This window comes from Hornefia porci (assembly GCF_001940235.1).
GTDB lineage: Bacteria > Bacillota > Clostridia > Peptostreptococcales > Anaerovoracaceae > Aminicella > Aminicella porci.
Map to the genome: position 1 here is coordinate 1,267,040 of NZ_MJIE01000001.1, position 113,137 is coordinate 1,380,176.

Sequence of the window (113,137 nt, forward strand, 5' to 3'; positions counted from 1 at the left end):
ATACAGTGCGCTTTGAAACGAATAGATACATCTGCTGTTTGTAGTTTGAAAGAAATAGTACTCATCATAATCACCGGAAGCATCACAATAAATACCTCTTGCAACTCTCTCAATGCGTCCTTTTTTGACCATTTCCGAGAGATACCAGGAAGGGATTCCCTGATCCCTTACCATAGAGGATGTGACAATTCCGTTATTTGCCTTTGCTATTGAATTAATCTTATCGTAAGCCGTCATAGTTTCTTCCTTTCATGCTTACATTATTGCATATTGTTAGCGCAAAAGCAAGAACCATATCCATTTGACAACGATTCATCTGGGTCCCGTCACTATATGGAATTGAATACCACTGTTAATAACCTGTGCCTTCACAATACAGGAAGAACTGTCATCGCTCGTTCTCGATCCCCTTTTCGCTCTTTTCGCGCTGTTTTTCCATTGCATGATCGATGGACGTGATCATCTCATCGGCGGTCTTTCTGATTCGTTCCAGCGAGTTCTTCAGTTCCTTTGTTTCTTTCCCGGAGGACCATCCGGCCACATATCCGAAGGTATAATCCGCAGTATCCAGGCCGAAGTGACTGCAGACAGTGTAGGCGATACTCTCCGCCTCGACTTCTTTTGTACTGCGGTCCGGTGGCTTTTCCTCATCCATATTCTCTTTGGAATGAAGTCTCTGGTGACTGATTTCATGGATCATGGTTTTGATGGTCTGGACCTGACTCATGCCGGAGCGTATAGCAATTCGCTTTGCCCCATCATCGTAATAACCGTTGGCGCCGCCCTGGATGTTCTCGGAACAGATGGGAACCGGACAGATATCCTTCAGCGCATTGAACAGTTTGTGATAGTTTTTCACTTCTCCGGTCAGTTCATTGACGCCGATCATTGGAATCTCTCTGCCTTCTGTCTGTTCATAGGCGAACACGCTGACCACCCGAAAGCCGGTGATCTCGATGATCTCACTATCCGCATCGTCTGTTACATCTTTCTCCACCTTATACTTGCAGGGAGCCAGAATACGGATCCCTTTTTCTCCTTTGCGGACCTGCCGGTCGAATTCCTTCTGCCATGTCCGGTAGCCTGCAACCAGAGATGCGGAAGGGTACTGCATGGCGATCAGAAGGCAGTTGTTCAGAGAGTAGTGGTGGAATTTGCTCATGCATTTCAGCATTTCCCGGTACTTGTCGCTTTCAAATACTTCCTTCACGCCTTCCTCCAGCCGGTCGGTGATCTCCCGGATCTGCTCCTGCCGGCTCTTCCGTTCAGGACCTCGCTTCTTCTTTTCATCCAAATCTCGTTTCTCCTTTCTGCCGCAGGGCTCTCAGAAACATCAGCTCATCGTTGTAATCCTTTCCGTGAACAGGCGACTCATCCCGGATGTGGTACCGTTCATTCAACCAGCCGCTGATTGATGCAGCCGCACCTCTTCCGGCGGAGTCATCATCCAGATGGAGAATGATTTCTTCCGTTCCCGGATGATGATCCAGATAATTTTCAAGTGCTGCCGGAAGCTTCACGGCATTCGCTCCTCCATATACGCCGCCCAGAGAGAGCAGTGAGTCACTGTTCCATCTTTCTCCGTTTATCTTCCGGATTGTGGCATAGGACAGAAGGTCGATAGCACCTTCAAAGATATGAACGCATTTTCCCGTGCCTTCGATCCGGAAGGAAAAGTGCTTGTCGGAGCCTGCAGCCTCGCCCATGATCCGGTCTTTTCCGGTCCCCCGGAAGAAAGCGTATCTCGCTTTTTTGTTCTCATCCAAACCAAGAAAGACTGCACTGTGTGAAGGTAACGACTCATAAAGCAGTCCTCCGGCAATGCACTCTTCGAGAATTTCCCGGTCGATGCCCCGGCCGGTAAGATAGCGAAGAACCACATGATTGTCCTGTGCCTTCTCCGGCAGGAGCAGCCGCTTTGCTTTGCCGTCTTTCGGGACAAAAGAAAAAGGAGGCTGTTTCGCCTCAGTGCCCAGTATCATTCCTACCGCTTCTGTGAAGGGTACATCCTTTACTTTGATCAGATAATCCAGCGCCGATACACCACCGAACCCTCTGGACCACCACATCCATTTACCGTTGGAGATCTTCAAACTGTCATGCTCTCTGGTGCAGTATTCACCGCCCGAAATATGGATCAGATTCCCCGGATCATTCTGTCTGAGATAGGTCAGAAGATCCATCTCCCGGGCATGCTCAATCTCTTTTGCCGTGAAGCCGGCCATGTTCATCACCTCCCGAAACTGAAAAATGCAGGTTTTTTCTATCGTTCCCACTCGCTTGTATAGTCGTCTCTTGACCGCATTCCATCGAGAAGTCCTTTTCTGAGAAAACTGGCCTGTTCTCCGGTTTCTGCGGCGATGATGATATGATCCAGCATCTTGATGCCCATGAGTTCCCCGCATCTGACCATCCGCTCGGTAACGGCAATATCCGCCGGACTCGGTTCACAGTTTCCGGATGGGTGATTGTGAATACAGATGAAGGATGCTGCATTGGACAAAATGATGGCCTTGAACGCCTCTCTCGGATTGATCATGGCTGCATCCAGGGTGCCTACGCTGCAGATATGAAGGTTGATGGGCTTGCCGTTCGTCTTCAGATTCAGGATCGCAAATACCTCCCGGTCATAGTTTTTCAGCTCGCCTGCCACCACTTCCATTACAGCTTCCGGGGACGTGACTTCTTTGGTGGAATAGAGAGAAGGCTCTTTCACCAGCCGGACATTCACGACTTTGATCTCATTTTCATTCTTCTTCGGCAAGGATCATCACCTCCTCTATCCGGATGCTGATTACGGTTCCGTCTTCCAGATCATTCACCAGCTTTCTGAGTTCTTCCATCTTATTGATTACTGCGGTATCCGCCGTATTCGTATCTTTCATTGTTTTCAATGCGGTCATCCTCCTTTTCTTCAGGGTTACTGCTATTGGTCTTTGGGAGTTTCGGTTTCGCATCGTCCATTGCGTTGCAAAGGTAGGCGATGACCTTCCGGTCCCGGATCGCCTCCTGCAGCTCCAGGATCACACCGATTTCTCCGCTCAGTCCGTGATCATAGGCGATTTTCATATCGATGGATGTGATCTTCTTTTCCGTGTCAAAACCCTCATCCGTCAGTTTGTTCAGTGTCTTCAGCTTGCTTTTGTCTGCTGTCATTCTCGTCCTCCTTCCGTTTCCCATAGATGATCTCCATCATGCAGTATCCGCAGAAGGGTGCTTCCTTCCTGCGGTAGCGGCAGTTCTCCGGGCACTGCCTGCGCCCCTTCAGCCCGTTCATGCGTAACTCCCCGGGCTCATCAGCTCCATGCCGTATTCGGTGAACTGATACCATCTGGTCCGGTCGAACCGGCTCTCGTTTCTTTCCGAAGCACGGAGAATCCGGCATTCGGTCAGTTCTTTCATGGCGTCCCGGATCATGTGCCGGCTCAGAAACGGGTAGACCGTCTGGATCATCTTCTGGGGCATTTTCCTCCAGTAATCATCGGCCGTGCCGTTCTCGTACTCCATGATCTCCCAGAGATACTGGGCGATCAGCGCTGGCCGGATCCCGCATATCATGGCGATGTTTCGGTTAAACCGGCATTCGTTTTCCTTTCGGATCTCACCATTGATCCCGTTTGTAATCATTTCCTTTTCCTCCTGACGGAACCAGAAAAAGAGCGGCATCGCTGCCGCCCTTTTGGCTCATTGGCTATTTCATACTCTATTCCTTCAGATCGTCCTGGTCCTCCGAAAGCTTATGCATTTGTCTTTTCTTGTATGCGATTCCTGCTGCGGTGGTACCCGCTACCAGCATCAGCGCGATATATCCCAGAAGTTTTGTCCTGTCTCCGGTCTTCGGCGGAGCAGAGTTCTCCGGCGGAGTATCTGGCTTCTTCGGGAAATGAACGGTCTGGTCCTTGTCGGAAAGGTCTGCGTGGCTGGTAACGGTGATCCCGTTATGGATCAGATCCTCGAACACGACCACATCGTCTCCCTGAAGCTTTTCGGCGTCAAAGGTGAACTGCATCTCGACCGTTCCGTCTTTCTTCTCTGCGGTAAACTTCTTCTCGGAAGTCACGGCAGAAAGTCCGTCACGGACCGGCTTTCCTGTTCCTTTGTCCATCAGGACACCCTTTACCGTGTATTCCTTTCCCACAACAAGGTTGTGATAGCTGACGGTATCCACGATGGAGACCTTCTTGCCCCGGGAAGCTTCATGATTTCCGGACTTGCTGTCCTTTGCCGTTGTTTTGATCTCCGGATGCCAGATCGTCTGATCCTGATCGGTGAGATCCCCGTGAGAGGCGACCCTGATTCCTTCATAGAAGAGATCCTCAAACACAACAGTGGTCCTGCCCTTCAGGGAAGATGCATCGAAAGTGAAATTCATTTCCACCGTTCCGTCGGCCTTGTGTGCCGTAAACTTTTTCTCGGAAGTGACCTTCTTTCCATTCACCATCACCGGTTTTCCGGTCTCCTTGTCCATCAAAACGCCCTTTACTGTGTATTCTTTTCCCGGAATCAGATTGCGGTAGTTTACCTTGTCCACAATAGTGGTTTCCTTGTGGGTTTCCCCGACTTCGTCCTTTGTCTTCCGGTCCTCCGCATGGGTCTTTACCTCCGGGAAGTGGATGGTCTGGCCTTCATCATGAATGTCTGCGTGAGATGCGATGTTCACATCGTTCTCATAGAGATCCTCGAACACCACCGTTGAGGTTCCGGCAAGGCCCGCACCGCTGAAGACAAACTCCACATCCACGGTTCCGTCCTTCTTCTCCGGCACGAATTTCTTCTGGGAAACCACCGGCTTTCCGTTCACCAGAAGCTCCTTTCCGGTCTTCTGGTCCATGAGCTTTCCTTTCAGAACATATTCCTTTCCGGGAACCAGATTGGTGTAGGAGACGGTGTCCATAAGTTTCACATCCTTCTCTGCGGCAGAAAGATTCATGCCGGTCTTTTCTGCTTTCGCCTTGGTTCCGATGGTGATCAGATCATCTGTGATGGTCTCCAGGTCCACGGTTCCTGTGCGGGTTTTCTCATCCACGGTGAAGCTGAACTTCTGCAGAACATATCCTTTGTTGTTCTCGCAGCGCATCTCTTCGATGGTGTAGGTGTCATAAGGCAGAGCCCCTGCGTCGGTGATCATGGCAGCTTTGCTCCCGAACTGTCCTGTGCCGAAGAACACGCCGCATCGGATCTGCTCCGCTCTCTTTTTCAGAGACTCGGTAGAGATCTGTTTCTCGTTCAGAAGATCATCGAACGGATTCTGGCAGCGGGCATTGTCTTTCCCTTCTTCCTCGTCCAGATCACCAGCGGCTCTTCGGTCCTTCGTGGAGAAGAATCCGTTTTTGTCCGTGACCACCACATGGGTCTCGCCGTTTGATGCGGCAATGATTTTGAATGGGACAAAGGCAAATCTTCTGGAATCGCCGTCACCAATCTTGGTTCCCTGAACGTCGCTGCGGTAGACATAGTTGTCAAAGGTCAGCGCCATTTCGTTCTGTCCGTCGTCGTAGGAAACGGTTTTTCCGTCTTCCCGGATCTTGAACAGATGCTCGCTCTTGTCCGTCCTCTGATAGGTCTTGTTGGTCTTCGTCTCGCGGATGGTGTAGGTTCCGTATGGAAGATCATCCGGAAGGGTCTCTGCCGTGTAGGCCTTTTTTGCTTCATTCCAGTGGACGGTGATCTTTCCCATATCCTCACCGGACTTTACACGCTTGACTTTTCCGGAATCAATCAGATCCTTCTTTGAGGAAAGGGCCTTCCAGTCCACTTTGTTTTCCGGACTTCCGATATCACTGCGGACCAGCACATCGTGACCGGATACGTTTTTGATGGTCATCTCGATCCCGTTGAGATCAGCGCCGCCGAGTGCCTCTGATTTCTTCAGCTCCTTATCCCGCTTTACGATCTGAACGCCGCCACGCTGGACGTTTTCTCTCACGGGATCTGAAGTAATGTCGATGATCTCTCCGTCTTTCCGGATGCTGATGGCTCTGGACCACTTGTCATTGAGCTGATATCCGGAAGGCGCTTTGGTCTCTTTCACCAGATAATCGCCATAGGGCAGGGCGTCGGCAGCAGACTTTGCAAGTCCGTTCTTGTCCGTCCTGATCGTAACTGCCGCTTCTCCCTGGTTGATTTTCTTTTCTCCGAGGAAAACGGCATGACCGCTTTTGTTAAATGCGGTGAATTCCGCGCCTTCCAGCGATGCATCTCCCTGTGCGTACGGTTCATCCAGATCGTTATCGATCTTCTGCAGGCGGAATCCGCCCCGGATATCCTCCAGGTATCCCACCACCATGTCCTGCACGCCGCTCATGGTGCTGATGAACACCTTGAAATTTCCCGGGATGGCCTCATCTTTTTCCGAATCCGCATTCCAGAGTCCGTCTCCCAGTTTCTTTGCCTTTGTCCAGATATCCCCCAGACCGGAAGCTTTCGTTCCGCCCCAGGTCGCCATATCAGAGGGCCTTCCTTCGTAAATATATGCCATGGCAAGATGAGCGATGGCCCAGTCTTTGGTGAAGTTTCCGGTGTAGTATGCGCCTTTGATGTTGCTGATATTCTTCTCGTATCCCGGGTAGGACGGGGAGTAGAACACGATGTTTCTGAGGGCATTCCATTTTCCTTTGTCGTCGGAATCGGTGATTACTTTATCTACCGTGACCTTTCCGGTGGGCGGCGATGCCTTGGCCGGCTGGACGCAGTAGGTATATCTGCTTCCCAGCCCGTCTCCCAGGTCGCATTTCCTGGAATTGCTGTAGCCTCCGTCACCGGAGCCGTAGGTGATCCTGCCTCCGTCAGTGACCGTGTAGCTGCTTCCCACCTTGCCGGTGAATGCGCTGGCCGTTTCCGTCACCGCAGGAAGGGCGGACCCCAGCACCATCATGGAAGCAAAGGCGATGGTGAGCAGCTGCTTGAATTTCTGTTTGAATTCTGTTTTCCTGTTCAAAACATTTCTCCTTTCCGTGACAGGGCAATCGCAGTAAAATTCACCAAATCACAGATTTGGGAATTTCTTGCGGCTGACCTTCATCGGCGCTGAAGCGCCGTGATAGGGCAAGCAAAAACGCCTGTGCTTTCACACAGACGTCCTGACTTGTCTCTCTTCTTTTAGATATATTTCTTCTTCGGGCAGTAACTGGTAGTAAATAAAGGGAGGGTTACAGGGAGGGAAAATTGGGAGTGCGTACTCCCGCATTTATCGCTCCTGATCCCTGGCTTTTCGCTGCAGGAATCGGTTGTAGTGTTCCATGGCTGCCGCAACAAAATCCTCCCTTTTGGACAGCGGCAGGTCCCTTGGAAAAAGCTTCGCGATCCGGTCTCCCCGGAAGACGATGCGCTCCTTCTGGTTGGGCTTTTCCTCCAGCATGACTGCCTCAATGGATTCTGGAGTCAGTTTGCTTTCCCCGGCCATTTTTCTCATCCTGATCGCCTGAGAATGGGTAGGAGTGCACTGCTCCATGTCGATGCAGTTGAAGATGTCTTCCTGAATCTGTTTCGGGATATATGAAAGTTCAACTGCCGGGCGGAGGGCGATGTTTCCTTCATCCACCATTTCCAGAAGCTCCGGGATTAGTTCAGTGAGGCGGATATACCGGTGAATTTGTCTTGCACTATCAGTGCCTTCTTCACCTAGTTTTTCTATGCTCAACTTCTCGCCCACTGGGCGAGAAGTTAAATCGTTCCTTTTGCCCTGTCGCTTCATCGCCTCCAGCCTCATCTTGTAGGCGAATGCTTTCTCACTTGGAAGAATCGTTGTTCTCTGAAAGTTGGATTCCACCATGAATACTGTGGCTTCATCCCGGTCCATTTCTACGACGTCGCATCGGAGAGTAGGGAGTCCGGCCAGCTCGCAGGCTCTTTTTCTCCTGTGTCCGGATAGAAGCTCATACCGCCCGTCTTCTTTTTTCCGTACCGTAGCGGGAGTAATGATCCCGTTGATTCGAACGCTTTCCACCAGATTCATCATGTCTTCATCATCCCTGACTTTGTATGGATGATCCGGAAAGGGATCGATCTCTGTCAGCGGAATTTCGTAGATCCGCTTGAGTTTAGCGTCCTCCCGTTCTTCTTGAGAGGAAAACAGTTCATCGAGTGAGGGAAACTGTATCTCTTCTCTTTTCTCTTTCGCCACAGCGGATCACCTCCTTCGTCAATGCTTCATAGGCCTTTGCCACCTTTCCGTTTCCATCATAGTCAAAGATACTCTGCCCGGATTTTGCTGCTTCTGCCGCCTTCACCGCCACCGGGATCTGGGTATCGAAGATCCGGATTGCCATTCCGTAATGGGTCCGGATGCTACTGATCACATCTCTTGCCAGGTTGGTCCGGTTATCCACCAGCGTCATGACGATGCCGCCGATCTTCAGGTCCGGATTGGTGTGGGCCTTGACCCGGTCGATGCTCTTCATCAGCTGCGTCATTCCTTTGGCAGGAAGATACTGGGCCTGCACAGGGATGATCACTTTGTCCGCTGCGGTCAGCGCATTGATGGTGATCATGCCTAATGACGGCATGCAATCGATCAGAATATATTCGTAGTTTTTCTTTACCGATTGGAGAAGGTTATCCAGCACCTTTTCCCTGCTCATGGCGTTCACCAAACTGATTTCCATAGAAGAAAGATCCAGATTGGACGGGATCAGGTCCACGCCTTCCTCGTGATGAAGGATCGTATCTTCCACGATGGGTTTGCAGTCTTTGGTGACCAGATACATGAGCCTGCCCAGGGATTTCTCCAGATCATCCCCGTTCCATCCCAGAGACTGGGTGAGGTCACCCTGTGGATCCGAGTCGATGAGCAGCACCTTCTTTCCGGCCCTGGCAAGACCCACCCCCAGATTCAGCGCCGTGGTGGTTTTCCCCACGCCTCCTTTCTGATTGCAGATCGCAATGATTTCGCATTTTGCCATTCCTTACCTCCTAACTCAGCAGCTTCTGGTCCTTGCTGGGAAACATATCCCGGAGCCAGCCTTCCACGCAGTACCAGTCAACATATCCGTCATCAAAGAAGGAATCTGCAAATGCTTCGCAGGCATCAGGAACTTCACTGATGCAGTAATCCAGTGCCTCCATTTCCGCCGCAGCGGATTCCATCCCATTCTGGCGGAAGATCCTGCCGAGAAGTGCGATCATAGCGTCCGGTTCATCCGAACAGGCCTCTGTTTCCAGCTTGCGTACGATCTCCAGGATCACTTCCTCATCCATTTCTTCGGTCATCTCAGCAAAATGCTCTGCAGCTCTCCTGGCCAGTGCATCCACTAACGGACAGCCTGCACAGTCTTCCGGTTCACGGTCTCCGGTTTCTCCCAGTCCCATTGCAATAATTTTCATTGTTTCCTTTGTTGTAGCCATCTCTTATCCTTTCTCCGAAAGCCGGATAGAAAAATAACCCCGCACCGGATTGTGCAGGGTCATGTATTCAGCTTTCGGCTGAAAGGATAAACTTAATCGTCAAGAAATTTTACAAGAAGATCATCGATGGCGTCGGTATAACGGTTCTCCTGGATCAGTTTGTTTTTCATTTCGATCAGGCAAAGGACAATGATCCTGCGCTCATCGTAGCTCAGCTTAAATTTGTTTCCGAACATCTTTCTGCCCTCCTTTCTCATTATCATAGGGGAGAATCGTTCATTCGGCAATTATGCGAATGAGGCAGTAATGTGAAATGATACCGCCGGTCAGACTGTCGTGAGGCCCTGTGAGTAGCAGGATTTTTTCTGCATGTACGTTTGCCGCAGCAGGCGCTCCGTGATATAAAAAAAAGTGATGAACACATTGATTTTTCAATGTATCCACCACTTTGGCCAATCTATGAAATAATAGTATCAAATCAGTATCACGCGTTTTTCGCCCTTCACTGCCCCAGTTGGAATTTCAATGGGAGCAGGAATGTGGCAAACCACTTGCGCCTATTCCATCTCGATCGTCCCCGGGGGTTTGCTCGTCAGGTCGTAGAATACGCGGTTGACGTGGTCGACTTCATTGACGATGCGGTTCATGCATTTCTGGAGGACTTCCCAGGGAATCTGCGCAGCCTCGGCGGTCATGAAATCGGAGGTGGTTACGCCACGGAGAGCGATAGCGTAATCATAGGTCCGGAAATCGCCCATGACTCCGACGGACCGCATGTTGGTCAGAGCGGCGAAGTACTGGCTTACCTGCCGGTCCAGTCCGGCCGCCGCGATTTCTTCCCGGTAGATCGCATCCGCGTCCTGCACGATTTTAACCTTTTCGGCTGTGACCTCGCCGATGATGCGGATTCCCAGCCCGGGTCCCGGGAAAGGCTGACGGAACACCAGCTCCTCCGGAATCCCCAGCTCCAGCCCGGCCTGCCGCACCTCGTCCTTGAAGAGCATGCGCAGGGGCTCAATGATTTCTTTGAAATCCACGTGGTCCGGAAGTCCGCCGACGTTGTGGTGAGACTTGATGACTGCGGATTTTCCGAGTCCGCTCTCGATCACATCCGGATAGATCGTGCCCTGTACCAGGTAATCCACAGCGCCGATTTTGCGCGCTTCTTCTTCAAAGACCCGGATGAACTCTTCGCCGATGATCTTCCGTTTCTGCTCCGGCTCCGTCACGCCGGCCAGGGCTTTGTAGAAGCGTTCACGGGCATCGACATGCACAAAATTAAGGTCGTAGGGTCCCTCCGGGCCGAACACACGGTCGACGGAAGCGCCCTCGTCCTTGCGGAGCAGTCCGTGATCCACAAAGACACAGGTCAGCTGTTTTCCGATAGCCTTCGACATCATGACCGCCGCCACAGAGGAATCCACGCCGCCTGACAGTGCGCACAGAGCCCGTCCGCTGCCGACCTTTTCGCGAATCTCATTGATCGTCCGTTCCACGAAATCGTCCATGCGCCAGTCGCCGCTGCAGCCGCAGGCGTCCAGAACAAATGCGGAAAGGACCTTCATGCCCTCTGCGGAATGCGTGACCTCAGGATGGAACTGCGTCGCATACAGCTTGCGTGAATCATCCTCCATCGCCGCCACAGGACAGACCGGCGTAGACGCCGTTATACGGAAGCCTTCCGGCGGTTCCGCGATATAATCCGTGTGGCTCATCCAGGCTACTGTCCGCGGTGATACATCGCCGAACAGACGGCCGCTCCGGTCGATGTCCACATCAGTTTTTCCGTATTCACTTACCGGCGCTGTGGCGACCTTTCCGCCCAGGCTCCAGGCCATGAGCTGTGCGCCGTAACAGATCCCCAGAATCGGCACACCCGCCTCGAACAGGGCTTTGTCGTAGTGCGGCGAACTCATGTCGTAAACACTGTTCGGACCGCCCGTCAGAATGATTCCTCGGGGATTCTTCGCCAGCAGCTCCGAAAGCGGCGTCGTGTAGGAATGCACCTCGCAGTATACATTACATTCACGCACGCGTCTTGCGATCAGCTGATTGTACTGTCCGCCGAAATCCAGTACGATAACCAGTTCCTTTTCCATAAATCAGATACTCCTTCTATACTTGTGCTATTTGCCTGCTGTTTGCCGCGCGGGCTTATGAACAAGTGAACTCCGCGGCCGTATCGGCTGCGAAGTTCAGTTATGCGGGCGATGCCCGTCCGTTTACTTTATCGGTTTCCGCCCTGCGAGGTGTCTCTCAGAATCACATCGTGCGCGCCGCCTTCGACAATCGAGGTCGCGGACACCAGTGTGATCTTGGCGTTCTCCTGCAGGTCGCGGATGCTGGTGGCCCCCACGTTGCACATGGTGGACTTCACCTTTGTCATAGAGAGATTGACATTGTCGTGCAGGGAGCCGGCGTAGGGAACATAGGAATCCACGCCCTCCTCGAACTTCATGCGGGGATCGCCTCCCAGATCGTAGCGCTGCCAGTTGCGGGCACGGTTGGAGCCTTCGCCCCAGTACTCTTTGACGTAGCTTCCGTTGACGTTCAGCTTGCTGGTGGGTGACTCGTCGAAACGGGCGAAATACCGGCCCATCATCAGGAAGTCTGCACCCATGGCCAGAGCCAGCGTCATATGGTAGTCATAGACGATGCCCCCGTCCGAGCAGAGGGGGATATAGACGCCGGTCCTCTGAAAATATTCGTCCCGGGCCGCGGCAACCTCAATGACCGCAGTTGCCTGTCCGCGGCCGATGCCCTTCTGCTCCCGTGTGATGCAGATGCTGCCGCCGCCGATGCCGATTTTAACAAAGTCAGCGCCCGCCTCGGCAAGATAGTAGAAGCCTTCTTTGTCCACCACGTTGCCTGCGCCGATCTTGACCTCGTCGCCGTATTTCTTGCGTACCCAGGCAAGGCATTCGCTCTGCCACTCGCTGTATCCCTCTGAGGAATCGATGCAGAGAACATCCGCGCCCGCGTCCACAACCGCGGGAATCCGTTCTTCGTAGTCCCGGGTATTGACGCCCGCGCCGACGATGTAACTCTTATGAGCGTCCAGAAGCTCATTCTTGTTTGCTTTGTGAGCGTCGTAGTCCTTGCGGAACACAAAATACGTCAGTCTCTGGTTATCGTCCACCACCGGCACCGCGTTCAGCTTGTTGTCCCAGAGGATGTCGTTCGCCTCGCTGAGGGTGCATCCGTCCGGCGCCGTAATGAGCTTGTCAAAGGGTGTCATGAACTCGCTGATCGGCGTAGAGGGATCCATTCTGCTGACTCTGTAGTCGCGGCTGGTGACCATGCCGACCATTTTCCCCTCTGCAGTTCCGTCCTCGGTGATGGCGATGGTGGAATGACCGCTTCTCTTCTTGAGATCGACCACGTCCTGCATCGTCTGATCCGGTCTGAGATTGCTGTCACTTCTGACGAATCCGGATTTATATGTCTTGGCCCTCTTCACCATCGCGGCTTCCTCTTCCACCGGCTGAGAGTTGTAGATAAACGAGATTCCTCCCTCCTTCGCCAGCGCGACTGCCATATTGTCGTCGGATACTGCCTGCATAACGGCTGAAACCAGCGGAATGTTCGCTGAGAGCGGTGGTTCCTCGCCTTTCCTGAATTTCACGATGGGCGTTTTCAGTGAAACATTCTCGACGGTCATTTCCTTCGTTGTCAAACCGGGGACCAGCAAATACTCGTTGAACGTTCTGGATGGTTCCTTATAGAACTGGGCCATATTTTTCCTCCTTTTTTTGTTGTCACGACCGACAAATCGTCGTGTTCAGATACTCCTGCTGTTTTTTATTTTAGCAAACATTCTATACCATTTCTATACTATTTTCAACTATTTCGCCAGGAAAAATTCCAGCATGTTTCCACGCTTTGCCTGAATGTAATAGCGGTAAATATGGTTCTTCTTCACTCCGGCGTCGGTATAGGCTTCCTCATCGTCTGCTCCGGCGGACGCGATCTTCTTAAAGGTCCCGCCGTCTGAGCGATAGATGTCATAGCCCTTCGCTCCGCTGACCCCGTCCCATTCCAGACGGACGCCGTCTTCCGATGTATAGCCGGCAGTGCTGATCCGGGCGGTATTTGCCGCGGAAATCCGATTAATTCTGCTGAGTGCCTGCCGGAACATCGCCGTTTTTCCGAGTGCGGAATAAATCGCCCCCTTCGCACCCGTGACCTTAGCGGAAGTGGTCTGCTGCTTCTCCGCCTGCTCGAGTGCCTCCTGCTCATCGATGACATTTCTGGCGTATTCAATCAGTTTGACGGTATCCGGATAACGCTTGTTCAGTTTATCGTTCATGACGACCGTGTAGATGTACCGGCCCTTATGTTCAGCCATCTCGATCAGCGAGGCGTTGTCCGCGTCCCAGGTGCCGGTCTTGCCGGCGATGATATTGTATTTCTCATAAGGGCGGCGGACCTTCTTGTGTTTTTCGTAGAAGGGATTCGTCGTCGTCACGGTAATCTTGTCGTCATACAGATTGGTGGGCGGGATCTTGTAGATTTTCGTCTGGCACACCTTCTGAACAAAGGAATAGCTGAAGCAGGCTCTCGCGATCAGAAGCATATCGCGGGGCGTAGAGTGACACCCCTTCTCGATAAGTCCGTTGGCGTTGACAAATTTCGTGCCGGTGCAGCCAAGAGCCTTTGCCGTCTTATTCATGAGCGCCGCGAACTTCGTTTTGTTTCCTGCGAGATTGCTCCCCAGGGTTGCCGCCGCGTCGTTGGCGGAATAGAGCAGCGTGGCGTAGATCAGGTACCGGACCTTCATCTTCTCCCCCTTTTTCAGGTAGAGCTTGCTCTCCATCACCTTTGTGTCGGCCTTTGAGGCGGTGAATACAGTGTCAAGTGTGATTTTTCCGTCGTCGACGGCCTTCATCGTGAGATAGACGGTCATCAGCTTGGTGGTGCTCAGGGGATCGAGGCTTTCATTGATATTTTTGGCGTACAAAATCTGATTCGTCCCGCTGCAGAGAACCATCGCGCCTTCCGCGGACACCTCCGGCTTTTCGGCTGCGGATTCATAAGTGGAGACCGCGGAAGCGGTTCCGTCTGCGCTCTTCGCCCGATCTGCAGCGTCTGCACCGCTCTGCGCGGCAAAAATATCGCTCGGCGTCAGCATGACCGCCAGCGCCAGTGCGGCCGCAAGAAGCTTCTGTTTTCTCTTTTTCGTGATATTCATATTACCATTATATCGCAGCCGGCGTTTCGTGTCCATATTCAGCTTGATGCGAGGCCGGCGGGCGCATCCACTCGGTGAAAAGTCGGAGGCGAGGCCGGCGAAGCGCCGCCGAAAGCACAAAAGAGACTGTGCCCCGGGAGTCCGGAGCGACTCCCGTTACGGGAGCCTTCCGGATTCCTGAAGCCGCAGCCTCTTTATCTGTCCGTATCTCGTTTTCAGTGAGGAGCGGAGTGACTTACATCATGCCGCCCATTCCGCCCATTCCGCCGCCGGCCGGCATTGCCGGAGCCGCAGGAGCGTCTTCCTTGATGTCCACAATTCCTGCCTCTGTCGTCAGCAGCATCGCAGATGCGGACGCAGCGTTCTGAATTGCAGATCTCGTAACCTTGGCAGGATCGACGATGCCTGCCGCGATCATGTCCACATATTCCTCTGTCGCAGCGTTGAAGCCATATCCTGCCTTCTGCTTCTTGACCTCGGCCACAACGACACTTCCCTCGAAGCCGGCGTTCTCGGCAATCTGTCTGACCGGCTCCTCCAGAGCTCTGACAATAATCTGTCCGCCGGTCTTCTCGTCGCCTTCCAGTCCTTCAACATAGTCCGCGACTGCCGGAATAGTGCTGCACAGAGCGACGCCGCCGCCGGAGACGATGCCCTCCTCAACTGCGGCCTTTGTCGCATTCAGAGCATCCTCAATTCTCAGTTTTCTCTCCTTCAGTTCGGTTTCTGTAGCTGCGCCGACCTTGATGACAGCTACGCCGCCGCTGAGCTTCGCCAGTCTCTCCTGCAGCTTCTCTCTGTCAAAGTCAGAATCAGATTCCTCAACCTGTGCCTTGATGGAGTTCACTCTCGCGTCGATCGCGGATTTCTCGCCCGCGCCGTTCACGATTGTGGTGTTGTCTTTGTCAACCTTGACGGTTCCTGCCTGCCCCAGCATATCCACTGTGGCTTCCTTCAGATCGTAGCCGACCTCCTCGCTGATTACCGTACCGCCGGTGAGAACAGCGATGTCTTCCAGCATGGCCTTTCTCCTGTCACCGAAGCCCGGAGCCTTGACTGCCACAACATCGATCGTTCCGCGCAGCTTGTTGACCACCAGAGTCGCCAGAGCTTCGCCCTCAACATCCTCCGCGATGACCAGCAGCTTTCTGCCCATCTTGACGATCTGCTCCAGCAGCGGCAGCAGATCCTGAATGTTGGAAATCTTCTTGTCCGTAATCAGGATATACGGGTTCTCAAGAACAGCTTCCATCTTTTCAGTGTCGCTTACCATATACGGAGACAGATATCCTCTGTCAAACTGCATACCTTCCACAACGTCCAGTGTTGTTCCCAGTGATTTGGATTCTTCAACTGTGATGACGCCGTCCTTGCCGACCTTTTCCATTGCCTCCGCAATCAGCCCGCCAATCTCGGTATCGCCTGCGGAAACGGATGCGACCTGCGCGATGCTTTCCTTGGTCTCTACCGGCTTGGACACCTTCTTGATTTCCTCGACCGCTTTGTCTACCGCGCCCTGGATTCCTCTCTTCAGAACCATCGGGTTCGCACCGGCAGCCAGATTCTTGAAGCCCTCTCTGATAATCGCCTGCGCCAGCAGAGTTGCTGTGGTCGTTCCGTCGCCTGCGACATCATTCGTCTTGGTGGCGACTTCCTTCACCAGCTGTGCTCCCATGTTCTCCACGGAATCCTCCAGCTCGATTTCTCTTGCGATGGTAACGCCGTCGTTGGTGATCAGCGGCGATCCGTAGGATTTGTTAATCAGAACGTTTCTGCCCTTGGGGCCCAGTGTGATTTTAACTGTATCCGCAAGCTTGTCTACGCCGGCCTGCAGTTTTCTTCTCGCGTCTTCTCCGTAAAATACTTCTTTAGCCATTTTTTCGTACCCCCTGTAATTACTCTACGACCGCCAGAATGTCTCCCTGGCTCATAATCGTGTACTCTTCGCCTTCATACTTAACGTCAGTTCCCGCATATTTGGAAAAGACGACCTTGTCTCCGGCCTTCAGTTCCATTTCCTCGTCCTTGGTTCCGGGGCCCACCGCGACGACTTCAGCCATCTGCGGCTTTTCCTGCGCGGAACTCGTCAGGATGATGCCGCCCTCGGTCTTTTCCTCAGCCTCGAGCTTCTTGATTACGACTCTGCTTCCCAGCGGTTTGATGCCAAAACTCATTTTCCTTACCTCCATTTATATTATTTCTATTGTTTACGATTCTGTTAGCACTCACTTTATACGAGTGCTAACCAACAGTTATATTGTATGACCTGGCGCACTTAATGTCAATCTTTTTTTGAAAAAAAATAAAAAAATCACAGGCTCCTCATATAGTAGAACAGATACTGCTGAGCAAACCCTCCGAATTCCCCGAATTCTGCGGTCGCAAACGCTTTCATGCCCTTCACATCCTCTTCACGGAAGCCGTAGAGCTCGTGCATGACCCGGCGCACCCAGACGTCTATGGGGAAGCTGTCATACCTTTTCATTCCGAACAGCAAAATACAATTCGCCACCTTCGGGCCTACGCCGCTGAGGGACAAAACCTGCTCCGCCGTCTGCGGCAGGCCCTGCTCCGCCACCTGCCTTGCCGTTTCGATGACATACCGTGCGCGGTAGCCCAGCCGCGCCGGCGCGAGGTCCTCCGGCTCCAGCGCCGCCAGCGCCCGGGCACTCGGAAAGTCCGCATATTGGTCCCCGGCCGGCCCGGCATTCTGCCCGGATGCTCGCAGACATTCCTGTCCGGGCGCCCGCTGTCCCGCCTGTCCGGGCGCCCGCCGGTTCTCCCCGCCCTCCGGCGCTGCCTCGGCCAGCCGGCATAGACGCTCAATACAGCCCTTGATTCTCGGAATATTGTTGTTCTGCGAAATAATAAAGGAAACGATAACCTCCCAGAGATCCTGCCGGAGGATCCGGATGCCGGAGCCCCATTCACAGGCCCTGGCCATCACCGGGTCTTTTTCGGACAGAATTTCTTTAATCCGGCCGTAGTCCCGGTCCAGATCCAGATACGGCCGCCAGATTGTGTCAAACTCTTCCTTTGTACAGGGAGTGACGGTGAGGGAATCTCCCCGCTGCTCCATCGTCACGCGACGGCCCATAGCCATGCCCGAATAAATGCCGGGCCCCGTTTTGTTCCAGCGAAAACACTGGCCACAGTCGAAGATGTGGTCAAGCTGAAAGTCTTTCAGATTTCTGATTGTATAACTGTTCATCGTTTCCTCTCACTCTGGATGAGATCCGGCAGGCACCGGCTGCTCGCGGGTCTTAGATATCGGCCGCTCGTAGGTCTCGAATGCCGGCCGCGGTCTCGGCTGCTCGCGAGTTCTGTGTACGGGCCGCTCGCGGACTGCGGCTTCCCGGCGTCTCAGCGGTTTATGACCTTGTAAAGCTCATCGGCGCGGGGAGGGGCAATCTCCGATTCCTGTCCCTGCGGATCGATCTGGGTGATGCCGTGCTCCGCGCCGCAGATTTTTCCGATGATGGCAGACTTGATGTTCACATCGATTTTATGGTATTCCGTCACAATCTTATACGCCTTCGACGGGGGTGCGACGATCAGCATGCATCCGCTGGAAATCAGCCGCAGCGGGTCGATTCCGTAATGGGCGGCGATTTTCTCTGTCACCGGATCCACATGGATGGCCTCCAGCTCTACCTCGGCGCCCAGCCCGGAAATATGGCACATCTCCCAGACAGCTCCCAGGATCCCGCCTTCCGTCACATCATGCATACCCGACGTGCCGATGCGGCCGGCCGTAACGCCGTCTTTCACCACGCTGACGTCCCGGATCATGCCCTGTGCCCTCCGCAGCTCCTGCGGCGTCAGAACGCCGGTCAGTTCCTCCGCTCTTTCCGTGGCGATGATTCCGGTTCCTTCCAGTCCCGCGCTTTTTGTCATCAGAATCATATCTCCCGGCCGCATATTCCGGGCGCTGGCCGATTCTCCCGCGATTCCCCGGCCGAAAGCGGTAGAGACGATTACAGGCTGATTCACTGCGGGGGTAACCTCTGTGTGACCGCCGATGATTTCAACGCCGGCTTCTTCTGCCGCGGTTCCGGCCTGCGTCATGATGGTCTGCACATCGCTTTCCGTCGTTCCCACCGGCAGCATCACCGCCAGAGTGATTCCGAGGGGTTCAATCCCGTTGCTGGCCACGTCGTTGCAGGAGATGTGAATCGCCAGGCGCCCGATGTTCTTTACGTCCGCGGTAATCGGATCGGTGGACACCACGCATTCATATTCCCCGTAATCGATTACGGCGCAGTCCTCTCCGATTCCGGCCCGGGTTTTCACCTCCGGCCGACGGTATCTGATTTTATCGATTACAATACGCTGCAGAACGTCGCTGTCCAGCTTGCCGATTTTCAGTTCAGCCATTGGTGATCTCTCCTTCCGCGATCCATTTCCGGACCGTATCTTCATTGATAATCGGAACGCCCAGTTCATGAGCCTTCCTGTTTTTCCCTGACGTGGAATTCACATTGTTATTAATCAGCCAGGACGTTTTGCCGCTGACGGAGCCGGCTACCTTCCCGCCGGCCTTCTCGATTTCCGCCTTCAGCGCATCCCGGTTCTCATAATACTCCAGCGAGCCGGTGATCACAAAAGTCATGCCCTGAAAGACCTCGCCCCGGGTTTCCTCTGTTTCATCCAGAACGAGAACCTCCAGCAGATCTTCAAGAATCTTCTTTTTCTCCGGATTCTGAAAAAAGGAGACATAGGCCTGTGCCATGATTTCGCCGACGCCGTCGATGGCCGTCAGTTCCTCTATTGTCATGGACTGGATCTTTTTCCAGTTACTGTGGGCCGCCCGGGCGATCAGTCCGGCGTTCGCTGCACCGATTCCCGGAATTCCGAGGGCGTAGAGAAGCCTCTCCGGCGTGGTTCTTCGAGCCCGCTCCGCGGAGGCCGTCAGATTCTCGAAAGATTTTTCTCCGAAGCCCTCCATCTCCGTTATCTCCGTGCGGTACCGGTCCAGCCGGAAGAGATCCGAGAATTCCCGGACAAGTCCTCTGGAAATCAGCTTCTCCAGCGTGGCTTCGCTGAGCCCCTCAATGTTCATCGCGTTCCGGGACACAAAGTGACTGAAGCTTTTAAGCTGCTTGGCGGGACACTGCGGGTTCGTACAGTACAGAGTGCTGACCCCGCTGTCGCTGCGGATCTCAGTCCGCCCGCCGCATACGGGACAGACCTCCGGAACCGCGATGCTGTCGCTTCCCGTCAGATTTTCAGAGATCTGCGGGATAATCATATTTGCCTTATACACCCTGATCCTGTCCCCGACGCCCAGCTTCAGTTCCCGCATGATGCTGATGTTGTGAACAGAAGCCCGGGAAACCGTGGTCCCCTCCAGCTCGACCGGGTCGAAGACCGCCACCGGATTGATGAGACCTGTGCGCGAGGCGCTCCACTCAATTTCCCGAAGAACCGTTTCCTCCTGCTGATCCTCCCATTTGAAGGCGATGGAATCCCGCGGAAATTTCGCGGTGGTTCCCAGCGACCGCCCGTATTCGATGTCATCATAAATCAGCACCAGACCGTCGGATGGAAAATCGTTGGTCTTAACCTGTTCCTCGAACCGGTCGATGGTTTCCGGAAGGTTCGTCTTATCCACATGACGGTACTCCACCACGTCGAAGCCCTGTGAGGCGAGCCACTCCAGCTGTCCGGACCGGGTCCCGCCAAAATTCACATTTTCCGCCTCCACCAGTGAGAACGCGATGAACCGCACGTTCCGGCTCCGGGTGACAGAGGGATCAAGCTGCCGCACAGAACCGCTGCAGAGATTGCGCGGGTTCTTGTATTTCGCATCCGCATCGCCTATCTGCGAATTGATTCTCCGGAACTCTGAATAGGTGATGATTGCCTCTCCCCGCAGCACCAGTCTTCCGCGGTACGGCACATTCACCGGAACGTTGGCGAAGACGCGGGCGTTTCCTGTGACCACCTCGCCGATTTCCCCGTTTCCGCGGGTCAGCGCCTTGACCAGTTCTCCGTTTTCGTAGGTCAGCACGATGGTCAGTCCGTCCAGCTTCCAGGACAGGAGTCCATGCTGATCTCCCAGCCATTCCGCCAGCTCCTGCCGGCTCTTTGTTTTGTCCAGAGAAAGCATCCTGGACGGATGACGTTCCCGGGGAAGCTCCGACAAAACCTCGTACCCGACGTTCCGGGTCGGACTGTTGGCGAATACAATTCCGGTCTCCCGTTCCAGCTCCCTCAGCTCATCGTAAAGCCGGTCGTATTCGATGTTCGGCATGATTTCAATCCCGTCCTGATAATACGCCTTTGCCGCCCGGTTCAAAATATCGATTTTTTCTCTGATTTCCTGTTTTCTGTCTTTCATTGCTCTGTATGTTCTTCAGATCTTCTTCAGCGGGGCCACGCCCAGCGCAAGCTTCTTGACGCCGGCTCCGTCAAACGCCACCGTAACGATTGTATCTGTAGCCTCCAGCACCATGCCTTCTCCGAATTTTCCGTGGCTCACCCGGTCGCCCGGCGCGAAGCTCTCCGTGTTCTCCATTGCATTCTGCCGCGTGCTGTACCGGGCGTATTTCAGTGCGTCAAAGGGTTTATAAGGCTTCGCGGCGTATCCGTCCCGGCTTCCCGTGGAAACTCCCAGACTGGAATCTCCGGTCTTTCTCTGATAAACCGCGTCTCCTTCAATGAGACGCCGGTCCAGCTCCCGAAGGAACTGTGACTCCCTCGTATATTCCGTTCTCCCGTAGCGGGTGCGTTCCTCAGCGCTGGACAGGAACAGAAGCTCCTTTGCTCTCGTCATGCCAACATAGCAGAGACGCCGCTCCTCCTCCATTCCCGAAGGGTCGTCAAAGGCTTTGTTCCCCGGAAAGAGACCGTCCTCAAGTCCCGGCAGAAAGACCACCGGAAACTCAAGCCCCTTGGCACTGTGCATCGTCATCAGCGTCACCGTGTCCTGATGCTCGTCATAGTTATCCACCTCAGCCGCAAGTGTAAGCTGCTCCATGAACTCCTCGATGGAGGGATTTTCGGTTCCCTTTTCATAATCGTAAATTACCGATTTGAACTCCATCAGGTTCTCAATCCGTCCTTCCGACTCGACGGTGCCGGTCTCCTCCAGTGCGGGAAGATATCCGGTTTTCGTAAGCAGCAGGTCATAGATGTCGGAAACCTTCAGGTTCGTCCGTTCCTGCCGGCAGAGGTTCAGGCAGTCCGTCAGCTCCCGTACCCGGTCATACGCCTTGCCCGGCAGCGTGTCCTGCACCTCAGGATCGCTGAGCGCCTCCAGCAGACTTTTGTTCTTCACAGCGGCGAAGCCCATGACCTTCTCCACGGTTTTGTCGCCCATGCCGCGCTTCGGCTCATTCACGATGCGCCGCATTGACAGGTCATCCTTCGGATTGACCACAAGCCGCATATAGCACATGATGTCCTTGATTTCCTTCCGGTCATAGTAACGCATGCCGGACAAAATGCGGTACGGGATTCCATCCCGGGAAAGAGCGCTCTCAAAAAGCCGTGACTGGGCGTTGGTCCGGTACAGAATCGCGAAATCCGTCAGCGGCCGGCCGGCGCGGTTCATATATCCGATCTGCCGGGCCACATACGCCGCCTCCTCATGGTCATTATTCGCCCTGTAATAGCGAAGCTTCTCGCCGCTGTCACGGTCCGTCCACAGCTTCTTGCTCTTTCGGCCGCGGTTGTTGCGGATTACCGAATACGCCGCGTCCAGAATGTTCCCCTTGCTCCGGTAGTTCTGCTCCAGCTTGATGACCTTCGCCTCCGGAAAATCCGATTCAAAGTCCAGGATGTTCCGGATATCCGCCCCGCGCCACTGGTAAATGCACTGGTCGTCGTCCCCGACCACGCACAGATTGTGGTGCCGGTCCGCCAGCTGGCGGATCAGCCGGTACTGAATATGGTTCGTATCCTGATACTCGTCCACCATGATATACTGAAAACGCTCCTGGTAACGCAGCAGAATCTCCTCATTCCGCTCAAAGAGCTTCACGGTGTTCAGCAGAATATCGTCAAAGTCCATCGCGTTGTTCTGCCTCAGCCGCTTCTGATACTCTCTGTACACCAGGTAAATCGCCTTTGTTTTATAATTATTCTCCATTGTCTCCCGGTACTGCTCCGGATCCACGCCCTTCTCCTTCTGGTCGCTGATCACCGCCAGCAGATACTGCGGCGCGAATTCCCGGTCGCTGATCCCGTTTTCCTTCAGGATGTTTTTCACCAGGGTCTTCTGATCAGTGCCGTCGTAGATGACAAAGTTCGGCTCATACCCCGCTTCCTCCGGATAGACCCGCAGAATGCGAAGGCACATGGCGTGAAAGGTCATGATCCACATGGATCCCGCCCGGTCTCCCGCCAGATCCTCCACTCGCTCCCGCATTTCCCTGGCGGCCTTGTTGGTAAAGGTCACCGCCAGTATGCTGTACGGAGAAATCCCCTCTTCAAGCATATGAGCGATACGGTGGGTCATGGTGCTTGTCTTGCCGGAACCCGCGCCCGCCAGAATCAGCAGCGGTCCCTCCAGCTGACGCACCGCCTCCTGCTGCCTGGAATTCAGATTTTCAAAACTCATTCGTTACTCTCCATTCATTTGTCTGCCTGATGCGTGAACAGACACTTACTATTCTATCACATTTACTCTGTCTTTGCTCTGCCTTTAGCACAAAAAAAGAGCCGGAGCGCCTCCGCGATGCTCCGGCGGCGCTCCTCGCCTCTCTCTTATTCTGTCGATGCATTCTGCCGCCGCTGCGCCTGCGGCGTATTTATCTACTCCTTTGTGTAATTGACGGTGTAGTGCCACTTGATTACATCGCCATTCTTCAGCTTGTATTTGGAGCAGGTGTAATTCGGCGTGACTCCGTTCACGTAGTACAGCCAGCCGCTGTTCTTGCCGCCGTCGAATTCCGCGAGATGACCGATGGAACTGATATACACGCCGTCATAAGCGCCCGCGTCCTTCTTGATGTACGCGATGCCGCGGGATCTGCAGACGGACTTCAGCGCGTCGTAAACGGTTTCACCACTCTTGAACTGATACTTTGTGGCTGACAGAATGACGCCGCTTGAAGGAATATTTTTTTTCTTGGCGGGGTCCTTCAGCCGGGACATATCATTTGCAAGATCCCTGCATTCGATGCTGATGGTCACGGATTTTGCAGCCGAGGCAGCTGCAGACGATGAGCTGCCGTTTTTCTTGGCCGCTTCTGCCTTCTTCTCCTTAACCAGTTTCCGGTAGTTCTCCAGAGCCGCGGTCAGAACCTCTTTGTTCTCCACGATCTCCTTCTGGTCTTTGCTGAGCTTGTCATACGCCTTTTTCGCCTTCTGAATGGCGTCCTTGCTGTCCAGCGTCACCTTGTCCGGATCGCCGATCGCAGCGATCAGCTCGTCCACCTTTTTCACGGCGGCCTTGTCTTTCTTTTCCTTCGAGGACGCTGATTTCTTCTCCGTCGTACCGGAATCGGACGCGGTCTGAGTCTCCGCGGATTCCTGCGCCGCTGTCGCCTTCGCCTTCTCCGCCCGGGCGCTTTTAATGCTCAGACCGAAAACCGCCGAGGTTGCCGCAAGTGCGACAATCACGAGAACAGCGATCGTCCTGATTTTCCTTCTCTTTGCCTTTCTCAACAGTTCATCTTCCATAACTCTTCCCCTTTCTAACATTCCTGCGCTTTCCGATTCTTTCCTGCTACAGCAAACGAGGCAGGGTGACGGGGCCTGCCTCAAAATGAAAAAAGAATGAAAAGCAATTGGGGCTCCCCGTAATCCGCACTATCCTCAGATAGTATAAAGGACTGTGGTTCTGCCCACAGCCCGTATTCGCTGATGCATATGTTTCTACCATCGGTTCACCGCCGATTAGAAACGCTTTCGCGCAGGTCTCCTGGCTTATGGATCATCGCCGGCCGCGCCTTCCCGGTTTCCCAGTGGCATCCTGCGACACAGCTCTCCAACTACAGTGGCGGGACCGCTCAGGCGTTCAACCTGATTCCCTCTTAGCTTCCGTGTGGAAGAACGCGAAACGCATTTTCAATTGCACCTTAATTGTATCGGATATTTCCCCTTTCGTCAAGAGGAAATTCCATCACTGCTTCAGCAGCCAGGCGACGCTCTCGTCGCACTCCCTGCTCTCTATGGTCAGTGTCGCAGAGGGATCGCAGTAATCGTCGATTGCCGCCAGGATTTCCTTCATGTTCAGGCTTCCCGAGGTAAGAGGTCTGTGCTGGTCGCTGCTTCCGTCGTTATTATGAAGATGGAAGTGCCCAAGCCGGGGGCCCATAATCCGGATCCAGTCCGTGACGCTGTACTCAGGCTCTGTCACCACATTGGCGTGACCCACATCAAGACAGAGCTTCACACGCGGATCGTCTATCTGCGATACAATTTCCGTCAGCGACTCCGGCTCTGAATCCAGCACATTCTCAATGTAAAGGGTGAAGTCCTCCGGCTTGTCCTCCATAAATCTGCTCCAGAATTTCACTGACTGCTTCACGTGCCAGACCGGGAAATAAATCAGCGGAATAAATCCGGAATGCACTACCAGACGTTTCAGCCCCAGCCGCCGGCAGCCTTCGTAGGCCTGCTCGAAGCGTTTCATGGCGAGATCCACAAAGAGCGGGTCGATAGACTGCGGACAGAGTTCGGTGAAGGGACCGTGAACAATCGCGCCGCGCTCGTCCGAAACGCCGCATTCCTTCATTTCCTTCTGCATCGCGGCTATCGTCCGGTCGATTTTGTCCTCATCCAGAGTCTGAGAAATGCAGAACTGGTTGAATTCAATGCCGATACCGTATTTTTTTATCACCTTCAGCGCGTCGTCGGAAAACGTCGCCAGAAAAATCTGCCTCTCCATATCGTCACCTGTAAATCCCGTATTTGATCTTGATTCTTTCCAGCTTCCTGATAAACATATCTCCGAAAAAGAAGATGAACACCGCGGCGCCGCCGGCGTGAACCGCATCGTAGGGTGCTCCGGAGATATAGAGAATCCGCAGCGTGTTCAGGCTCACCGGCCGCCCGCCCGGCATGGCGGCTGAGGTCACCATCGCGCAGATATTCATGATTCCGCCGTACACGATGAATGTCACAAAGAAGGTGAACAGAGCCATGGTCAGTCCGTCCACGGAGAGTCGTTTCCGCTGCACCAGCAGACCTCCCAGCAGACCGGCCACCCCGAACGCGTAAAGCCGCCAGCCGAAAAATGTCTGGTCTTTTCCCGGCCAGATCAGATAGCAGATATAGGCCGCCGCCAGCGCAAAGGCGATGCAGAGTACCGGCCCCATCACCATCCGCAGGCTTCGCGAGGCAAGCTCGTCACGGAATCCCCGATCCCGGATCTCCTCGTAGTTTACTTTGTTGAAGGCGAGCCCCGCCAGGAATCCCAACAGCCCCCAGCAGAACATCTGCCACGGCGTCCATGGTCCCTGCCCCATATAAAAGTTGCAGACGAACCGCGCCAGTGCGCCGATCAGGAAACCCGCCTCCGGTCCCAGCGAAATTCCGGAGATGATTATCATGGCCGTCCCCGCCTGAATCGGAACAGTCAGATGAAAGAAGAGGTGAATCACAACAGTCAGAGCTGCCATCATCGCGATCAGGACGATCTCCCGGGCCTTGGGCTTTCGCCGTTCGAACACCATGAAAAACGGAATCATCGTATAGATCACAATCAGGATGCTGCCAACCATATACAGATCCGAGCCCAGCAGGAAGCTTCCTCCCAGCACGGTAACAGGAATTACGCCGAGAATCAGAAATGCGGAAACGGCGGTGCGTTTTCTGGCCGCGGCCTCATACTGAGTCAGATCGAATCCCCGACGCATTTCGCCACCTCCTCCCATGTGACAGCTTCAGGGAAGTAATCCCGCGCCATGCGGTTCGCCGTCGTCGTATAGAAATTGTTTCCCGGAAAGAACTCCTTCGGCGGTCCGGCCGACACGATTCCTCCGTCGAAAAACATAGCGCAGCAGTCGCCGTATTCCGCGCAGAACTCGATGTCATGAGACACCATGAACAAAGTCCTGCCCGCATCGGTCAGCTTCTTCAGAACCTTCGCAAGGGCGATTTTAAAGAAAGGGTCCAGACCCTTGGTGGCCTCGTCCAGAAGAATCACATCCGGATCCACCAGCAGAACCTTCCCAAGCGCCAGTCGCTGCTGCTCACCTCCTGACAGGTCGTAGGGATGTGCCTTCCGGAGATGTTCGATCTCCATGAGCCGGAGCATATCCACAACCTTCTTCACTTTTTCCCCGTCTGTACCTTTTTCGTCATGCAGGGCCTCCAGCAGCTCGTCCTCCACGCAGATCTCTGTGAACAGCGCCTGCGGGTTCTGGGGCAGCATAGCCAGACGGCCGTTCACCTCAATTTTTCCGCGCTGAGGCTTTACAATCCCGGCGATTGCCTTCAGCGTTGTGCTCTTTCCTACGCCGTTTCCGCCGAGGATACAAAAGAGCTGCCCCTTCTCCACATCCATCGTCAGTCCCCGAAGGACATCCTGGGAGTTCCGGTCGTAACGATACCAGACATTTTCCATATGGATTGCCGGATCCTTGATTTTCCGCGGTTTCTCTTCCTTCCCGGTTCCCTTCTGCCAGAGAGGGATCCCTTTTTCCGGTTCCTTCCCGGCCCGGCGCATCTCCTCATCGATCCAGAGTCTTCCTTCACGGATGGTCAGCGGACTCTCGCCCTCTCCGCCTGCGGAATAGAAAATCCGGGTCACTGAAGGAAGCCCGTAGAACATGGGATGGCGGCTGCCGCCTCCGTTACCGGACATCAGCCGTCCGATGCGCCGGGGATCGTCATATGCGATGATTCTTCCCCGATCCATGACCAGGACTTTGTCGGCCATGGTAAACGCCTCCTCCAGACGATGCTCCGAAAGGATAACGGTAGTTCCGAGATCCCGGTTGATTTTGTAAATCGTTCGCAGGAACTCTGACGCGGCGATAGGATCCAGCTGCGAGGTCGGTTCGTCCAGGACCAGAAGTTTCGGCTGCATGGCCATGATCGACGCGAGGTTCAGCAGCTGTTTCTGCCCGCCGGACAGCTGGCTCACGTCTCTGCGGAACCAGGCCTGGATCCCGAAATAACTGGCCATCTCAGCCACGCGGCGTTTGATGGTCCGATTGTCCAGCCCCAGGCTTTCCAGTCCGAACGCCAGCTCGTGCCAGACCTTGTCCGTGACGATCTGATTGTCCGGGTTCTGCTGCACAAAGCCGATTTCGGACGCGTTTCTGCGATCGTCCAGCGCGGAAATCTCGGTACCTCCGTAGGTGACCGAGCCCTCTCTTCTTCCATAGGGAATAAGGTTTTTCTTCATGTGCCGCAGCAGCGTCGTCTTGCCGCAGCCGGATTTTCCGCATATTACAATAAACTCCGACGGATGCACCTCAAAGGTCACGCGGTCCAGCGCAGGACTGTCAGAGAGCGGATATGAAAATGTTACATTGCCAAACCGGATCGTTTCCATCGGACCTCCCCACTGATATCGATAAGAATCGGCAGCGCCAGAAGCAGCACATAGGCGCCCAGCGTCAGCCCCGTCATCAGGTCGAACCGGCGAAGCACATACTCCGGGTAGAACCAGACGGTCGTTTTTCCCATAACCGCGCCCGCTATGACGACGACGCCAAGACCGCACATCACAAGCAGAAGCAGCAGATCTCTCTTTGTGAACCGATAAAGATGGAAGCTGGTGCGCCCCCGCAGGCCGTAGCCTCTGGCCTCCATGGAATCCGCACTCTCAATGGAGGACTCCAGCGACCACGAGACGAGGATGGAAAGTTCCTTCCCGAACTGCCGGATCCGTGCGGCTCTGCTCTTCTTCTGATTTCCGGTCAAGCAGGCCTGCCCCATGCGGATCTCCGCGAAACGGTCCTTCAGGAGCGGCACATAGCGGAATATCATGGACAAAGTCAGACCCAGCACGGGCGCGGCCCGCCCGAAGATGAAAATGAGCTTGTCCGCGCTCATGACCACATTGAAGCTGACAAACCAGATGATCACTGACACCAGCATTACCGCGGCACTGAGTCCGAAGATGAACGCCTCCATCGTGATTGCGTTGTCGTTGAGATAAAAGAGCACGGTGACGCCTTCATGAGTAAAAAGAACATTGATCACCGCCATCAGCACCAGCGTCCAGAAGCTGAAAATCAGGTTCAGCTTCACGGTTCCGCGTCCCTTCAGCAGGACAGAGTACGTCCATGACAGCACAAAGGTCGCCGCCAGGAACCACGGCGACAGCGAAAACATCGTTATTCCAATGGCCAGTATGTAATAGATAAGATTAACCCAGGGATGAAGCCCTGAAAACTCGGAACTTTCACCGATTCCGTCTTTAAACATGCATTTCCTTTCTTCCGTCACCCGCCGGCGCCGCTGAATATCTGCAATATCCGGCGCTCATCAAGTCCGACGGGACTCAATGAACCGGCACTGTTTATCTTACTACACATCTCCGTGTTCTGTCAATTTCCTCCGCTTGACGATTCTATCCGGAATTGATATAGTAGAAATCACATGGAGGTTTATTATGACAGACAAAGAAATCAAAGAGCTGCTGGAGAAAAAGTTTACCTTTTTCCAGCATAAAGAATGTGAATTTTTCCCCTGCCACAATACAAGCAGGCCGGAGAAGTTCAACTGCCTCTTCTGCTACTGTCCGCTTTACGCCCTGGGCTCGGAATGCGGAGGAAATTTCAGGTACACGGAAAACGGGTTCAAGGACTGCAGCGGATGCATGTTCCCGCACGTTCACGAGAACTATCCGAAGATACTGGACAAATATGATCAGATTGTCCGGATCGCATCCGAGCACCGGGAGCAGCAGGCTGAACCGGAGAAAAGCGAATCGCAGGAATGACACCCGGGTGAATATGCAGGGTGCACCCGATGCACCCTGCGCGTTCGATGCTCCGACGTCTCCGGTGCGCCCGCATACCCGGCGCCCCCCGCACATTCGGCTCACATTCAGCGTGCCTGCCAATCCTGAAAAAAGGACCGCCGCAACCGCAGCAGTCCTTTTCTTTGTCTTCTTATTCAGCTCTCTCCGCCGCCATACCGCGCTATAGCGCGTTATACCAGCTCGAGGAATACCATCTCGGCCGCATCGCCTCTGCGGGGACCCAGCTTCAGGATTCTGGTGTATCCGCCGTTTCTGTCTGCATACCTGGGTCCGATTTCCTCGAACAGCTTGGTCACAACAGACTCATCGTAAATGTAGCTCAGCACCTGTCTCCTTGCGTGGAGATCGCCGCGCTTCGCCAGAGTGATGAGTTTTTCGGCTTCTCTTCTGGCTTCCTTGGCTCTGGTGTCAGTCGTGGAGATCCTCTCTTCTCTGAACAGGTCAGTCACGAGATTTCTCAGCATCGCCTTCCTGTGAGCCGAATTTCTGCCCAGTTTTCTATATCCCGGCATCTCTATGCTCCTTTCTTCTAACTACTCGTCGCTGGGTTTCAGACTGAGACCCAGTTCTTCCAGCTTATTCTTAACCTCATCCAGAGATTTCTTGCCGAGGTTTCTGACCTTCATCATATCCTCCTCGGTACGCTCCGTCAATTCCTCCACGGTATTGATGGAAGCTCTCTTCAGACAGTTGAAGGAACGAACGGAAAGTTCCAGTTCCTCGATTGTCATCTCCAGAGCCTTCTCCTTCTGATCCTCCTCCTTCTCGATCATGATCTCCAGGCTGTCTGCCGTATCATCCAGCTGGATGAAGAGATTCAGATGCTCCTGCATGATCTTGGCGCCGATGGACACGCCTTCCTCCGGCGTGATGGAACCGTCCGTCCAGATTTCCAGAACCAGCCGGTCATAGTCTGTAACCTGTCCGACTCTGGTGTTCTCCACGGTGAAGTTCACCCTACGCACCGGAGTATAGATGGAGTCTACCGGGATGACTGAAATCGGAGTGTTCTCCGTTTTGTTCATCTCCGCCGGAACGTATCCGCGCCCCCGGGCCATGTTGATCTCCATGACCAGAGCCGCGTCCTCCTCCAGTGTCGCGATGTGAAGATCCGGATTGAAGATCTCCATCTCGGTATCGCCGATGATATCGGCCGCCGTCACTTCCTTCGGACCCACCGCATTGATGATCACTCTCTTCGTCTCATCACCGGTGAGCTTGACCGCCAGCTTCTTCAGATTCAGAATAATCTCCGTAACGTCTTCCTTGACGCCGGGAATCGTTGAGAATTCATGAAGGATACCGTCAATCTTCACGGAGGTGACTGCCGCGCCCGGCAGCGAGCTGAGAAGAATTCTTCTCATGCAGTTGCCCAGCGTCGTGCCGTAGCCTCTTTCCAGCGGCTCAACCACAAATTTGCCGTAGGTGCCGTCTTCGCTGATTTCCTTTGATATCGTTGGTTTTTCGATTTCTATCATGAATCAAAACCTCCTATTAATTCCAGTTGCAGTAACATCAGGTTATGCTTTATTTGGAATACAACTCGACGATCAGATGTTCAGCGATCGGCGTATCGATGTCGGCTCTCGTCGGCAGTGCAACCACTTTGCCCTCCAGCTTTTCGGTATCGACCGTCAGCCAGGAAGGTACAGTAATCTGCATGTCCTTGATTTCCTTGAATTTCGGTGAGCTCTGGCTCTTTTCCTTCACCTTGATCACGTCTCCGGCCTTGACCTCCAGACCCGGAGAATTGACCTTCTTGCCGTTCAGGGTGAAGTGGCTATGTACGATCAGCTGTCTCGCTTCCTTTCTGGAGGAAGCCAGTCCCAGTCTGTAAACCACATTATCCAGTCTGCTCTCCAGCAGGATCAGCAGGTTGTCACCGGTAACTCCCTTTCTGGAGGCTGCTTTCTCAAACAGGTTTCTGAACTGCGTCTCCTGCAGTCCGTAAAATCTCTTGGCCTTCTGCTTTTCTCTCAGCTGCAGTCCGTATTCTGACGTTTTCTTTCTGCCCTGACCATGCTGTCCGGGAGCGTAATTCTTTCTCTCAAGCGCGCACTTTGCTCCGTAGCATCTGTCGCCCTTCAGGAAAAGCTTCTGACCTTCTCTTCTGCAAAGCCTGCAGTTAGCGGCTGTATATCTTGCCATATGTTCTTACTCCTCCCTTCTAATCAGACTCTTCTTCTCTTCGGCGGACGGCATCCGTTATGCGGAATCGGCGTGATGTCCTTGATCATCGTGATCTGAAGGCCTGCCGCCTGCAGCGCACGAATCGCCGCTTCTCTTCCGGATCCCGGTCCCTTTACGTAAACTTCAACGGTTTTGAGACCGTGCTCCATCGCGGCCTTCGTCGCTTCCTCCGCGGCCATCTGCGCCGCGAACGGAGTGGATTTCTTGGAGCCCTTGAAGCCCAGCGAACCCGCGCTGGACCAGGACAGTGCGTTTCCGTCCATATCGGTCAGCGTAACCAGTGTATTGTTAAAGGTGGACTGGATATGAGCCTGGCCTTTTTCCACATTCTTACGCTGGATTTTCTTTCTTCTGACGTTTTTCTTTCCTGCCTTAGCCATATTAGCGTCCTCCTTCCTTCTTCTTTCTTCCTACTGTTTTCTTCGGACCCTTGCGCGTTCTCGCGTTGGTCTTGGTCTTCTGTCCTCTGACAGGCAGACCTCTTCTATGTCTGATTCCTCTGTAGCTTCCGATCTCCATCAGACGCTTGATGTTCATGGAAGTCTCTCTTCTCAGATCACCCTCGACCATGTAATCGTTATCGATGATCCTTCTGATCTTTCCTGCTTCCTCCTCGGTCAGATCCTTCACTCTCGTGTCAGGATTCACTCCCGCCTTCTCAAGGATGTTCTTCGCTGATGTTCTGCCAATTCCGTAGATGTAGGTCAACCCGATCTCTACTCTTTTGTCTCTTGGTAAATCGACACCGGCTATACGTGCCATACGTTTCCTCCTTCTCCTATCTTCCGTCACAAATCCAGGGTGATATAGACAGGCGTTCTGAAAAAAATTTATATGCTCCCGCGATCCTGGCACCGCGGGCTTTGTGTACAAAACCAGGTTCCCAGGGTTTCATCCGGCCTGAGCGGCCGCGACAATCCTAACCCTGTCTCTGCTTGTGCTTCGGATTCTCACAGATCACCATGAGCTTGCCGTGTCTTTTAATGACCTTGCACTTTTCACAGATCGGTTTTACTGAAGCTCTTACTTTCATTTTAAAACCTCCGTTCGCTTATGTTCCTCGGTATTTCCGGTATGAAACATATCAGAATTAATTTCCTTTATCTCTCCAGATGATTCTTCCACGAGTCAGATCATACGGTGAAAGCTCCACCTTTACTTTGTCACCCGGCAGAATTCGGATATAGTTCATCCGGATTTTTCCGGAGATATGCGCGAGTACCTCGAAACCGTTTTCCAGCTTAACGCGGAACATTGCGTTTGGCTGGGCTTCCACAACAGTTCCGATCGCTTCTATGACGTCCTTTTTCGCCATGATTTACACCTCTCTTCAAATCGTGAGTATATCAGGTTCACCATCGGTGATTGCCACGGTATTCTCATAGTGTGCGGCCCATCCGCCATCTTCTGTAACGACAGTCCAGTTGTTCAGCAGCGTCTCCGTTTCATAGGAGCCCTGCACGATCATCGGCTCGATGGCCAGCGTCATGCCCTTCTGCAGCCGCGGCCCCTTTCCGGCTTTCCCGTAATTGGGAATCGGCGGGTCCTCGTGCATTTCACTTCCGATGCCGTGACCAGTATAGTCCCGGATCACGCCGAATCCTTCGCCTTCAACGATTTCCTGGATCCTGTGGGAGATATCATGGAGTCGGCAGCCTTCCTTCGCAAAGCGGATTCCTTCAAAGAAGGCCCGCTCTGCGGTATCGATCAGGCGCTGCGCCTCGTCGCTGATTCTGCCGACGCCGAAGGTTCTGCAGGAATCTGCCATATAATGCTCGTATTCCACGACCAGATCCACGCTGACGATATCCCCTTCGTTCAGCACTCTGTCCTTACTGGGGATTCCATGAACGACCTCCTCGTTCACTGAGGTGCATACATTGGCGGGAAATCCGCAGTATCCTTTTTCTGACGCGATCATTCCATGACTTTTCACAGCCTCTTCCACGTAACGGTCGATGTCCATCGTCGTGGTTCCCGGCCGGATGAACTGTTTCAGACCTTCAAAGATCTCCAGATTCACTTTTCCGGCCGTCCGCATCAGTTCGATTTCTTCTGGTGATTTCAAGACGATCATGCTATTACTACTCCTCCAGAGCGGCTGTAATGCTCCCGAATGTCTCCTCCAGCGGCGCTGCGCCGTCGATTCTTGCCAGAACGCCGGCCTTTTCATAATAATCCACCAGCGGAGCCGTCTCTCTGTTGTATACATCGATGCGGTTCTTCGCGGTTTCTTCATTATCATCCGCTCTCTGGATCAGCTCGCCTCCGCATTTGTCGCAGACTCCCTCCCTGGCGGGCGGAATGTTGACAATGTGGTAGCTTGCTCCGCAGACTTTACAGACTCTGCGGCCAGTCAGTCTCTTCATCAGTTCAGCTTCACCGACCTCGAGATCGATGACCTTGTCCAGCCTGTGTCCATGGGCAGCGAGGAATTCATCCAGCTTCTCTGCCTGATAAACGGTTCTCGGGAATCCGTCCAGCAGGAAACCTTTTTCGCGGCAGTCGTCCTTCAGCAGACGATCCGTGGCGATTTCCACCACCAGATCATCCGGCACGAGTTCGCCCCTGTTCATGTATTCCTGCGCCTTTTTTCCAAGCTCCGTTCCATTCTTGATATTTTCTCTAAAAATGTCTCCGGTGGAAATATGAGGAACGTCATATTTCTCGACGATTCTGTCCGCCTGCGTTCCTTTTCCGGCTCCCGGAGGCCCTAACAAAATAGTTCTCAGCATTTTCTCTGTATCTCCCTGCCGGAGTTTCGGGAGCGGACGCTCCGCGAAACCCCACGTTCTATTTCATTTTCCGTTTTTATTTCAAAAATCCCTGGTAATTCCGCATTACCATCTGATTCTCGAGCTGCCGCATCGTATCCAGCGCGACGCCGACTGCGATCAGCAGTGACGTACCGCCGAAGCGGATATCCAGTCCGGTGTACTCCGACAGCACCGTCGGCATTGTCGCAATGACTGCCAGGAACAGCGCGCCGACGATGGAAATTCTCGACATCACCCGATTCAGATATTCCACGGTGGCCTTTCCCGGACGGATGCCCGGAATAAATCCGCCGTTCGCCTTCATATTCTGCGCCACTTCCACCGGATTAAAGGTAACCGCGGTATAGAAGTAGTTGAAGAAGATGATCAGCAGCACGTTCAGCACAGCGTATACCCAGACGCCCGGATTGCCTCCCGGCGACAGGTACTTCTCGCAGAAGCTGTAAAACGCGGTATTCGGGAAGAAGTACATAATCGTCAGCGGGAACTGAAGGATGGACAGGGCGAAGATAATCGGAATTACTCCGGCCTGGTTGACCTTCAGAGGAATGTGTGTGGACTGTCCTCCGTACATCTTCCGTCCCACGACTCTCTTGGCGTACTGCACCGGAATCCTTCTGGTGCCCTGCTGAATCTCGATAACGCCCATGATGACCAGCAGTCCGAACACGATGAACAGAAGAATCGTGATGATGGACATGGAGCCGTCGGAATATTTGTTCCAGATGCTCGCGACTCCGCTGGGAATCCTGGCGACGATACCGCCGAAGATCAGCAGCGAGATACCGTTTCCGATACCGTATTCATTGATCTGTTCGCCGAGCCACATCAGGAATGTGGTTCCTGCGGTCAGGATCAGGGTGATCACCACGAAGGTGAACCAGTTCTGATCGATGATGGTCTTCCGGAAGAGTCCGACTGTCAGACCCAGGCCCTGAACCAGCGCCAGCGCCACCGTCAGGTAGCGGGTGATCTGCGCCATCTTTTTCCGGCCTTCCATTCCCTCTTTTGCGAGACGCTCAAAGTATGGAAAAGCGATCGTCAACAGCTGTATAATGATCGATGCGGTAATGTACGGCGTGATGCTCAGAGCGAAGATAGTGAAGTTGTTGAACGATCCTCCTGAAAACAGGTTGAACAGTTCAAACAGACCCATATTGTCTCCGCTGAACATCTGCGCAAGGTACGTTCTGTTGATTCCCGGCACCGGGATATTGGACCCGATCCGGAAAACAACCAGCATCAGCAATGTGAAGATCAGCTTGCCACGAATTTCCTTGACTTTAAGGGCCTGGGAAATCGTTTTGAACATCTCCATATCAGATCACCTCTGCCTTTCCTCCCGCAGCTTCGATTTTTTCAACAGCGCTCTTGCTGAATTTATGTGCCTTGACGGTAAGGCTGTTTTTCAGCTCGCCGTCGCCAAGGATCTTGATTCCGTCCTTTACCTGCTTCACCATTCCCAGCTCAGCAAGCAGTTCCGGCGTTACTTCTGTGCCGGCTTCAAACCGCGCGAGGTCACTGACGTTCAGCACGGTATATTCCGTTCCGAAAATGTTCGTGAAGCCTCTCTTTGGCAGACGTCTGTAAAGAGGCATCTGTCCGCCTTCAAATCCGAGTCTGACTCCGCCGCCGCTTCTGGATTTCTGACCGTTCATTCCTCTGCCGCCGGTCTTTCCCTGTCCGGTGGCAGTTCCGCGGCCTCTTCTCTTACGGTTTTTCCCCGATCCGGCAGGCGCATTCAGTTCATGAAGTTTCATATTCTCGCACCTCCAATCTATACTTCTTCTACAGTTACAAGATGCGAAACTTTCCTGACCGCACCGCGCGTCGCCGGTGTGTCCTCAAGCTCAACGGAATGATGCATCTTTCTGAGTCCTAACGCTTCGACTACTTTCTTCTGCCTGGGGGAAGCGCCAATTGTGCTCTTTGTTAAAGTGATTTTCAACTTACCAGCCATTCTGCGTCTCCTCCTATCTTAAAATTTCCTCCGGCGACTTGCCTCTCAGCTTCGCCACCTTCTCGACTGTCATCATGTTCTTCAGACCCTCCAGGGTTGCATACGCGATGTTTCCCGCGTTGTCGGATCCGACGGACTTCGCTCTGACGTCCTTGATTCCGGCCGCCTCCAGAACGGTACGGGCAGAAGAACCGGCAATTACTCCGGTACCCTGTGCAGCAGGCATCAGGATGACTCTTCCCGCGCCGAAAATGCCGACGTTCCTGTGTGGAATCGTGGTTCCGACAGTCGGAACATAAATCAGATTTTTCTTTGCATCTTCCGTCGCTTTTCTGACCGCCTCAGGAATTTCCTGTGCCTTTCCGAGACCAACGCCGACATAGCCGTTCTTGTCGCCGACAACCACGGTAACGGAGAATCTCATGTTCTTTCCGCCCTTGACCGTCTTGGCGACGCGTCTGATGTTTACGATGGTTTCGTTCAGATCCAGCTTGGAAGCATCAATAATATTACGCATTATTTTCCTCCTGTTAGAATTTCAATCCGCCCTCGCGAGCACCCTCAGCCAGTTCCTTCACTCTTCCGTGATACAGGAAACCGCCTCTGTCAAAGGCAACCTCTTCGATTCCCTTGGCAAGCGCTCTCTTTGCAATAGCTTCTCCAACTTTTCTGGCTGCTTCCCTGTTTCCGCCGTGGCCGATTTCGGCCTTCAGCTCCTTGTCCACAGTTGACGCCGCTGCCAGAGTCTTATGATTTTCATCGTCGATGATCTGGCAGGAGATGTTCTTGTTGGATCTGAATACACAAAGTCTTGGCTTTTCAGGAGTTCCGATTAAGTTTTTTCTGACTCTGGCATGTCTTTTCAGACGCCTGTCATTTCTGCTTTCTTTTGCCATCTTGCTTCACTCCTTTCTATGCCTTAGCTCCGGTCTTGCCTTCTTTTCTGCGTACACGCTCGCCCTCATAGCGAATGCCCTTGCCCTTGTACGGCTCCGGCTTTCTCCAGGAGCGGATGTTCGCCGCGTAGTTGCCTACCAGGGCCTTATCGATGCCCTTGACGACGACCGTGTTTGCATCCGGCGTTTCTGTTGTGATGCCCTCCGGATCCTCCATCTCTACCGGATGCGAGAATCCCAGATTCATGACAAGCTTATTTCCTTTTTTCTCTGCTCTGTATCCGACGCCGATAATCTGCAGCTTCTTCTCGTAACCGCTCGTAACGCCGGTGACCATATTCTGGATCAGAGCTCTGCTCAGACCGTGCTGAGCTCTGTCGTTTCTGTTGTCCGTCGGTCTGGAAAGTCTGATTTCACCTTCGCCGACCTCGACCTTGATTCTTTCGTTTACCTGCTGCTCCAGCTCTCCCTTGGGGCCCTTCACGGTAACGACATTTTTGTCATCTACCCTGACCTCTACTCCGGCAGGAAGCGTTACAGGTTTTCTGCCTATTCTTGACATATTCGCTACCTCCTACCAAACATAACAGATTACTTCGCCGCCGACGCCCAGTTCTCTGGCTTTCTTGTCGCTGATAATTCCACTGGATGTGGAGATAACCGCGATACCGAGTCCGCCCAGAACTCTCGGAACGTCGTTTGCCTTCGCGTAGACCTTGAGGCCCGGCTTGGAAATCTTCTTGATTCCACTGATTACTCTTTCTTTATTGGCGCCATACTTCAGTGTGACCTTGATGGTGCCCTGAACGCCGTCGTCGATCACCTCGAAGTTCTCGATGTAGCCCTCGTCCAGAAGAATCTGCGCGATCGCCTTCTTCATCTTGGACGCCGGGATTTCAACGGACTCATGACCAACGGAGTTTGCGTTTCTGATTCTTGTAAGCATATCCGCAATCGGATCTGTCATTGTCATTGTATTGTACTCCCTTCTTGTGTGGTTCGAGTTTCCCCGCCTTCACAAAAAACGTGATAACTGTTCCGGTTTACCAGGACGCTTTCTTGACGCCCGGGATCTCACCCTTATATGCCAGCTCTCTGAAGCAGATACGGCAGATTCCATACTTCTTCAGAACGGAATGTGGTCTTCCGCAGATGCTGCATCTCGTATAGGCGCGAGTCGCATATTTGGGTTTTCTCTGCTGTTTAACTTTAAGAGATGTCTTCGCCATTTCTACCTCCTACTGCTGCTTCTCGAACGGCATGCCCAGAAGCTCAAGCAGCGCCTGCGCCTCTTCGTCTGTTTTCGCCGTTGTCGTGAATACGATATTCATTCCCTTGATCGTATCTACGTCGTCGTAGTTGATTTCCGGGAAGATCAGCTGTTCCTTCAGGCCCATGGAGTAGTTGCCTCTCCCGTCGAAGGAATTTCTGCTGACGCCCTTGAAGTCTCTTACACGGGGAAGAGAAATATTGAAGAGCTTGTCGACAAAGACATACATGTTGTCGCCGCGAAGCGTCACCTTGGCGCCTACCGGCATTCCCTGTCTCACCTTGAAGTTAGCGATTGATTTCTTGGCCTTGGTAACAACCGGTCTCTGTCCGGAAATCAGTCCGATTTCCTCTACCGCGGATTCCAGAACCTTGGCGTTTTCCTTCGCTTCACCCAGTCCCATGTTGATGGTGACCTTGGTCAGTCTGGGAACTTCCATAACGTTCTTGTACTGGAATCTGTCCTTCAGTGCGTTGAACACTTCTTTATCGTAGGTTTCTTTCAGTCTCGCTGCCAAAATATTCTCCTCCTTTCTCAGTCAATTACATTTCCGGTTTTTCTGTTGACTCTTACCTTCTTTCCGTCCTTGAAGGAATAGCCGATCTTAACCGCTTCTTTGGATTTGTCGTCATAGAACATCACGTTGGACACGTCGATAGGGCCTTCCACATGCTTGATTTCGGCTCTTTCCTTCTGCGTCTGCTTCTGATGCTTCGTCTGAATGTTGACGCCCTCCACGACGACTCTGTTCTCCTTCGGCATGGCCTTCAGGACCTTGCCGGTCTTTCCTTTGTCTTTCCCGGTAATAACGATTACCATATCATCTTTTTTAATACGCATTCGTTACACCTCCTACAGTACTTCCGGAGCCAGGGACACGATCTTCATGAATCCTCTGTCTCTGAGCTCTCTGGCCACAGGTCCGAAAATACGTGTTCCTACCGGAGTCTTATCTTCTTTGTCTTTAATGATTACCGCTGCATTCTGGTCGAACTTGACGTAGCTTCCATCTGCTCTTCTGGCGCCCTTCTTTGTTCTGACGACTACAGCCTTGACCACGTCGCCCTTCTTGACGACGCCGCCCGGGGTCGCATCCTTAACGGCGCAGACGATGACGTCTCCGATGTTCGCATACTGACGGCCTGTGCCTCCCAGAATGCGGATGCAGAGCAGCTCCTTCGCGCCTGAATTATCGGCAACCCTTAATCTTGTTTCTGTCTGAATCATGATCCGGCGCCTCCTTATTTCGCTTTCTCAACGATACCGACAAGTCTCCATCTCTTGTCCTTGGACAGAGGTCTTGTCTCCATTATTCTAACTTTGTCACCAATGTTGCATTCATTGTTCTCATCGTGAGCCTTGACCTTCTTGGTCCTCTTTACAGCCTTTCCATAAAGAGAATGTCTTACGAAATCTTCAATAGCAACCGTAACGGTCTTGTCCATCTTGTCGCTGACAACGATGCCGACTTTGGTTTTTCTTCTGTTTCTCGCGTCTGCCATTTCACATCCTCCTTTCGATTAAGCCTGAACCTCATCCAGCTCTTTTTCTCTGATGATCGTTTTCACTCTGGCGATGTTTCTCTTGACCTCCCGCATCTTTACGGGGTTCTCAAGCTGTCCGGTAACATGCTGGAACCTGAGATTGAACAGTTCCTTTTTCATCTTGTCCAGTTCAGCGTTGAGTTCAACATCTGTCATTTCTCTCATCTTATTCAAATCCATTACGCTTCACCTTCCTTTGCCTGTTCCCTGACGACAAATTCGGATTTGACAGGCAGCTTGTGGCTGGCCAGCCTCATCGCTTCTCTTGCCGTTTCCTCCGAAACGCCGGCGATCTCGAACATGACTCTGCCCGGTTTCACGACTGCCACCCAGTATTCAGGAGCACCTTTTCCGGAACCCATACGTACTTCGGCAGGTTTTTTCGTGACCGACTTGTGTGGGAAAATCTTAATGTATACCTTACCGCCTCTCTTGGTGTATCTGGTCATCGCGATTCTGGCCGCCTCGATCTGGTTCGAGGTGATCCAGCCGCACTCTGTGGCGGCAAGTCCGAAGTCACCATAGGTCACTGTGTTTCCTTTGGTGGCAACGCCTTTCATTCTGCCTCTATGAACTCTTCTATGTTTCACGCGCTTTGGCATCAACATGGTTCAGTTCCTCCTTTCACTCATGCTTATTCCTGTGGTTCTGCTGCAGGCGCCTGTGTTTCAGTCGCTTCAACCTGCGGTGCTGCCTTCGGCTCTTCCTTCGGTGCTTTTCTCACTCTCGGATTGACCGCCTTGGGCATTTCGCGGCGACCGCCTCTGTCGTTTCTTCTGTCGTTCCGTCTTCTTCTGTCGCCGTCTCTTCTCGGTCTTCTGTCTCTCTTGTCACGCTTTTCCTCGCGGACAGGGCTCTGCAGGCCTTTGTCGAGGATCTCGCCGTGATTGATCCATACCTTGACGCCGATTTTGCCGTAGGTCGTTACCGCTTCAGCGAAACCGTAATCGATATCCGCTCTCAGTGTGTGAAGGGGAACGTTTCCTTCACTGTATTTTTCGCTTCTCGCGATTTCAGCGCCGTTCAGTCTTCCGGAGCAGAGAACCTTGACTCCCTTCGCACCGGCCTTCATCGTTCTACCGATCGCCTGCTTCATCGCTCTTCTGAAGGAGACTCTGTGCTCCAGAGCGTCAGCGATGCTCTCTGCAGTAAGCTGAGCGTCCAGTTCGCTTCTTCTGACCTCTTCGATGGAGATCGTGATATTCTTGTCTGTCAGTTTCTCAAGATTTTTCTTCAGCTCATCGATTCCCGCGCCGGAACGTCCGATGACCATACCCGGTCTGGCTGTCAGAACAGTAATCTTCATTTTGTTCTCGGCAGCTCTCTCGATCAGGATCCTCGCGACTCCTGCTCCGTACAGCGACTTCTTGATGAACTTTCTGATCTTATTATCTTCAGCGAGAAATTCCGCGAAGTTGTCCTTGCCGGCGTACCATTTAGAATCCCAGTCCTTGATTACGCCTACTCTTAACCCGTGCGGGCTTACCTTCTGACCCATTCAACGAACCTCCTTAGTCTTCTTTCTCTTTAAGAGTTACGCCAACATGGCTGGATCTCTTAAGAATCATCGATGCTCTACCCTGGGCTCCCGCTCTCCATCTCTTCATGGTCGGTCCCTGGTTCGCATATACCTCAGCAACGTATAAATTTTCCGGGTTCAGGTCAAAATTGTTTTCCGCGTTCGCAGCGGCTGACATGACAACTTTTTCGACGATTTCCGAACCTTTTCCAGGTGTGAACTTCAAGATGTTCAGTGCCTCGTTCAAGTCCTTGCCTCTCACCAGGTCGGCAATTGGCTTCAGTTTGGAAGGAGACATTCTGACATATTTTGCAACTGCTTTTGCTTCCATTTCCTATCTCCCTTTCTTATCCTTTTACCTTCTTGTCAGCGGCATGTCCTCTGTACGTTCTCGTCGGAGCAAACTCTCCGAGCTTATGGCCTACCATGTCCTCCGTGATGTAGACAGGAACATGCTTTCTTCCATCGTGAACGGCGATCGTATGTCCCACGAACTGCGGGAAAATGGTGGACGATCTCGACCATGTCATAACGACCTTTTTCTCGTTCGCCGCATTCATCTCTTCGATCTTCTTCAGCAGCTTAGGTTCTACGAAAGGGCCTTTTTTAACCGATCTACTCATTTATTTGCTCCTTCCTTACTTGTCATTTCTTCTCTTTACAATGTATTTATCCGAAGCCTTGTTCTTCTTTCTGGTCTTATAACCCAGAGCAGGCTTGCCCCACGGGGTAACCGGGCTCTTGCGTCCGACAGGCGCTCTGCCCTCGCCGCCTCCGTGCGGATGGTCGTTCGGGTTCATGACGGAACCTCTGACGGTCGGTCTCCATCCCATGTGGCGTTTTCTTCCGGCTTTACCGATCTGGATGTTGGAGTGCTCGGAATTACCGACTTCGCCGATGGTCGCTCTGCAGACCATCAGGATCTTTCTGACCTCTCCGGAAGGAAGTCTGACCTGTGCGTATTTGTCTTCTTTCGCCATCAGCTGCGCACCGTTTCCGGCGGAGCGAACCAGCTGAGCGCCTTTTCCCGGCTTCATCTCGATGTTGTGGATGATCGTACCGACCGGGATGTTTGCGATAGGCAGAGCGTTTCCGACCTGGATGTCCACATCCGGACCGGACTCGATGACCGCGCCGACCTGAAGACCTTCAGGTGCGATAATGTATCTCTTTTCACCGTCCTTGTATACGATCAGCGCGATGTTGGCGCTTCTGTTCGGATCGTACTCAATGCTTCTGACGATGCCCGGGATTCCGTCCTTGTTTCTCTTGAAATCGATGATTCTGTATTTTCTTCTGGCGCCGCCGCCTCTGTGTCTGACGGTGATCTTTCCTCTCGAATTTCTTCCCGCGTTCTTCTTCAGAGCTGTCGTAAGCGACTTCTCAGGAGTACTGGTTGTGATCTCCTCGAAAGTCGAAACCGTCATGCCCCTCAGACCAGGAGAAGTCGGATTATATTTTCTGATTCCCATTTGTGACAACCTCCTATATTACAGACTCGAGAAGAACTCGATTTCCTTGCTGCCTTCAGTCAGCGTAACGATCGCCTTCTTATACGCAGAGGTTGTTCCGACGTTTCTTCCCATTCTCTTTTTCTTTCCATTGACGTTCATGATGTTGACTTTTGCCACTTCGACATCAAAGATTTCTTCGACAGCGTTTCTGATCTCTGTCTTGTTTGCATCGACTGCAACCCTGAACGTGTACTTTTTCTCAGCGGCCTGGTCCATACTTCTTTCACTGATGACCGGCTTGATGATTACGTCGTAAGCGGATCTCATTATAAGTACACCTCCTGGATCTTTTCTACGGCTTCCTTCGTTACGATGAAGCTCGTGTGATTGATGATATCATATACATTCATGGTGCCGACCAGAGCGGTTCTCACGCCCGGAATGTTCGCGGCGGATCTGACGACGTTGTCGTCCTTCGCGGCGGTGACGATCAGCGCCTTCTTCTCCGCGCCGATATTCGCCAGTGTCTTCACCATTTCCTTTGTCTTGGGAGCGTCCATCTTCAGTTCGTCGAGAACGATGATCTCCCCATCCTGCACCTTGGCGGACAGCACTGACTTCAGCGCCAGTCTCTTCACCTTCTTGGGAACTGCGTAGTTATAGCTCCTTGGCTTAGGTGCAAATACGACGCCGCCTCCGATCTGCGAAGGATCGGTGCTGCTTCCCTGTCTGTGACGGCCGGTTCCCTTCTGTCTGAACGGTTTTCTGCCGCCTCCTCTGACTTCGCCTCTTGTTTTGGCTGACTGAGTACCCTGTCTCTGGTTCGCCAGATAGTTCTTCACCACGGCGTGAACCGCGTTTGCGTTGGGCTCAATTCCAAATATCTCATCCTTAAGCTCAATGGTTCCGGCTTCTTTGCCTTCCATGTTGAGCATTGTTACTTTAGCCATTATGCGCTTCCTCCTTTCCTCAGTCTGACTTATTTGCCCTGACCCTTGACAGCGTATCTGACCTTCACCAGGCTTCCTCTTCCGCCCGGAACCGCTCCTTTTACGAGCATCAGATTTCTGTCCGTGTCGATCTTTACCAGTTCTACGTTCTGCACGGTGACGGTGTCGCGTCCCATGCGGCCCGGACCCGCGTTACCCGGGAAGACTCTGGACGGATAGGTCGCGCCTGCAAGCGCGCCGGCCAGTCTTTTGTGCTTGGAGCCGTGAGTCATCGGTCCTCTGTGGTGTCCGTGTCTCTTGATATTTCCCTGGGTTCCTTTTCCCTTGGAAACGCCGGTGATGTCCAGCTTCTTGCCTTCCTCGAAATCCGCGACGGTGATTTCCTGTCCCAGTTCATAGGCCTCGCCTTCATCGTTTCTGAACTCCGCCAGGTACTTCTTGGGAGCCACGCCGCTCTTCTCGAAGTGTCCGGTCATCGGTCTGTTCACTCTCTGCGGTTTCTGATCCTCGAATCCGATCTGGACCGCGTCATATCCGTCGGTCTCCGCTGTTTTGATCTGTGTGACCACAGCCGGTCCGGCCTGGATCACAGTTACAGGAATAACCTCTCCTGATTCTGCGAAAATCTGCGTCATGCCGACTTTCTTACCTAAGATTGCTTTCATTATTGTTTTTCCTCCGTTCTTACATTGGTCCGCTTTCGCGTACATCTAAGGGAGAGTCCCTTACAGTTTAATCTCAATGTCAACGCCTGCCGGCAGGTCCAACTTCGTGAGCGCGTCGGTTGTCTGCAGTGTCGCATTGGTGATATCGATAAGTCTCTTGTGGGTTCTCTGCTCGAACTGCTCTCTGCTGTCCTTGTACTTGTGAACCGCACGAAGGATCGTTACGACCTCCTTCTCGGTGGGAAGAGGAATCGGTCCGGAAACATCCGCGCCGGTCTTCTTCGCCGTCTCTACGATCTTCGCGGCAGACTGGTCCAGCAGCGCGTGATCATAAGCCTTGAGTTTGATTCTGATTTTCTGTAATTCACTCATCATTTGCCTCCTGTTACTGTTTTGTACTGTTTTCGCTATTCTCGTACAAGGGGCTCTTTTCCCCGATTTTCAACGTGCGCTTCGATTTTGCCTGCTTCGCACACGCGTCCGTGCGTTTCCTTTTTAAAACGCACAAAACAAAATCCGGCGAGCTCCTTCGCCCCCGTCCGGCGGGAACAATTCTCCACGGAAATTACCTGATAGCTCAGCAACTTCCCGCTTCATCGCCTAATGCAAGCCTTTTAAGTATAAATGAATTCAATTGGAAATGCAAGACTTTTTTAGAAAAAACAAAGGCTTTTTCAAGCCCTTTTCAAAACAGAAATCCAGTAATATCAATCGGTTTTCCCTAGCAGTCTATAACACGCATCCGCGCGTACACTTCTGCGGCGGCTTACGAGTCTGCGGCGGCTTACGAGCGGTCGACAGTTCACGAGCAGCCGTCAGTTCACGAGCAGCCGGAGCAGCCCGAGCCGCAGAGCCATGATGCAGGGCGGCGGTTCGACCCGTGCTTTACGGATATGCTTTGAGACGCGACCGACCGCGGGCCGAACCCGCTGTCTCCGAGTCCCTCTGAATGCCGAGTCTGCTCAGCGCCGCTTCATCGCCTGCTCCATTTTCCGCTGAGCGTCTTTCTTCGCCAGTGTTTCCCGTTTATCATAGTTTTTCTTTCCCCGGGCCACAGCAAGCTCCACCTTTGCCCGTCCCTCTTCATTAATATACATCTGCAGCGGCACCAGGGTCAGTCCCTGCTGCGTGGTCAGCCCCAGCAGCTTTCCGATCTCTTTTTTGTGCAGGAGAAGCTTCCGCGGGCGGAGAGGGTCCGCGTTAAAGCGGTTTCCCTGCTCGTAGGGACTGATGTTCATCCCCAGAAGAATGACCTCGCCGTTCTGGATCTTCGCATAGCTTTCCTTGATGCTGACCTTGCCGGCGCGGACCGATTTGATTTCCGTGCCCGTCAGTACAATTCCCGCTTCATATGTATCTTCAATAAAATAATCATGCCGGGCCTTTTTGTTGTTAGCCACGACCTTCCTCTGTCTTTTTCCCATTATTCCTTTCCTCTGATTACTCCTGCCCGGCTGAACGGAAAGAGGCGCAGCCTCCGCCTTCACTGCTTATACGGATTCGCGATCCTTCCCATCCTGTTGAAGGGATATAACCGGAAGACCACCTTGCCGAACACTCTTCCGGTGCTGACCATCCCGACCTGATCGGATCGGCTGTCGATGCTGACGTCGCGGTTGTCTCCCATGCAGAACAGACTTCCGTCCGGCACCGTCTCGTCCAGATCGCCGACCGTCTCGCCGCTCATCGTGTAGCTCTGATCGTCCTTTTTCCCGTTGACATAGACCTCGCCGTTGTGGATGGAGATTTTGTCGCCGGCCACGCCGATGACCCGTTTGATCAGCAGCTTTTTCTTTCCGGAATCCGTCTCGAGATCGGAGCGGAAGACGATGACGTCGCCCCGCTGAACTTTATGATCTCCCTTGTACGCCAGCCGGTAGACGAACAGATAATCGTTCTGATAGAAGTTCGGTTCCATGGATCTCTCCTTGACGATGGTTGGCTTCACAACCTGAACGATTACCGCTGCGATAATCACCGCGATTACGATATCCTTAATCCATTCCAGCGCCAGTGATTTTTCCCTGATTTCCTTTTTCTTTGCCACTTTCTGTATTTCCTCTCGTTTTCTCTTTGTTTCCGCTTATTTCAATATTTCCTTCTCGATGCTCCGGAACCGCGCCGGCGGTTCTCCCCGGATTTCCATTCCGTCCAGATACTCATACCCCTCTCCGCAGTGATCGAAAACCAGCCTCCACGCGTGGAGCAGCTGGGTCGTCTGACCGAATCGTTCCCGAATGACTCTGTTCACGCCGGGATCTCCGTATTTGGCGTCTCCGATGACCGGATATCCCGCAGCCGCCAGCTGTGCGCGAATCTGATGTGTCCTTCCCGTGAGGATCTCCACCTCCGCCAGCGTAAAGCCTCCGCCCCGGCGCAGCGGAACGGCGACGGTTTCCATCGTTTTTCCGCCCGGCAGTTCCTCTCCGACCCGGACCATATTTTTGTCTTCCCGTTTCACCATCTCACCCCGCAGACGGAGGCTCTCTCTCAGATCGCCGCAGACGATGGTCAGATAGAATTTCCGGATGCTTCCGCGCTCACGGATCAGTTCATTGAAATGCTGCAGCGCACGATAATTCCTGCCGAAGATCACCAGCCCCGAGGTATTGCGGTCCAGCCGGTTCACAGGCGCGGGAACAAAGGTTTTCTCCCGGGACGGATCGTAGCCTCCCGTCGCCGTCAGATAGGAAATCACCTGATTGGTCAGGTGATTCTTTTTTTCCTTCCCGTCTCCGTGGGTCAGCAGCCCCGCCGGCTTCTCCACCACCAGAATATTTTCATCCTCATAGGCGATGCGGAACTGCCTCCGGACGTTTTCCGTTTTTTTGCCGCGATGAAACAAAGCCAGATCCGCATCCCCGATATACAGGCTCACCACGTCTCCGCTCCGGAGGATCCGGTCCCGTCCCGCTCTGCGGCCGTTGACCTTCACGTCTTTCCGGATTGCCTTGTAGATGAAACCGAGGGGCGCGCCGTTCAGATACTTCCGCAGGAATCTGTCCAGCCGCTGGTTCTGTTCATTCTCACCGATGTCGATATTTTTCATGTCTTATATTATACAACAGCGCTCTGCGTAAATCAAAATTAATTGTCCTTTCGGCGGAAGTATGTTATGATGTTCTTGTAGAAACCGGTGCCGAAGCCGCAAACCGCTCCGGCACAAAACCAGATAAAGGGGGTCTGTTAATGAGTAAATCCAGATCGTTTCGTGACTATCACTACGATCACAGCGATATCCTGCTTGCCGTTGTCATCCTGATCATCGCCGCCGCGCTGATTGTGTGGCGGATCAACATCATCATGGCTTATCCGTCGACGCTGGGACAGAAGGCAGGCACTACCGTGACCACGGAGCAGAACGCCACGACGTCAGACAATACCGCTGCCAAGGAGAGCACCAGGAGTTCCGGGACCAACAAGGCAACCTGGACCGACGACAAGCTCGCCGAGGAGTTCACACTCACCGTGGAGGGCTCCAGCGCAGACAAGAAGATCCAGTGCCTGATCGACGCGGGTCTGTTCACCAGCTCTGTCGATTTCAAATCGGTGTGCAAGAGCTACGGCCTGAATGCGGCGTCCATCAAAGCCGGAACCTATACGTTCAGCCAGGGTATGACAAAGGAAGATATAGCGAAAGATGTTATTAAATAATACTCGGGAGGTATTAAAATGGCATTAGTTACAACAACAGAGATGTTCAGAAAGGCACTGAACAGCGATTATGCGGTCGGCGCATTCAATGTGAACAACATGGAGATCATCCAGGGAATTGTTGACGCGGCTCAGCAGGAGAACGCTCCGCTGATTCTGCAGGTGTCTGCCGGCGCGAGAAAATACGCGAAACCGGTCTATCTGGTCAAGCTTGTTGAAGCTGCCATCGAAGACACCGGCGTGGATGTGGCTCTGCATCTGGACCACGGCGCCGATTTCGACATCTGCAAAAGCTGTGTTGACGGCGGATTCACCTCCGTTATGTACGACGGCTCCAAGCACCCGTTTGAGGAAAACATCCGAATCACCCGTCAGGTCGTGGAATACGCCCACGCCCACGGCGTCGTTGTGGAAGCCGAACTCGGAAAGCTTGCCGGAGTAGAGGACGCTGTCCATGTAAACGAGAGGGAGGCGACCTTCACTGTACCTGAGGAGGCAGCCGAATTCGTCGAGAAGACCGGCGTTGATTCTCTGGCGGTCGCCATCGGAACAAGTCACGGTGCGTATAAATTCAAAGGAACTCCGTATCTCGATTTTGAGAGACTGAAGAAGATCCATGCGCTGATTCCGGACACTCCGCTTGTTCTCCACGGTTCGTCCTCCGTTCCGCAGGAGTTCGTCGAGCTCTGCAACAAATACGGCGGAGAGGTTCCGGGTGCCCAGGGCGTTCCGGAGGATATGATTACTGAAGCTGTAAAGCACGGCGTCTGCAAGGTCAACATCGATACCGACCTGCGTCTGGCCATGACTGCGGAAATCCGGAGAGTCTTCCACGAGAATCCGGCGGAATTCGACCCGCGCAAATACCTCGGCCCGGGCAGAGACGCCATCCAGAAGATGGTAGCCCACAAGATGAGAGACGTGCTGAAGTGCTCCAACCAGCGCTAAAAGCCGTCGACGGCACCAGCGTTCCGAAAGCTTCAGAAGCTGTACCGGAACAGGCGTCACAAATAATTCATGTCACAGAAAGAGGACCGGCGACCCGGTCCTCTTTTCATGCATTCCGACGCTTCCGCGCCGCGTTTCTATCTGTTTTCTATTCCGGCAATCGCTCTGGCAAGGTCTTTCTTTCCCTGAATATTCCCCTGCCGGGAAATCATGATGCGCTGCGCCTGAGGCGATCCCGCACCGTGCATGGATTCTGTGCGGTACCCCACCGCGGCGGTTCCCAGACACAGGTTCTCCAGCAGCCGGAGCACCTTCTGACGGTCCTCAACATCCATATCTTCCCGGGTCGCAAAGTACTTCCGGCAGATCTCACCGACGGATTCTCCTCCTCTTCCCGCCGGCAGCTCCGATTCAAAGTCCTTCTGGGACGGCATCGTCACCATCAGCCCGCCGGCGATATCCTCCGCCAGCCGGACGATTTCATACGGGAAGCGTGTCACATTCTGCTTGCAGACATTCGCCAGCAGCAGATCGATCTGATAGTTCCCCGCTTTGGTGGGATGCCCTTCGGCCGAACAGGCGATGCCGCAGCAGAACAGCGTCTCATTCAGATGCGTCATCTCGATAAGCTTGTCCTTGATGTGAGAAGCCTTTTCCGCTCCGTTGTATTCCGCCGCCAGCGCCGCCGCGCCGATGACAACGTCTCCGACGCCCACCTTGCAGCCGCCGTAGCTCTGCCGGTGGTATCCGGCAAACCGCTCCACCATCATGCCCGCGAATTCATATTCCCCGGCCATGAACACATACTCATTGGGAATGAACACATCGTCGAAGACCACCAGCGCCTCCTGTCCGCCGAACCGGCTGTTCCCCACATCGACGGAGCAGGGATCCTCCAGCTTCCGGGTGTCGCAGGACTGGCGGCCGTATACCATAAACAGCCCCTCCGCATCACTGGGGCAGGCGAAGGATACCGCGTAATCCGCGTCCGCCTCCCGCATGGCGATGGTGGGCATGATCAGGTGCCAGTGGGAATTGACCGCTCCGGTCTGATGCGCTTTGGCTCCGCGCACCACGATCCCGTCCGGCAGGCGCTCCACGATCCGCAGAAACAGATCTTTGTCCGGCTGCGCGTGGGGCGCTTTACCCCGGTCTCCCTTGGGGTCCGTCATCGCGCCGTCCACCACCAGGTCCTCGTCCTGGATCATCTCCAGGAACTTCACAAAGTTCTCGTGATACTTTGTGCCCTTCGCCTCGTCCAGCTCATAGGTCGTGGAGAACACCGCGTTGAACGCGTCCATCCCCACACAGCGCTGAAAGCACGCGCCCGTCTTTTGTCCCAGAAGCCTCTGCATCTTCACCTTGCGAACAAGATCGTCCGTGCTCTGGTGCAGATGGGTGAACCGGTTGATCGTCTTGCCGGTCAGGGAGGATTTCGCGGTCATCAGGTCCGCGTACTCCGGGTCCTGCGCCAGATCGTAGGTCATCGCCACGCTGTTGATGGACGGGCGGATGATCGGATGATCCACCCAGTTCTCCACCTGCTCGCCGAACATGTAGACTCTGGTCTTCAGTCTGCGCAGACTTTCTATATATTCTTCTCCTGTCATTAAAGCCATCTCTCTCCTCCTGGAAAAACACCCCGCACCCGCAAGTCACTTCGCCCGGGGCCTTCCCTCCACTCCGGTGCCGGGATTCTCTCTTTCGCTGTAGAAAAGCAGGGCCTGAACTCGTCAGACCCCGCGGAATTTTTAATATACGCCGTACTTGTAAACTCTGTCCGGTACGTCCTTGTTAATCTTATCTTCATCAATGAACGCCACCGCGCGAACGATGGTGCCGTCGCCCATGTACCATCTGAGAGGGAATGCGCAGAACATGAATCTCTGCCCCTTGACCTTCTCCACATCGCCGCCGATGTTCTCAATGCCCATGACATTGTTCCCCAGCAGGATGTTGTGTACCGGCTCCCACTCCGGATAATCCTCCAGAGGCTCATGGCCGAACTCTTTCTTATATTCTTCAACAATTCTCGGTACATACGGGCCGGGACCGTGCTGCGCCGCGTATGTATAGAGGATATGATCCAGCGCCTGAAGGTCAAATCCAACGCCCTTCACCTTCAGATCGAAGACCAGATGATTCGCCGCCTCGATGGAGCATCCAGGGCTGTATGCGAAATAATCGTCGTTCTCTCCCCAGCGCTTGTTCATGCCGGTGCAGATGATGACCCAGTCACCCTCCTGAATGCCGCCTTCCACCTTCTTCGCAGCCTCGTCGATTTCCTCCGCAGTAATCAGTTCCCAGTGCTTCTTCGGGATGTCCAGACATACCGCCGGTCCGTAGTAATTCTCCAGCGGAAGCTCGTGAGTGTAGGCGCCCTCCGGAATCACGTGAGACGGGGAATCCGCGTGAGTCGAGTTATGCATATGGAAATCATTGAAGGTCTGCAGCAGTCTGTAGTGCATCGGCATATGCTGCACTCTGTCGATATGGAAATCGCCGTTGGACGGCCAGAGCGGATTTCCTCTGCCGAACGGATGTGATAAGTCGACTAATACTTGTTTACCCATTTTTCTTCTCCTTTTATTTTCGCATATTGAATCACAACTGTAATACGTATCTGCTTATATTAATTAGCAAAGGGTATGCCATTCCGTCGGATTTGCTGCAATCCGCATGTTTTCAACGCTTCAACAAAAGCTGATCCCCGCCGCCTGCGGCGGTTTCTGTTGCATCACGCGCAGATCGTTGCAGTCAGGCAACGGATTTTCCGCCCGCCCGGGCAGCAGATCTTCTACACGCCCAGTATACTGCGGGCCTCATCCGGCGTCGCCACGGTTTTTCCCAGCTCCTCCACGATGCGCTTCACCCGCGCGACGAACTGCTGATTAGATTCCGCCAGCTGGCCTTTGTTGTAGTAGACATTGTCCTCCAGCCCCACGCGCACGTTGCCGCCTAAGGCGAGAGCCGCCATCATGATCTCATTGGCTCCCTTCCCGATACCGAAAGCGCTCCAGGTGCATTTCTCCGGAAGGTGATTGACGAGGTACAGCAGATTTTCCGTCGTCGCCTCCATTCCACCGGCCGCGCCGAGGCAGAGCTGGAAGTGCGCCGGCTCCTGAATAATCCCTTTCCGGATGTAATACTTCGCCGTGTTCAGCATCCCGATATCGAATATCTCAATCTCCGGTTTAACGCCCGCCGCAATCATTTCCTTTCCGCACAGCTCCAGAAATTCCGGCTCATTCATAAACACCACGCTGTTCAGCCAGTTCATGGTTCCGGCGTCAAAGGAGGCCAGCTCCGGCTTCAGTTCCCGGAATGGATGGATGCGCTCCTCCCACGAAAAGCCCTGACCTCCGGAGGACGTGAGATTCAGCACCAGCGGCGAACCAGCGTCCCGGATCAGCTTTACCGTCTCCTCAAACTTGTCAAACCTCATGCTGGCCGCATCGTTGTCATCCCGTACATGAATATGCACCGCGGACGCTCCCGCGTCACAGCACGCCAATGCGGACGCCGCGATTTCCTCCGGCTGCGTCGGAAGGTTCGGGTTATCCTTCTTCGTGGTCACAGCGCCGGTCAGCGCCGCGGTCACGATCACCTTACTTTTGTCATTCAGTCTCCGTGTTTCATACATAATTTTTGTTTCCTCCTGCTACAAAATATGACGGCGCTGTCGCCGTTCTCTTTGCGCACATATACAAACGCAAGCTTTGTGCCACCACAAAGCCATTGAAAATCCGCCGTTCCGGCGGCCCTCAAGTTGCACAGCGTCATTCCCGTTGCAGTCCGGCAACAAATTTGCTTTCAGTGCTCATCCTTCCCTTTATCATTCCGCCCATCGGTGGTATAATGAGGAAAATAACCGGGAGGACGCGATGAATCAGATAGTAGCCATACAGGAAGTAATTGAAAAAATCGACGACGCCGTCAAGAGAGAGGACTATAAGGATCCGGACGCCGCCCTGGCGCTGCTGCAGAGCCTCAAGGCTGATCTGCACTATTTTCACGAGGCCGGAATCGATTTCAAGGTCGTAGTGGACAGCCTCGACGACAGCATTTACATCACCGACAAAGAAGGACGCGTCATGTATGTGAATCCGGCTCACAAAAAGAACACCAACATTGAGCCGGAAGAGGTCCTGGGACGCCTCACCGGCGATATTGTCCGCGAGGGCACTCTGTTCACCGGCGGATCGACGATGGACGTCATCAAAGAGAAAAAGAAGATTTTCCGCCTCTCTACAGTGCAGAAGAAGGATCCCCCCGAAGTCGGATATACCGTAGGCGTTCCCATTTTCGACAGGAACGGAGAACTGGCTCAGGTGGTGGTCAGCAGCCGTCCGATTCTTTCACTCCAGGCGCTGCACGAGGATTACGGCCGATTCCTTTCCGAAATCGACCGCACCAAGGAACAGCAGCACGTCACGATTCACAAAAACGCGAAATCTCCTTCCATGTCCGGTGACCGGCTTATCGGCGCTTCCTACTCGCTGAAAAAAATCTCCGATATCATCGCTCTGGCTGCTCCCACCGACGCGACAGTGCTGATCACCGGAGAATCCGGCGTCGGCAAGGAGGTCATCGCGGACGAAATTTACCGAAAAAGCGACCGCAGCGACCGGACCTTCATCAAGGTAAACTGTGCCTCGATTCCCGCCAATCTGCTGGAATCCGAACTTTTCGGCTACGAGCGCGGCGCGTTCTCCGGCGCGAACTCCGGCGGAAAGCCGGGACTCTTTGAAATGGCCAGCGGCGGCACGCTTCTCCTGGACGAAATCGGCGACATGCCCATGGATCTTCAGGTGAAGCTTCTGCGGGCGATTCAGGACAAAAAAATAACCCGCGTAGGGGGCACCAAACCGATTCAGCTGGACATCCGGTTCATCGCCGCCACCAACAGCGACCTGAAGAAGAAAATCGCGGAGGGCACGTTCCGGCAGGATCTTTTCTACCGGCTGAACGTCATTCCGGTCAACATCCCGCCGCTCCGGGAGCGGATCAACGACATCGATGCGCTGACCGACCACTTCATCGACGTGTTCGCGGAGAAGCACCATCGCCGGCTGACTCTGTCTGAGAAAAACAGAGAAGTCTTCCGTGCCTATCACTGGCCGGGCAACGTGAGAGAGCTGGAAAACGTCATCGAATATCTGACGATCTGCGCTTCCGGCAGCGACCACGTAGACGAGGAGACTCTCCGGGGAATACTGGACATTTCCCAGAGCGACAACCCGGCCACCGGCGCCGGAACTCTGGCTCAGTCCGTGGAAAATTATGAGAAGAATCTCATCGAAACGGTTCTGAAAAGCTCAAAAAGCCTGCGGGACGCCGGCGCACGTCTGGGCGTCAACGCCTCCACAATATCCCGCAAAATCAAGCAGTACGGAATCGACTATCCGGGAACCAAGTAGCACAGTCTCCGGATTTTCTGGTGCGACCGAAACCAGTCTGCTGTATCTTCATTTGTCAGAACAGTCCATAAGAATACGAAAGAACGCCTGCACCTCGTCCGGGGCGTTCTTATTTTATTCTCCCGCGGCCATTGCCGCGGTTTTCTGTATTTATCTGAAGGAAAGAAATCACAATCACTCTGGTCAGACATCGCTCCCCGTCAATTTTACAATAAAACTATTTATCTGCAGATTATTATCACTATACAGTTGCCCTGCCCATTGCTCTTATGCTATAATTGACCATACTCAAGACTACAGTTAATTATCTGATATCCGATTTATAACCCGCATGCAGGAAAGGATCTACACATGCCCAGAAGAATGCAGAAAAAGAATGACTCGAAAAAAGTAAGCGCTTTATGCTGCGGTTCAGCAGCTTTTGTGAAAGGGGTTAAAGGAATCTTTCATCGCGCGCAACACCACAAAGAAGCATCAAACCCGAACTCACTGAGAAAGAAACTGCTGACCATGCTGGCTGCATTTTCAATCGCTTTTACTGTCTGCCAGCCGGGCGATGCCGTTACTGTCCATGCCGCCGGCAGCGAGGTGGATGCGCAGACCATCCTCCAGGAGGCATTGCTGAATGCTGCCAAAGGCACCCCGTCTGAATTTGCAAAATGGGGAACAAAAAAGCTGATTGCCGCTGCCCTCAACTCCGATGAAGTAAGCGACTGTGACATTATCATGGGCAGGCTGGATGACATCGTAAAAAACCAGACCAGGATGATTGATATGCTGAGTGAGATCGATACGAAGATTATGAAAAAAGATCTCTACGATAATATGAATGAGTTTATCAAGAAATCATGGTCAGGCGATTTCGAAAAGAATTATAAAGGACTGACCGCTGTAAATGCTGCATCATACAGCAGCGACGCCGCTCGGGCATCCGCACAGAAAAACTATCTTATCACCAGCGTCGCAGAAATGAATCCCAGTTCACTCCACGGCGGAGACTGCCAGTTTGATAAAGATGTATACACCTACGGAAACTATCTGACCCAGGGTGAATGGGTGTTATACAGCAGCGAACGGCAGCCGATTTATTCAATATGGCATCAGACCATGAAATACAAATACAAATGGGAGCACCAGTCATACGAGGAATGGGCTGCTTTCCAGAATAATGTGACGGAATCATATCTGTCCGCCGCCGCAGTGGACAAGCTCTCGATTCTGGCCCGGATCGATGCGATTGAGAAGTATAACAAGACTCACATTACTTCCAGGATTTCCACAGACGGACTGAAAACACGTTTGAGTATGCTTGACGAACAGATTGCAAAAGTCAGAGAAATCTACAATAAATACAAAGTAACGCCGCTGGCTGATTCCATACGCCACTATCAGGTGCCCGGACATGAAATGTATCTGTATACCACAGCCAAAGAACAGGCCATCATTAATGAAGCAAACCGGAAAAAAGGAATCCACGATCTTGTCACATGGTATAACAAGCATCGCAATAACAAATCCGAGTATACCCAGCTGACGGGAATCAAAGGACGCTGGAACGATAAAATGCACAGAACGGATGTGTCTCCTAACCTGAACCACTGGCGAAGCTTTATCAGCTATGACGCCTCCACTCTGACCCCAACAGCCGAATGGATGCAGCAGATTTACAAAGACTACGAGGGGAAGGCAACTCTTTATCAGATTTTCTTTGACAAAGACAAGGGAAATCTGACGCCGCCTTCAGGCTGGCAGAAAAACTGGAATTTTGTCGTGGATCCCAACCCGGATCATCCGATGGAATACTGGGACGGCGGGACATTCAAAGCCGACCGCATATATACGCCGACGCTGAACGGTTCTGCAGCATTGCAAAAGTCTATCATCTACTACTATCATAACTGGAACAATAATCCTCCGGATACGGTACGGCATTATATCGGTATCGGAATCACGAAAGACCCTCGCGGTAATGCAGATGAAATAAGTCCGGATTACGATGATATCTGGAACGAAAGTTCCATGGACAGTGACCCGCAAGGCTGTGTCATCGGCGCATCTCTCTCTGCAGACGAGCCGAAGAAAGATGAGACCTCCAAAGTGTCTGATTCATTGAATCACACGGACGCGAAAACATCTCCGGAAACCGGCGACTCCGCTCCGATACTGCCGCTGGCCGGTCTGGCGTTCCTGAGTGCATTGGCTGCGGCAGGATTGTTGATCAGGCGAAAAACATCATCAGAGAAATGAACTTTATACTGCACAAAGTCGTTTTAAAAAAAAGCCTCCGCATTAAAGCGGAGCCTTTTTTCTTATACCATTTCAATGATGACTGCGGTTCCCATGCCGCCGCCCGCACACAGGGTGGCGAGGCCGTATTTCTGCCCGCGCTTCATCAGCTCGTACATGCAGGTGATGACCAGGCGGGAGCCGGTTGCGCCCACGGGATGACCGAGGGAAATACCGCTGCCGTTCACATTCAGCTTGTCATCCGGAATTCCCAGCGTCTTCTGGCAGGCAAGGCACTGAGCGGCGAAGGCCTCGTTGATTTCGAACAGATCGATATCGTCGATGGTCATTCCCGCCTTGTCCAGCGCTTTTCTGGAGGCGTCGATGGGGCCGATTCCCATCAGCTCCGGGGGAACGCCTACCGTCGCCACAGATTTGATGCGGCAGATGATGTTCAGCCCCAGCTCCTTGGCTTTTTCCTCCTCCATCAGGATCACGCCGGAAGCCGCGTCGTTCATACCGGACGCATTGCCTGCGGTCACCGTTCCGTCCTCCTTAAAGGTTGGCTTCAGCTTCGCCAGCGCCTCATAGCTCGCGTTTCTCCTGGGATACTCGTCGGTATCATAGGTAGTGTCACCTTTTCTTCCGTGCACCGTAACAGGAATGATTTCATCCCTGAATTTCCCGGCGTCGATGGCTGCCACCGCTCTCTGCTGGGAGCGAAGAGAATAGCGATCCATCTCTTCTCTGGTCACATGATATTTCTCAGCCACATTTTCCGCGGTGATTCCCATCGCAGGTCCGACGCCCAGATTCGTCAGGGAATCCCACATGGAGTCCCGCAGCTCCATATGACCGTACTTCTTGCCGTATCTGGCGTCGAACACCATGTGGGGCGCGGTGCTCATGCTGTCCGCGCCGCCCGCCATGATGCAGTCTGCTTCGCCGGCCTTAATCTGATAGTAGCCGAACTGAATTGACGACATCGACGAAGTGCAGTTTCTGTGGATTGTGATTCCCGGCACCGTAACCGGCAGGCCTGCCTTGACCGCGGCGACGCGGGCCAGGTTGTTTTCTTTGTAGGTCCTCTGATAGTTGCAGCCCCAGATTACATCCTCGATCATCGCGGGATCGATACCCGCCCGCTCTACCAGCGCCTGCATGACAGGGATGGAAAGATCCAGTGACGTAATGGTCTTAAACTGCCCGCCGATGGTTCCGATAGGCGTTCTGCAGCCTGCTACTATGACGACATTTCTCATTGCTTATGCTTCCTTTCCTGTAATTGAGTCTTCCTTCGCGTAGTCCAGGTTGTATTTTCTCGTATTCAGCACAGAGATCAGGATGATGTTCACCGCCAGCAGCACGATGAATACGATATAGGCTCCCCGCAGGGATCCGGTGATGGTCAGCGCGAGAGAATTGATTTTGTAGTTCAGCATCAGCACAATCTCCATAATCGGGAAGTAGATGGAATAGACCAGATCGAAGTTGTGTCTACCGAATACAGAAGCCGGAAGGGACGTCATGAAGTTTGCCGCCGCTCCGATTGCTACGCCGACCATGGCGACACAGATATATCCGCCCAGCTGATTGTTCAGAATATAGTTGACCGCGAGGGCGATGATGTACCAGATCAGGAACGCGCGAACCGCGGTCTTGACGCCCAGTTTCTGGTCGATGAAGCCGAACCCGTAGGAGCCGGCCAGGCCGACGAGGGCGCAGACTGTCATCATGAACACCGCCTTGGTGGGCGTGAATCCCAGCTCAATGTTTCTGGATACCATCTGACTCATGACTCCGGTGGTGACCAGCTGGTTGATTCCGATGATGATGGCGACCACCCACATCTCCGGGGTTTTCAGCAGAGAAGCAACCGTCCATCTGCTGGTGTTCTCCGAGCTCATATCCGCATATTCCGCTTCATAGACCTCTTTGCTGACGTTGTCCGGGTAGACGCCTCTCTCCTGGGGAGTGTTGCGAATCACGATGTACCCGATAATGGCTACAACGATACCGACAATTCCCATGACTCTCATTCCGGCAGCCATTCCGAGACCGCCGATCAGTGCGGAAATCAGAGGAACATAAAGGGCAGAACCCAGATTGTGTCCCATCGTCGTAAAGCCGTTGGCAAGACCTTTCTTCTTCGGGAACCACTGGGTAACCAGATTTCCTCCGCCGATGTACGCAGCGCCGTTGATAAAAATCGTTACCAGTGTCAGGCCGATGAAGTACGAGAATACTGTCTGAGATGCGCCGTAATAAATGTACGATGCTCCCGCCAGTCCGAGGAAGATCGCAGAAAGCGCCCTGGCGCCGATCTTAACGCAGATGCGCCCGATGATAAAGTAAGCGACCACGCCGATCAGGCCCGCATAGAACGCCATATCCAGAAGTCTCGCATGCAGCGCCGTCTGAGAAGCGTAGCCCAGCGCCTTCCAGTGCGCTCCCGCAAACGCCTCGATGACGATATTCTGCCCGTCGATGGAATAACCGATGAGGAACCAGAACATGATCATGCAGTAGAAGATGATCAGCCAGCCCTTTCCGAAGTCGGCTCTGGTGTTTTCCGACTGTAATTTCACATTGTTATCTGACATAATAAACCTCCATATGGTTGTCGCCGGCGGCGCGCCTGCTGCCGCGAATTCATCCGCGCCCCCGCGCCGCCGGCAGGAAATCGCCTATTTCTTTCCGAATCTCAGGTCTGTGGCTGCCACGACCATTTCATCCCACGTATCGAACCGGCTGCTCTCCCGGACAAAGCCGTCCAGCAGCGTCTTAGAGTATACCAGTCTTGGAGAATCCCAGGTGCACATGACGGCGCTGGAATACTTAAAGGCCTCGAAATTTTCCAGATTGGTGTATTCCTGCATGAATTCATCTGTAAAGATATCCTCCAGGATTTTCTTGAATTCATCGTCGTTATTGTAGGATACGTAATCGTTCAGCATGATTATTTACTCTCCGGATGTTCTTTGTAATACTCTTCCGCGGCCTTGAACACATAGTCGCGCCATACGGGTTCGTCCCTCTTCATGCAGGGACGAATGATCTCGTCTTCCTGGTCGCCCATTCCGTTGATAGTCTCTTTCCTCTGGACTGTCAGATACAGAGCCGGCTCGTTCGGTGGGCATCCGAGAATCCAGTAAGCATTCGGATGGTCTTTCAGATATTTCTTTGTACAATTTCCGTGGAGCACGATCTTCTCGTCGGGAATATCCTTCGGAACCTCGTTCTTCGGTCCCGCGACGATGGTCATTCCCGCGTTTTTGTCGTACTCTCCTACCGCCTTCAGCTCTTCCATATTGATGGCAAGCAGCGCCTGACAGCTGGAGCATGCGCCGTCGCAGCGCACATCGTATTCCGGCCACCGCTTGCTCATGTCTCCGATGTACGGGATCCACATGGGCTTAAAGCATTCCTCGATAGTCTGTCCCACGACCTCGATCTGATCCATGCTGTAGCTTCCCAGTCCGGCTTCCTCGGCTACCGTAAAATAGCTGACGCCGGAGGTATCGATTCCGGTGACCTCGCAGGCGACCCGGTCAATAGCGACAGGATCCTTCGACCCCAGAATCATGTTGGATTCAATAGGCACCGGCATGTGGGGGCTGTATCCGCTGGCCGCTCTGTACGCGTCCATGATGTTCAGATCCGCCCTGCATACGGACCACACGTCCATCATCGCCATGGTCAGATTCTGCTGATGCATCTGCATGTGAACCTTGTCCTGCACCACGCCCTTGATGTTCTTCAGCGCGCCGGAGAAGACCATGCTGGCGTGCGCCTTCAGAATCGGCAGATTGATCAGGTGATCCGCCTCCATCAGTCTCCGGGGAAGCTTGATGTGATCCAGGTTGGACCGGTATCCCCGCACCGCAACGTTGACGAGATCCTTGTCCCTCTTAATGTCGTAGCACTCGACGCCTTCCTCCTCAGCCATCTTCGCGATGCCGCTGACCTCAAAGCACTCCACAGTGTCGCAGCCGATCGCGGCGGCTTCGGCGATCACGATTTCCTTAGGCTCCGCCTTCTTCACCTCGCGGATCACGGCGCGGATGACCTCCGGATTGGTACATACCGAGGTTTCCGGCGGTTCCGCATGTCCCGCATTCGGCTTCAGCATCACCACCGATCCCTTCTGAATCAGGTTCTGCACTCCGCCGAGAAGGTCGAACACTCTCGTGACATCCTCCTGAATGTCGGCCCCTTTCACCAGGGCTACTTTCGATTTACTGCTCATAGTATCTCCTTTCACGAGCTGTGATATTTTTCGATATCGAATGATTCCTGCCACAGTAAATCAGCAAGTACCATGCCAAGGTGTAAATGCCGTTATTTGAACAATTTTTTAACAAAGTATGCCCCGCTTTGTTGCATGCGTCTCCGGCAGCGTTGCGGCGGCGCAACAAAAACCTCCGGCCTACGGCATCACCCGGCGGAACACGCGGATTATCTCTTCCTCACTCATTCCATCGCAGAAGCCCTCTCCGACCTGCGGGACAGAGGCCATCGTTTCCTCAGCCAGTTTCTCCGCTCCGACGCCGACGCTGCCCAGTTTCCGGGGGAGTCCGATCCCGTCGACGAACGCCTCCAGACGCTCCTGTCCCTTTCGAGGCTCCTTTTCTCCGAAGACCTGCCGGTAAAATTCCGCAAATCTTTCCCCGTTTTTCGAAAACATTTCACTGCACCATGCAGGAATCAGCATCGCCAGCGCCGCTCCGTGAGCGAGTCCGTATTCCTTTGTGAGAATATGAGACATGGTATGACAGGCGAAGTCCCCTCCCGGTCCAAGCATATCACTGTGAGCCGCCGTCGCCGCAAACATCATCTCCGCGCGGTTCTGCAGGTCTCCGGGATCACGGATCACCCGGGGAAGACATTCCGTCACCGTCTTCATCAGTCCTGCCGTCATCCGGTCAAGGAGAACGCTTTCTCTCCGCAGATCAAAAAAACGTTCGAACGCGTGGGCGAAAACATCGAATCCGCCCTCTGCGGTCTGCCGTGCCGGTAGCGTCACCGTGAGCGCCGGATCCAGCAGCGCGAAGCGGGGTTTAAGCTGCGGAAAGTATCGAAGCAGCTTGTCGTGAGTCTCATGATCCTGGATCACCGCCATTCCGTTGGCTTCACTGCCCGTCGCCGGAAGCGTCACAACTGCGCCGACGGGCAGAAATGTCTCCGGCTCGATTTCACCTCTGAACAGTTCTTCAACTGTTCCCCTCAGACAGGCGCCGGCCGCGGCAGCCTTCGCGGAATCGATAACGCTTCCGCCTCCCACAGCCAGTATTCCGTTCAGCTCCCGATCGCGGATCACACGAACCGCTTTCCGGATAAGCTCACTGTCCGCGTTGGCCGTCACGCCTCCCTGGGGCACAACCGTGCAGCCGGCCTCCTCCAGACGCGCGGTCAGGCGCTGCCCCAGCCCGGTGCGAAAGATCCGCTCGCTTCCGTACAACAGCAGAATCCGATCCGCATACCGTTTCATCTGCTCCCCCGCCTGTTCTTCAGCTCCCTGTCCGAAAATGATTTCCGTGGGAATGCTCATCGTAAAATTATACATTCTATTCATCTCCCGTTGTCTTGATTTCCGGTTCGCGCCCCGCAACAGGGCGCGTCCTTTCTGCATACTGTTAATGCAAGGGATATGCCAGTCCTCATTCTCCCGATGTTTTGCAAGGCACAAAACAAAAAGCGAGGCGAATCCGCCGCTCCTTCCGGACGCGTCTCGCCTCGCGCAGTCATTCGTTTCTGTATATTCTCCGGGAGATGCCGCGGCGCCGCCGCACGCTGTGCTCTGCCGGAGGCTGTGCCCCGTCAGAGGCTGCACTCCGCCGGAGCCTGTTCTCTACCGGATATTATGCTCCTCGATCAGATCGTTCTTGATGTTCCAGAGCTTTCGGGAAAGATCCACATAATACGTCTGCGGGTTTTCAAACCGCAGGGTCTCCTCCCACAGTGTCTCCATCTGCTCCGCGCAGTAATTCCGCACGGTCTCAATGTCAGGGCAGTCATAGACCTTCTCCCCGTGCCGGAAGAGCTGCACCCGCAGATTGCGGACATAGAAGTTGTTCAGAGTCTTCTTTTTCCAGATGGCGTTCGGATCAAAGATCACATAGCCGTCCTGCTCGGGGATGGTCTCGCCGTCCACCGTCAGCACATCCGCCAGAGCCTTGTCGCTGTCTCTGTCGTAGAGACGGTACAGCGTCTTGAATCCCGGGTTTGTAATCTTTTCCACGTTCTCGGAGATCTTGATTTTCGGGATGATCTCCCCGTCCTTCTCCAGCGCCGCCAGCTTGTACACGCCGCCGAACACCGGCTCGGATTTGGCGGTGATCAGCCGCTCGCCGACTCCGAAGGCGTCGATCTGCGCGCCCTCCAGAATCACGTCCCTGATCAGATATTCGTCCAGAGAATTGGAAATGGTAATCGTGCAGTCCTGCAGACCGGCCTCGTCCAGCATCTTCCGCGCCCGTTTTGTGAGATAGGCGATGTCGCCGGAATCGATGCGGATTCCCATCTTTTTCGGTTTCATGTCGCGGAAGGCCCGTATCGCCGCGGGTACGCCGGATTTCAGCACATTATAGGTGTCCACCAGCAGAATGCAGTTGTCCGGATAGATCTCCGCATATTTGACAAAGGCGTCGTATTCAGTCGGAAACATCTGCACCCAGCTGTGCGCCATGGTTCCCAGCGCCGGAATCTGGTGATCCCGATCCGAGATGGTGCACGCCGTGCCGCTGCAGCCGCCGATATAGGCCGCTCTGGCGCCCATGTCCGCCGCCGTCGCTCCATGCGCCCGACGGGAACCGAACTCCATGACCGGCCGCCCCTGCGCCGCCCGGACGATGCGGCTCGCCTTCGTTGCGATCAGACTCTGATGATTGATGATCAGAAGAATCATGGTCTCCACGAACTGCGCCTGGATGACAGGCCCCCGAACCGTCACAATCGGCTCATGAGGGAAAATCGGCGTTCCCTCCGGAACCGCCCAGACGTCACACTCGAATTTGAAATTCTTCAGATAGTCCAGGAATTCCTCGCAGAAAATCCCCTTCCCTCTGATATATGCGATGTCCTCCTCGGTGAATTCCAGATTGTCCAGATACTCCACCAGCTGTTCGATACCGGCCATGATGGCGTAGCCGCCTTCATCCGGAACTCTGCGGAAGAACATGTCAAAATACGCAATATCGTTCATCATACCTGACTTGAGGTATCCGTTTGCCATCGTGATTTCATAGAAATCCGTCAGCATCGTCAGGTTTTTCTCTTCAACCATTTGGTTTCTCCTTTTGGTTACTCCGTGCTCACTGTGCTCCCGGCGATCCAGTCTCGCCGGCTCTGCCCACCATTATACTCTACTTCAGCATTTTCTTCAAGAACTGTCCGGTGTAGGACGCCTCACACGCCGCGATCTCCTCCGGCGTACCCGTCGCGACGACAGTCCCGCCGCGGTCTCCGCCGTCCGGTCCCAGATCGATAATGTGGTCCGCCCGCTTGATTACATCCAAATTGTGTTCAATGACCACTACGGTATTTCCCGCGTCGGTCAGCTTGTCAAGCACGGCCAGGAGCTTATCCACGTCCGCGAAGTGAAGCCCCGTCGTAGGCTCATCCAGGATGTACAAAGTCTTCCCGGTGCTGCGCTTCGAGAGTTCTGTCGCCAGCTTGACCCTCTGGGCCTCTCCGCCGGACAGCTGGGTGGAGGGCTGCCCCAGCTTGATGTAGTCCAGGCCGACCTCGTTCAGCGTATCCAGCTGGCGTTTCACCGACGGAATATTCCTGAAGAAATCCAGTGCCTCCGCCACGCTCATGTCCAGCACGTCAAATATGCTTTTGTCCTTATATTTCACCTCAAGGGTCTCCCGGTTGTACCGCTTCCCGTGGCATACCTCGCAGGGCACATAGACGTCCGGCAGGAAATGCATCTCAATCTTGATGATGCCGTCTCCGCTGCACGCCTCACACCGGCCGCCTTTGACATTGAAGCTGAAGCGTCCCTTCTCAAAGCCCCGCATCTTGGCCTCCGGAAGGCTCGCGAACAGATCCCGGATATGGGTGAACATTCCTGTATAGGTTGCCGGATTGGAACGGGGCGTGCGCCCGATAGGCGACTGGTCGATATCGATCACCTTGTCGATATTCTCCAGCCCCAGGATCTCGTCGAATTTCCCGGCCTCCTGCTGAGAGCGGTTAATGACGCGGGAAGCTCCTTTGTTCAGGATCTCGTTAATCAGACTGCTCTTTCCGGAGCCGGAAACGCCGGTCACACAGACGAATTTCCCCAGCGGGATCTCCACATCAATGTGTTTCAGATTATTCTCCGCCGCACCCCGGATGACGATTTTCTTTCCGTTTCCGGGCCGGCGCGCCAGAGGAACCGCGATTTTCCGTCTGCCCGACAGATACTGACCCGTAACCGACTCCTCACAGGCGCAGATGTCCTCCACCGTTCCCTGCGCCACCAGCCGTCCTCCATAGATCCCTGCGCCGGGTCCGATGTCGATAATATGATCCGCGGCATACATGGTATCCTCATCGTGCTCCACCACGATCAGCGTGTTTCCAAGATCGGTCAGATGCCGCAGCGTCGCGAGGAGCTTGTCGTTGTCCTTCTGATGGAGCCCGATGGAGGGTTCGTCCAGGATGTACAAAACGCCGGTCAGACCGGATCCGATCTGTGTCGCCAGGCGGATACGCTGCGCTTCTCCGCCGGACAGCGTTCCCGCCGCACGGCTCAGGGTCAGATAATCCAGCCCCACATTGACAAGGAAATGCAGCCGCTCGTGAATTTCCTTCAGAATCTGACGTCCGATCATCCGGTCCTTCTCTGACAGCTCCATATGATCCACAAAGTCCAGCGCCTGACGCACCGACATGTCCGACAGCTCCGCGATATTGCGTCCGCCCACGGTGACCGCCAGCACCTCCGGCTTCAGCCTCTGTCCTTTACAGTCCGGACACTGCTTTGTGACCATGAATTTACTCATCCGCTCCTTGAAAAAGTCCGATCCCGTCTCACGGTAGCGGCGCTCCACATTGCTGATCAGCCCTTCAAAGGGATGATCGCGTTTCTGCGTTTTGCCGGTGCTGCTGCTCACGTAGGTGTATTTGATATGGCGGCTGCCGGTGCCGTACAGGATCTCCTGACGGAATTTTTCAGGAAGCTCGCGGAAGGGCACACTGAGGTCAACGCCCTCCTGCTCCGCGATCACCTGTACGATATTTTTGTAGAAGCCGCTGAATTCCATAGTTGCATAGATGCGCTTCAGCGCTCCCCTCAGGATGCTTTTGTCCATGTCGATCATGGTCTCCGGAACGATTTTCTCTGTGAAGCCCAGCCCGCTGCAGGTTTCACACGCGCCGAAGGGACTGTTGAAGGAAAACATCCTCGGCTCCAGCTCCTCAATGCTGGCCCCGTGCTCCGGGCACGCGAGCTTGGTGGAAAAAGTCTGTTCCTTTTCATAATCCTGATGCCTGAGCCAGGCGTTCACCAGCCCCTCGCCCTCCTTCATGGCCAGCTCCACAGCCTCTGAAATGCGGCCCTCCTGACCGGGCTTCACCACCACACGGTCGATGACGATTTCAATCGTATGCCGGAATTTTTTGTCCAGCCGTATCTCATCCTCATCTACCGAAAGTGTTTCTCCGTCCACCCGGACACGGGTATAGCCCTCTCTGCGGATGCGGTCCAGAATCCGAACGTGCTCCCCCTTCCTCTGGCGCACCACCGGCGCCATAATCATGACGCGGGTTCCCTCCGGCCAGGACATGATGGCGTCGACGATCTGATCCACGGTCTGGGAGGAAATCGGCCGGCCGCACACCGGGCAGTGAGGTTTTCCGATCCGCGCGTAGAGCAGGCGGAGGTAGTCGTGAATTTCCGTCACCGTGCCTACTGTGGACCGCGGATTTTTACTGGTCGTCTTCTGATCGATGGAGATGGCGGGAGAAAGGCCACTGATAAACTCCACGTCCGGCTTGTCCATCTGCCCCAGAAACTGCCGGGCGTAGGAGGACAGGCTCTCCACATAACGCCGCTGTCCCTCCGCGTAGATCGTGTCAAACGCAAGGGAGGACTTTCCGGAACCGGAAAGCCCTGTCATCACCACCAGCTTGTTTTTCGGTATTGTCACGTCAAGGTGCTGCAGATTGTTTTCATTAGCTCCCCTGACGACGATTTCATTTTCCATTTAATTCCCCTTTTCCACCGGCTTTCACAGCCTGCTTGATTTATATTCAAAAATCCGATCGCGGAGCTCCGCTGCTCTCTCAAACTGCAGATCGTCTGCGGCCTGCCGCATCTCCTTCTCCAGCTCCTCCAGGTACTTTCTGAGTTCCCGGGTCGTCAGCTCCTCAGGCTTCTTTCCTTTGTAGCCCTTTTCCTCTGCGGGGCGCGTCGCCTCAATCACAGCCCGAACGGATTTTTCGATGCTCCGCGGCGTGATCCCGTGCTCCTCATTGTACCTCTGCTGGATGCTCCGGCGTCTTTCCGTCTCATCGATGGCGGCCCGCATTGCCCTGCTGACAGAGTCACCGTACATGACGACATGCCCGTTCACGTTCCTGGCAGCCCGCCCGATGGTCTGAATCAGCGAGGTCTCCGTCCGCAGGAACCCTTCTTTGTCCGCGTCGAGAATCGCCACCAGTGTCACCTCGGGAATGTCCAGGCCCTCCCGCAGAAGGTTGATTCCCACCAGCACGTCGAATTCCCCCAGACGAAGGTCGCGGATGATCTCCAGCCGTTCCAGCGTATCGACCTCCGAATGCAGATAGCGGGTGCGGATCCCTGCGTTCACCAGATAATCCGTCAGGCTTTCCGCCATCTTCTTTGTCAGCGTAGTCACAAAGGCTTTCCCGCCCCCGGCAATCGTCGTATTCAGCTCGCTGATCAGGTCGTCAATCTGTCCCTCCGTCGGCCGGACGTCGATCTCCGGATCCAGCAGTCCCGTAGGCCGGATCACCTGCTCTGCGGTAATGCCGTCAGAATGCTCCCGCTCATAGGCGGCGGGCGTGGCGCTGACGAACAAAATCTGGTTCACCAGGGTTTCCCACTCCTCGAATTTCAGCGGACGGTTGTCCAGCGCCGAAGGCAGCCGGAAGCCGAAATCAACCAGCGACTGCTTCCTGGAACGGTCGCCCGCATACATGGCACGCAGCTGCGGGAGCATGACGTGAGATTCATCGATCATCACGATAAAGTCCTCCGGGAAGTAGTCCATCAGCGTATAGGGGCGGGAACCCGGCGGCAGACCGTTCAGATGTCGGGAATAGTTTTCAATGCCCTTGCAGGTGCCGATCTCCCGGAGCATCTCCATGTCGTACCGTGTCCTCTGCTCGATGCGCTGCGCCTCCAGCAGCTTACCCCGGTCTTTAAAGTAGCGGATCCGTTCCTCCAGTTCTTCCTCTATGGTTCCCATGGCGCGCTCCATATTTTCCGGCGAGGTCACATAATGAGTCGCCGGATAAATCGCCACGTGATTCCGCAGTCCTACGATTTCACCGGTCACGGGATTCAGCTCCTTGATGGTCTCGATCTCATCGCCGAACAGCTCGATGCGCACCGCATTGTTCGCACCCGCCGGAAAGACGTCCAGAATATCGCCCCTGGCGCGGAAGCTGCCGCGCTCCAGCACCATATCGTTCCTCGTATACTGAATATCCACCAGTTTCCGCAGAATCTCGTCCCGGGACTTCTCCATTCCGGGCCGCAGAGAAATCATCTGATTTTCATAGTCGAACGGACTTCCCAGTCCGTAGATGCAGGAAACGCTGGCAACGATGATCACGTCCCGGCGCTCAAACAGAGCCGCGGTGGCGCTGTGCCTCAGCTTTTCGATTTCATCGTTAATCTCTGAGTCCTTCTCGATATATGTATCGGTGGACGGCACATAGGCCTCCGGCTGATAATAGTCATAATAGCTGACAAAGTATTCTACGGCGTTTTCCGGGAAAAACTCCCTGAATTCGCCGTGCAGCTGCGCCGCCAGCGTCTTATTATGAGAAATGATCAGCGTCGGACGCTGCATCTGTTCGATGACGTTCGCCATCGTAAAGGTTTTGCCGGAGCCGGTGACTCCCAGCAGCGTCTGACATCTCTTTCCCGACCGGAATCCCTCCACCAGTTTTTCTATTGCCCGGGGCTGATCGCCGGTGGGTCTGTAATCCGAATGAATTCTGAAATCCAACCTGTTTCCTTTCCTGCTGCTCCGCGGTTCGCTGTTTCGCCGCCTGCCGTTTTCGGTCTGCCGCCGTTATCTGCGTTTCAGTCCTGTTGCTCCGCGGTTCAATTCGTCGCTGCTTCGCAATTCGGGGTTCGACGTATCACTGCGCCGCGGCGTCCTGTTTCGCCAATATCTGCGCGGCACGCACTACATGGGCCGCCAGCACAGAGGTCGTCACTCCGCCTACGCCGCCCGGCACCGGGCTGATGGCGGCTGCTTTTTCTGAAACTCCGGGGAAATCCACATCTCCACAAAGTTTTCCCTCTTCATTCACATTAATTCCGACATCCGCAACAACAGCCCCTTCAGAGACCATGTCCGCGGTAATCATGCCGGCCCGTCCAGCAGCCGCGGCAATCACCTCCGCCTGCCGGCAGGCACCGGGCAGATCCTTTGTACGGGTATGACACATCGTCACCGTCGCATTCTTCTTCAGGAGCATCATGGCAAGCGGTTTCCCCACCACCATACTGCGCCCCACCACGGTGACACGCTTTCCGCTCAGCTCTATCCCGTAAAAATCCAGCATCTCCATCACGGCCTCCGCGGTGCACGGCGCATGTCCGCCTGAATCTCCGCTGAACACTCTGGCGATATTGACCGGACTCATGCAGTCCACGTCCTTGACCGGGTTAATCATTCCCGCAATCTCCTCCTCGTCCAGGGCGGGGGGAAGCGGCCGGAAGAGCATGATTCCGTGAACGTCCGGGTCGTCGTTGATTCTGCGGAAGGCAGTCACAAAATCCTGCTGGCTGATGTCCTCCGGAAGCTCAGTGACATCCAGGCGAATTCCGACACTTTCCATCCTCTTGCGTGCGCCCCGCTCATACGCCAGATCGTCCGGGCGCGCGCCGACCCGGATAATATGCATTACCGGTTCTATACCCTGGGATTTCAGTTCTGTAACATCCCGAAACATTTTTTCCTTCATGGCGGCAATTACCTCCGCCCCTTTCATTGTCATTCCTGCCATTTGTCTCCTCCTGTCTGACGTTCGACCCAATACGTTTATTAACGGCTCCTCCTGCCGCTCTCCTGCCCGCGGCCTTTAACAAAATCCCCGACAGTGTGCCTGCCGCACCGCTTTGCCGCCGGCAGCGTCTCACTCCCGCGGTCTCGAATAGAAATGTCCGGCCAGACGTTCTGTCTTCAGCACATTGATGAATGCGTGGGGATCCACCTCGTGAATCTCCCGGATCAGCATCGGCGCCTGATCTGCGCCGATGACCGAGTAAATCATATGCTTTGTGGTTTCCTTGAAGAACCCCTCGCCCCGGAACAGAGTCGCGTCATGATGAGTCAGAATGCTGATTTTATCATAGACGGATTCCGGCATGTCGGTAATCACGATGAGCGTGAGCTGATTATATCGCTTGAACAGATTCTGAATGACCTGTGTCGTGACGAACTGGAAAATTATGGAGTACAAGGCTTTGTCCCACCCGAAAAAAATACCCGCGAGGCACAGGATCACCACGTTGCCGGCCAGTATGTAATTCCATGCGTTGATTCCCTTCCGCTCCAGCAGAACAATGGAAATAAAGTCTGTTCCGCCGCCGCTGGCGTCCATCCAGAGGCACAGAACGATAATCATTCCGTTGATGAGCCCGCCGAAGATGCAGATCAGAAGCACATCGTAGGTGATGGGAATCGCCGGAATCGCATCGGTCAGCACACTGGACAGTATCGTAAAGTACATTGAGTAGAATGTGAACTTTTTCCCGAGGTACCGCAGTCCCAGATAAATCGGAAAGACATTCAGCGGCAGAAAAACCGCAGAATACGCCAGCTTCAGACCCAGGTATTTATCGGTCAGCCGTATGATCAGCAGCGCCGCGCCGGAAAAGCCTCCGGGAAACAGATCCGCCGTGTCGACGAAACTGTTCAGGTTGAAGGCCGATAAAAGCGCCGCGGCAGAGATGACCAGAATCCTCAGGAGCTCCCGACGGAGCTTCTGCTTTCTCGTCAGCGGTTCCTTAGGGGTCTTTCCGCGAAACTTCATACTCCGCTCTCCTCCGGCAGTTTGCTGACGTCGATCCATCCCAGCGCCCGGGAATAGCGGAACAGCTCATCCGGACTGAGTTCTATCGCGCTGTTCGCACTGCCGCAGGCCGGAAACACCGTATCGAAGCGTTTCAGGGATTCGTCGCAGTAAACACGGACGGCCGGATTGTCCACCGCAAAGGCGCAGACTCCGCCGACAGCGTGCCCGGTCAGCTCCAGCACCTTCTCAGCGCTCAGCATCTTCGCCTTGTGTCCGAAGGTCTGCTTGAACTTCTGATTGCTGACCCGCGCATCCCCCGCAAACTGAATCAGAATGCAGGCGTCCTCCTGATCAGGGACCTGAAACGACAGGGTCTTGCAGATGCGGGCGCCCTCGACGCCCACCGCCTGCGCAGCGAGCTCCACGGTCGCGCTGGAAACGTCGAACTCCAGGATGCGATCCTCCAGACCGAACTGACTGAAATATTCTCTTACCTTATCGATTGCCATAACTGCCTCCCGTATGAACAGTGCCTGTGCATTAAACACGATTATTATATCACAGTCCCCCTGATTATTCATCGGCAAAAGACAATATTCATATCAGGTCAGACTATTTAATGTGCGCTCAGCCATCGAACAGTATCCGCCGGCGCACCCTGCTATTGGATTGTTCGCTGCGGCGCTGCCGACAAATCAGTGTTTTAAACATCCTATCGGAACGATGTATATTCCGTCCTCACGCCTATATGCAAAATCTCCAACGCCTGCAATTATCATCATAAAAGACGGGCCCGGCATTTTCTCCGTGTCTATCTTCCGCTCAAGAGATTTAAGATTTTTTACACCTTCCTCTATAAGCTTCTGACCACCCAGTTTTATTTCCGCAAAACCATAGTTTCCGTTTCGGAGATGGATAACCGTGTCGCACTCCAATCCGGATTTGTCTCTGTAGTGCAGCACATCTCCGCCAAGGGATTCAGCATACACCCTAAGGTCCCGGACACATAATGCCTCGAAGAGCAGTCCCATGGTATTCAGGTCATTTATCAGGTCGCTCGGACCAATGCCCAAAGCTGCAGTTGCAATAGACGGATCCACAAAATATCTTGTATCTGATGATCGTATTGCTGTCTTTGAACGCAGATTTGGATTCCAGGCCGGCATGTCTTCAACAACAAATATCTTCTTTAATGCATTAATGTATGCCGCTATCGTATCTTCATTCAATGTTTCTGTATCATTTGCCTTAATATCATCTTTAAGTGTTGTAATTGCAATCTGTGAGCCCTGATTTCTGGCATATGATCTCATTAACCTTTTAACTCTCTCAGGGTTCTTATTTACACCATCAGCTCTGTTAATATCAGATCTTACAACTGCATCAAAATAATCTTCCGCCTGTGAGAGTGCCGCCTTCTCTTTCATGTCAATTGCGCGCGGCCATCCGCCTCTGCAAATCAGAAATGCAAGGTCATCTATTTTGTGATTGTTCGTACCGACAATCCTATCAGGTTTACCGAATAATTCTTTCAGGCTTACTTCTCCTGAGGATTCACCTGATTCATACAGAGACATCGGTCTCATCATCAGCCATGTAAATCTTCCTGTTCCGGAATGAGTTATTTCTTCAGATTCTGCCGGTACCGCCGAACCGGTTAGAATGAACTGTCCTTCTTCTCCTCTTGTGTCAACTTCATAGCGTGTCGCATCCCAGATTTTAGGTGCAATTTGCCATTCATCAATCAGTCTCGGAGTTTCGCCTGCGAGAAGACGACTCGGCTCAATTTCTGACATCTGTATATTAGCATCTCTTTTCGACGGCTCATCCATTTTCAAAACGCTGCCGGCAACTTGCAGCGCTGTTGTTGTTTTTCCACACCACTTAGGTCCTTCTATTACGACAGCCCCTTTTGCCTCGAGTCTGTCCTTCAGCATTTCATCTACTATACGTGATCTATATACTTTCATAATGCCTCCTCTTGATTTACAGTATAATTTATTTTCGGTGATTTGGCGATATATTTTTCGGTGATTCGGCAATATTTTTTTCGGTGATTTGGCAATTCTGTGTATTCATTCAATGTGACTGCCAAGTCAGGTGCTGCCAAAGCAGATTATTCATCGGCAAAAGGCAATATTCGTTGACACATTTTATTCAGACAATTATAATTAGTGCATGCTTATTAAGTCCCCGTCGGACTTAACTGGCGCTGAGAGCGGTTCATACGCAGCGCCCCGGCGCACAATCCGCGGCAAACTGTATGGCGTGCTGTGCGCCGGCATGCACTAATTGATGCCTGTGCCCCGGGATTCGGCCGTTTCCGAATCCCTCTGCTGCCGGCTCTTTGGAAACCGGCGCTGAGCCTTCCCGCAGCAGGCAGCAGAATATGCCCTCTCTTTGATTCTGCTGCCGGGCACGCATTAAATTAGTGCATGCTTATTAAGTCCCCGTCGGACTTAACCGGCGCTGATAACGGTTCGTCCGCAGCGCATGCTTATTAAGCGAGTATACTTTGAACAACGGAGGAGTTTATTATTATGTCAGATTCTGGAAAGGGTGGATTTAAATCCAACTTTGGTTTTCTGATGTCGGCGGTCGGCGTCGCCATCGGTCTGGGCAACATCTGGAGTTTCCCGTATAAAATGGGGGCGAACGGCGGATTTGCCTTTTTGCTCGTCTATATTCTTATGGCAGTCTTTGTTGGCTATCCGCTGCTCCTGGCGGAATTTTCGCTGGGACGTAAAAGCGGAAAGGGCGCTGTGGAAGCGTTCCGACAGGCCAACCCGCGTTTTGCTTTTACCGGCGTGTTTGAAACCGCAGTTCCGTTCCTGCTGCTGTGCTTCTACTGTCTGCTGGGCGGAATGGTCATGCGCTACGCCGTCGTCAACTTCGGAGACATCATTGGTGCGCCCTTCGGGCTCCACGGCATGGCAAGCAGCGATTTCTTCGGAAGCTTCGTTTCAAACTTCAAGGTGCTGGCGATCTTCACTCTGATCTTCCTCGGAATGACCTCCTATGTCGTGTACCGCGGCATCGAACAGGGAATCGAAAAATTCTGCTCCATCGGAATGCCTGTTCTGTTTGTGATGCTGGTCATCACGGTCATTCGCTGCTGCACACTTCCAAACGGGATGGAAGGTCTGCGTTTCATGTTCAAGCCTGACTTCTCCGTTTTCGCGGGAACCGGCTGGTTCAAGGTGTTCGCGACGGCGGGCAGCCAGATGTTCTTCTCGATTTCTCTGGGCTCCGGCGCACTGATCGCCTACGGCTCCTATATGAGAAAGGAAGATAATCTGGAGAAAAGCGCACTGATCGTTCCCGTCATGGATACCGCTGCGGCACTGCTGGCAGGCATGGCTGTTTTCCCGGCGGTCTTTTCGGAAGGTCTCGAACCCTCCGCAGGTCCCGGTCTGCTGTTCGTATCTCTTCAGACGGTTTTCGATGCGATGGGAAAGGCCGGACCGCTCTTCGGGTTCATCTTCTACGTCCTGGTCTTTGTAGCGGCGTTCTCCTCATCTATCGGTATGATGGAGGGCGGTATCTCCGCACTGATGGATCACCGCATCCGCAAAGGAAAACCGGCCGGCCGCGGACACGTAACGGTTCTGATCACCCTGACCACACTGGTCGGAAGTGTGCTGGTCGCGCTGGATCAGCTGGGAGGAAACCCCTCTGTCTGGAAGCCCTTCGGTCTGGGCAGCTGGCTGGACGTATTCGACCTGGGCGCGGAGGGCATCCTGATGCCCCTTGGCGGATTCCTCACCGCGATTCTTCTGGGCTGGTCCAGACGCGGATTCATCGATGACGAGGTCCGGCTGAGCTCCGATTACCGCAGCCGCCCCTTCGTCGATTTCTGTCTGCGCTACGTCAGTCCGATTTTCATGGCGATCGTCATCTTCGTACAATTCAGCAGCTTTTTCTTCTCCGGCACCGGATGGTATAAGGCGCTGATGGGATAACAAAGCATAATCCGCAGAAGCCCCGGGCTTCCGGCGGCGATGCGGCAGAAATTACATTACAATTCGAGTAGGAGGGGGAGTTTTCCCCCCGTCCTCTCACAGCACCGTACGTACGGTTCGCGTATACGGCGCTTTCAATAGTTGATGTGCATTCGCTGGTATGCTTCGGATAGATCATAAAATCCGATGTGTACCAGTATTTCTTTCGACAAAGCTCTGTTGACTGTGCTGGTCGCCGATGTAAACCAATACCCTCTGCGGCTGTTTGCCGTCATATAGGCATAGTATTCCGGGATTCCCAGTCTCATCAGATACTTCATCTTTGACCGCGGCCGTTTCCACATCTTCCAGATGCACATCCGGATTCGGTGGTACAGCCATCCATTGAGTTTTCCGATGCTGTTCTTCATTGCGGCTATGCCGTAATAATTTAGCCATCCGCGCATGTACACCTTGATTCTGTGCAATGCCGGAATGACGCTCTGAACCCATCTCCGGGAAGAGAGATCTTTCAGTTTAGCCTTCATCTTTCTCCACGACTTCGCATGAACGCGAACGTATATTCCGCTTCCGTTCCTTCCCCGTGCGAAGCCGAGGTACTTAAAATTTCGGATAGCGAAAACACTGGTAACTTTGCTCTTCTCTTTGTTCACGGTCAGCTTCAGCTTCCCTTCCAGATATGAAGTGCTCGTTTCCAGCAGCCGCTTTGCGGCTCTTTCGCTTCTCGACAGCAATACAATGTCATCTGCGTAGCGTACACATGGTACCCCGCGCTTCTCGAACTCTTTGTCAAACTCATCCAGATAAATGTTGGCCAGAAGCGGAGAAAGGTTTCCGCCCTGGGGCGAACCTTCCTCTGTTTCCATAACCACACCGTTCACCATCACTCCGCTCTTCAGGTACCTTTTGATGATCTGAATGACTCTCTCATCATCGATATCCTTTCTCAGCAGATTCAGAAGCCGCTCATGATTCAGCGTATCAAAGTATTTGCTGAGATCAAGACTAACCGCATAGCGGTATCCTTTCTCCGCATATTCCTTCACTCTGTTTATCGCATCCTTTGCGCTTCGTCCCGGCCGGTAGCCATAGCTTCCGTCCGAAAACTTCGGCTCGTAGATGGGCATGAGTTTCTGACTGATGGCCTGTTGGATGATACGGTCAATGACAGTTGGAATACCAAGCTTTCGTATTCCACCGTTTGGTTTCGGGATCTCGACTCTCCTCACCGGAGACGGGGTATATTTCCCACGTAATATCCTTCCAATGAGTTCATCTTTATGCTCCCGCAAGTAAGGCAGTGCCTCCTCGATGGTCATTCCATCGACACCCGGCGCTCCCTTGTTTGCCTTCACTCTCTTGTAGGCTTTATTCATATTTCTTCTGTCCAGTATCGCCTCAAGAAGTCCCGGCTCTGCACTGTCCCTTTCCTTCCATATCCGGCGGAATGAACGGCGCGCTCCTGCATACTCTTTACGTTCCGCGCTATCCCTTTGCAGGCAGCTTTCTTTCTTGTTTTCTGTGCTCAAGTTCGTTCCTCCTTTCCCGGTCGTACTCAAGACTCCTATTGATTCGGCCCTTCACGGACTGGCCCGCTACTATGGCTTCGGCTGACTTCTCACCATTCGTTGTTACTACAAGTCTCCTTGCTGGTGAGACCTCCCCGGGTACTCACACGTTCTTTTCCTCCATCTACCTGCCGCATTTACACTGCATGATTCCGTGCAGTAATTGGACTTTGACCTGTTTAGCAGCCTTATCCTCATACAGAGCCTCATATGCAATTTCTGTTCGTCAGGCCAGAGGTTTGCCCATGGGTTAGTATTTTCCCCACATCCGGCTTCCTTCAGATTCCACCTCACGATGGACACCCTTGCCTTCGGCTGTATCCTTCCCACTGCCGGGCGGATTCGGGACTTTCACCCTTTAGAACGTGCGCTCGCCGGGCGCACTAACAAAATACGGGTCCGGTGCGGCTGACAGCCGCTTCCGGATACCCGTTTTTTTGTTCTTAACTTTTACAGATCGGTGCGCCCTTCAACCGCCTTCAGCAGCGTCACCTCGTCCGCATACTCCAGATCGCCTCCTACCGGCAGACCATGAGCGATTCGCGTCACCCGGATTCCGGACGGCTTCAGAAGACGCGCAATGTACATGGCCGTCGCCTCTCCTTCGATGTTGGGATTCGTTGCGAGAATGACCTCCTGCACCTCTTCGTGCTGCTGAAGTCTCAGAATCAGCTGCTTCAGGTTGATGTCTCCCGGGCCGATTCCCTCCATCGGAGAAATCACGCCGTTAAGAACATGGTAGCGCCCGTTGTATTCGCGGATGCGCTCCATGGCCATTACGTCCTGGGGGCTTTCCACCACACAAAGAATATCGTCCCGCCTGCTTTTGTCGCTGCAGATCCGGCAGGGATCCTGATCCGTCAGATTTCCGCAGACGGAGCAGTAACGCATGGTTTTCTTCGCCTCGCGAATGGACGCAGAGAGGGACTCCGCCTCTGCATCCGGCAGGGACAGAATATGGAACGCAAGTCTCTGGGCGGTCTTGTTGCCGATACCCGGCAGCCGTGCCAGCTCGCTGATCAGGCGCGCCAGCGGTTTCGGATACTGCTGTGCCATAAAGCGCCTACATTCCGGGGATATTCAGACCGCCTGTCAGCTTTCCGTACTCATCGTTCGTCAGCTCGTCAATCTGCCTCATTCCCTCGTTCACCGCAGCGATCACGAGATCCTGCAGGGTCTCCACATCATCCGGATCAACGACCTCCGGCTGAATCGTCAGCGACGTCAGCTCCTTCTTACCGCTGACGACCGCTGTCACGACGCCGCCCCCTGCGGTTGCGGTGACTTCTTTTTCCTCCAGCTCAGCCTGCATCTGCTCCATCTGCCTCTGCATCGCCTGCATCTGCTGAATCTGCGCCATCTGACCTTTTTTTCCGCCTTTGGCTCCGCCCGTTTTGGGGCGCTTTCCCGCTTTCATTCCTTTACCCATAAAAACCTCCGTTATCTGATATCTACTTTTGTTCCAAGAATGCTCGCAGCCTCGCTTGCCGCCTGCTGCAGACGCTCGTCCTTCGACCTGTTTTCCGTCTGATTCATCTCCCGAACGACCATTTTCCTCCGCCGCCCGGTCCGCTGTTCCATCAGGTCGCAGATCTGTTCTGAATTCCGTTCAAGCATACGACGCACCATATCTCCGGTGACGATAAGCTTGAATTCCCTGTCATTCATCGCCGCCAGCCGCGCGCCGCGCATCGTGGCGCCTGCGCTAAGCTGATCCAGTCCGTCCGCCTCGCACACATCCCGCCAGATTTCGTCCAGCCCGTCAGAACTGTCGACAGGTGCCGGCGTATTCACAGACTCCGCAGCCTGTCCGGCTCCGACAGCCGTTTCCGCCGCGGACTTCGGGAGCCTGCTGTTCTCCGCCGCCGGCGTTTCCTGCCGCGGCGCCCGGGGAGACGCGGAGCGGCCCGGAGAACCGGTCTTTGTTCCCCGCGATCTCATGTCATGACCTGCAGCTGCACCGCCGGAAGTCCGTCCGGCTTCTGCTGCCCTTCTCGGCTGCGCAGCTGCTCCTCCCGTCTGTGTCCCTGCCCGGCCGGCATATTCCATATCCTCGGCAATGGTTACAATTGCAACCTCCATCAGGATTCTGGCCTGAGTCGAATAGCGGGCGTCGCTGATGGTGCGAGCCAGCGTGACGATATTGCGGTTCAGCGCCTCCAGCCGGATACGTCCCGCCTGCTGCTTCAGCAGGTCGATATTCTCCAGAGACATGTTCAGCATATCCTGCGGCTCCTTCACGAACTTGGCGATGAGCAGACTCCGGTAATGCTCCATCCAGCCGCGCATCAGCTGCCGGATATCCTTACCCTCCTGCAGCGCTTCCTCCAGAAGCAGCAGCGCCCCGGCAACATCGTGCTCCAGCGCCCGTTCCGTCAGATCGGCATAGAACTCCACAGAGGCGGCTCCCAGAAATTCCAGGACCACGTCGCGATCCAGCAGCGGCTCTCCGGAGCTCATGCACTGCTCCAGCAGGCTCAGCGAATCTCTCACCGACCCGTCTGCGTTCATCGCCAGCAGAGCGAGAGCGTCCTCCGTGATTTCCACCCCGTGCGCCGCACAGATCCTCCGCATATTCTCCCGAATCTCCCTGCCGGATACGCGCTTGAAATCCAGGCGCATACACCGGGAAAGGATGGTCGGCGGAAGCTTCTCCGGATCCGTGGTTGCCAGAATGAAAATAACGTCTGCCGGCGGCTCCTCCAGTGTTTTCAGAAAAGCGTTGAACGCGTTGGTGGACATCATATGAACCTCGTCGATGATGTAAACCTTCTTCCGGCCGACAACCGGCGGATAATTCACGCTTTCGCGGAGATCGCGCACATTCTCCACGCCGTTGTTGGACGCCGCATCGATCTCGACCACATCGACATATCTGCCCGCCGCAATATCCCGGCAGGTGTCGCATACTCCGCAGGGCTTCTCTCCGGACTCCCCGGTGCAGTTCACCGCCTTGGCCAGAATCCGCGCCATGGTCGTCTTTCCGGTGCCCCTCGTCCCGCAGAACAGATATGCGTGCGCCACCGTATCCGTGGCGATCTGATGCCGCAGAATTTTGACGATATGCTCCTGTCCCAGAACCTGCGAAAAGGTTTCCGGGCGGTTTTCTCTGTACAAAGCCAGGTATTGCTTCATGACTCCTTCTTTCTTTTTCTGCACAAAATACAGTCCGGCGCGCTCGCCGCGCTGCCCGCCGGCTCCCGCATTTTCGCCGGCAGAGCCTCCCCGGGATTCCGCGCGGCGCGGATGTCCGCAGCAGGGTTCTCCCTGCCGCGCCGGCGTGCTGTCACACAGACGCAAAAATCAAAATTGCCCTTTAGTAGCTCCGCATGACGTAGGAAAAGGCTTATCTGCGGCACATAAGAACTTCCGCTTATTGCTGCTTCCTTCCGGACCTGACAAGGTTCACGGCATCCTATTGCGCAGGACCCAGACCATATCAGGCGAAGCTAATAAAAGGCAATTTCTGCACTCAGTCTATTATATTGTTTTTGGAGGGCAGTGTCAACAGTTTCCCTGTTACAGGGGCAGCCGGTATCCGTATGTTTCCGCAGCAGCCGGCGGCCTGCCTCCACCGTTCTCCCTGCCAGGGGCGGCCGGTGCGGCGTTTCTCACACGATCGCCTTTATCTCCACATCCACCCGCACGACGTTGAAGGCAGTCATGTACTCGATCTGCTCCGCCAGGGCTTTCTGGAAATCCAGCGCCGCATCCCAGAACCGGGCGTTCGAGTCCACCGCGATTTTCACATCCACATCCAGCGCATCCGGCGCGGTGTTTTCATAAACCTTCATCACCTTCGCGACGCCCGGCGACTCGCTCCCGACGCACACCGCAATATCGGTAATAACCGAATCCGAAATAAAGAAATCGCCCATATAGCTGAAGGTGGGACGCACCACCGTCCGCTCCGACTGCCTGTCGCCGCCGAACAGCCCGCCGCGGAATATTCTCAGCGGATCCATGAAATATCCCGCAAAATCCCGCTTCAGCTGGAGCGTCGGAACCGGAATCACGTGTTTACCCTGGCCGATTCTCTGCTTTTCGGCAGTCTCCCGTTCCTCCTCCGTCGTAATGTCCTCAATATGAATCCTCCGGCTGACGGGCGGAAGTCCCAGGCGTGCGACGATCTTATCCGCCATACGGTCCGAGGTCCCGATAATCAGAATGCTGTCCGGCGACAGCTCCCGGATCCGAGAGGCCACATCCTGCTGATGCGCGTCCTGGGTAAACAAAGCCGTTTTGATTGCGCCTACGTGCGTCTTCTGACGCTTGGCGGAAATACCGGCCTCCACCCTGCTGTGATAGATAAAAAGTCCGTCGTCGATGATGCTTTCTATGTTCTCCTCATTACAGAGATTCATGGCCTGGTAGCTTTTTCCGGTGCCGCTTTTGCCTGTCAGAGAATAAACTTTCACCTTTACTAACCTGCTTCTTTCTGCTATAATAATAAGCGATTCATTTTAAGACATGTCTAAAGGAGGATTTACCAATGGCTTACAAGATTACAGATGCCTGCATCAGCTGCGGAGCGTGTGCGCCTGAGTGTCCGGTTGAAGCGATCAGCGAAGGCGATACTCAGTACGTCATCGACGCAGATACCTGCATCGACTGCGGAGCATGCGCCAATGCATGTCCTGTTGACGCTCCGGTTGAGGGCTAATCGACATCGATCAGACAATAACCGTTTCGCTTTCGCGGAACGGTTATTTTTTATGCCCGGTCTTTTTCACGATTTCATATTCCTGTCTTCCACGCCGGTCTTTTTCACCGTGCCGCTCTTCAGTCCCTCGCGCTTTTGTCGCTCCTGCGAAGCTCCTCCGCGGCGGCCTCCTTCTTCTGAATATCATTCATGTGATACGCCAGCGAATGCAGACTGTCCGACAGATGCACGACCTCCAGCGCCACATGGCTCGGAACCTCGATGTCCGTGGGCGCAAAATTCCAGATACCCTTGACGCCCGCGAAGGAAAGCTTGTCCGCAACCTCCTGTGCGTTGTCGCGGTTCACGCAGATGATGCCGATATCGATTTCCTCTTCTTCCACATATTCCACGATATTTTCATAGTCCAGGATCTCAATTCCATCCAGATCCTTCCCGATCAGATTCGGATTGATATCAAAAGCCGCGCACACCTTGAAGCCCTGCTTGTGGAAATGCGTGTATTTGGCGATCGCCTGTCCCAGATTGCCGGCGCCGACAATTACCATGCGGTATTCTTTGTCCAGGCCCAGAATTGCGCTGATCTCCTTATAAAGACCGTCCACACTGTATCCGTAGCCCTGCTGTCCGAATCCTCCGAAATTGTTCAGATCCTGCCGGATCTGCGACGCTGTATATCCGATCAGATTACTGAATTCCTTGGAGGAAATCTTCTCCACGCCCTTCTTCTTCAGTTCGATCAGATACCGCCTGTACCTCGGCAGCCGCTTGATTACCGCGTTTGAGATTTTCGCATTTTTCGCCATACATTCCACCTCTCTCTGTATTAAAACCGTCTCCGGTCTGCTTTGCATCAGAAATCTCATCCGAAACTGCTTTAGACAAGAAAAACCCGCCGCGGCGGGTTTTCATCAATCGTTCAGATTGTCGTCCACATATTTCACAAGATCGCCGACCAGCTGGAATTTCTCTGCTTCCTCGTCCGGAATCTCGATGTCGAATTCCTCTTCAATCGCCATGATAATCTCAACCGCGTCGAGAGAATCCGCTTCCAGATCTTTCATCAGATTTGTATCCATAGTTACCATTGATTCGTCAACGCTGAGCTGCTCCACAATGATGTCCCTAATCTTTTCAAATGTCATAATAAACCTCCTGAATCCGTGTAATCACAAAACTAATTATAGAATAGTCATTTCCGTATTGCAAGCAATTTTTTACGACAATTCAACCCATGTGTCGTACACATACTCCAGTTCCTCCTGACAGGCTTTCAGTTTCTCGTCCAGCTCCGCAAGCTTCACCGGATCCGAAAGGTGCTCCGGAAGACACATCTGCTCCTGCAGGTCAAGAATCTCCGCCTCCAGACTCTCGATCTTCTCCTCGAGCCGTTTCTGCTCCCGCTCTCTGCGCCGTTCCTCCGCCTGAAGCTTCTTTTTCAGAGCGCGTTCCTCCGCGGCGGTCAGAGGCTTCCCGTCTTCGTCCCTGACAATCATTCCCGCCGCCTTCTGTGCGCTGTGAAGCCCCTCCAGCAGCTGCTCGTTCCGCCCGGTCTCCTCCTTCAGCTCATTCAGATATTTCCTCCCGGAGGCGACAGCCGCTTTTTTCTCCTCGTAATAATCGTATCCGCCGACGTATTCCGTAATCCCGTCTGCATTCAGCTCATAGATGCGCGTCGCCACCTGATTCAGGAAATAACGGTCATGGGATACCGCGATTACCGTTCCCGGGAATTCCCGCAGCGCCTCCTCGAACACTTCCTTCGAATTGATGTCCAGGTGGTTTGTGGGCTCGTCAAGCACCAGCGTATTCGCTCCGGAGAGCATCAGCTTTAACAAAACAAGTCTCGCCCGTTCCCCTCCGCTCAGATCATCGACACGCAGAAACACCTGCTCCGAGGTGAACAGAAAACGGCCCAGCAGCCCCCGGATCTCGCTGTCCCGGTACAGCCGGTACGCATCGTGAACCTCGTCCATAACGGTTTTGCTCCCGTCCAGCATCTCCTGCTGCTGATCATAATATGCGAAGGTCACCTGGTGCCCCCGCTTCAGATATCCCTCAGCGGGTTCAGTCTCACCCATCATGATCTTCAGCAGCGTGGTCTTTCCGATTCCGTTGGGTCCGACAATGCAGATGCGCTCCCCGCGCTTGATGTCGAAATCCACATTCCGGAACAGCTCCCGGCGGTCTCTGCCGATTCCGAAGGACTTGCTCAGCCCTTCTCCGATAAGCACATCGTTTCCGCTCTGGAAATCCTGATGGAAACGAATCTTCACCTTCCCGGTCTCCTGCTCCGGACGGTCGATCCTCTCTATATGAGCCAGCCGCTTTTCCCGGGACGCCGCCCGCTTTGCGAGATGCTCCGTCCCGCGCTCCTTGAAGCGCCGGATGATATCCTCCTGGCGGCGAATCTCCTCCTGCTGCTTTTCATAGGCGCGCAGGTCAGCTTCTCTCTGCAGCTTTTTCTTTTCCGCAAACGCGGTGTAGTTTCCGTCGTAGGCCTTCAGCCGGTGATGCTCAATCTCAAAGATTCTGGTGCACATCTGATCCAGGAAATACCGGTCGTGGGAAACCAGCATAACGGTGCCTCTGTAATTCCGCAGGAACTGCTCCAGCCATTTCAGCATACCGATATCGAGATGATTAGTGGGCTCGTCCAGCAGCAGAAGATCCGGTTTTCCCATCAGCAGGCACGCCAGCGCGAGGCGGGTCCGCTCTCCGCCGGAAAAGGTGGAGATTTCTTTGTCGTAATATTCCTCTCCAAAGGCCATGCTGGTGAGAATCCCCTTCATCTCGCTTCTCCAGGAAAACCCTCCCTCGCTCCGGAACCGGTCCTGCAGCAGTCCCAGGCGCTCCATCGTCCGGCTGTATTCCGGCGTTTCCGCGTTCCCTTCTGCCGCCATTTCCGCGATACGATCCGACAGGCGATGGATTTCCGCCTCCATTTCGTCAAACTTCCCGTAAATGCGCTGAACCTCCTCCATCAGAGTCCCGTCAGGCGAGAAATCATCCTTCTGGCTCAGGTACCCGACAGTGGTGTCGCCGGACACGAAAAAATCGCCGGAATCCGCATGATCGCGTCCGGTCAGTATATTGAGAAGGGTGGTCTTGCCGGCGCCGTTCGCACCGACGATCCCGATCCGGTCCCCCTCGTTCACATGGAAGGAAACGCGGTCCAGAATGGTATCCACCCCGTATGCTTTTGTCAACTCAGTCGCCGATAATATGATCATATTTATAATGGTAAGTTCGCATAGGCGTCCAGACTCAGGTCGTCCGGCCCCTGCATCCTGTATTTGTAGTAAGCTGCCGCAGCGATCATGGCGCCGTTATCCGTACAAAGCACCGGCTCCGGCATATAGAGCCGGATTCCTCTGGCGCCGCAGGCCTCTGCGAGCATCTGCCGAAGGCGGGAATTGGCAGCAACTCCGCCGGCCGTCACCAGCCGGTCTGCCCGGGTCTGCTCCGCCGCCAGCATGGTTTTGTCCACGAGCACATCCAGCATCGCCTGCTGAAAACTCGCCGACAGATCCGCCACGTTCACCTCGCGTCCTGCCATCCTCTCGCGGTTGATGTAATTCAGCACCTGCGTCTTCAGTCCGCTGAAGCTGAAGTCCAGGCTGCCGTTTTCCAGATACACCCGCTTGAACCGGACCGCTTCCGGGTCTCCGTCCTTTGCCGCCCGATCCACCTTGGGACCGCCGGGATAGCCGAGTCCGACGACCCGCGCCACCTTGTCATAGGCTTCTCCCACCGCATCGTCCCGCGTTCCGCCCAGAACCCGGCACCGGTTGTAATCGGTCACCTCAACGATATTGGTGTGTCCGCCTGATACGATCAACGCCAGGAACGGCGGCTCCAGTTCCGGATACTGCAGATAACTGGCGCTCACATGGCCGTGCATGTGGTTGACGCCCACCAGGGGGATCCCCGCGGCAAGGGACAGCGCCTTCGCGGTCGCCACGCCGATAACCACCGCGCCGATCAGCCCGGGGCCGTTGGTCACGCCGATCAGATCAACCTCCGCCAGAGAAATCCCCGCCTCCGACAGCGCCTGATCCAGCACACCGTTGATATTCTGCAGATGATGCCTCGACGCGATTTCCGGCACCACTCCGCCGAACTTCGTATGAACCGCAATCTGTGAACTGATTATGTCCGACAGTATCTCTCTCCCCTCCGCCGTCACCGCGATGGAGGTTTCGTCACAGCTGGTTTCGATTCCGAGGGTAATAAATTTTCCGTCTTTCATTCAGGACTCCTCTTCTCTCTGCTCAGGATCACCGATGCGCCACATGATGACCGCATCCTCTCCATCGTCCTCGTAATAATTCGGCCGGGTTCCCACCGAGCGGAAGCCGAACTTTTCATAGAGATGCTGCGCCGCCGCATTCCCGGCCCGCACCTCCAGCGTATGACTTTTGACGCCTGAATCCTCCGTCACGCGAATCAGCGCACTCATCAGCAGAGAAGCCACATGCTTTCCCTGATACTCCGGGAGTACCGCCACATTGTTGATATGACCCTCCTCCCGGATATTCCAGACACTCACATATCCGATCAGGCAGCCGTCCTTCTCCGCCACAATATACAGAGCCTTTGGATTCTCTTCCAGATCCCGGCGGAGGGAATCCAGGCTCCAGGGCACGCTGAAGCAGGCCTGTTCAATGCGTTCCAGACCTTCTGCATCCGCCGGTTCTCCTTTTCGTATGATCAGCTGTATCATTTACCTGCTCCTGAATTTCGCCATTTTTGCTTCCCTCAGCCTGGCCAGGGTCCCGTCGCGCAGCTTCTGCTCCGCCTCGGTCTCCCTCATATACCGGGGAAGAAGCTCCTGATAGCTCACGGTTTCGCCGGCCTCCAGCTTCTCCGCCGCCATCCGCACAGTAAGCGCCGCCGTCGGATACCGTTCTTCCTTGTCCGCGAGATCAAATCCCGTCAGCAGTTCACGACCCGCGTCGATTCCGTCTCCGTAGAACAAAGGCCTCACCGACTCCTCCCGGATCCTGTCCAGAACCTCTGTCAGCATATACGGACCCGGCTTCAGAATGTCTTCTCCGTTCGCATCGAAAACAGCCCCGTAGACCTGTCCCCGACGAGCGTTGAAAATCACCGCGACAGGTCTGGCCCCGTCACAGCAGAGGCGAAACTGGTCCAGCGCTCCCACCGCCACAGCGGGAATTGACAGCGCCTGCGCCATCGCCCGCGCCGTAGAAACGCCGATTCGTATGCCGGTATACGAGCCCGGCCCTACAGAAGCCGCGACCGCCCGCAGCTCCCGGGGCGATATTCCGTTCTCCGTGAGCAGCTCCTGCGCCATCTCTGCCAGTCTCCGCAGATGCCCCATCGGCTCCTCCGTCCGCTTCATCGACAGCTGTCCGGTCTGCGGATCATACAGCGCCGCCGAACCGACCGGTCCGGTGGTTTCGATTCCTAAAATGTACATTGACAGATCCGCTCTCCTTCCTGTTCTCCATAGCTTATGAAGATTACCTTTGTCTCATCGGGCAGAAGCTCCGCAATCCGGTCCGCCCACTCAATGACGCAAACCCCGCCGGCGTCGAAATATTCCTGAGCGCCGGTCTCCAGCAGTTCCTCGCCGTCCTTCAGCCGATACACATCGAAATGAAACAGCGGAATCCGTCCGCTGCGGTATTCCTTCACAATCGTAAAAGTCGGGCTGGTGACAGGTTCAGTGACCCCCAGCCCCCGGGCAATCGCGCGGGTCAGCGTGGTTTTTCCGGTCCCCAGATCGCCTATCAGCGCGACAATGTCTCCGGGGTTCAGCTGCTCAGCCAGCCGCCGCCCGAACTCCCCGGTCTCCCGTTCGTCTCTGATCCGGACAGTTCTCATCGGGCTCCGTCCTCCGCCCGGTGAATCACGTTGGATATTTTTTTGTACACAAAGAATGTTACGACCGCGTTTATCCCCGCCTTGGAAAGGTTAAAGGGAATGATGGCCGGCAGCATAAGCGCCACAACTGCCTGACGCTGCATTCCGTAAAACAGCGGGTCGATGATGTAATTCATCAGCGCCATCACCGCCGTCATCGTCAGCGTTCCCAGAATCAGCGCAAGCACCGCACTCTTCTTTGTACGGTTCCTCCGGTACAGAAGCCCTGCCACAACAGCGAAGCATCCTGTAGCCGCCACATGCATCAGAAACCCGACCCACGTGTCCTGCCCCAGGATAAACGCCTGAACAAAGGCCGCGAGCACCGTGACCAGCAGTCCGGCAAGAGGCCCGAAGGCAAATGTAGCGATCAGAACCGGCACGTCCGCCAGCTCGTATTTGAACGCGGGAAACAGCGGAAAGGGGAAGGACAGAAAGACCAGCACGCAGGAAATCGCGGTCAGCATGGCCAGCGTCGTCATCTTCACCCGGTTATATCTTGAGTTCATTCTCATACAGGTTACTCCGAAACAAATTACTTCAGCGAGAAATCCTCACTGCTGAGGCGATACAGCGTCTCAGTATAAATATCGATCATCTGGAAGAAACGGTCCGCTGCAATCTTTTCGTTTTTCTGATGCATGATGTCCGGATCCCCCGGGAAAAGCCCTCCGAAGGCCACCATATTGGGGCACGCCTTCGCGTAGGTTCCTCCGCCGATGACCATGGGCCCGTGCTCCGTATCCCCCGTCTTCGTCCGGTAAATATCCATCAGCGTTGTGATCAGCGGACTGTCCGGCGGGAAGTAAAGCGGGTTCTGGTTTCCGTTCTTCACCAGCCCGAGATTATACCGGTCCAGAATCGGCATGACAGCCCGGTAGAGCTGTTCCGCCTCCACGGTGACCGGATAGCGGACGTTCAGCTCTATGGCGATGCTCTCCTGATCATAGGTGACAATGCCGTTGTTCATGGTCAGCTTTCCGGAGGCCTCGTCCTCGAATCCGATGTTCATTCCCTCGCCGCTGCACTGAAAGCCGATGTGATGATTGTAGAATTCGATGAATTCGTTGATGTCGTCACTGGCGAAATTCAGTCTTCCCAGGAATCCGAACAGTACGGATATCGCGTTCAGTCCGTCCTGCGGGGATGCGCCGTGACAGGCCTTTCCCTCTGCGGTGATCTCCAGCGCCTGACCGACGCCCTTCGCCTTCAGCCGATATCCGGTCTCCTCACGGTACTCGGATAGTTCGTTCCGGATATGGTCGTAGGTTTCTTTGAAATCACTTTTCACAACAGCTCTCGCGGCGTCCGGAACGATGTTCCGCGCGGTGCCTCCTGACAGGCGGCTGAGCTGCAGACCTTTCGCCGGGCTCTTTGAAAGCTTCTTTGCGATTTCCAGATCACAAAGCCCCTTTTCACCGTTGATTACCGGGAAATCTCCGTCCGGCGTGATCCCGAAGTCAGGCGCCTTGACGCGTTCCAGGTAATAGTCCATTCCCCTCCAGTTGGTCTCCTCATCCAGACCCAGAATCAGGCGGATCCGCCGCTTCGGTTCGTACCCCGCGTCCTTCAGCGCCTTCATGGCGTAGAACGCCGCTACCACGGGGCCTTTGTCGTCCGTCGTGCCTCTGCCTGTAATAAATCCGTCTTTTTCTTCTCCGCCGTAGGGATCGAAATCCCACTCGCCGAGGGCCGGCACCACATCCAGGTGTCCGACCACGCCAAGGGTCTCTTCACCTTCGCCGAAATCGATGTGCCCGCCGTAATGATCGATGTCCTCTGTCCGGAATCCGTACTCTTCTGCCTTCGAAAGCATATACGCAAAAGCATCCTGTACGCCCTGCCCGAACGGAAAAAATTCCCCGGACGCAGACGTGACAGGATCCCCCGCATCGCTTTTGATTCTGATCAGTTCCTTCAGAGTACGGACCGCCGGGCCTTTCTGCTGTTCCACATACTGTGCCAGGTTCATGTCCACTCCTTCCGATTCACGATTCTGCCGTTTCCTGTTTCCCTTTCGCTCCGTCAGCGCTCTCCCGCAGTTTTCACCGCCGTGACGCGCATCCCCGAAGCGGCGCGGAATCAGTCAACCGCCTCTACACCTTTAATTTCAGGAACTGCCTCCTGCAGGATCTGCTCCACGATTCCCTTCAGCGTCATTCTGGCACCCGGGCATCCCGCGCAGTGTCCCATCAGTCTGACCCTGGCGATATTGTCGCCGGTAACCTCAACCAGCTCGATATCTCCGCCGTCTCTGGCAAGCACCTGTCTTACATCGGCCAGCGCCGCATTGATTTTCTCTTCCATTTATATATCCTCCATTTTTCAGTCTGTGATTTTCGCTTACGTAATGTCTATACCCACAACCCGCTCTCCGCAAACACAAAGTATTTTCCGTTCCGCCGGCGCGGGCTTCAACACCCATTCATTATACTAATCCCGGCGAGGAATGTAAACCCTGTTGAAACCGTTTTTAATCTTTTCACCCAAAAACCCGCGGCAATATTTTTCATCCGAAAAGCCGCGGCAATAACGACGTCTCTCTCCGAATCCCATTCTGAGGGCGTCTTAATTTTATCCTTCGCCGTAATACTTCACAAATTTCAAAGGTCCGAAGTGATATACAATCCAGGTTGTCAGTGTCCCCTGCGTGGCCTTTTCAACCGGCGCATTCTTTGTAATAACATACAGATCTCTGTCGCGGGTCGCTGCGTCAGACGCTTTATACTGCATCGTAACTGCACTCGCAGGCGAATGCATAAACACCGCGGCCCTGAACATGAATCCTGTAGAGCAGACTGCAGATACAGCAAGAATCAAAACAACACCCAGAATCACAACAGTTTTTTTCTTTTTTGTCATAACTTTCACCCCCTGTTGATTAGTGTCTGCTCATTAAATCCCCGTCGGACTTAATGGGCGCTGACGGCAGTTTGTCAGCAGCGCCGCGGCGCAGCAGCCAGATCACCTCTAGCACAGCAATCATCACATTGTGGAAAATAAGAATGCTTCTTTTTTCTGACTTTAACTATTATTATTTCAAAGTGACAGCAATTCCTTTATTCGTGTAGTCGTATTTCATTACCCCAGAAGGCAATTCAACCTCTTTTCTTGACGCCTCTTTATTAGTACTCCTATAAACATTGCCTTCTATGATTTTGGACTTTTCTTTATCATCAAGATCACTGTTAAATTCTACAAGAGTCTTGACAGCAACTTCGAAATTCTCTTCATTAAGGTCTTTCATGTCTTCAAAATCAGAAGTGCAAACTTTCCCATTATCAGCACTTATTATTGAGTATTCACCAGCAGCATTGTCCTTATTTAAGAACAGAATATACTCCGCACCCTTTTTAAGGCTCTCATAATTCTCCCCGTGGTAATAGTACCCTCCATCCATTGCTGCATCCTCAATAATCTTTATAGTATCTCCCGCCTTTATTTTTTCCTTACCGGCATATACATCAAGTATTTTTATCTCTCTGACTGCGCTGAAACCGGAAACCGATTCTGGATCATCGCTATCCCTTTCGATTATGCTGTTTTTTTCAGAAAGATCGTCTTGAATTTCAGCTTTCACTATAATCTCTGAAACCCTCTTGAGCGCTTCATACTCATACTGTGTATAGTCTGACTGCACTGTAACATCCTTAACTTCCGATGTTTTGCTCTCGTTCTCGTTGGCACATGCACAAAGAGTAACTGTTAAAATAGCCATCAATAATACTATTATTTTCTTCATAACAATCCCCTCCTTAATCCTAACTACATAATGAGCCTCTTTCAACTCATCACGATCCCCACTTACCAATAAGTTCATTTTTCTCGTACGTCGAAACAGAGGTATAGTTCTTTAACCCCTGATGCATTATGTGTTTTTTTCCCAGGATGATTACAATGAGCCATGCTGAAAGCATGCCCAGCCTCATGCACTAATGTGGCGTGTTTATTAGTCGTATTAGCGTCTGGATTTTTATAAACCGAGACAGTTGCCTTCCACCACTTGTCGGTATATGTTAAAGGCGAACCCTCCTTAGTGAAAAAGAATGTTCTCCCTAAGAGTCCAGATGTCGATGGCTTTGTCAAATTGTATCTTATCCTGAATCTTGAATACTTATATGAATCACCTTCTCCTTTAAGGTTGAGTTTGCTCGAAAGTGCCGTCCACTTTTTGGGATACTTTAACAGTTCCTTTTGTGTATCTGCTGAATATGATCCCGCAAACTTCCACGTCAAATTCCCTGTTGTATACTTTCCACTGAAAGTATTTGCAAAGACGTTATTTCCTACTAAAAAAAACAGTAACAATGCTATCGTGCTTGACACAATTATAGTTCGTTTTATCGTTTTACTCATATAACTCCTCCGCTCTTAATATCTTATCTTCATGATAACTCGATTTTATAGCACTGCCAATTATTCTATTCCTTTTTGAATCTGCCTCAATTAAATGTTGGTTAAGTATATTTGTTTCCTTTACCAAATCGACCTTCGTGTTGGCTGCGCAAGAGCCATTTGGAATTACGTCACCAAGCCCCACGCTACCATGAACGTGAGGCTCTGTAGGATTCGTTATTTCTTCTCACTTAGAATAACGTTCTGAGAATTATTTCTTAGAAGTTTAATTGCAGATATTAAAGATGACAGTGCTAGAACAAAGATTAAAAAAGCCAATCGTTCTGTCCCAATTTCTAAAAAAAGTATCCCTAATATCGCTACAACAATGATTATTTGCGAGAAAAAGATAATGCAAACCAATTCTTTTTCGGATGGCTTTTGGATCAAGCCCGAATTTGTTCTATTTTTCATAGCTGGTCTCCCATTCTCTGCTGGTGCATATGTTAATATTTGCGGGAAAACCGCAGGTAAATCCCCGTCCCTGCGACCGTAATAAGAATTCCGATCAGAAACAGCGTGACAATATTTCCTGCCTCCATCGGAGTCTGAATTACTCCCCCTTTCTTCCAGATGACCATAAACAGCAGCAGCCATATCACCTCTAGCACAGCAATCATCACATTGTGGAAAATAAGAATTCTTCCTTTTTTCTCCGGAGTTTCTGCTTTCCGTACTCCTGCCCAACGGTCATCCGCCCCCCACACAATAAATTCCGCCACAGTCATTACGGCAACAGCCAGACTACACGCTAAATTTTCTTCTGCCGGCACATTATATATGCGGGCGGCCATATTCGCATAGACGATGAGCCAGCCAGCCGATCCGACAATAAACCAGAACTTGAAAAAGCCATTCAGGCCTTTAAACTGTTCCTGCCATTTCTCTTTCATCATACTTGTATCCTCCAATCGATGCAGTTTCAGCATCAATTAGCATCCGCCGGCGAACATCATGGTCAGATTATACTCCTTGACATCGTTGTCCGGACACAACCATCATTTACTAAGTTCCACGAAGACTTCACAAACAGATACTAATTATCAGTTAACAATTTAATTTTCTCCTTTCTTGCTTTTCCGAAGAATTCACTCGTCTTTGAGGTATTAAGCAAGGCGCCGTGAATCTGAATCTGTATTATTACAGTTGTCGGGATGCGCAATGTGATCTACATCCCGACATCCAATGATAAATCCTTATTTCGTCACATACGAATATTTCGCTATCCCAGTTGCCACCCAAGCACCTTTATGATGCCATCTGTATTTCGTAACGACTTTCACACGATTTTTGCTTTTAGGGAATTTCTCATAAATTTTATTCCAGGTTGCATAACTCGTGGCATTAATGTTCGTCTCCATGAACTTCGCCAACTTCCATGCTGTTTCCAGTTCTGGTACTCTTCCCCCCACCAGAGTCATAAGCAGATCCCAGAACTCATGCTTCGGTTTCCCCGCATATTCGTCTCTGGTCTTTTTTACCTGTTTTTTTGTAAGGTATTTCGTCGATATCTTCGTATCACCTTCAGTCGGATCCGCAACTACAGGGAATTTCGTATTTTCATTGAAGTCAACATGCTGAACCAGTGTATTCCCTGTGATCGTATAATGCGTGGCAATATCCTTCCCTTCACCGTCTTTTGCCCATGCAGGATCAATCGTTCTGACCACCTCGTCATTTTCATCCACAATGAAAACAGTTCCGTCATCCAGTTCATCCTGTCCGTCATCATAATCATAATCCCAAACCAATCGATATCCTCTTGGCAAAGTAAATTTAAAACTGTATTCGTGCGGAGCAGATGCATCCATAATTGTAATCAAACTTCTAACGGCATTATATGTCATCCCATTTTCTGTACGGGACAGAGCCTGAACTCCCATGCTTACGTTTCCTTTTGGCGAATCATAAAGGACAGTACCGTTCCCCAACAACTGACCTCTGCTGATTTCAGCTTCCTCAGGTAATGCAAATCCAATGGGTTTCGTCCCGTTTGAATCGAATATTATTGTATCTCCCCCATCTTTCGGTATTGAAATACTCGAATCAGCGTTGTTGACAATATATACGTCACGCTCTTCTAAATAATTATCTGCAATATAATCTGTCCCCGTTACGTCCTCTGATATTGTATTCTATAACGCATAATATATCAACTCAAACCGCAGCCGTCTCCTAAGTCATCGTCCTCACCTCCCGCTTATAATAAAAACATTGCAGCTATATCCTTCTTTTCCAAATACACCCTTGCTATGTTTCTAACAGGCACACGGTATATATACACAACATTCAATGTTTCTTAGTTTTGCTGTAAATCTTTATAGTTTCGCTATCATCTCCGGTATATGTTATGACTTTTGTATATACGCGATATAGCCCGCCGGACACCGTCTTTGTTTTCTCTATGTACGTGACCCTGCTCGAGCTGTTCTTTCCCCAGCTTTTGACAGTATTCCATTCATTGTTTTTTTTTTGCTGAAGATTCATCGTGATTTTCACTCTATCTGCACTGGATTTACGAGTTATTTTAGCTGATGCTGTCGCCATGTCCCCTGAAATCGACAAATTCGTTGAGGCTGAGCTGATATATTCATATTCATCTATTATTTTCTCACCAGCCTGATGTTCAACATCTACCGCATAAACAGCCACAGTCCCCGATAAAACAACCACCAGCATAAAGCAAATAGCGAATAATGCTCCTCTGCTTACATTCTTTTTCATAGTGCAAAACCCTCCTCGCTGTATTCTGAAATAACATTTCTATACATAATAACGAGGAGAGTCTCTGAAACGTGACATCTTATTTTATTTTTTTTAATTTTTTCACTCTATCACCCGAATCAGCTCATCATAACTCACGTTGCCTGTCAAATCATAGACATACTTTCCATCATCCCAAACGATTACCCAGGTATCTTCATCACGTATTGCAATTGCATCATGTCCATCAATTTTGAAGGTCTTACGTTCGTCGCTCTCAGCATTCAGATACATCTTTGTATCATCTGCCACAGACTGCTGGAGCGCAATGAATTTACCGTCATGGTTCTCATAATTTACATAATAACCGCTGTCGTGCCTGCTCTCTTCCTTCACCGTGAACCCGTCGGGAATTTCCAGTTTTCGGATCTTAAATCCGCCAGTTTCACTGTCCGTATTCTCCCGATGGAATTCTATTATCCATTCTACAGCCTTTTTTTGAATGTTCCAGATAACAGACGGCTTTACGATTGCGATTGAGACCACTGCCGAGGTCATCACAAGCGCTGCAATCACAGCGATAACCGCGGCTTTTCTTATTCTGAAATGCGACACAGGGACATAGTGTCGCTCGGAGAACCTCACATAAGAGAAAATCTTTTCTTCAAATTCCTCAGTGAAACTGTGTTCCGGCGAATTGACGGAATCCTTTTCAATTGTGTTGATTTCTTCATCATATATCAATACAAGTGCTTCCCTTATTTTTTCCATCTTATTCTCCCAACCGTTTTTTCAGCATTTCCCGTCCTCGATGCAGACGTTTGCGAATTGTTTCCGGACTCACTCCGAGGAAAGCTGCTATTTCGACAGCGCGATATCCTGCCACCGCATTCAGCCACAAAACATCTCTGTATTTTGCCGGCATTTCCTTCAAAACATCAACAACATCTCTCAGTTTTTCTGGCGTATTTTCGTCCGTCCCTGCATAACCTCTGACCGGCTGTTCTTCATTTAACTCACCTGTAAAAGCCTTTCTTTTACGAAGCAAATCAATTGAAATGTTCTTAATAATAATAACGAGAAAATTTCTGGTTTCGTGACATTCAATCTCACCGATTTTTGAAAAATTCTTTGCCACACGAAAAAAGGTTTCATTCACAGCATCTTCAGCATCTTCATAGTCTTCAAGGGCATTATACGCAACGTAAAACAACAGATTCTTATATCTGTGATACAGTTTCTCAAATTTTGTCTGTTCCTCAGGCGTATCTACAATCTGTAAGAAAATAGCGAGCATCTGTCATCCCTCTCATGTTGCTGTCAAGGCTGCGCAATCTCGACAAAAAAGAAAATTTCTTCCTTTTATTATAATTCTGCAGCAAAATAAATGCAATATTTTCCCATATCACATAACTACGTCGATAAGTTCTTTTTTCAGCTCTACCGCCGTCTTTAACCTGTTTACCCCGCATCATTTTCCTCGTTTCTGTAATTTATTTGTAAAAAAATAAAATTAGACTGTTTCTAATCCTGATTCTGTGGTAGAATAAAGGTGTTACAGCAAATGATTGTGACAAACCGACATAAAAGTTTATATATTTTCAACCAAGGAGGTACATGATTATGAAATGGGTATGTTCAGTTTGCGGATACGTTCATGAAGGACCGGAACCCCCGGCACAGTGCCCGGTATGTAAGGTTCCTGCAGATAAGTTTGTGAAGCAGGAGGACGAGGTTTCCTGGGCGGACCAGCATGTGGTCGGCGTTGCCAAGGGCGTAGATCAGGAGATCGTAGACGGTCTGAAGGCGAACTTTGAGGGCGAGTGCTCCGAAGTCGGAATGTATCTTGCGATGGCAAGAGTAGCGCACAGAGAAGGTTATCCGGAAGTCGGCCTGTACTACGAAAAGGCCGCTTACGAGGAGGCTGAGCACGCAGCGAAATTTGCAGAGCTGCTGGGCGAAGTCCTGACGGATTCCACCGAAAAGAACCTGTCCATGAGAGTTGATGCGGAAGCAGGTGCCTGCAAGGGCAAGAAGGATCTGGCGACCAGAGCCAAGGAGCTTGGTCTTGACGCGATCCATGACACCGTCCACGAAATGTGCAAGGACGAGGCGAGACACGGTGCGGCCTTCAAAGGACTGCTTGACAGATACTTCGGCAAATAAAAATATACAGAGAAGGATGAACTTCCTGTCAGTCGCTCGTCCGCAGGCGAGCCCGAAACAGGAGTCATCCCCAGGCTCATGAAAGGAGCCGCTGCATCAGACGGTTCAGCGATGATGCAGCGGCTTTTTTTCGTACATATATTAACTTTTCTCTTCGCTGGCTGCGGGACCCCCGCCCGTTCCGGTTTCAGTCTCAGGCGTTCAGCGAATTCGCAGACAAGGTCTGAAGCTAAAGTCCTTCGATGACTCTTCGCAGCTCGTCCACATCCGTAATCTGGTTCACCTGCCGGCGAAAGGCTGCGCTTCCCGGAATTCCGCGGATATACCATCCGCAGACCTTGCGCATCTCCCGAACCGCCGTGTAGTCGCCCTTCCAGCCGGTCAGGTCATCCAGATGGCGCAGCAGCATTTCCCGGATCTCCGGAAGCGACGGCGGCGGAACAGGCGGAAGTCCCTGCCAGTCGCGGCTGAGATCGCGGAAAAGCCATGGATTCCCCAGTGCGCCCCGGCCGATCATCACCAGGTCGCAGCCCGTCTGTTCCATCATCGCGCGAGCAGAAGAAACATCGGTCACATCGCCGTTTCCGATGACCGGAATCTTTACCGCCTGCTTAACTGCCGCAATCGCGCCCCAATCCGCCTTTCCGGTATATAACTGTGCACGGGTCCTTCCGTGAACCGCTACCGCGGCTCCGCCGCCGGCTTCAATCGCCTTGGCCGTTTCCACCGCGTTATTCTCGCCTGCGCCGTAGCCGATCCGGATCTTCGCCGTAACAGGCTTTGTCGTATGCGCCACCGCCGCCGCAACGATCCTCTCAATCCTGACGGGATCCTTCAGCAGAGCGGAACCGTCACCGTTGCGCACCACCTTCGGCATGGGACAGCCCATATTGATATCAAGCAGGGCGTGGCCGTATTGCTCCAGCTTCTCCGCCGCGAAGGCGATGACTTCCGGTTCGCTGCCGAAAATCTGACAGGCGGTCGGGCCCTCGTCATCATACAGCGCCAGAAGCTTTTCCGTCTTCCGGTCGCCGTAATACATTCCCTTGGCGCTGACCATTTCCGAATACGTCAAAGACGCCCCCATCTGCCGGCAGATGCGCCGCATGGGAGCGTCGGTAATTCCCGCCAGAGGTGCGAGGACAAAGGGATTCTTCAGCTTCAGTTTTCCGATGGATACACATCCCCCTGCCGTCGCTTCTCTCGTTCCGATGTCTGTTTCTCTATGATTCATCGCGTCTCTTTATCACAATCACATTTCATTTTATCTTTGTGGATATGGCGGCTGCGGCGGTTCTTGCGGTAAATGATCTCCAGACCCTCGAGAGTCAGAAGCTTGTCCACATAATCGATGCATCCGACGCCGCTTTCAATCATGGAGGCCAGACCGCCGGTGGCGACCACCTTAACCGGCCTGTCTGTATCGGTCAGCTCCTCCAGCTCCTTCTTCATCTTACGCACCATGAATTCCACCATACCCATGTGTCCGTATATCAGTCCCGACTGCATACTCTGGATAGTGTTTCTGCAGATGGCCGTTCCCGGCTCCTCCAGCTCCACCTTCGGAAGCATCGCAGTCTTCTGGAAGAGCGCCTCCGAGGAAATTTTCAGCCCCGGCGCGATAGTTCCGCCGAGATATTCCGCCTTGTCGGTAATCGCGCAGAACGTGGTCGCGGTGCCGAAATCGATGATGATCAGAGGCCCGCCGTACTTGTTATATGCGGCGACGGCGTTCACGATCCGATCCGCCCCCACCTGCTTGGGATTGTCATACTTCACAATCAGCCCGGTCTTGACGCCGGACTCCACCACAATGGCTCTCCTGTTGAAATACTTCTGCGACATGTGCTGTACCGTAAACAGCACTGACGGGACGACGGTGGAAATAATCACATCCCGGACCTCGCTCATCACCAGTCCTTCATAATCAAAGAGCTGGCGGACAAGCATGCCGTATTCGTCCGCGCTTTTGTTGGGATCCGTCTCGATCCTCCAGTTCGTCACCAGCTTCCCGTCTTTGAACACTCCAAGTACGGTGTTGCTGTTTCCAATGTCAAAGGCTAATAACATCTTCTCCTTATCCTTCAGTTATTTAACGACTCTCTCCAGTCTTTTCAGCGCCAGGGCCATCGTGAGACCCGGAATAACACGATTCCCGGTAATCTCCGCGCCCAGAATCTCATTAATTCTCTTCAGTCTGTACTGAACTGTATTCGTATGAATTCCCATAAACACACTGGTCTTGCTGCTGTTCATGCCCGCGTCGAGCACAAAGGTCTCCAGCGTCTCCAGGAGCTGCCGCGCCTTATTCTCTCCGACCTCACGCCTGAACGGCTCCAGCAGATCCATATAGTTTTTCTTCAGATAGCCGCCCTGTACCTGCAGGTTGATGCAGTTGGAAACCAGCGCCAGCTCATATTTTGTAAACACCCTCTTATATGGGAAGACGCTCTCCACGAAGGTCCAGGTCTCTCCGATCAGACGGAACGCATCCGCCGCGCCCTCGATACCGTCGATTCCGGTGGCGTGGAAAATCCGCACCGTCTTGTTGCCCTCCTTCAGGCGGTCAAACAGATGGAGAACGCCCATTTTCTGTGTGGTTTCGCTGTCCTCCGGTTTGTTCCCGTTTTTCAGGATCACGCCGTAGGTCTCCTCACCCTCCGCGATACACATGACCTCGAGATTTTCCTCCCGCTCGCAGGCCGCTATGATTTCATGACCCTCAGGAGTCTCGATTCCTTTCGCATAGAACACGCTGAGGATGTTCTCACTCACGATTTCCATCTCGTCCTTGAGCGAGTAGGCAAGACTTTTGTTGGAGCGGATCAGCGCCTTGATGAATTCCGCCCTCACGTCCCTCTCCGGCGTGTACTTCCACATACCCATGGCCAGCTCGATGATCTCCGCCAGCTTGGTGATCTCTCCGGCAGAATAATTGTCGTCGTTATCCACGATGAACAAAAAATATTTCTCACTGTTTATGGTAATCGGCCCCCAGTAGGTGAGCACGCCATTGACATCGATAAAGGTGTAGATGCCCGACTTCTCCACATCCCGTTCTTTTCCGGCGCGTATGGCGTCAGCGATGGTTGTCCGCTGCCGTGTCTCCACCGTCAGAATCGGGTTGAAGTCTCTGGACAGGAGCACCACCTGAAATTCATTGCTGACCGCCGCCTCCTTCAATGCTGCCTGGAAGCTGTTGTGCTTCTCAAAATCCAGCAGATGGTAGATCGTGTTGTTAATCAGTCCATTCTTGAAATTGTCGCCGTAGAGCAGCTTGTCCATCACCTGCTCGATCGCCTCGGAATACACCGCTTCGTTTTCCGGCGGAATCACGATAAGCGGAAGACCGGACTCCTCAGCCGCCGCCACAGCGGCTTTGTTCAAAGAGTCCGCTCCCTGAGGCAGGTGAAACACCGCCAGCGCGGCGACGCCTGCTTTCCCCAGCGCCTGAACGATCCTCGTCTTCTCCTCGTCCGTGGGCACGCCGCGGAAAGAAGTGAGCAGAAGCTGCTCCCTGACTCCGTTCTCCGCCACTGCCGCATCAGCGTTGTCGGCGTCGAGAACGGAAATGGACCGCACTCTGTTATCAATATTCCTTTTGCCTGCCACCAGCACGCCCGGCGTGAACGCTTCCAGCTCCAGGCAGTCCTTTACTGTAACTTTCACAGATGTTCGCCTTCTTTCTCATCCGCAGAATTCTCCCCCTCCGGGTTATCCTCCTCAGTCCGGCGCGGCGTGTCCTGAGCCTCCGGCGTATCCTGGTCCGGGTTCTGTGACGCCGGTTCACTCTGCTCCGGATTCTCTGCCTCCGGCTCGCTCTGTGCCGGAGTGCTCTGTGCCTCCGGTTCACTCTGCTCCGGTTCGTCGTCATCGCTCAGATAATCGGTGTCGTATCTGGCAAGTTCTGCTGCCAGGCGCGCCTCCTCTTCTCTGCGGAGACGCTCTGACTCCTCCGCCTCCCGCGCGTTCTGGCGGCGAATCTCCGCCTCTTTCTCCATGACCTGCTGTTCCAGCTCCTCCGCGGTAACCTTCCCCGTGTACAGAGCCTCAAACTGCTCCCCGTCCAGGGTTTCGACACGCATCAGCGCCTGTGCGACACGCTCCAGCTTGTCCATGTTCTCCTGCAGGATTTTTTCCGTCATGCTGTACGCTTCCTCAATAATCCTGCGCACCTCGGTATCGATCTCCATCGCGACGCCCTCCGAATAGGACTTTGTCTTAGAATAATCCCGTCCGAGGAAGACATCGCTGGAATCGCTGTAATTCACCGGTCCGATCTTGGAGCTGAACCCGTACTTGGTGACCATGTCGCGGGCCGTCTCCGTCGCCCTCTGGATATCGTTGCTCGCTCCGGTGCTGATATCATCCAGCGTCAGCGCTTCTGCCACGCGTCCGCCCAGAAGGTGCTGGATCTCGTGCTCCATGTCCTTCTTTGTTCCATAAGAACGGTCCTCAGTAGGCAGAGACATCGTGAAGCCTCCGGCCTGCCCTCTGGGGATGATGGTAATCTGATGCACCGGATCGGAACCCGGAATACTGCGCATCACAATCGCGTGACCCGCCTCGTGATACGCCGTCAGTCTCTTTTCTTTTTCGCTGATCACCCGGCTCTTCTTGGCGGGACCGGCGATCACCTTGGTCGTCGCCTCCTCGATTTCCGCCATGCGGATTCTCCGGCCGTTTCTTCTGGCCGTAATCAGCGCCGCCTCGTTCAGCAGATTCTCCAGATCCGCCGGCGTGAAGCCCGGGGTTCTTCTGGCCAGGATCTCCGGCGAAACCTCCTCTGACAGCGGTTTGTCCTTGGAGTGGACGCGGATGATTTCCTCTCTGCCCTTGACGTCCGGAATGCCGATGACAATCTGCCGGTCGAAGCGTCCCGGCCTCAGCAGAGCCGGATCCAGGACGTCCGGACGGTTTGTCGCGGCCAGAATGATGATGCCGGAATTCTCCCCGAATCCGTCCATCTCAACCAGCAGCTGGTTCAGCGTCTGCTCCCGCTCATCGTTGCCGCCGCCCAGTCCGGCGCCTCTCTGACGTCCCACCGCGTCGATCTCGTCGATAAACACGATGCAGGGTGCGTTTTTCTTGGCCTGCTCAAACAGATCTCTGACACGGGACGCACCGACGCCGACGAACATTTCAACAAAGTCGGAGCCGCTGATCGTAAAGAACGGCACTCCCGCTTCGCCCGCCGTCGCCCGCGACACGTAAGTCTTTCCTGTTCCCGGAGGACCGACCAGCAGGATTCCCTTGGGGATTCGTGCGCCGACCTCCTGATATTTTCTCGGATCCTTGAGGAAGTCCACGACCTCTTCAAGCTCCTCCTTCTCCTCCTTCAGACCCGCGACATCCGCGAAGGTAATCACCTTCCCGTCGCCCTTATACAGTCTGGCCTTGCTCTTCCCGAACTGGAACGCCTTGCCGTTGCCGCCCTGGTTCATCATCAGATAAAACAGGAAGCCGAGGGCGATCACCATAATAATGGTGGGCAGAATCTGCAGAATCGCGCTGCCTGAGCTCGGCGGCTTGCTGTAATACGAGATTTTACCGCTGCTGATTCCCTTGGTGATGTATTTCTGGAACAGCCACTGCTCATCCACGATGTTGTTGCAGTAGGCGTACACATATTCCTTGTCGCCGATTTTTCCCGTAACCTTATAGTCCGAGCCGATGCTGATTTCGGTAATCTTTCCTTGCTCCAGGTACTGCACCAGCGTAGAATATCTCACCTTCTTGTTGGTGGTGCCGGCGCCGCCCTTATACAGAACCGCCGCGCCGAGAACCAGCCCGAATATCACAAGATATATGACGATGTTTTTCGCAAATCGTTTCAATTTTCTATTTCCCTCCGCTGTATTCTCTTTAAGTTTTAATTTGTTTATTCCTAACAAATTAACTCATTAATTTTATCATACTATACCAATTATTTCAACCGTAATCACTCTTTTTGTATCGGGGGACAAAGCATAATTCGCACTGTACCGCGGCCGCAGCGGCCCGCAGTCTCCCCGGGGGATGAACAGCACCTCTCTGCCGATGGCGACAATCGGGACCCGGTCTCGTTTTTCCTTCGGGATCTTCTCGTCCACAAAGAGATCCTGGATTTTCTTCCGGCCGCCGCGGATTCCCAGAAAATCTCCGCTCCCGCGCGTCCGCAGCGTGATTTTTGTGACAAAATCCGGTCCGTATGCGTCTTCAAGCGCATCCGCATCAAACACCGCGGCCCCCGGCGGAAAAACCGCTTTCTCCGCAGGAAGAACGGTCAGCGCAAGACGGACGTGAGCCGGTTCCGGCTCCGCGGCTCGTGACGGCGCATATAGCACCAACCGGCCGTATTCCATGCAGGCCCGGTAGCCGTGAGGCAGATCCGTCGAAGCGGAAGGTGAGCGGCTCCGGAGAATGTCTTCAATTCCGCCGTAATGGGCAGACGTCATATCCTGAAACAGTCCCAGTGATTCCAGAGCCTTCCCGATTATATGCTTCCGCAGCGCAGGATGCAGCTCCGCCAGATCTTTGCGGAAGCACAGCCCGGTCTCGCCCCGACGCTCCATTCCTTCCTTCATGTACGCCGCCGCCATCGCGCCCAGATAGTCTCTGGTCTCTGCCGCCGATCGTCCCAGCCGCAGAATCGCCTCCCGTATATGGGGGTTGTACTGCCTGAGTGCCGGCATCAGCTCCAGTCTGATCCGGTTTCTGGCGTACTCGGTCGACGCGTTGGTCCGGTCTGTCCGGGGCTGCAGGTCGTGCTCTCTGCAATACTCCAGTATCCGGGATTTGGGGATCTCCAGCAGAGGACGGATGATCCGGAAACCGGACTCGTCTTCCCGTTCTGCCGCCATCCCCGCGAGGCCGCCGACCCCCGTGCCGCGCATCAGGCGAAACATAATCGTCTCTGCCTGATCGTCCGCATTATGGGCCAGCGCGACGGCGATATCCCCCGATCCACGCCCTGTTCACAAAGAGCCTCTGCCCTGGCGCGGAACGCTTCATAGCGCATCCATCTTCCGGTTTCCTCTGTCGTCTCACCCCGGGCCTCCGCCGCGGCACGGCAGTCAAACTCCACTGAATAGCAGTCCAGCCCGCTCTCCCGGCAGAGCCGTTCTACAAAGGCCTGATCCGCCTCCGCCTCTCCCGGGCGGATTTTGTGATTGACATGAACCGGATACAGCTTCAGGTCCAGCTCCCCGGAAAGACTTTTCAGCACGTTAAAAAGGCACATGGAATCCGGACCTCCTGAGAGTCCGATCACAATGTGCTGGTGTTCTCTTATCAGGCTGCTGTTTCTGACAGCGTCAACTACGGTATTCATGGTTGTATTATACCATTCCGGCGGGCAGATTCAAACAGGAAATCGGTTTTCATCCGGAACATTTCTCAGTCCCTTCGCATCCCGCCTCCGCCTGTCGCATCCGGGAAAAAAATCATTTCTCCTCCGCAGCAGCATCGTCCGGAATATACTTCACGATTCCCTCGATAGGGCATTGATAAATATTGCAGAGATCGTTCAGCGTCGTCGTGTTCACCGGTTTGTTATGCCGCAGCCGGTCGATTGTGGACGAGCTGAAATGATACTCGTTGATCAGAGCATACGTAGTGATTCCCGATTCTTTTGTCCGTTCCCAGAATGGTTCATAACTGATCATACAACCTGCACCGTCCCGGAACAATTATAAAAGGTCAGTCGGCAGGTTGACTATGCTCTATAAAGCGACTATACTGTAAAGTACAGGTAACTCGCGGTTCTCTTCCGCGCAGTCGCTCTGTCTAAAAATCAGAAGAAGCCGTTGCCCCGCCTGTGCGGGGGGACGGCTTCTTCCGTTCATATCCCGTAAAACCGTTTCGCGTTTTCGCAGGTGATCGCCGCGACATCCTCGTAGCTCATTCCCTTCAGTACCGCGACCCGGCGGGCCACATATTCCACATAGGGAGGCATGTTCGGTCTCCCGCGTTTCGGCTCCGGCGCCAGATACGGCGAATCTGTCTCAACCGTCAGAAACTCCGGCGGAATCGCCTGTGCGACCTCGACGGTTCTGCGGTTGTTCCGGAAAGTGACCGGGCCGCAGATCGAAATCGTCGCGCCCAGCCTCACGTACTGTTCCGCGGTTTCCCGACTTCCGGAGAAACAGTGGATCAGAACTCTGCTGTCCGGCAGCTCCTCTCCGTCCGGCCCCTTTCTGGCCGGAAAGGCCGACTGCCGTTCCCGGCTGAATGCGCCCTCCTCCTTCAGAATCTCCATCGTCTCCTGCTCCGCGTCTCTGGAATGAATCACGATGGGCATGGACAGCTCATTGGCCATGCGGATCTGCTCCCGGAACCATTTCCGCTGCACATCCCGTTCGGAATTATCATAATAGAAATCCAGTCCGATCTCACCGATGCCCTTCACCCTCGGATGCGCCGCAAGACTCCGTATTTCCTCCAGCGTGGCTGCGCCGCTCTCGAGATCCTTCGCATCATGCGGATGCACGCCGACGACGGCGTAGCACCACTCCCAGGTCTCCGCATCTCTGACCGCCTGCCGGGAAGTCGCAATGTTTGAACCACCGTCCATAACATAGGCCACCGGCGAAGCCTCGACAGCCTCCGCCAGTTTTTTCCGGTCCTCCTCAGAGAAGGATTCCTCGTTGATGTGCGCGTGCGCGTCAAATAATATTTTGTTCATGGAAATGCTCCTAATTCACCGCGTTCCCGTCGGGAGCCTCCGTGGTCACCAGCTTCACATGCTTTCCGTCCTCTGCGAACAGAATCATGCCCTTGGATTCCATCCCCCGGAGCTTGCGCGGCTTCAGATTCGCCACAACGATAACCTTCTTCCCGACCATCTCCTCCGGACGGAAGTCCTTCGCGACGCCGGAAATGATCTGGCGTTTTTCCGTTCCCATCTGCACCTGGAAGACCAGCAGCCTGTCCGCGTCCGGATGCTTTTCCGCAGACAGAATCGTTCCCACGCGGAAGTCCATTTTATCGAAGTCGCCATATTCGATTTCCGGCTTCAGCTTCAGCGGAATGTTCTCTCCGTCTCCGTCCTTCGCCGCTGCCTGCTGCTTTTTCAGCTCGTCCAGCTCCTTCAGTTCTTTTTCGATGTCAAGGCGCGGGAAGATGGCTTCGCCGCGGCATACTCTGTTTCCTTCCAGAAGATCGAAGACAAAGGTGTCCTCCCACCGGATCTCCCCGGTGATTCCAAGCTGCTCCCGGATCTTCTCTGTGGTGGTGTGCATATACGGATAGATCAGAATGGAAATAATCCGCAGCGACTCCGCCAGATTGTGCATACAGGTATCCAGCTCCGCCTTCCGGCTTTCGTCCTTCGCCAGAATCCACGGCGTCTTCTCATCGATATATTTGTTGGCGCGGCGTACCAGCACCCAGATATTCTCCAGCGCGCTGTTAAAGGCAAACCGGTCCATGTCCTTCTCCACCTCAGGCGCGACGCTGACCGCCAGACTCTTCAGTTCGCGGTCGATCTCATCCTCCGTCGCCGCCCCGGGAATAACGCCTCCGCAGTATTTCTCGATCATGGCTGTGGTTCTGGACACCAGGTTCCCCAGGTCGTTGGCCAGATCGAAGTTCATTCTCTTCAGCATCACTTCATTGGTAAATACGCCGTCCTGCCCGAAGGTGTATTCCCGCAGCAGGAAATATTTCAGCGCATCGATGCCGTAGCGGTCGATCAGGACCACCGGATCTACAACGTTCCCCTTGGACTTGCTCATTTTGCCGCCGTCGATGAGCAGCCAGCCGTGCCCCAGCACCTGCTTAGGCAAAGGCAGATCCAGCGACATCAGCATCGCGGGCCAGATGATGGAGTGGAAACGGACGATTTCCTTGCCCACCAGATGGACATCCGCCGGCCAGTATTTGTTATACAGCTCCGGGTCGTCGGGGTAGCCAAGCGCCGTGATATAATTCGTGAGCGCATCCAGCCAGACATAGATGACATGCTCCGGATCGCCGGGCACCGGAATCCCCCACTTGAACGTCGAGCGTGAGATGCAGAGATCCTCCAGCCCCTGTCTGACGAACTCCTCCATCTCATGTCTTCTGGTATCCGGCTTCAGGAAATCCGGATTTTTCTCAAAAAGCTCCAGAATCCGGTCCTGGTATTTGGAAAGGCGGAAGAAATACGCCTTCTCATGAGCTTTTTCCACCGGTCTTCCGCAATCCGGGCAGCAGCCGTCCACCAGCTGGCTCTCCGTCCAGAAGGATTCGCAGGGCGTACAGTACCAGCCCTCGTACTCGCCTTTGTAAATATCCCCCTTCTCGTTCATTTTGTTGAAGATCGCCTGCACGCGGCTGACATGCCGCGGCTCCGTCGTGCGGATAAAGTCATCGTAGGAGATCTCCATGGTGGCCCAGAGCTTTTTCACTCCTGCAACGATCTCATCTACATATTCCTGGGGCGTAACGCCCTTCTCCTCCGCGATTTTCTGGATCTTCAGACCGTGCTCGTCCGTTCCCGTCAGAAAATGCACATCATAGCCTGACAGGCGCTTGAATCTGGCAACCGCGTCCGCCATGACGGTGCAGTAGGTATGGCCTATATGCAGATTCGAGCTCGGATAATAGATCGGGGTTGAGATGTAATATGTTCCCTTGCTTGCTTTGTTTTCAGACATCAAATCATTCCTTTCTTCTCCCCGTCGAATGGGACGGGGGCATTGACATTATTAGGATAGCACACGGAGGAACAAAATTCAATTCTGACCGTCGCAGATCAATGAACAATTGAACCGGAAACCCGCACATGTTATTATGATATGTATGTTTTTTTTAATGCGTGCTCAGCAAGTACTGTATTTTGTTCCACAGGAGGCGTAACATGAATCAGAAAGAGCTCAATGAAATCCGCCGGCGTTTCAAGCCAGATCACAATGCCATCAGCAGGATCTACGGCTGCTATGTCAACGGCAACAAAGAACCGATTACATATATCGACACTTCTCTGGGGCTCATGCCAGAGGAAGAGCAGGAGATGTATCTGGGGCTTCTGAAGAAGTCTCTGTCCGGCGCGCTCGGACGGAATCTGATCGATATTGAATTCTCCACTGCGCAGGTGGAGAACAGCGGGGAGCATCGCCTGCTTCAGACTGTGCGCCAGTCGGGCCTGGAGAACAAAGACGCCCGCGAAGAGCTGTGCCGACGCATCATTGACGCCATGGATCCGAGAGACACAAACTACCTCATCCTCCTGGCCTCAGACACCTATGACGTACCCTTCCGCGGCAGCGACGACGCGGTCATGGATGACGCCTCCGAGGCAGTCTACCAGTATTTTGTCTGCAGTGTCTGCCCGGTGAAGGATCCGAAGCTGGAGCTGATCTACAACAGTCAGGAGCACTCGTTCCGCAGCACATCCACAGGTCATATCGCCCTCGCGCCTGAGCTGGGATTTCTGTTCCCCGCCTTCGACGACCGTTCAGCGAATATTTACAACGCTCTTTTTTACAGCAAAAATCCCGACGAGATACACCAGAACATCATCGACGCACTGTTTCACGTGGACCCGCCCATGTCTGCCGAGGAACAAAAGATTCTGTTCGACGATGCTCTGAGCAGCGCGCTGCAGGAAGACTGCTGCTACGATGTCGTACAGTCTGTCCACGAGCAGGTGCGCTGCCGCATCGCGGATCACAAGGAAAGCAAGGATCCCGAGCCTCTCGTCCTATCCATCCCCGAAGTCGGCGACGTCCTGCGGCACAGCGGCGTACCTGCCGAAAAGGCCGAGGCGTTCCAGCAGGAATGCCGCGACCGCTACGGAGAATTCGCGGAGCTGAATCCCCGCAACATTATCGAAACCGGGAAATTCCGGATCGAGACGCCCGACGTAAAGATTTCCGTGACGCCGGAATACAGCAGCATGATCGAGACCCGCGTCATAGACGGAAGCTCCTACATTCTGATTCCGGCCGGCGACGGCGTGGAAATCAACGGGATTCCGGTGAATGTTTCAGGCTTTTCCGGCGAGACAGAAGACAGCGGAGAGTAGCTGTATCCGCCGTCCATCGTCTTCGTCCGCTGCATTATACGGGGATTCTCCGGGTTATTCCGCTTATGCGAACGGGGATTCGAGGGTAATTTTTGATATTTTATACGGGGATTTCGGCGGTAATCTTGTTTGTACGAGATAGATTTTCTCACTTCAACGGGAACTAAAGTCAATCCGATTGAAGTAAAGTCCGGAAACTACAGAGGACATAAATCTTTAGATGTATTCCGTGACAGATTCAGCAGCCGGATAAAAGATATATACCTTGTTCATACAAAGGACTATAAACAGGAGAAAGGTATTCATTATCTGCCGGTATATATGATACCGTTTTTATAAAAGGCAGTGTATATGTTCCGCAACCTGCCGCGCCTCTGCCTGCCCGACGCTCCGGATTCGTCAGATACACAGACGGAGGATCAGTTGTCTCCGCAGCTCCTCTGCATCTCTGTGCGAAAGAAGGGCCGCAGTTTCCCGCGACCCTTCTTTCTGTTAAAGAATATATAGATAAGATGATTTACACGATTTGTGTCAGGCTGCTGAGCTGCTGCAGCCTGTTCCGGTTCATGGGTCTGACTCCCTGAAGACGGTAGTGAAGGCCCATCCTGTCATATTTGTTCTCTGCCATGTTATGATAACCCAGCAGCTCGATCTTCTTCACCGAACGGATTTTCCTGAGGAACTCGTTCAGACTGTAAATGTACTGCTCGTCATCGTTGAAGCCCGGAACAATTACCTGACGAATCCAGATCGGCTTGTCCAGACGGTTGATCACCTCGATCAGACGGAACAGGGGACTCTGCTCCCGGCCGGTCAGCTCCCGGAATTTCTCCGGATCGATATGCTTGATATCCAGCAGAAGCATATCTGCCGCGTCAATGACCTGCTCTGACATATCGTCAAAATACGTTCCGCTGGTGTCAATCGCCGAGGAGATTCCTTCTCTCTTCAGTGCGCGCACCGCTTCCAGAACGAATTCGCCCTGCAGCAGCGGTTCGCCGCCGGAAAATGTGACGCCGCCGTTGGCGCCGTAATACGGTCTTCCCCGTCTGGCGCGGCGCACGACCTCCTCCACGGTGATTTCCTTTCCGCCTGCCGGATTCCATGTGTCCGGGTTATGGCAATAAGCGCACCGGGCAGGACAGCCCTGCAGAAAGAATACGGTACGGATCCCCGGACCGTCAACCGCTCCGAACGTCTCTATTGAGTGTAATCTACCTGTCGCCATGTGTCAACCTGCTCCTCTGAATTCAAAATACTTTGCAAATACTCTTTCATCCGCCTCGGCGCTGCCGGCAGACTGCCGTCAGCACCCGCAGAGCCCGCGCGGAGCTCTGCGGGCGGACATTATCCTATATCTTAAATCGCCTCGTGGAAGGTTCTCTCGATGACTTCCTTCTGGTGGGCCTTGGACAGCGCGTTGAAGCGTACCGCGTATCCGGAGACGCGGACGGTCAGACTCGGATATTTATCCGGATTGTTGTACGCGTCGATCAGAGTCTCGCGATTCAGCACGTTCACATTGAGATGATGCGCACCCTGATTGAAGTATCCGCTCAGCAGAGTGACCAGGTTATCTGTCCGCTGTTCCCTGTCTTTGCCGAGGGAATCCGGGGTGATGCTGAAGGTGTTGGAGATTCCGTCCTGGCAGGTGTTCCAGTCGATCTTGGCCACCGAGTTCAGCGACGCGACCGCTCCGTGGGTATCCCGCTGATGCATCGGATTGGCTCCCGGCGCGAACGGCGTCGTCGCCCGGCGTCCGTCCGGCGTGTTTCCGGTCTTCTTTCCGTACATCACGTTGGATGTAATCGTCAGCACCGACAGAGTGGTGACCGCGTTTCTGTAAGCAGGATGCTTTCTCAGCTCCGCAATGGACTTTTCCGAGATCGCGACCGCGATATCGTCTACCCTGTCGTCATCATTGCCGTACTTGGGGAAATCGCCCTCAGTTTTGTAGTCCACGATAATCCCTCTCTCATCACGGATCGGCGTAACCTTCGCGTATTTAATCGCGGACAGGGAGTCCGCCGCTACCGAGAATCCCGCGACGCCGAACGCCATCAGCCTCTTCACCTCGGAATCCAGGAACGCCATCTGCGATCTCTCGTAATCATATTTGTCGTGCATGAAGTGGATGATGTTCATGATGCGTGCGTATACGCCCATGAGCCATTCCAGATAAATATTGTATCTTCTCCACACCTCGTCGAAGTCCAGCGGGCCGTCGCCCATGGGCTCCATCTGCGGTCCCACGCGCTCGCCTGTGCGCTCGTCAATTCCGCCGTTGATAGCCAGCAGCAGGCACTTGGCAAGGTTGCACCGCGCGCCGAAGAACTGCATCTGTTCTCCCATCTGAATCGCGGAAACACAGCAGGCGATGGAATAGTCGTCTCCGTAATTCGGTCTCATTTTGTCGTCATTCTCATACTGAATTGAATCCGTGTCGATGGAGACCTGAGCGCAGAATCTCTTGAACGGCTCCGGCAGCTTCTCCGACCAGAGAACCGTCAGATTCGGTTCCGGCGCGGGGCCAAGATTGTACAAAGTATTCAGATAGCGGTAAGTCATCTTGGTGACTCTGTGTCTGCCGTCAGCGCCGATGCCGCCCAGGCCCTCAGTGATCCACATGGGATCGCCGCCGAACAGCTCGTTATACTCATTCGTCCTCAGATGTCTCGCCACTCTGAGCTTGAGGATGAAGTCGTCCACGAATTCCTGAATCTGCTCCTCAGTGTATCTGCCTGACGCAAGGTCTCTCTCCGCATAGACGTCCAGGAATGTCGCGGTTCTGCCCAGAGACATCGCTGCTCCGTTCTCCTCCTTGATGCCCGCCAGATACGCGAAGTACACCCACTGAATCGCTTCCTTCACATCCTGCGCCGGACGGGAGATATCGAAGCCGTAGCCCTCCGCCATCTTCTTGATTTCCTTCAGTGCGGCGATCTGGTTCCAGACCTCCTCGGACAGCCTCACGTTCTCCTCCGTCATCTCCTCGCGGGAGCTGATCTCATCGTGATCCTTCTGCTTCTGCTCGATCAGATAATCCAGACCATAAAGCGCGGCTCTTCTGTAATCGCCGATGATTCTTCCGCGTCCGTAGGCATCCGGAAGGCCGGTGATGAAGCCCAGATGTCTCGCCTTTCTCATTTCCGGAGAGTAGGCCTTGAACACGCCGTCATTGTGAGAGGTCATATAGTTGAACAGGAACTGAATGTTCTCGGGAAGCTCTTCACCGTACTCCGCAACCTCTTCCCGGACCATTTTGATTCCGCCGAAGGGGCAGATTCCCCTCTTCAGCGGTTCATCCGTCTGCAGTCCCACGATGATGTCTCTGTCCTTATCGATGTATCCCGGTTCAAACGCGTTGATGCGCATGATTCTGCTGGCGTCCACCTTCAGCGTTCCGCCGTTCTTCCTCTCTCTGACCAGAAGGTCCTTCACTTTTTCGTTGACCTCGGCCGTCCTCTCCGTGGGGCCCGCCAGGAAGCTGCTGTCGCCGTTGTACTGGGTGAAGTTCAGATTGATGAAATCATCCACAAAGATCTGATCCTGCCAGAGGCCTCCCTTGAACCCTTCCCACTCTTTTCTCATACGATTACTCCTTTCCGTTGTCTATGCCAAATGCTTTCTATCAGCCGCGAAATGCGCCGCGCGGCTGTCTGTATCTTGTATACAAGAGCATATTAACATCTTGTCTGTATTCTCGTCAACCCCCTTTACCAGAATAAAATCATGTATTTTTATCCATACATCCGGGATTCTCCCTATCCGCGCAATCGGAACGGTTATAGGCGTTTTGACGGTTATTTTTCAGGGTACGTTTCCTCTCTGGGAAGAATCCGTACCGGATTCTCTTTGCTGTCCGGTTTTCATACAGTTTTTTCCATTAAAAGTATTTTTATCCCATTTTGCATTTCCGCAGCGGACACGGTATAATAGCATTATAACAGCGGCATAACAAAGGAAGATGACGCGGCAGTAACGTGCGAAAGGAGTCTCCATGGATCTTTCTAAAATCGGCTATTTTCTGACGGCGGCAGAAACACTGAATTTCACGCAGGCGGCGGAGCGCTGTCACATCAGCCAGACAACGATGAGCAAATACATCTCCGGCCTGGAACGGGAGCTGAACTGTATTCTGTTCACGAGAACGCACAGAACGGTGCGCCTGACCCCTGCCGGCGAGCGCTTTTACAACGGAATCCGCGGCATCCTCCTCTCGTATCAGGCTTTGTGCGAGGAGCTCGCGCGGGACGCCGGAAAGGAACTGCGCATCGGCATAGTCGCCACGGATTATATCGATGTCGCCGTGCTGCGGGCGTTTGAAGAGGAAACTCCGGATATCCGCCTCTTTTTCCGATATGATGAGAAGGAGCGGATGCTTCAGGAGCTTCAGGACCGACGCGTGGACGCTCTGATTGCGCCGGATGTGCTGGAAATCGGCGGCAGGAATCTTCGCCGGCTTCCGATTCTGCGGATTGACGAGGATCTTGTATGCTCCCGGCAGCTTCTGGAGACTTGCGGGTCGCTTGTGCGGGTGATTGAGTCGACGCCTTTTATTACAAAGACCGATTCGACGGCCTATCACAGCGCATGCCGCCGGATGCTCCGCCGTCATCTGGGCGCGGATTTTTCGGACGTTCTTCAGGTTCAATCCTTCGCCGAGCAGCTGATGAACCTCGGCAT

121 protein-coding genes, 1 other RNA gene and 1 riboswitch (2 of these 123 cut by a window edge) are annotated in these 113,137 nt (G+C 53.5%); of the genes, 10 read left to right on the forward strand and 112 right to left on the reverse strand.

Annotation, left to right across the window (positions count from 1 at the left end):
* The 27 genes from BHK98_RS06040 to BHK98_RS06155 all read right to left on the reverse strand — a co-directional run.
* On the reverse strand, positions 1–237 hold the 5' end (the start) of the coding sequence (locus BHK98_RS06040; RefSeq protein WP_075712645.1) for a type IV toxin-antitoxin system AbiEi family antitoxin domain-containing protein. The gene continues 351 nt to the left of window position 1, outside the view; the window shows 237 of its 588 coding nt (coding positions 1–237); its start codon is at positions 235–237; its stop codon lies beyond the left edge, outside the window.
* A gap of 151 nt (positions 238–388) precedes the next feature.
* Positions 389–1,294, reverse strand: a complete 906-nt coding sequence (locus BHK98_RS06045) for an ArdC-like ssDNA-binding domain-containing protein (protein WP_075712646.1) — start codon at positions 1,292–1,294, stop codon at positions 389–391.
* Positions 1,287–2,225 carry a DUF3991 and TOPRIM domain-containing protein gene (locus BHK98_RS06050; RefSeq protein WP_075715014.1) on the reverse strand — a complete coding sequence of 313 codons (939 nt, stop codon included), beginning with the start codon at positions 2,223–2,225 and terminating at the stop codon, positions 1,287–1,289. The genes BHK98_RS06045 and BHK98_RS06050 overlap by 8 nt, the downstream gene beginning before the upstream one ends.
* A gap of 38 nt (positions 2,226–2,263) precedes the next feature.
* Entirely contained in the window at positions 2,264–2,764 is a 501-nt protein-coding gene (locus BHK98_RS06055) for a JAB domain-containing protein (protein ID WP_075712647.1), read from the reverse strand.
* Positions 2,748–2,894, reverse strand: coding sequence for a hypothetical protein (locus BHK98_RS13510; protein ID WP_158024470.1), 147 nt, complete (start codon positions 2,892–2,894; stop codon positions 2,748–2,750). The genes BHK98_RS06055 and BHK98_RS13510 overlap by 17 nt, the downstream gene beginning before the upstream one ends.
* Positions 2,845–3,156 carry a hypothetical protein gene (locus BHK98_RS06060; protein ID WP_075712648.1) on the reverse strand — a complete coding sequence of 104 codons (312 nt, stop codon included), beginning with the start codon at positions 3,154–3,156 and terminating at the stop codon, positions 2,845–2,847. Before BHK98_RS06060 ends, BHK98_RS13510 begins: the two co-directional genes overlap by 50 nt.
* Positions 3,107–3,277, reverse strand: coding sequence for a hypothetical protein (locus BHK98_RS13515; RefSeq protein WP_154574779.1), 171 nt, complete (start codon positions 3,275–3,277; stop codon positions 3,107–3,109). Before BHK98_RS13515 ends, BHK98_RS06060 begins: the two co-directional genes overlap by 50 nt.
* Positions 3,274–3,627, reverse strand: coding sequence for a hypothetical protein (locus BHK98_RS06065; protein WP_143404546.1), 354 nt, complete (start codon positions 3,625–3,627; stop codon positions 3,274–3,276). Before BHK98_RS06065 ends, BHK98_RS13515 begins: the two co-directional genes overlap by 4 nt.
* 76 nt (positions 3,628–3,703) lie before the next feature.
* The gene (locus BHK98_RS06070) at positions 3,704–6,937 is read right to left on the reverse strand and encodes a VaFE repeat-containing surface-anchored protein (RefSeq protein ID WP_075712650.1); all 3,234 of its coding nucleotides are present in this window, start codon (positions 6,935–6,937) and stop codon (positions 3,704–3,706) included.
* A gap of 249 nt (positions 6,938–7,186) precedes the next feature.
* Positions 7,187–8,122, reverse strand: a complete 936-nt coding sequence (locus BHK98_RS06075; protein ID WP_075712651.1) for a ParB/RepB/Spo0J family partition protein — start codon at positions 8,120–8,122, stop codon at positions 7,187–7,189.
* Entirely contained in the window at positions 8,076–8,900 is an 825-nt protein-coding gene (locus BHK98_RS06080; protein ID WP_075712652.1) for a ParA family protein, read from the reverse strand. The genes BHK98_RS06075 and BHK98_RS06080 overlap by 47 nt, the downstream gene beginning before the upstream one ends.
* A 10-nt stretch (positions 8,901–8,910) precedes the next feature.
* Positions 8,911–9,342 carry a hypothetical protein gene (locus tag BHK98_RS06085; protein ID WP_075712653.1) on the reverse strand — a complete coding sequence of 144 codons (432 nt, stop codon included), beginning with the start codon at positions 9,340–9,342 and terminating at the stop codon, positions 8,911–8,913.
* A gap of 92 nt (positions 9,343–9,434) precedes the next feature.
* Positions 9,435–9,578 (reverse strand): hypothetical protein, encoded by a 144-nt coding sequence (locus BHK98_RS13635; RefSeq protein WP_192846823.1) that lies wholly within the window; start codon positions 9,576–9,578, stop codon positions 9,435–9,437.
* A gap of 321 nt (positions 9,579–9,899) precedes the next feature.
* Positions 9,900–11,441: a glutamine-hydrolyzing GMP synthase gene (gene guaA, locus BHK98_RS06090; RefSeq protein WP_075712654.1), complete on the reverse strand. Its 1,542-nt coding sequence runs from the start codon at positions 11,439–11,441 to the stop codon at positions 9,900–9,902.
* 128 nt (positions 11,442–11,569) lie between these two features.
* Positions 11,570–13,078 carry an IMP dehydrogenase gene (locus tag BHK98_RS06095; RefSeq protein ID WP_075712655.1) on the reverse strand — a complete coding sequence of 503 codons (1,509 nt, stop codon included), beginning with the start codon at positions 13,076–13,078 and terminating at the stop codon, positions 11,570–11,572.
* Positions 13,079–13,186: 108 nt separating this feature from the next.
* Complete coding sequence (locus BHK98_RS06100; RefSeq protein ID WP_075712656.1) at positions 13,187–14,533, reverse strand: D-alanyl-D-alanine carboxypeptidase family protein; 1,347 nt, start codon at positions 14,531–14,533, stop codon at positions 13,187–13,189.
* 235 nt (positions 14,534–14,768) lie between these two features.
* Entirely contained in the window at positions 14,769–16,409 is a 1,641-nt protein-coding gene (gene groL / locus BHK98_RS06105) for a chaperonin GroEL (RefSeq protein ID WP_075712657.1), read from the reverse strand.
* A 19-nt stretch (positions 16,410–16,428) separates the two neighbouring features.
* A complete protein-coding gene (locus BHK98_RS06110; protein WP_075712658.1) occupies positions 16,429–16,707 on the reverse strand; it encodes a co-chaperone GroES in 279 nt (92 codons plus the stop codon).
* A 137-nt stretch (positions 16,708–16,844) separates the two neighbouring features.
* Complete coding sequence (locus BHK98_RS06115; RefSeq protein WP_075712659.1) at positions 16,845–17,744, reverse strand: DNA-3-methyladenine glycosylase family protein; 900 nt, start codon at positions 17,742–17,744, stop codon at positions 16,845–16,847.
* 152 nt (positions 17,745–17,896) lie between these two features.
* Positions 17,897–18,910, reverse strand: a complete 1,014-nt coding sequence (locus BHK98_RS06120; RefSeq protein WP_083628073.1) for an AIR synthase family protein — start codon at positions 18,908–18,910, stop codon at positions 17,897–17,899.
* On the reverse strand, positions 18,903–20,876 hold the full coding sequence (gene ligA, locus BHK98_RS06125; RefSeq protein ID WP_075712660.1) for an NAD-dependent DNA ligase LigA: 1,974 nt from the start codon (positions 20,874–20,876) through the stop codon (positions 18,903–18,905). The genes BHK98_RS06120 and ligA overlap by 8 nt, the downstream gene beginning before the upstream one ends.
* A gap of 15 nt (positions 20,877–20,891) precedes the next feature.
* A complete protein-coding gene (locus BHK98_RS06130) occupies positions 20,892–23,099 on the reverse strand; it encodes an ATP-dependent helicase (RefSeq protein ID WP_075712661.1) in 2,208 nt (735 codons plus the stop codon).
* A 194-nt stretch (positions 23,100–23,293) separates the two neighbouring features.
* Positions 23,294–24,163 carry a DUF4430 domain-containing protein gene (locus BHK98_RS06135; protein ID WP_075712662.1) on the reverse strand — a complete coding sequence of 290 codons (870 nt, stop codon included), beginning with the start codon at positions 24,161–24,163 and terminating at the stop codon, positions 23,294–23,296.
* A gap of 214 nt (positions 24,164–24,377) precedes the next feature.
* Positions 24,378–24,556: riboswitch (cobalamin riboswitch) on the reverse strand.
* A 49-nt stretch (positions 24,557–24,605) separates the two neighbouring features.
* Positions 24,606–25,373, reverse strand: coding sequence for a sugar phosphate isomerase/epimerase family protein (locus BHK98_RS06140; protein ID WP_075712663.1), 768 nt, complete (start codon positions 25,371–25,373; stop codon positions 24,606–24,608).
* Positions 25,374–25,377: 4 nt separating this feature from the next.
* Positions 25,378–26,343 (reverse strand): ECF transporter S component, encoded by a 966-nt coding sequence (locus BHK98_RS06145; RefSeq protein ID WP_075712664.1) that lies wholly within the window; start codon positions 26,341–26,343, stop codon positions 25,378–25,380.
* A complete protein-coding gene (locus BHK98_RS06150) occupies positions 26,322–27,989 on the reverse strand; it encodes an ABC transporter ATP-binding protein (RefSeq protein WP_075712665.1) in 1,668 nt (555 codons plus the stop codon). The genes BHK98_RS06145 and BHK98_RS06150 overlap by 22 nt, the downstream gene beginning before the upstream one ends.
* Positions 27,962–28,867, reverse strand: a complete 906-nt coding sequence (locus BHK98_RS06155; protein WP_075712666.1) for an energy-coupling factor transporter transmembrane component T — start codon at positions 28,865–28,867, stop codon at positions 27,962–27,964. The genes BHK98_RS06150 and BHK98_RS06155 overlap by 28 nt, the downstream gene beginning before the upstream one ends.
* Before the next feature lie 187 nt (positions 28,868–29,054).
* On the opposite strand from BHK98_RS06155, the gene BHK98_RS06160 reads away from it, so the two are divergent.
* The gene (locus BHK98_RS06160) at positions 29,055–29,384 is read left to right on the forward strand and encodes a cysteine-rich small domain-containing protein (protein ID WP_075712667.1); all 330 of its coding nucleotides are present in this window, start codon (positions 29,055–29,057) and stop codon (positions 29,382–29,384) included.
* Between the two features lie 212 nt (positions 29,385–29,596).
* On the opposite strand, the gene rplQ is transcribed toward BHK98_RS06160, so the two are convergent.
* The 34 genes from rplQ to BHK98_RS06330 form a co-directional block, all read right to left on the reverse strand.
* Positions 29,597–29,938: a 50S ribosomal protein L17 gene (gene rplQ / locus BHK98_RS06165; protein ID WP_075712668.1), complete on the reverse strand. Its 342-nt coding sequence runs from the start codon at positions 29,936–29,938 to the stop codon at positions 29,597–29,599.
* A 21-nt stretch (positions 29,939–29,959) separates the two neighbouring features.
* Positions 29,960–30,904, reverse strand: a complete 945-nt coding sequence (locus BHK98_RS06170; protein ID WP_075712669.1) for a DNA-directed RNA polymerase subunit alpha — start codon at positions 30,902–30,904, stop codon at positions 29,960–29,962.
* 49 nt (positions 30,905–30,953) lie between these two features.
* Positions 30,954–31,574, reverse strand: a complete 621-nt coding sequence (gene rpsD, locus BHK98_RS06175) for a 30S ribosomal protein S4 (RefSeq protein ID WP_075712670.1) — start codon at positions 31,572–31,574, stop codon at positions 30,954–30,956.
* Positions 31,575–31,597: 23 nt separating this feature from the next.
* Positions 31,598–31,996 carry a 30S ribosomal protein S11 gene (gene rpsK, locus BHK98_RS06180; protein ID WP_075712671.1) on the reverse strand — a complete coding sequence of 133 codons (399 nt, stop codon included), beginning with the start codon at positions 31,994–31,996 and terminating at the stop codon, positions 31,598–31,600.
* A gap of 1 nt (position 31,997) precedes the next feature.
* Positions 31,998–32,378: a 30S ribosomal protein S13 gene (rpsM, locus tag BHK98_RS06185; protein ID WP_075712672.1), complete on the reverse strand. Its 381-nt coding sequence runs from the start codon at positions 32,376–32,378 to the stop codon at positions 31,998–32,000.
* A 157-nt stretch (positions 32,379–32,535) separates the two neighbouring features.
* Positions 32,536–32,649, reverse strand: a complete 114-nt coding sequence (gene rpmJ / locus BHK98_RS06190; RefSeq protein WP_075712673.1) for a 50S ribosomal protein L36 — start codon at positions 32,647–32,649, stop codon at positions 32,536–32,538.
* Between the two features lie 57 nt (positions 32,650–32,706).
* Complete coding sequence (gene infA, locus BHK98_RS06195; protein ID WP_075712674.1) at positions 32,707–32,931, reverse strand: translation initiation factor IF-1; 225 nt, start codon at positions 32,929–32,931, stop codon at positions 32,707–32,709.
* A 15-nt stretch (positions 32,932–32,946) separates the two neighbouring features.
* Entirely contained in the window at positions 32,947–33,693 is a 747-nt protein-coding gene (map, locus tag BHK98_RS06200; RefSeq protein WP_075712675.1) for a type I methionyl aminopeptidase, read from the reverse strand.
* Between the two features lie 7 nt (positions 33,694–33,700).
* Positions 33,701–34,348, reverse strand: coding sequence for an adenylate kinase (locus tag BHK98_RS06205; protein WP_075715018.1), 648 nt, complete (start codon positions 34,346–34,348; stop codon positions 33,701–33,703).
* Positions 34,349–34,427: 79 nt separating this feature from the next.
* Complete coding sequence (gene secY / locus BHK98_RS06210) at positions 34,428–35,705, reverse strand: preprotein translocase subunit SecY (protein WP_075715020.1); 1,278 nt, start codon at positions 35,703–35,705, stop codon at positions 34,428–34,430.
* A gap of 7 nt (positions 35,706–35,712) precedes the next feature.
* Positions 35,713–36,153, reverse strand: coding sequence for a 50S ribosomal protein L15 (rplO, locus tag BHK98_RS06215; RefSeq protein WP_075712676.1), 441 nt, complete (start codon positions 36,151–36,153; stop codon positions 35,713–35,715).
* Between the two features lie 17 nt (positions 36,154–36,170).
* Positions 36,171–36,353, reverse strand: coding sequence for a 50S ribosomal protein L30 (gene rpmD / locus BHK98_RS06220; RefSeq protein WP_075712677.1), 183 nt, complete (start codon positions 36,351–36,353; stop codon positions 36,171–36,173).
* Positions 36,354–36,366: 13 nt separating this feature from the next.
* The gene (gene rpsE / locus BHK98_RS06225) at positions 36,367–36,870 is read right to left on the reverse strand and encodes a 30S ribosomal protein S5 (RefSeq protein WP_143404547.1); all 504 of its coding nucleotides are present in this window, start codon (positions 36,868–36,870) and stop codon (positions 36,367–36,369) included.
* A gap of 13 nt (positions 36,871–36,883) precedes the next feature.
* Positions 36,884–37,249: a 50S ribosomal protein L18 gene (rplR, locus tag BHK98_RS06230; protein WP_075712679.1), complete on the reverse strand. Its 366-nt coding sequence runs from the start codon at positions 37,247–37,249 to the stop codon at positions 36,884–36,886.
* 16 nt (positions 37,250–37,265) lie between these two features.
* Positions 37,266–37,811 (reverse strand): 50S ribosomal protein L6, encoded by a 546-nt coding sequence (rplF, locus tag BHK98_RS06235; protein ID WP_075712680.1) that lies wholly within the window; start codon positions 37,809–37,811, stop codon positions 37,266–37,268.
* 12 nt (positions 37,812–37,823) lie between these two features.
* Positions 37,824–38,222: a 30S ribosomal protein S8 gene (rpsH, locus tag BHK98_RS06240; RefSeq protein WP_075712681.1), complete on the reverse strand. Its 399-nt coding sequence runs from the start codon at positions 38,220–38,222 to the stop codon at positions 37,824–37,826.
* A 70-nt stretch (positions 38,223–38,292) separates the two neighbouring features.
* On the reverse strand, positions 38,293–38,478 hold the full coding sequence (locus BHK98_RS06245; protein WP_075712682.1) for a type Z 30S ribosomal protein S14: 186 nt from the start codon (positions 38,476–38,478) through the stop codon (positions 38,293–38,295).
* A 9-nt stretch (positions 38,479–38,487) separates the two neighbouring features.
* Positions 38,488–39,036 carry a 50S ribosomal protein L5 gene (gene rplE / locus BHK98_RS06250; protein WP_075712683.1) on the reverse strand — a complete coding sequence of 183 codons (549 nt, stop codon included), beginning with the start codon at positions 39,034–39,036 and terminating at the stop codon, positions 38,488–38,490.
* A 17-nt stretch (positions 39,037–39,053) separates the two neighbouring features.
* A complete protein-coding gene (rplX, locus tag BHK98_RS06255) occupies positions 39,054–39,359 on the reverse strand; it encodes a 50S ribosomal protein L24 (protein ID WP_075712684.1) in 306 nt (101 codons plus the stop codon).
* 12 nt (positions 39,360–39,371) lie between these two features.
* Positions 39,372–39,746: a 50S ribosomal protein L14 gene (rplN, locus tag BHK98_RS06260; protein WP_075712685.1), complete on the reverse strand. Its 375-nt coding sequence runs from the start codon at positions 39,744–39,746 to the stop codon at positions 39,372–39,374.
* Positions 39,747–39,760: 14 nt separating this feature from the next.
* The gene (rpsQ, locus tag BHK98_RS06265; RefSeq protein WP_075712686.1) at positions 39,761–40,021 is read right to left on the reverse strand and encodes a 30S ribosomal protein S17; all 261 of its coding nucleotides are present in this window, start codon (positions 40,019–40,021) and stop codon (positions 39,761–39,763) included.
* 18 nt (positions 40,022–40,039) lie between these two features.
* Positions 40,040–40,243, reverse strand: coding sequence for a 50S ribosomal protein L29 (gene rpmC / locus BHK98_RS06270; protein ID WP_075712687.1), 204 nt, complete (start codon positions 40,241–40,243; stop codon positions 40,040–40,042).
* Positions 40,243–40,671 carry a 50S ribosomal protein L16 gene (gene rplP, locus BHK98_RS06275; protein WP_075712688.1) on the reverse strand — a complete coding sequence of 143 codons (429 nt, stop codon included), beginning with the start codon at positions 40,669–40,671 and terminating at the stop codon, positions 40,243–40,245. Before rplP ends, rpmC begins: the two co-directional genes overlap by 1 nt.
* A 26-nt stretch (positions 40,672–40,697) precedes the next feature.
* On the reverse strand, positions 40,698–41,561 hold the full coding sequence (gene rpsC, locus BHK98_RS06280; RefSeq protein WP_075712689.1) for a 30S ribosomal protein S3: 864 nt from the start codon (positions 41,559–41,561) through the stop codon (positions 40,698–40,700).
* 13 nt (positions 41,562–41,574) lie between these two features.
* Entirely contained in the window at positions 41,575–41,913 is a 339-nt protein-coding gene (gene rplV / locus BHK98_RS06285) for a 50S ribosomal protein L22 (RefSeq protein ID WP_075712690.1), read from the reverse strand.
* 16 nt (positions 41,914–41,929) lie between these two features.
* A complete protein-coding gene (gene rpsS, locus BHK98_RS06290) occupies positions 41,930–42,205 on the reverse strand; it encodes a 30S ribosomal protein S19 (RefSeq protein WP_075712691.1) in 276 nt (91 codons plus the stop codon).
* 15 nt (positions 42,206–42,220) lie between these two features.
* Positions 42,221–43,054: a 50S ribosomal protein L2 gene (gene rplB, locus BHK98_RS06295; protein ID WP_075712692.1), complete on the reverse strand. Its 834-nt coding sequence runs from the start codon at positions 43,052–43,054 to the stop codon at positions 42,221–42,223.
* 18 nt (positions 43,055–43,072) lie between these two features.
* Positions 43,073–43,363, reverse strand: coding sequence for a 50S ribosomal protein L23 (gene rplW / locus BHK98_RS06300; protein WP_075712693.1), 291 nt, complete (start codon positions 43,361–43,363; stop codon positions 43,073–43,075).
* A complete protein-coding gene (rplD, locus tag BHK98_RS06305; RefSeq protein WP_075712694.1) occupies positions 43,363–43,986 on the reverse strand; it encodes a 50S ribosomal protein L4 in 624 nt (207 codons plus the stop codon). The genes rplW and rplD overlap by 1 nt, the downstream gene beginning before the upstream one ends.
* A gap of 29 nt (positions 43,987–44,015) precedes the next feature.
* A complete protein-coding gene (gene rplC, locus BHK98_RS06310) occupies positions 44,016–44,651 on the reverse strand; it encodes a 50S ribosomal protein L3 (RefSeq protein WP_075712695.1) in 636 nt (211 codons plus the stop codon).
* Positions 44,652–44,711: 60 nt separating this feature from the next.
* Positions 44,712–45,023 carry a 30S ribosomal protein S10 gene (gene rpsJ / locus BHK98_RS06315; RefSeq protein ID WP_067532850.1) on the reverse strand — a complete coding sequence of 104 codons (312 nt, stop codon included), beginning with the start codon at positions 45,021–45,023 and terminating at the stop codon, positions 44,712–44,714.
* Positions 45,024–45,613: 590 nt separating this feature from the next.
* Complete coding sequence (gene smpB, locus BHK98_RS06320; RefSeq protein WP_075712696.1) at positions 45,614–46,075, reverse strand: SsrA-binding protein SmpB; 462 nt, start codon at positions 46,073–46,075, stop codon at positions 45,614–45,616.
* A gap of 59 nt (positions 46,076–46,134) precedes the next feature.
* On the reverse strand, positions 46,135–46,698 hold the full coding sequence (gene lepB, locus BHK98_RS06325; protein ID WP_075712697.1) for a signal peptidase I: 564 nt from the start codon (positions 46,696–46,698) through the stop codon (positions 46,135–46,137).
* Positions 46,699–46,734: 36 nt separating this feature from the next.
* Positions 46,735–47,700 carry an RluA family pseudouridine synthase gene (locus BHK98_RS06330; RefSeq protein ID WP_075712698.1) on the reverse strand — a complete coding sequence of 322 codons (966 nt, stop codon included), beginning with the start codon at positions 47,698–47,700 and terminating at the stop codon, positions 46,735–46,737.
* A gap of 140 nt (positions 47,701–47,840) precedes the next feature.
* Between BHK98_RS06330 and BHK98_RS06335 the strand changes: the two genes are divergently transcribed.
* Both BHK98_RS06335 and fba read left to right on the forward strand, forming a co-directional pair.
* Positions 47,841–48,305, forward strand: a complete 465-nt coding sequence (locus tag BHK98_RS06335; protein WP_075712699.1) for a hypothetical protein — start codon at positions 47,841–47,843, stop codon at positions 48,303–48,305.
* 18 nt (positions 48,306–48,323) lie between these two features.
* Positions 48,324–49,253, forward strand: coding sequence for a class II fructose-1,6-bisphosphate aldolase (gene fba / locus BHK98_RS06340; RefSeq protein ID WP_075712700.1), 930 nt, complete (start codon positions 48,324–48,326; stop codon positions 49,251–49,253).
* A gap of 137 nt (positions 49,254–49,390) precedes the next feature.
* On the opposite strand, the gene BHK98_RS06345 is transcribed toward fba, so the two are convergent.
* The 3 genes from BHK98_RS06345 to BHK98_RS06355 all read right to left on the reverse strand — a co-directional run bounded on the left by BHK98_RS06345 (position 49,391) and on the right by BHK98_RS06355 (position 52,896).
* Positions 49,391–50,872, reverse strand: a complete 1,482-nt coding sequence (locus BHK98_RS06345) for a 4-hydroxyphenylacetate 3-hydroxylase family protein (protein WP_075712701.1) — start codon at positions 50,870–50,872, stop codon at positions 49,391–49,393.
* 132 nt (positions 50,873–51,004) lie between these two features.
* Positions 51,005–51,826: a cyclase family protein gene (locus BHK98_RS06350; RefSeq protein ID WP_075712702.1), complete on the reverse strand. Its 822-nt coding sequence runs from the start codon at positions 51,824–51,826 to the stop codon at positions 51,005–51,007.
* Between the two features lie 224 nt (positions 51,827–52,050).
* The gene (locus tag BHK98_RS06355) at positions 52,051–52,896 is read right to left on the reverse strand and encodes a beta-keto acid cleavage family enzyme (protein ID WP_075712703.1); all 846 of its coding nucleotides are present in this window, start codon (positions 52,894–52,896) and stop codon (positions 52,051–52,053) included.
* Between the two features lie 241 nt (positions 52,897–53,137).
* Between BHK98_RS06355 and BHK98_RS06360 the strand changes: the two genes are divergently transcribed.
* Positions 53,138–54,673 carry a sigma-54 interaction domain-containing protein gene (locus BHK98_RS06360; protein WP_075712704.1) on the forward strand — a complete coding sequence of 512 codons (1,536 nt, stop codon included), beginning with the start codon at positions 53,138–53,140 and terminating at the stop codon, positions 54,671–54,673.
* Between the two features lie 351 nt (positions 54,674–55,024).
* A complete protein-coding gene (locus tag BHK98_RS06365) occupies positions 55,025–56,920 on the forward strand; it encodes an LPXTG cell wall anchor domain-containing protein (protein WP_075712705.1) in 1,896 nt (631 codons plus the stop codon).
* A gap of 62 nt (positions 56,921–56,982) precedes the next feature.
* Here the strand turns inward: BHK98_RS06365 and BHK98_RS06370 are convergent, their stop codons facing one another.
* The 12 genes from BHK98_RS06370 to BHK98_RS06425 form a co-directional block, all read right to left on the reverse strand.
* The gene (locus tag BHK98_RS06370) at positions 56,983–58,161 is read right to left on the reverse strand and encodes a thiolase family protein (protein ID WP_075712706.1); all 1,179 of its coding nucleotides are present in this window, start codon (positions 58,159–58,161) and stop codon (positions 56,983–56,985) included.
* A gap of 3 nt (positions 58,162–58,164) precedes the next feature.
* Entirely contained in the window at positions 58,165–59,502 is a 1,338-nt protein-coding gene (locus tag BHK98_RS06375) for an MFS transporter (protein WP_075712707.1), read from the reverse strand.
* Between the two features lie 84 nt (positions 59,503–59,586).
* Positions 59,587–59,856: a hypothetical protein gene (locus BHK98_RS06380; protein ID WP_075712708.1), complete on the reverse strand. Its 270-nt coding sequence runs from the start codon at positions 59,854–59,856 to the stop codon at positions 59,587–59,589.
* Between the two features lie 2 nt (positions 59,857–59,858).
* Positions 59,859–61,148, reverse strand: coding sequence for a DUF362 domain-containing protein (locus tag BHK98_RS06385; protein ID WP_075712709.1), 1,290 nt, complete (start codon positions 61,146–61,148; stop codon positions 59,859–59,861).
* Between the two features lie 180 nt (positions 61,149–61,328).
* Positions 61,329–62,465 (reverse strand): iron-containing alcohol dehydrogenase, encoded by a 1,137-nt coding sequence (locus BHK98_RS06390; protein ID WP_075715022.1) that lies wholly within the window; start codon positions 62,463–62,465, stop codon positions 61,329–61,331.
* Between the two features lie 285 nt (positions 62,466–62,750).
* Positions 62,751–64,184, reverse strand: coding sequence for a nicotinate phosphoribosyltransferase (locus tag BHK98_RS06395; RefSeq protein ID WP_075712710.1), 1,434 nt, complete (start codon positions 64,182–64,184; stop codon positions 62,751–62,753).
* A gap of 79 nt (positions 64,185–64,263) precedes the next feature.
* On the reverse strand, positions 64,264–67,098 hold the full coding sequence (gene uvrA, locus BHK98_RS06400) for an excinuclease ABC subunit UvrA (protein WP_075712711.1): 2,835 nt from the start codon (positions 67,096–67,098) through the stop codon (positions 64,264–64,266).
* A 24-nt stretch (positions 67,099–67,122) separates the two neighbouring features.
* Positions 67,123–69,093 carry an excinuclease ABC subunit UvrB gene (gene uvrB / locus BHK98_RS06405; RefSeq protein ID WP_075712712.1) on the reverse strand — a complete coding sequence of 657 codons (1,971 nt, stop codon included), beginning with the start codon at positions 69,091–69,093 and terminating at the stop codon, positions 67,123–67,125.
* Between the two features lie 136 nt (positions 69,094–69,229).
* On the reverse strand, positions 69,230–70,102 hold the full coding sequence (locus tag BHK98_RS06410; RefSeq protein ID WP_075712713.1) for a bifunctional 5,10-methylenetetrahydrofolate dehydrogenase/5,10-methenyltetrahydrofolate cyclohydrolase: 873 nt from the start codon (positions 70,100–70,102) through the stop codon (positions 69,230–69,232).
* 129 nt (positions 70,103–70,231) lie between these two features.
* Positions 70,232–71,131 (reverse strand): YitT family protein, encoded by a 900-nt coding sequence (locus BHK98_RS06415; protein WP_075712714.1) that lies wholly within the window; start codon positions 71,129–71,131, stop codon positions 70,232–70,234.
* On the reverse strand, positions 71,128–71,622 hold the full coding sequence (locus BHK98_RS06420; protein ID WP_075712715.1) for a YbaK/EbsC family protein: 495 nt from the start codon (positions 71,620–71,622) through the stop codon (positions 71,128–71,130). The genes BHK98_RS06415 and BHK98_RS06420 overlap by 4 nt, the downstream gene beginning before the upstream one ends.
* Positions 71,623–71,808: 186 nt before the next feature.
* Positions 71,809–73,083, reverse strand: coding sequence for an ATP-binding protein (locus BHK98_RS06425; protein ID WP_075712716.1), 1,275 nt, complete (start codon positions 73,081–73,083; stop codon positions 71,809–71,811).
* Positions 73,084–73,653: 570 nt separating this feature from the next.
* Here BHK98_RS06425 and BHK98_RS06430 point away from each other — a divergent pair.
* Complete coding sequence (locus BHK98_RS06430; protein WP_075712717.1) at positions 73,654–75,075, forward strand: sodium-dependent transporter; 1,422 nt, start codon at positions 73,654–73,656, stop codon at positions 75,073–75,075.
* A 134-nt stretch (positions 75,076–75,209) separates the two neighbouring features.
* Here BHK98_RS06430 and ltrA read toward each other — a convergent pair whose 3' ends face one another.
* From ltrA to BHK98_RS06465, 6 genes are all read right to left on the reverse strand, one after another.
* Entirely contained in the window at positions 75,210–76,604 is a 1,395-nt protein-coding gene (ltrA, locus tag BHK98_RS06435) for a group II intron reverse transcriptase/maturase (protein WP_075712718.1), read from the reverse strand.
* A 489-nt stretch (positions 76,605–77,093) separates the two neighbouring features.
* Complete coding sequence (gene recR, locus BHK98_RS06445; protein ID WP_075712720.1) at positions 77,094–77,699, reverse strand: recombination mediator RecR; 606 nt, start codon at positions 77,697–77,699, stop codon at positions 77,094–77,096.
* A gap of 7 nt (positions 77,700–77,706) precedes the next feature.
* Positions 77,707–78,072, reverse strand: coding sequence for a YbaB/EbfC family nucleoid-associated protein (locus BHK98_RS06450; RefSeq protein WP_083628085.1), 366 nt, complete (start codon positions 78,070–78,072; stop codon positions 77,707–77,709).
* Positions 78,073–78,083: 11 nt separating this feature from the next.
* A complete protein-coding gene (dnaX, locus tag BHK98_RS06455) occupies positions 78,084–79,943 on the reverse strand; it encodes a DNA polymerase III subunit gamma/tau (RefSeq protein WP_075712721.1) in 1,860 nt (619 codons plus the stop codon).
* Between the two features lie 35 nt (positions 79,944–79,978).
* An RNA gene (ffs, locus tag BHK98_RS06460) (signal recognition particle sRNA small type) lies at positions 79,979–80,078 on the reverse strand.
* A gap of 176 nt (positions 80,079–80,254) precedes the next feature.
* Positions 80,255–81,061: an Asp23/Gls24 family envelope stress response protein gene (locus BHK98_RS06465; RefSeq protein ID WP_075712722.1), complete on the reverse strand. Its 807-nt coding sequence runs from the start codon at positions 81,059–81,061 to the stop codon at positions 80,255–80,257.
* Positions 81,062–81,135: 74 nt separating this feature from the next.
* Between BHK98_RS06465 and BHK98_RS06470 the strand changes: the two genes are divergently transcribed.
* Entirely contained in the window at positions 81,136–81,306 is a 171-nt protein-coding gene (locus BHK98_RS06470; RefSeq protein WP_075712723.1) for a DUF362 domain-containing protein, read from the forward strand.
* A 119-nt stretch (positions 81,307–81,425) separates the two neighbouring features.
* Here the strand turns inward: BHK98_RS06470 and BHK98_RS06475 are convergent, their stop codons facing one another.
* The 19 genes from BHK98_RS06475 to BHK98_RS06565 form a co-directional block, all read right to left on the reverse strand.
* Positions 81,426–82,112 (reverse strand): redox-sensing transcriptional repressor Rex, encoded by a 687-nt coding sequence (locus BHK98_RS06475; RefSeq protein WP_075715025.1) that lies wholly within the window; start codon positions 82,110–82,112, stop codon positions 81,426–81,428.
* Between the two features lie 105 nt (positions 82,113–82,217).
* Entirely contained in the window at positions 82,218–82,451 is a 234-nt protein-coding gene (gene acpP / locus BHK98_RS06480) for an acyl carrier protein (protein ID WP_075712724.1), read from the reverse strand.
* 72 nt (positions 82,452–82,523) lie between these two features.
* On the reverse strand, positions 82,524–84,515 hold the full coding sequence (locus BHK98_RS06485) for an ABC-F family ATP-binding cassette domain-containing protein (protein WP_245796838.1): 1,992 nt from the start codon (positions 84,513–84,515) through the stop codon (positions 82,524–82,526).
* Between the two features lie 26 nt (positions 84,516–84,541).
* Positions 84,542–85,558 (reverse strand): tRNA (adenosine(37)-N6)-threonylcarbamoyltransferase complex transferase subunit TsaD, encoded by a 1,017-nt coding sequence (gene tsaD / locus BHK98_RS06490; RefSeq protein ID WP_075712726.1) that lies wholly within the window; start codon positions 85,556–85,558, stop codon positions 84,542–84,544.
* Complete coding sequence (gene rimI, locus BHK98_RS06495) at positions 85,559–86,032, reverse strand: ribosomal protein S18-alanine N-acetyltransferase (RefSeq protein WP_083628087.1); 474 nt, start codon at positions 86,030–86,032, stop codon at positions 85,559–85,561.
* Positions 86,033–86,752, reverse strand: coding sequence for a tRNA (adenosine(37)-N6)-threonylcarbamoyltransferase complex dimerization subunit type 1 TsaB (gene tsaB, locus BHK98_RS06500; protein WP_075712727.1), 720 nt, complete (start codon positions 86,750–86,752; stop codon positions 86,033–86,035).
* On the reverse strand, positions 86,740–87,159 hold the full coding sequence (gene tsaE / locus BHK98_RS06505) for a tRNA (adenosine(37)-N6)-threonylcarbamoyltransferase complex ATPase subunit type 1 TsaE (protein WP_075712728.1): 420 nt from the start codon (positions 87,157–87,159) through the stop codon (positions 86,740–86,742). Before tsaE ends, tsaB begins: the two co-directional genes overlap by 13 nt.
* The gene (locus BHK98_RS06510) at positions 87,156–87,713 is read right to left on the reverse strand and encodes an ECF transporter S component (RefSeq protein WP_075712729.1); all 558 of its coding nucleotides are present in this window, start codon (positions 87,711–87,713) and stop codon (positions 87,156–87,158) included. Before BHK98_RS06510 ends, tsaE begins: the two co-directional genes overlap by 4 nt.
* A 20-nt stretch (positions 87,714–87,733) precedes the next feature.
* On the reverse strand, positions 87,734–89,170 hold the full coding sequence (gene pepV, locus BHK98_RS06515; RefSeq protein WP_075712730.1) for a dipeptidase PepV: 1,437 nt from the start codon (positions 89,168–89,170) through the stop codon (positions 87,734–87,736).
* Between the two features lie 110 nt (positions 89,171–89,280).
* A complete protein-coding gene (locus tag BHK98_RS06520) occupies positions 89,281–89,505 on the reverse strand; it encodes a NifU family protein (RefSeq protein WP_075712731.1) in 225 nt (74 codons plus the stop codon).
* 267 nt (positions 89,506–89,772) lie between these two features.
* Entirely contained in the window at positions 89,773–90,060 is a 288-nt protein-coding gene (locus tag BHK98_RS06525; protein ID WP_075712732.1) for a hypothetical protein, read from the reverse strand.
* Positions 90,061–90,232: 172 nt separating this feature from the next.
* A complete protein-coding gene (locus BHK98_RS06530) occupies positions 90,233–90,940 on the reverse strand; it encodes a hypothetical protein (RefSeq protein ID WP_143404549.1) in 708 nt (235 codons plus the stop codon).
* Between the two features lie 74 nt (positions 90,941–91,014).
* Positions 91,015–91,554 (reverse strand): hypothetical protein, encoded by a 540-nt coding sequence (locus tag BHK98_RS06535; protein ID WP_075712734.1) that lies wholly within the window; start codon positions 91,552–91,554, stop codon positions 91,015–91,017.
* A gap of 216 nt (positions 91,555–91,770) precedes the next feature.
* On the reverse strand, positions 91,771–92,007 hold the full coding sequence (locus BHK98_RS06540) for a hypothetical protein (protein ID WP_075712735.1): 237 nt from the start codon (positions 92,005–92,007) through the stop codon (positions 91,771–91,773).
* A 32-nt stretch (positions 92,008–92,039) separates the two neighbouring features.
* Entirely contained in the window at positions 92,040–92,522 is a 483-nt protein-coding gene (locus BHK98_RS06545) for a hypothetical protein (protein WP_143404550.1), read from the reverse strand.
* Positions 92,523–92,789: 267 nt separating this feature from the next.
* Positions 92,790–93,476, reverse strand: coding sequence for a hypothetical protein (locus BHK98_RS06550; RefSeq protein ID WP_143404551.1), 687 nt, complete (start codon positions 93,474–93,476; stop codon positions 92,790–92,792).
* Between the two features lie 406 nt (positions 93,477–93,882).
* Positions 93,883–94,317 carry a hypothetical protein gene (locus tag BHK98_RS06555; protein WP_075712738.1) on the reverse strand — a complete coding sequence of 145 codons (435 nt, stop codon included), beginning with the start codon at positions 94,315–94,317 and terminating at the stop codon, positions 93,883–93,885.
* Positions 94,318–94,419: 102 nt separating this feature from the next.
* Complete coding sequence (locus BHK98_RS06560; protein ID WP_075712739.1) at positions 94,420–95,067, reverse strand: DUF4367 domain-containing protein; 648 nt, start codon at positions 95,065–95,067, stop codon at positions 94,420–94,422.
* A gap of 1 nt (position 95,068) precedes the next feature.
* Positions 95,069–95,593, reverse strand: coding sequence for an RNA polymerase sigma factor (locus BHK98_RS06565; RefSeq protein WP_083628089.1), 525 nt, complete (start codon positions 95,591–95,593; stop codon positions 95,069–95,071).
* A 323-nt stretch (positions 95,594–95,916) separates the two neighbouring features.
* Between BHK98_RS06565 and BHK98_RS06570 the strand changes: the two genes are divergently transcribed.
* Complete coding sequence (locus BHK98_RS06570) at positions 95,917–96,462, forward strand: NADH peroxidase (RefSeq protein WP_075715031.1); 546 nt, start codon at positions 95,917–95,919, stop codon at positions 96,460–96,462.
* Between the two features lie 229 nt (positions 96,463–96,691).
* Here the strand turns inward: BHK98_RS06570 and dusB are convergent, their stop codons facing one another.
* The 9 genes from dusB to metG form a co-directional block, all read right to left on the reverse strand.
* On the reverse strand, positions 96,692–97,696 hold the full coding sequence (dusB, locus tag BHK98_RS06575; RefSeq protein WP_075712740.1) for a tRNA dihydrouridine synthase DusB: 1,005 nt from the start codon (positions 97,694–97,696) through the stop codon (positions 96,692–96,694).
* The gene (locus tag BHK98_RS06580) at positions 97,693–98,532 is read right to left on the reverse strand and encodes a type III pantothenate kinase (protein WP_075712741.1); all 840 of its coding nucleotides are present in this window, start codon (positions 98,530–98,532) and stop codon (positions 97,693–97,695) included. The genes dusB and BHK98_RS06580 overlap by 4 nt, the downstream gene beginning before the upstream one ends.
* Before the next feature lie 18 nt (positions 98,533–98,550).
* Positions 98,551–100,131, reverse strand: a complete 1,581-nt coding sequence (locus BHK98_RS06585; RefSeq protein WP_075712742.1) for a PucR family transcriptional regulator — start codon at positions 100,129–100,131, stop codon at positions 98,551–98,553.
* Positions 100,128–102,299, reverse strand: a complete 2,172-nt coding sequence (gene ftsH / locus BHK98_RS06590; RefSeq protein ID WP_083628091.1) for an ATP-dependent zinc metalloprotease FtsH — start codon at positions 102,297–102,299, stop codon at positions 100,128–100,130. The genes BHK98_RS06585 and ftsH overlap by 4 nt, the downstream gene beginning before the upstream one ends.
* Before the next feature lie 75 nt (positions 102,300–102,374).
* Positions 102,375–103,349, reverse strand: coding sequence for a tRNA lysidine(34) synthetase TilS (gene tilS / locus BHK98_RS13945; protein ID WP_075712743.1), 975 nt, complete (start codon positions 103,347–103,349; stop codon positions 102,375–102,377).
* Entirely contained in the window at positions 103,337–103,774 is a 438-nt protein-coding gene (locus BHK98_RS06600; RefSeq protein ID WP_075712744.1) for a PP-loop family protein, read from the reverse strand. The genes tilS and BHK98_RS06600 overlap by 13 nt, the downstream gene beginning before the upstream one ends.
* Positions 103,775–103,886: 112 nt before the next feature.
* A complete protein-coding gene (locus BHK98_RS06605; protein ID WP_075712745.1) occupies positions 103,887–104,108 on the reverse strand; it encodes a helix-turn-helix domain-containing protein in 222 nt (73 codons plus the stop codon).
* Positions 104,109–104,284: 176 nt separating this feature from the next.
* Positions 104,285–105,127 carry a TatD family hydrolase gene (locus BHK98_RS06610; protein ID WP_245796840.1) on the reverse strand — a complete coding sequence of 281 codons (843 nt, stop codon included), beginning with the start codon at positions 105,125–105,127 and terminating at the stop codon, positions 104,285–104,287.
* 10 nt (positions 105,128–105,137) lie between these two features.
* Positions 105,138–107,081 carry a methionine--tRNA ligase gene (gene metG, locus BHK98_RS06615; RefSeq protein ID WP_075712746.1) on the reverse strand — a complete coding sequence of 648 codons (1,944 nt, stop codon included), beginning with the start codon at positions 107,079–107,081 and terminating at the stop codon, positions 105,138–105,140.
* A gap of 203 nt (positions 107,082–107,284) precedes the next feature.
* On the opposite strand from metG, the gene BHK98_RS06620 reads away from it, so the two are divergent.
* A complete protein-coding gene (locus tag BHK98_RS06620) occupies positions 107,285–108,451 on the forward strand; it encodes a DUF4317 domain-containing protein (RefSeq protein WP_075712747.1) in 1,167 nt (388 codons plus the stop codon).
* A gap of 517 nt (positions 108,452–108,968) precedes the next feature.
* Here the strand turns inward: BHK98_RS06620 and pflA are convergent.
* Positions 108,969–109,679: a pyruvate formate-lyase-activating protein gene (pflA, locus tag BHK98_RS06630; RefSeq protein WP_075712748.1), complete on the reverse strand. Its 711-nt coding sequence runs from the start codon at positions 109,677–109,679 to the stop codon at positions 108,969–108,971.
* 131 nt (positions 109,680–109,810) lie between these two features.
* Positions 109,811–112,042, reverse strand: coding sequence for a formate C-acetyltransferase (gene pflB, locus BHK98_RS06635; protein ID WP_075712749.1), 2,232 nt, complete (start codon positions 112,040–112,042; stop codon positions 109,811–109,813).
* 409 nt (positions 112,043–112,451) lie between these two features.
* Between pflB and BHK98_RS06640 the strand changes: the two genes are divergently transcribed.
* Positions 112,452–113,137, forward strand: the 5' portion of a protein-coding gene (locus BHK98_RS06640; RefSeq protein ID WP_075712750.1) for a LysR family transcriptional regulator. The gene runs 196 nt beyond the window's last position; only the first 686 of its 882 coding nucleotides appear in the window; it begins with the start codon at positions 112,452–112,454; its stop codon lies beyond the right edge, outside the window.

What these genes read in the sequence shown, in the direction of transcription:
- BHK98_RS06050 (WP_075715014.1), bottom strand. Translation starts at nt 2,225, where the DNA reads ATGGCCGGCTTCACGGCAAAAGAGATTGAGCATGCCCGGGAGATGGAT.
- BHK98_RS06060 (WP_075712648.1), bottom strand. Translation starts at nt 3,156, where the DNA reads ATGACAGCAGACAAAAGCAAGCTGAAGACACTGAACAAACTGACGGAT.
- BHK98_RS13515 (WP_154574779.1), bottom strand. Translation starts at nt 3,277, where the DNA reads ATGAACGGGCTGAAGGGGCGCAGGCAGTGCCCGGAGAACTGCCGCTAC.
- BHK98_RS06065 (WP_143404546.1), bottom strand. Translation starts at nt 3,627, where the DNA reads ATGATTACAAACGGGATCAATGGTGAGATCCGAAAGGAAAACGAATGC.
- BHK98_RS06080 (WP_075712652.1), bottom strand. Translation starts at nt 8,900, where the DNA reads ATGGCAAAATGCGAAATCATTGCGATCTGCAATCAGAAAGGAGGCGTG.
- BHK98_RS06085 (WP_075712653.1), bottom strand. Translation starts at nt 9,342, where the DNA reads ATGGCTACAACAAAGGAAACAATGAAAATTATTGCAATGGGACTGGGA.
- BHK98_RS13635 (WP_192846823.1), bottom strand. Translation starts at nt 9,578, where the DNA reads ATGTTCGGAAACAAATTTAAGCTGAGCTACGATGAGCGCAGGATCATT.
- guaA (WP_075712654.1), bottom strand. Translation starts at nt 11,441, where the DNA reads ATGGAAAAGGAACTGGTTATCGTACTGGATTTCGGCGGACAGTACAAT.
- BHK98_RS06095 (WP_075712655.1), bottom strand. Translation starts at nt 13,078, where the DNA reads ATGGCCCAGTTCTATAAGGAACCATCCAGAACGTTCAACGAGTATTTG.
- BHK98_RS06100 (WP_075712656.1), bottom strand. Translation starts at nt 14,533, where the DNA reads ATGAATATCACGAAAAAGAGAAAACAGAAGCTTCTTGCGGCCGCACTG.
- groL (WP_075712657.1), bottom strand. Translation starts at nt 16,409, where the DNA reads ATGGCTAAAGAAGTATTTTACGGAGAAGACGCGAGAAGAAAACTGCAG.
- BHK98_RS06110 (WP_075712658.1), bottom strand. Translation starts at nt 16,707, where the DNA reads ATGAGTTTTGGCATCAAACCGCTGGGAAGCAGAGTCGTAATCAAGAAG.
- BHK98_RS06115 (WP_075712659.1), bottom strand. Translation starts at nt 17,744, where the DNA reads ATGAACAGTTATACAATCAGAAATCTGAAAGACTTTCAGCTTGACCAC.
- BHK98_RS06120 (WP_083628073.1), bottom strand. Translation starts at nt 18,910, where the DNA reads ATGGCTGAACTGAAAATCGGCAAGCTGGACAGCGACGTTCTGCAGCGT.
- ligA (WP_075712660.1), bottom strand. Translation starts at nt 20,876, where the DNA reads ATGAAAGACAGAAAACAGGAAATCAGAGAAAAAATCGATATTTTGAAC.
- BHK98_RS06130 (WP_075712661.1), bottom strand. Translation starts at nt 23,099, where the DNA reads ATGAGTTTTGAAAATCTGAATTCCAGGCAGCAGGAGGCGGTGCGTCAG.
- BHK98_RS06135 (WP_075712662.1), bottom strand. Translation starts at nt 24,163, where the DNA reads ATGGAAGATGAACTGTTGAGAAAGGCAAAGAGAAGGAAAATCAGGACG.
- BHK98_RS06140 (WP_075712663.1), bottom strand. Translation starts at nt 25,373, where the DNA reads ATGGAGAGGCAGATTTTTCTGGCGACGTTTTCCGACGACGCGCTGAAG.
- BHK98_RS06145 (WP_075712664.1), bottom strand. Translation starts at nt 26,343, where the DNA reads ATGCGTCGGGGATTCGATCTGACTCAGTATGAGGCCGCGGCCAGAAAA.
- BHK98_RS06150 (WP_075712665.1), bottom strand. Translation starts at nt 27,989, where the DNA reads ATGGAAACGATCCGGTTTGGCAATGTAACATTTTCATATCCGCTCTCT.
- BHK98_RS06155 (WP_075712666.1), bottom strand. Translation starts at nt 28,867, where the DNA reads ATGTTTAAAGACGGAATCGGTGAAAGTTCCGAGTTTTCAGGGCTTCAT.
- BHK98_RS06160 (WP_075712667.1), top strand. Translation starts at nt 29,055, where the DNA reads ATGACAGACAAAGAAATCAAAGAGCTGCTGGAGAAAAAGTTTACCTTT.
- rplQ (WP_075712668.1), bottom strand. Translation starts at nt 29,938, where the DNA reads ATGCCGGGATATAGAAAACTGGGCAGAAATTCGGCTCACAGGAAGGCG.
- BHK98_RS06170 (WP_075712669.1), bottom strand. Translation starts at nt 30,904, where the DNA reads ATGATAGAAATCGAAAAACCAACGATATCAAAGGAAATCAGCGAAGAC.
- rpsD (WP_075712670.1), bottom strand. Translation starts at nt 31,574, where the DNA reads ATGGCAAGATATACAGCCGCTAACTGCAGGCTTTGCAGAAGAGAAGGT.
- rpsK (WP_075712671.1), bottom strand. Translation starts at nt 31,996, where the DNA reads ATGGCTAAGGCAGGAAAGAAAAACGTCAGAAGAAAGAAAATCCAGCGT.
- rpsM (WP_075712672.1), bottom strand. Translation starts at nt 32,378, where the DNA reads ATGGCACGTATAGCCGGTGTCGATTTACCAAGAGACAAAAGAGTAGAG.
- rpmJ (WP_075712673.1), bottom strand. Translation starts at nt 32,649, where the DNA reads ATGAAAGTAAGAGCTTCAGTAAAACCGATCTGTGAAAAGTGCAAGGTC.
- infA (WP_075712674.1), bottom strand. Translation starts at nt 32,931, where the DNA reads ATGGCGAAAAAGGACGTCATAGAAGCGATCGGAACTGTTGTGGAAGCC.
- map (WP_075712675.1), bottom strand. Translation starts at nt 33,693, where the DNA reads ATGATCGTCTTGAAATCACCAGAAGAAATCGAACTGATGCGGACGGCC.
- secY (WP_075715020.1), bottom strand. Translation starts at nt 35,705, where the DNA reads ATGTTCAAAACGATTTCCCAGGCCCTTAAAGTCAAGGAAATTCGTGGC.
- rplO (WP_075712676.1), bottom strand. Translation starts at nt 36,153, where the DNA reads ATGAAACTTCATGAACTGAATGCGCCTGCCGGATCGGGGAAAAACCGT.
- rpmD (WP_075712677.1), bottom strand. Translation starts at nt 36,353, where the DNA reads ATGGCTGGTAAGTTGAAAATCACTTTAACAAAGAGCACAATTGGCGCT.
- rpsE (WP_143404547.1), bottom strand. Translation starts at nt 36,870, where the DNA reads ATGCGTAATATTATTGATGCTTCCAAGCTGGATCTGAACGAAACCATC.
- rplR (WP_075712679.1), bottom strand. Translation starts at nt 37,249, where the DNA reads ATGGCAAAAGAAAGCAGAAATGACAGGCGTCTGAAAAGACATGCCAGA.
- rplF (WP_075712680.1), bottom strand. Translation starts at nt 37,811, where the DNA reads ATGTCAAGAATAGGCAGAAAACCTGTAACGCTTCCTGCCGGAGTAGAG.
- rpsH (WP_075712681.1), bottom strand. Translation starts at nt 38,222, where the DNA reads ATGACAATGACAGATCCGATTGCGGATATGCTTACAAGAATCAGAAAC.
- BHK98_RS06245 (WP_075712682.1), bottom strand. Translation starts at nt 38,478, where the DNA reads ATGGCGAAGACATCTCTTAAAGTTAAACAGCAGAGAAAACCCAAATAT.
- rplX (WP_075712684.1), bottom strand. Translation starts at nt 39,359, where the DNA reads ATGCGTATTAAAAAAGATGATATGGTAATCGTTATTACCGGGAAAGAC.
- rplN (WP_075712685.1), bottom strand. Translation starts at nt 39,746, where the DNA reads ATGATTCAGACAGAAACAAGATTAAGGGTTGCCGATAATTCAGGCGCG.
- rpsQ (WP_075712686.1), bottom strand. Translation starts at nt 40,021, where the DNA reads ATGGCAGACGCGAGAAACAGAAGAAAAACCAAAGTCGGCATCGTTGTC.
- rpmC (WP_075712687.1), bottom strand. Translation starts at nt 40,243, where the DNA reads ATGGATTTGAATAAGATGAGAGAAATGACAGATGTTGAACTCAACGCT.
- rplP (WP_075712688.1), bottom strand. Translation starts at nt 40,671, where the DNA reads ATGTTGATGCCAAAGCGCGTGAAACATAGAAGAGTTCATAGAGGCAGA.
- rpsC (WP_075712689.1), bottom strand. Translation starts at nt 41,561, where the DNA reads ATGGGTCAGAAGGTAAGCCCGCACGGGTTAAGAGTAGGCGTAATCAAG.
- rplV (WP_075712690.1), bottom strand. Translation starts at nt 41,913, where the DNA reads ATGGAAGCAAAAGCAGTTGCAAAATATGTCAGAATGTCTCCTTCCAAA.
- rpsS (WP_075712691.1), bottom strand. Translation starts at nt 42,205, where the DNA reads ATGAGTAGATCGGTTAAAAAAGGCCCTTTCGTAGAACCTAAGCTGCTG.
- rplB (WP_075712692.1), bottom strand. Translation starts at nt 43,054, where the DNA reads ATGGGAATCAGAAAATATAATCCGACTTCTCCTGGTCTGAGGGGCATG.
- rplW (WP_075712693.1), bottom strand. Translation starts at nt 43,363, where the DNA reads ATGAGATCCGCTTACGACGTAATCATCAAGCCGGTCATCAGTGAAAGA.
- rplD (WP_075712694.1), bottom strand. Translation starts at nt 43,986, where the DNA reads ATGGCTAAAGTAACAATGCTCAACATGGAAGGCAAAGAAGCCGGAACC.
- rplC (WP_075712695.1), bottom strand. Translation starts at nt 44,651, where the DNA reads ATGAAAGCAATCTTAGGTAAGAAAGTCGGCATGACGCAGATTTTCGCA.
- rpsJ (WP_067532850.1), bottom strand. Translation starts at nt 45,023, where the DNA reads ATGAGTGAATTACAGAAAATCAGAATCAAACTCAAGGCTTATGATCAC.
- smpB (WP_075712696.1), bottom strand. Translation starts at nt 46,075, where the DNA reads ATGGGAAAAAGACAGAGGAAGGTCGTGGCTAACAACAAAAAGGCCCGG.
- BHK98_RS06330 (WP_075712698.1), bottom strand. Translation starts at nt 47,700, where the DNA reads ATGAAAAATATCGACATCGGTGAGAATGAACAGAACCAGCGGCTGGAC.
- BHK98_RS06335 (WP_075712699.1), top strand. Translation starts at nt 47,841, where the DNA reads ATGAGTAAATCCAGATCGTTTCGTGACTATCACTACGATCACAGCGAT.
- fba (WP_075712700.1), top strand. Translation starts at nt 48,324, where the DNA reads ATGGCATTAGTTACAACAACAGAGATGTTCAGAAAGGCACTGAACAGC.
- BHK98_RS06345 (WP_075712701.1), bottom strand. Translation starts at nt 50,872, where the DNA reads ATGGCTTTAATGACAGGAGAAGAATATATAGAAAGTCTGCGCAGACTG.
- BHK98_RS06350 (WP_075712702.1), bottom strand. Translation starts at nt 51,826, where the DNA reads ATGGGTAAACAAGTATTAGTCGACTTATCACATCCGTTCGGCAGAGGA.
- BHK98_RS06355 (WP_075712703.1), bottom strand. Translation starts at nt 52,896, where the DNA reads ATGTATGAAACACGGAGACTGAATGACAAAAGTAAGGTGATCGTGACC.
- BHK98_RS06360 (WP_075712704.1), top strand. Translation starts at nt 53,138, where the DNA reads ATGAATCAGATAGTAGCCATACAGGAAGTAATTGAAAAAATCGACGAC.
- BHK98_RS06365 (WP_075712705.1), top strand. Translation starts at nt 55,025, where the DNA reads ATGCCCAGAAGAATGCAGAAAAAGAATGACTCGAAAAAAGTAAGCGCT.
- BHK98_RS06370 (WP_075712706.1), bottom strand. Translation starts at nt 58,161, where the DNA reads ATGAGAAATGTCGTCATAGTAGCAGGCTGCAGAACGCCTATCGGAACC.
- BHK98_RS06375 (WP_075712707.1), bottom strand. Translation starts at nt 59,502, where the DNA reads ATGTCAGATAACAATGTGAAATTACAGTCGGAAAACACCAGAGCCGAC.
- BHK98_RS06380 (WP_075712708.1), bottom strand. Translation starts at nt 59,856, where the DNA reads ATGCTGAACGATTACGTATCCTACAATAACGACGATGAATTCAAGAAA.
- BHK98_RS06385 (WP_075712709.1), bottom strand. Translation starts at nt 61,148, where the DNA reads ATGAGCAGTAAATCGAAAGTAGCCCTGGTGAAAGGGGCCGACATTCAG.
- BHK98_RS06390 (WP_075715022.1), bottom strand. Translation starts at nt 62,465, where the DNA reads ATGTATAATTTTACGATGAGCATTCCCACGGAAATCATTTTCGGACAG.
- BHK98_RS06395 (WP_075712710.1), bottom strand. Translation starts at nt 64,184, where the DNA reads ATGGTTGAAGAGAAAAACCTGACGATGCTGACGGATTTCTATGAAATC.
- uvrA (WP_075712711.1), bottom strand. Translation starts at nt 67,098, where the DNA reads ATGGAAAATGAAATCGTCGTCAGGGGAGCTAATGAAAACAATCTGCAG.
- BHK98_RS06410 (WP_075712713.1), bottom strand. Translation starts at nt 70,102, where the DNA reads ATGGCAGGAATGACAATGAAAGGGGCGGAGGTAATTGCCGCCATGAAG.
- BHK98_RS06415 (WP_075712714.1), bottom strand. Translation starts at nt 71,131, where the DNA reads ATGAAGTTTCGCGGAAAGACCCCTAAGGAACCGCTGACGAGAAAGCAG.
- BHK98_RS06420 (WP_075712715.1), bottom strand. Translation starts at nt 71,622, where the DNA reads ATGGCAATCGATAAGGTAAGAGAATATTTCAGTCAGTTCGGTCTGGAG.
- BHK98_RS06425 (WP_075712716.1), bottom strand. Translation starts at nt 73,083, where the DNA reads ATGAAAGTATATAGATCACGTATAGTAGATGAAATGCTGAAGGACAGA.
- BHK98_RS06430 (WP_075712717.1), top strand. Translation starts at nt 73,654, where the DNA reads ATGTCAGATTCTGGAAAGGGTGGATTTAAATCCAACTTTGGTTTTCTG.
- recR (WP_075712720.1), bottom strand. Translation starts at nt 77,699, where the DNA reads ATGGCACAGCAGTATCCGAAACCGCTGGCGCGCCTGATCAGCGAGCTG.
- BHK98_RS06450 (WP_083628085.1), bottom strand. Translation starts at nt 78,072, where the DNA reads ATGGGTAAAGGAATGAAAGCGGGAAAGCGCCCCAAAACGGGCGGAGCC.
- BHK98_RS06470 (WP_075712723.1), top strand. Translation starts at nt 81,136, where the DNA reads ATGGCTTACAAGATTACAGATGCCTGCATCAGCTGCGGAGCGTGTGCG.
- BHK98_RS06475 (WP_075715025.1), bottom strand. Translation starts at nt 82,112, where the DNA reads ATGGCGAAAAATGCGAAAATCTCAAACGCGGTAATCAAGCGGCTGCCG.
- acpP (WP_075712724.1), bottom strand. Translation starts at nt 82,451, where the DNA reads ATGACATTTGAAAAGATTAGGGACATCATTGTGGAGCAGCTCAGCGTT.
- tsaD (WP_075712726.1), bottom strand. Translation starts at nt 85,558, where the DNA reads ATGAAAGACGGAAAATTTATTACCCTCGGAATCGAAACCAGCTGTGAC.
- rimI (WP_083628087.1), bottom strand. Translation starts at nt 86,032, where the DNA reads ATGATACAGCTGATCATACGAAAAGGAGAACCGGCGGATGCAGAAGGT.
- tsaB (WP_075712727.1), bottom strand. Translation starts at nt 86,752, where the DNA reads ATGTACATTTTAGGAATCGAAACCACCGGACCGGTCGGTTCGGCGGCG.
- tsaE (WP_075712728.1), bottom strand. Translation starts at nt 87,159, where the DNA reads ATGAGAACTGTCCGGATCAGAGACGAACGGGAGACCGGGGAGTTCGGG.
- BHK98_RS06510 (WP_075712729.1), bottom strand. Translation starts at nt 87,713, where the DNA reads ATGAGAATGAACTCAAGATATAACCGGGTGAAGATGACGACGCTGGCC.
- pepV (WP_075712730.1), bottom strand. Translation starts at nt 89,170, where the DNA reads ATGAACCTGGCACAGTATGTGGAACAGCAGAAAGGCCCGGCGGTCCGT.
- BHK98_RS06520 (WP_075712731.1), bottom strand. Translation starts at nt 89,505, where the DNA reads ATGGAAGAGAAAATCAATGCGGCGCTGGCCGATGTAAGACAGGTGCTT.
- BHK98_RS06525 (WP_075712732.1), bottom strand. Translation starts at nt 90,060, where the DNA reads ATGACAAAAAAGAAAAAAACTGTTGTGATTCTGGGTGTTGTTTTGATT.
- BHK98_RS06530 (WP_143404549.1), bottom strand. Translation starts at nt 90,940, where the DNA reads ATGAAGAAAATAATAGTATTATTGATGGCTATTTTAACAGTTACTCTT.
- BHK98_RS06535 (WP_075712734.1), bottom strand. Translation starts at nt 91,554, where the DNA reads ATGAGTAAAACGATAAAACGAACTATAATTGTGTCAAGCACGATAGCA.
- BHK98_RS06540 (WP_075712735.1), bottom strand. Translation starts at nt 92,007, where the DNA reads ATGAAAAATAGAACAAATTCGGGCTTGATCCAAAAGCCATCCGAAAAA.
- BHK98_RS06545 (WP_143404550.1), bottom strand. Translation starts at nt 92,522, where the DNA reads ATGCTGAAACTGCATCGATTGGAGGATACAAGTATGATGAAAGAGAAA.
- BHK98_RS06550 (WP_143404551.1), bottom strand. Translation starts at nt 93,476, where the DNA reads ATGGGAGTTCAGGCTCTGTCCCGTACAGAAAATGGGATGACATATAAT.
- BHK98_RS06555 (WP_075712738.1), bottom strand. Translation starts at nt 94,317, where the DNA reads ATGAAAAAGAATGTAAGCAGAGGAGCATTATTCGCTATTTGCTTTATG.
- BHK98_RS06560 (WP_075712739.1), bottom strand. Translation starts at nt 95,067, where the DNA reads ATGGAAAAAATAAGGGAAGCACTTGTATTGATATATGATGAAGAAATC.
- BHK98_RS06565 (WP_083628089.1), bottom strand. Translation starts at nt 95,593, where the DNA reads ATGCTCGCTATTTTCTTACAGATTGTAGATACGCCTGAGGAACAGACA.
- dusB (WP_075712740.1), bottom strand. Translation starts at nt 97,696, where the DNA reads ATGAATCATAGAGAAACAGACATCGGAACGAGAGAAGCGACGGCAGGG.
- BHK98_RS06580 (WP_075712741.1), bottom strand. Translation starts at nt 98,532, where the DNA reads ATGTTATTAGCCTTTGACATTGGAAACAGCAACACCGTACTTGGAGTG.
- tilS (WP_075712743.1), bottom strand. Translation starts at nt 103,349, where the DNA reads ATGTTTCGCCTGATGCGCGGCACGGGGGTCGGCGGCCTCGCGGGGATG.
- BHK98_RS06600 (WP_075712744.1), bottom strand. Translation starts at nt 103,774, where the DNA reads ATGAATACCGTAGTTGACGCTGTCAGAAACAGCAGCCTGATAAGAGAA.
- BHK98_RS06605 (WP_075712745.1), bottom strand. Translation starts at nt 104,108, where the DNA reads ATGATCAGTTATGAACCATTCTGGGAACGGACAAAAGAATCGGGAATC.
- BHK98_RS06610 (WP_245796840.1), bottom strand. Translation starts at nt 105,127, where the DNA reads ATGAACAAAATATTATTTGACGCGCACGCGCACATCAACGAGGAATCC.
- metG (WP_075712746.1), bottom strand. Translation starts at nt 107,081, where the DNA reads ATGTCTGAAAACAAAGCAAGCAAGGGAACATATTACATCTCAACCCCG.
- BHK98_RS06620 (WP_075712747.1), top strand. Translation starts at nt 107,285, where the DNA reads ATGAATCAGAAAGAGCTCAATGAAATCCGCCGGCGTTTCAAGCCAGAT.
- pflA (WP_075712748.1), bottom strand. Translation starts at nt 109,679, where the DNA reads ATGGCGACAGGTAGATTACACTCAATAGAGACGTTCGGAGCGGTTGAC.
- pflB (WP_075712749.1), bottom strand. Translation starts at nt 112,042, where the DNA reads ATGAGAAAAGAGTGGGAAGGGTTCAAGGGAGGCCTCTGGCAGGATCAG.